Source organism: Rhodococcus olei (assembly GCF_039540555.1).
Classification (GTDB): domain Bacteria; phylum Actinomycetota; class Actinomycetes; order Mycobacteriales; family Mycobacteriaceae; genus Rhodococcus_G; species Rhodococcus_G olei.
In genome coordinates, this window is record NZ_BAABFB010000059.1 from 228,233 (window position 1) to 343,575 (window position 115,343).

The window sequence follows — 115,343 nt, forward strand, 5'->3', positions numbered from 1 at the left end:
GGGTACAGCCGCATCCTGCTGGCGAAGGCGGTGGCGCTGGCCGGGCTGGTCGCCCTCGGCTGGTGGTGGCGGCGCGGCTGGGTGCCCGCCGCGACCGCGCACCGGGTGACGGCGGAGTCCTCGCTGCGTCGCGCGGTGGCGGAGGTGGTCGCGCTGGCCGTGGTGTTCGGGCTCGCGGCCGCGTTGGCGACGACCGGTCTCTCAGCGCCCTGACACGGTCGCCGTCGCGAACGCCAGCGCCTGCGGCCACGACGCCGCATAGGCCGCGGCGTTGACCGGATTGCCCTGTCGGGCACGGGAACTGAATCCGTGCTCGGCCCCCGGGTAGGTGTGGACGATCGTCGCGCCGGCGGGTCGCGAGTCGAGACGCCCGCGCAGCCGCGCGAGTGTGCCGCCCGTCATCACGACGTCGGCGCCGGCGTGCAGGATCATCACCGGAGCCGCGATCTCGGACGCGGCGGCGACCGCGTCGAGGGTGTGGTTCGGTGCCGGCGGGTCGACGATCGACGGGTGGTACGCGATCACGTTCGCCAGCCGCGGGTCCCGGGCGCCGAGCAGCAGGGCGAGCCGACCTCCGAGGCACCAGCCGATCACCCCGACCCGCTCGAATCCGAGGTCGGAACGCAGATACCCGAGCAGCGCCTGCATCTCGGCCAGACACACCGCGTCGTCGAGCTGCGCCATCAGCTCGCCGAGCCGCTCACGGGGGGTGTCGTCGAGGCTGGGTCCGTGCCACGGGTCCCAGACCAGCGCCGTCATCCCCGCCGCCGCGATGCCGGCGGCGTACTCGCGGACCTGCGCGTCGATGCCGGTGATCATCGGCAGCAGCAGCATCGCACCACCGGTGTCCGGGTCGTTCCCGGTGGGCCGGGCCAGGTGGGCGGTCAGGTCCCCGACCGGGACGCTCGCGGTGTCCATGGCGGTCCCCTTTCACGGTGCGCCACCCCACGGTCTCACAGCCGGCGGCACCGGTCTGCGCTAGAAAGGAACCATGCCCACCAGACGGGACGTCCGCGCGATGCTGCTGGCTCTGCCGCACGCCGAGGAGGTGGTCGTCCCGAGCTGGGGAGACCAACCCACGTTTCGGGTCCACGGGAAGATCTTCGCGCTGCTCGGGCACTCCGCGCCGACGGTGTGCCTGAAGGCCACCCGCGACGATCAGGCCGCACTGATCGACGAGAACCCCGACGTGTTCCGGGTTCCGCCGTACTTCGGACGCTGGGGCTGGATCGACGTCGTGTTCGACCTCGTCGACCCCGACGAGCTGGCCGAACTCGTCGCGGAGGCGTGGCGGCTGACCGCGCCGAAGGGGGTGGTCGCCGAGTACGACCGGGGCGGCAGCGCGGGCTGAGCACGGGTCCGCCGATCGTCACTGTCCCGCCCCCGCCTGCGGGGCGCCGACCGCGTCGGCGATGCGGACGCGGCGGGCCGTCGTCACCAGGGCCCGGGTCAGCACCGAGCCGGGCTCGACCGCGCCGGTGACGAGTGCGACGCGAGCGGTGACGGACGGGTTGTCCAGCCGCAGCACGCACGCCCCTGCGGGCGGGCTCAGGGTGCGCATCCAGGTCTGCGGAACGATCGTCGCCCACCGGCCGGTGCCGACGTGGGCGAGCAGGGCCACGACGGAGTCCGCCTCGAGCTGCGGGGCGACCGCGAGATCCCGGGTGGCCAACGCGTCGTCGACGAGCTGGCGGCCCCGCATCCCGGTGGTCAGCAGGCACATCGGGAGCGCGAGCGCGTCCGTCCAGCTGATCGTGTCCGACCGGCCGGTGAGCAGCTCGCTGCCGACCACGAGCACGTGGTGTTCCTCGTACAGCGGGGTGACCTCGAGGCCGGCCGTGTGCTGCGGGTCCGGGTGGACGATTCCCGCGTCCAGCTCGAATCTGCGGATGCGGTCGGCGATGTCGGCCGACCGCAGACTCGTCTCGAGCCGCACCCGGACCAGCGGGTGCTCGGCACAGAAGGGGTCCGTGAGCAGGGCGACGGTGCTCGCGGCGGCCGGGACCACTCCGAGCCGCAGCTCACCGGTGAGCCCGGTCTGCAGTGCCGCGACCTCCTGTTTGAGGGCGTCGTGGTCGGCGAGAATGCGCCGCGCCCACAGCACGAGCCGCTCGCCTTCGGGGGTGAGGCCCTCGAACTTCCGACCGCGCCGGACCAGCGGGACCTTCAGCTCGTGTTCGAGCTTGCGGATGGCCTCGGACAGTGCCGGCTGGGACACGTGGCAGGCGGCCGCCGCGCGGGCGAAATGACGTTCCCGAGCGAGCGCGACGAAGTACTCGAGCTGACGGAACAACATGCCCCATTCGACCACGCGCGGACCCGCTCGGGTCGGGGGTGACAGGCGCGGCCGATCACCTCGTCGGTAATTCCGCTTTGACCCGCGGACGCCGCGTCCGGCAGCCTTTTCGGTAGGCCCGCACCGGTCCCGGACGGTCGGCGACGCTCCTCGTCCACGTGACTGGCGTTGCCGTGCAGTCGGTTTCATCATCCGTCCGGCACCCGACCCGGTGGCCACGCCCCTGCCCGCCCGCGAGATCGGAGAACCGCCATGCACGGTGTCCGGGCCCACGCCCGTGGCCTCGCCTCCGTCGGCCCCGCCGCGAACGACCACGTGCACGCGTTCCGGGTCGCCGCCGGGCTGGCCGTCCCCGGATCCGCACTGGTGGCCGGGGGGCGTCCCGACCTGATCGTCTTCGCCGTCTTCGGCGCCGTCACCGGCATGTACGGGCGAACGGAAGCACCCCGGCGTCGCGTCGTCCACCAGGCGCAGGCGGCCGCGATCCTGGTCGCCGGCGTGGGCACGGGCGTCCTGCTGTCCGGCGTGCACGCCGGTCTGTGGGTCCTGGTGGTCACCACGGTCGTCTTCGCGACGGTCGGGTCCCTGGTCACCGATCACCTCGGTCTCACACCCGAGGGACCGTTCTTCGGCATCTTCGCGCTCGGCGCCGTCGCCATGGTCCCGGCCGACCGGGTCGCTGCCTGGGTGGGGTTGTCGATCTGCGCGGCGACGGCGCTGCTGTGCCTGCTGATCAGCGTCGCCGGCTCGGTCGTCGAGCAGATCCGGGACCCCGGCTCCGCGTCCCGGTCGATGCCGGCCGCACGCCCTGGGGCGACGTGCACGCTGGTCCACGCCGTGCGCTACGCGTCGGCCATCTCGATCGCCGGCGTCGCGGGCCTGCTGCTGGGCGTCGATCACGCCAACTGGGCGATGGCCGCGGCCGCCGTGCCGTTGGCCGCCGCCGACCCGGTCGGACGCGTCCACCGGGGCCTCCACCGCATCGTGGGAACGTTCGCCGGCCTCGCCGTCACCGCGGTGCTGCTCCTCCCGCACCCCGCCGAGACGCTGCTGGGTCTGTGTGTGATGGCCCTGCTGTTCCCGACGGAACTGTTCATAGCGCGGAACTACGCGCTCGCACTCGGATTCTTCACGCCACTGATCATGGTGATGACCGATCTGGCGGCTCCCGCGGAACCGTTGGCGCTGCTCGTGTTCCGCGGAATCGACACCGTGATCGGCGTCGGCGCCGGCATCGCGGTGGCGCTGGTCGTCCGCGGGCCGGAGCGCGGGCACACCCCCCGACCGGGCGGCACGACACGAGCGGACCACGAGCAGGGTGGCGTGACGCCGGTTCGCGCCAGCCCCGGTTCGCGGCCCGTCGGTGCGCCGCCGACGGAACAGACTGTCCGGTGCACGACGCTCGGCGCAGCACCCCCTCCGGGCGCGCCGAGTTCTCCACTGCCGCACTGCCCGACGTCGTCCCCACCGACGGCCGGCTGACGCTCGGCACGATGCGCTCACACGACCAGTGGAACACCACGATCTACTCCGACAACGACCGCTACCGCGGCGTCGAGAACCTGCGCACCCTGGTCTTCATGAACGCCGCCGACATGCGCGAGCGGGGCATCGACGAGTTCGGCCTGGTCGAGATCACCAGCATCGCCCGCGACGGCAGCACCCGCTCCCTGCGCGGTTACACCGCCATCCCCTACGACATCCCCCGCGGCAACGCGGCCGGGTACATGCCCGAGATGAACGTCCTGTGCGCCATCGGCGACTACAGCACCCAGAGCGACCAGCCCCTGATGAAGAACGTCACGGTCACGGTGCACCCGGCGACGTGAGCACGGCCGCCGCGGGGCGGCACCGGAATCCCCGGTGGCGCAGGGTCTTTCGGGTCACGCACCGCCGGCGGGCGCCGCGTCGCGCTCCCTGCGGGTTCGCACGTGCAGCGCCGTCGCGCTCACCAGCCCGAGCGCGAGGAATCCGGACGCGGCGAACAGGGAGATGCGAGTGGCGTCACCGAATCCCTCGGCCAGCGCGGTCGTCACCTCCGGTCCCGCGGGACCGAGCCGACCGGTGTCGCCCTGCTCCCGCAGTCCCGCGATCGTGCCGCCCGCCGAGTCGCGGGTCGCGGTCACCAGCTGTTCCTGCACCGGCTCCGGCACCGCCGTCACCGGCTCGAGCCGGTCGGTGAGCGTGTGCGCCAGCGACACCGACAGCACCGCGCCGAGGATCGCGGACCCGAGGGCGGAACCGAGCTGCCGGACCGTGCTCTGCGTCGCCGACCCCTCACCGGACTTCTCCCGGGGAATGTCCGCCAGCACCGTGCCGGTCAGCTGAGCGGACGCCAACCCCAGACCCGCCCCGTAGACGGCGAGCAGCACCGCCAGCAGCCACGGCGACACGGTCGACGAGACGACCACCGCGACCACCGCGACCCCGACCGCCTCGAGCGCCAGCCCGAGGATCACCACCCGCGTCGGCCCGATCGCCGCGGCCAGGTGCCGGGCCGCGGCCCCGGATGCGAACGCCCCCAACGCCATCGCCGCGAGCACCACGCCGGCACCCATCGTGGACAGCCCGAGCGCGTTGACGAGGAACAGCGGCAGCACCAACAGCAGGCCGAACTCGCCGATCGCGACGGCCAGCGCCGTCACGTTCCCCCAACTGAACGTCGGCACCGTGAACAGGCTCAGGTCGAGAATCGCCGACCGGTGACTGCCGACCGCCCGGTGCCGCTCCCACAGCACGAACAGCACCAGCGCGACCACGCCGATCGCGGCGGCCACCGGAACCACCGACACCGGGGCGTCCGCCGGCCACGTGAACCCGAACACGCTGAACTCGGCGATCGGCTTCCACCAGCCGAGGCTCTGCCCCTCGATGAGCGCGAAGATCACCCCGCCGAAACCGATGACGCTGAGCAGCAGGCCGTCGACGTCCAGGCCCGGCACCGTGATCGTCGCGCGGGTCTCGCGGACCGTGAGCACCGCGCCCACCAGCACCAGGGCACCGATCGGAAGGTTGACGACGAAGATCCACGGCCAGGTGAACGAGGTGGTCAGCCAGCCGCCGAGCAGCGGGCCGACGGCCGCCATCCCCGAGATCACCGCGCCCCACACCGCGAACGCGACCACCCGGTCCCGGCCGCGGAACGTGGCGTTCACGCTCGACAGGGTGGTCGGCAGCACGAACGCGCCACCGACACCCTGCACGACGCGCGCGGCGATCAGTGCGGTCGCGCTCCCGGCGAGCGCGGCCAGCAGGCTGCCCAGCATGAACACCAGCACGCCGGCGATGAACATCGCCCGTCGGCCCAGCCGGTCACCGAGACGGCCCGCGGTCAGCAGCAGCGCCGCGAACACCACCGAGTAGACACTGTTGACCCACTGCGCGTCGGTCAGATCCAGGTCGAGGTCGGTGATGATCACCGGCAGCGCGACGCCGACGATGGTGCCGTCGATGACGATCATCGACAGCCCGGCGGCGAGCACCCCCAACCCGATCCAGGTCCGTCGATCCGCCCGCGGTTCGGTGTCGGTGCCCGAAACCATCGCTGTCCTCCCCATCGCCGCCCCGGACCGCGAACACGGCCCGCATCCGATCCCACCAGCGACCGCCGCTGCCGGCACGGCGAATCGCGGACCGTGACCCGAAATCAATCTTTCGATGGACCCGCCCCGACACCCGAATGGCCCATCGACCCGGTTGCACCGAATCGATGGGCCATTCAGGAAGGTGAGGCGGGCCCGACACGGGGCCCCGGGAGCGCGGACGAGGGCCGCGGTCAGCGTTCCAAACGTGCCTTCATCGCTTCGAGCGTGTCCCGCATCCCGGCCCGCATCAGCGCGTCCCGGTCCCGGCCGATGACCGTCGACCGCTGCACGAGGCGCACGTACCAGGCGGGTGTCCCGTAGATCTCCCGGGTCTCGGTGATCCGGGTGCCCGCGTCGCACGGCTCGAGCTCGTACGTCCAGCGCGCCTTCGGTTCGTCGGACTGGAACGAGAACCGTTGCCCGGGAACGACATCGACGACGGTGCAGTGGGTCGTCCAGCGCACCGGACCGTGCCGGTTGGTGCCGGTGAAGGTCGCGCCGACCGTCACCGGCTCCCCGCCGATCCAGCGCCCGCCGGTGTTCTCCGGGCTGAAGCGGTGGTAGCCGGCGATGTCGGTGACCAGGTCCCAGACGCGGGTCGGCGGTGCGGCGACCTCGATGCTCGCGGTGTCCACGGCGCTACCGCCCGGGCACGTACTGCAGGGCCTTGATGAACGGCGCGAGCACCTTCGCCCAGATCTTCGGCGGCAGCCCGCGCGGCCCACCGAGATTGAGCACCCGGGTGGTGGCGACGGTCTGCGCCTCCGTGTACTTGAGCAGTCCGTCGACGCCGTGCCGTCGCCCGACACCGGAGACGCCCATGCCGCCCATCGGCGCGGCGGTGCTGCCCCAGGCGGGTGCGTAACCCTCGTCCACGTTGACGGTGCCGGCGCGCACCCGGGCGGCGATGGCCTCACCCTCGGCCTTGCTGCCGGCCCAGACGCTGGCGTTCAGGCCGTACTCGGTGTCGTTGGCCTTCGCGATCGCCTCCTCCACGTCGGCGACCGGGTAGATCGACACCAGCGGCCCGAACGTCTCGTTGCGGGCGCACTCCATCTCGTCGGTGACACCGGTGAGCACGGTCGGCTCGTAGAACAGCGGCCCGAGATCGGGCCGGGGCTTGCCGCCGGCGACCACGGTCGCGCCCTTGGCAACCGCGTCGTCGACGTGGCCCGAGACGGTCTTGACCTGGGACTCGGACACCAGCGACCCCATCTCGACGCCGAACTCGTAGCCGGGCGCGAGGGTCATGTTCGCGACCCGCTCGCCGAACCGGCGCGTGAACTCGGCCGCGATCGGCTGCTCGACGTAGATCCGTTCGATCGAGATGCACAGCTGACCGGAGTTCGAGAAGCACGCGCGCACGGCCGCGTCGGTGACCTCACGCAGGTTCGCACCCTTGGTGACGATCATCGGGTTCTTGCCGCCGAGTTCGGCGGAGAAGCCGATCAGCCGACGACCGGCCTGTTCGGCGAGCAGCTGACCGGTCGCGGTGGAACCGGTGAACATCAGGTAGTCGGTGTTCTCGACGATCGCGGTGCCGACCACCGAGCCCGGACCCGGGACGACCGCGAACAGGTCCTTCGGCAGACCGGCGCGGTAGAGGAGATCGACGCAGGCCAGCGCGCAGTACGGGGTCTGGCTGTCCGGCTTGATCACGACGGCGTTGCCGGCGAGCAGTGCCGCGATCGCGTCGGACACCGCGAGGGTCATCGGGTAGTTCCACGGCGAGATGACGCCGACGACGCCCTTCGGGTGGTGGCGGACGACGGTCTTCGTCAGGCCCGGCAGCATCCCCTGCACCCGCTTCGGCCGGAGGACCTTCGTCGCCAGCTTCGCGTAGAACCGGGAGGTCATCGCGATGTCGAGGACCTCCTCGAGCGCGGAGGCGCGGGCCTTGCCGGTCTCGGCCTGGGCCATGTCGAGCAGCGCGTCACGGTTGGACAGCACCAGGTCGCGGTAGCGGTGGAAGATCTCGGCCCGCTCGGCCGGGGTGCGCCGGGCCCACTCGCGCTGGGCGACGCGCGCGCGCTCGACGGCGTCGATCGCGTCCTGGGCGGTGCCGACCGGGATGGTCGTCAGCTCCCGTCCGGTGAAGGCCTCGACGACCGGGCGAGTGGGCCGGTTCGCGGCGTCGGGAATCGCGACGAGCTTTCCGAGCCTTTCGAAGGTCGCGACGGACGGAGCAGGCATTTCGCACCCCTACTGGTTAGTAGTTCTTGCAGTGACACACAACCTACCCGCATCGGTGGCACCGGTCACAGGAGACGGCCGAGAGGCGTCGAGCGGCTATGGCGTTGCTCACACCGACATCGCAAATTGGCATGATTCCAGAAATGGTTCAGCGCTTATAGCCCTATCCTATCCAGATTCGAAGAACAATCGATTGGTGCGATCAATCAACCGTCGTTATGTTCGAATTCGGACACACCAGCAACCCAGACAATGAGTGAGGCTCTACATGTCGCTGATCAACAAGAAGATCAAGCCCTTCTCCGGGGAGGCGTTCAAGGACGGCGCCTTCGTCACCGTCACCGACGAGGACATCAAGGGCAAGTGGGCGGTCTTCTACTTCTACCCGGCCGACTTCACGTTCGTCTGCCCGACCGAGCTCGGCGACCTCGCCGACCACTACGACGAGCTGCAGAGCCTGGGTGTCGAGGTCTTCTCCGTCTCCACCGACACGCACTTCACCCACAAGGCGTGGCACGGCTCGTCCGACACCATCGCGAAGATCCGGTACGCGATGATCGGTGACCCGACCCTGCAGATCAGCACCGACTTCGAGGTGCTCCGCGAGAACCAGGGCCTGGCCGACCGCGGCACCTTCCTGGTCGACCCGGACGGCGTCATCCAGTTCACCGAGGTCACCGCCGAGGGCATCGGCCGCAACGCCGCCGAGCTCGTCCGCAAGGTCAAGGCCGCCCAGTACGTCCGCTCGCACCCGGGCGAGGTCTGCCCGGCGAAGTGGGAAGAGGGCGAAGAGACCCTCGCTCCGTCGCTGGAGCTCGTCGGCAAGATCTGAGGTCGCCGCACCTCCCGCGCCCGGTGGCACGGGGCCCTGCGCCCCGTGCCACCCGCGCACCGATGTCACGCGCCTCGGCTCGAGCTGAGAAGTTCGCCGACTCCCGTTCCTTCCGGTCACTGTTCTTCCGACTCTCGGTTCAATCAACTCACGGAGTAGATCCTCATGCTCGAAGCCCCGCTCGCCAACCAACTGAAGTCGCTCCTCGAGAAGGTGACCCTGCCGATCGAGCTGGTGTCCTCCCTCGACGACCGCCCCAAGTCCGCGGAACTCGCCGAACTGCTCGATCAGATCGCCGGCCTGTCCGATCTGGTCACCCACTCGCGCACCGGCGACGACCCCCGTCGGCCGTCCTTCGCGATCCGCCGGGTGGGCACCGACATCGAGGTGCAGTTCGCCGGCATCCCGCTCGGCCACGAGTTCACGTCCCTCGTCCTCGCCCTGCTGCAGGTCGGCGGGCACCCGTCGAAGGAGTCCGCGGATCTGCTCGCGCAGGTGCGCGACCTCGAGGGCGACCTCTACTTCGAGACCTACTTCTCGCTGTCCTGCCAGAACTGCCCCGACGTCGTGCAGGCGCTGAACACGATGTCCGTGCTCAACCCGCGCATCAAGCACATCGCGATCGACGGCGCCCTCTTCCAGGACGAGGTCGACGGCCGCGGTGTCATGGCGGTTCCGACGGTGTTCCTCAACGGCGAGCCGTTCGGCTCCGGACGCATGACCCTGGAACAGATCGTCGGCAAGCTCGACGTCGGAGCGGCGGAACGCACCGCGACCGCGATCTCCGAGAAGGACCCGTTCGACGTGCTCGTGGTCGGCGGCGGTCCCGCCGGCGCGACCGCGGCGATCTACGCTGCCCGCAAGGGAATTCGCACCGGCGTCGTGGCCGAGCGGTTCGGCGGTCAGGCGCTCGACACGATGGGAATCGAGAACTTCGCGTCGGTCCCCTACACCGAGGGCCCGAAGTTCGCCGCCGAGCTGGAGAACCACGTTCGCCAGTACGACGTCGACATCATGAACGTGCAGAACGCCACGAAGCTGACGCCGGCGGTCACCGAGCAGGGTCTCGTCGAGATCGAGCTCGCCAGCGGTGCCCGGCTGCTCTCGCGCGCCGTCATCCTGTCCACCGGAGCGCGCTGGCGGTCGATGAACGTTCCCGGTGAGACCGAGTACCGGAACAAGGGTGTCACGTACTGCCCGCACTGCGACGGCCCCCTCTTCAAGGGCAAGCGGGTCGCGGTGATCGGCGGCGGCAACTCCGGGGTCGAGGCCGCGATCGACCTCGCCGGGATCGTCGCGCACGTCACGCTCGTCGAGTTCGACTCGCAGCTTCGCGCCGACGACGTCCTGCAGCGCAAGCTGCGCAGCCTGCCCAACGTCGACATCCTGCTCGGCACCCAGACGACCGAGGTGCTCGGCGACGGCGGCAAGGTCACCGGCCTGGCCTACACGGACCGCACGGCCGGGACGTCGCACACCGTCGACCTGGACGGCGTGTTCGTGCAGATCGGCCTGCTCCCGAACACCGAGTGGCTGTCCGGCACTGTCGATCTCACCCCGCGCGGCGAGATCGTCGTCGACGATCACGGGCGGACGTCCGTCCCCGGCGTCTTCGCCGCCGGCGACTGCACGACGGCCCCGTACAAGCAGATCATCGTCGCCGCCGGAACCGGGGCGACGGCGGCGCTCGGCGCGTTCGACCACCTCATCCGCACCAGCACCCCGGCCGAAGCGGAAGCTCCGGCCCCGGTGGCGGCCCGGTAGCGGACCGGACAGCGCGGGCGGCCCCGGGTTGCATCGGCAACCGGGGCCGTCCGCGCTCTCGGGTCCGCTCACACGGTCGCGCCGAGCACGACCTCCTTCGCCCACCGGTAGTCCGCCTTGCCGGACGGCGAGCGACGGATCTCCGGGACGACGACCACCGAACGCGGGATCTTGTAGCCGGCGACGTGCGCGCGGCAGTGTTCGGCGAGGTCGTCGGGGTCGGCGTCGTGCCCGGCGCGCAGCTGCACGACCGCGGCGACCCGCTCGCCGAAGCGGTCGTCGGGGGCGCCGGCGACGAGCGCGTCGAGCACCGCCGGGTGCGTCTTGAGCGCCTGCTCGACCTCCTCCGGGAACACCTTCTCGCCGCCGGAGTTGATGCAGGTCGACCCCCGGCCGAGCAGCACGATCGTCCCGTCCGGCTCCCGCCGGCCGAGGTCGCCGAGCACCGCGAGGCGCACGCCGTCGACAACGGGGAACGTCGCCGCCGTCTTCTCAACGTCACCCCAATACCCCACGGGGACGTGGCCGCGGCGGGCGAGGAACCCGACCTCCCCCGACTCCTCGGGCAACGCCCGGCCCCGGTCGTCGACGAGCATCATGTTCGGGTTCGACCGGATCCGTTTGGTGCCGTCCGCGCCGAACTCCACGACGCCGTCGTTGCCGGTCTCCGACGCACCGAACGCATCCTTGACGACCAGACCCGGAAGCAGTTCGCGCAGTTGCTCTTTGAGCTTCGGCGAGAAGAGCGCACCGCCGGACCCGATCAGCTTCAACGAACTCAGGTCGAACTCCTCACCGCGATCGACGATCGCGTCGGCGATCGGGCGGGCGATGGCGTCGCCGACGACCGTGACACCGGTGACGCGGTGCTCGTCGATCAACCGCAGGCACTCGACCGGGTCGAAGCTGCGCATCAACACCCGCGGCGCCCCCATCAGGAACGCGGTCAGCAGCGAGTAGATCGCTGCGCCGTGCATCAGCGGCGGAATCAGCAGCAGCACAACGGGCTCGGTGTTGGCGACCGCGGCCGCGACGACGTCCTCGACACTCGTCCGCGGCGGGCCGGACAGGTTCGCCCCCGACAGCGCGGCGTAGTAGAAGTCCTCGTGCCGCCACACCACGCCCTTCGGCATCCCGGTGGTGCCGCCGGTGTAGATGACGAAGTGGTCGTCGACACTGCGCGCACCGAAGCCGCGGGCCTCGGGCTGCGTCGCCAGCGCCGCCTCGTACTCGGCGACGTCCACGCCGGCGAGCGTGCCCGCGGTGGCCGCGTCCCCGACGACGAGGACGTGCCGGATCCCGGGTGTCCGCGGCAGGGTCGCAGCCACCACCGGGACGTACTCGTCCTCGACGACCATTGCCACGATCTCCGAATTGTTGTACAGGTACTCCAGTTCGGCGCCGGTGTAGCGGTAGTTCACGTTGATCGGCACGGCGCGGATCTTCATGCAGGCGAGCAACGCCTCGACGTACTCGACGCAGTTGCGCAGGTGCACGCCGACGTGGCTGCCGGGTCCGACACCGACCGCGAGCAGATGGTGGGCGAGCCGGTTGGCTCGGCGGTCGAGTTCGGCGTAGGTGAGGCGCCGGTCCTCGAAGATCAGCGGGACGCGGTCCGGAACGGCGTCCGCGACGGCTTCGAACAGGTCGGCGATGTTGGCGGTCACTCACGTCCTCGATTCCGAAAGAGATTGTTCGCGAAGCTAACACGCTGACCATTGTCGACGTGGGCAAACGACGTCACCCGTGGGCACGGCGGGACCCGGCGGCTATCGTTAGCCCATGGACCCGCCGGTCACCCGGTACGTCCAGCGCGACGGCCACGCGCTGGCCTACCAGGTGGTGGGCGACGGCGACCACGACGTGATCTGGTACTTCGAGATCGGCCTGCACCTGGACCTGATGTGGACCGACCCGCACCTCCACTACCTGTTCGAACGGATGGGTTCGTTCGCCCGCAACGCGCTGTTCCAGCGTCGCGGTTTCGGGCTGTCCGACCCGGTCGACCACATCCCGACCCTCGAGCAACAGGCCGACGACATCCTCGCGGTGATGGACGCGACCGGGATGCGGCGGGCCACCGTGGTCGGCATCTCCAGCACGTGCGGTGCGGCCGCGTTGCTGGCGGCCCGATCTCCCGACCGGGTGGCCGGGCTCGTGCTGCAGCAACCGTTCGCCGAGAGGGTGATCCGCGCGGACGGCGCGCTGTCACACGGGTGGACCACCGCCAGCCGGGATCGGTATGTCGGAGGGTTGCGGCGCGTGTTCGACGACTGGGGGTCCGGCGCCCTGCTGAGCGTGTGGGACGCGACGGAGGACTCGCCGTTCAACCGTCGCCTGATGGCGATGCTCGAGCGCTGCTCGGCCACCCCGGCAACAGCGCGAGCACATCTGGAATGGCTTCTTCGACTGGACTATTCGTCCGTCCTGCCGTCCATCCAGTGCCCGACGCTGGTGCTCTGGAATGCGGGCGCGCTCCTGCCGGAGGAGGTGGCGGGCTGGGTCGCCGAGACCGTCCCCGATGCGCTCCTCCAGACGATCGCGCGCGCGGAGCCGGGGGCGTCGCTCGGCGAGGCATGGACACCGATCATGGATCAGGTCGAGCGGGCCGTCACCGGGCACACGTTCGGGGTCGAAGCCGACCGCTACCTGGCGTCGGTCCTGTTCACCGACGTGGTCGGGTCGACCGAAACCCTGGCCCGGCTGGGCGACGTCGCCTACCGGGACGTCCGGGCCGCACACGAACGGCAGGTGCGACTGAGGGTGGAACAGTCCGGCGGCCGGCTCCTCGGGGTGGCCGGCGACGGTACGTTCAGCGTCTTCGACGGACCCGTTGCGGCGCTCCGGTGCGCACGCCTGGTCTGCGACGACGCAACCGATCTCGACCTCGTCGTCCGGGCCGGCGTGCACTCGGGGCAGGTGCAGCGCACCGGCTCGGACCTGACCGGAATGACGGTGCACATCGGCGCGCGGATCTGCGCCGCTGCCGGTCCCGGCGAGGTGCTGGTGTCCCGGACGGCGCGCGACCTCGTCGCCGGCTCCGGGCTCGCGTTCCGCGACCGCGGCACCCACACCCTCCGGGGAGTCCCCGGCCGCTGGCCGCTGTATGCGCTCGCCGACCACGACGAGCCGGCCACCCTGACTCGGGAACCGCTGAACCTCAAGGCGATCGACCGCGCGGTGATCGGTGCGGCACGACGCGCACCCGGTCTGCTGCGCGCCGCGACCGGGTTCGCGACCACCCGCCGCCACCGCCGGACGCGGTGAGTCACTCCCGCACCGTGATCGACGTGATCAGGGCGCCGTCCGGGGTCGCCGCGGTCCGGATGGTCTGCGGATAGTGCTCGGTGCTGCCGTCGGGCCTGCGCTCCCACACGTCCACCACGTACAGCCCGTCCGTGACCTTCTTCGTCAGCACGCAGTGCGTGGTGCCGACCGGAAGTGTGTCGATTCCCTCCCGGTCGAGCCGCTCCGCCGACCCCACCCGCGCGTCGGGCGCGACGTGGTCGCGGGCCCGGGCCCCGTCGCGCAACACGTAGTACCCCCATTCGAACCCGGCGATCGCCGCGGCACCGGGGTCGTCGGCGTCCACCGACGCCGGCTCACCCGACCCGAGCCTCGCGCACCACCGGGTGTCCGGAACATACACTGCCGCAACGTGACCGGTGTCCGGGGCGGTCCGCGGGTTGAGCAGCAGCCCGGCCGTCGTGACCGCGGCGACGAGGGCCGCGAACGCAGCCGTCGCGAGCAGTGCGCCGCGGTGCCGCCCGAACCACGACGGCCGACGTGGTCGGGACTCCCGCACGTCGGCCCGGACGTCCCCGCGATCCGGCCTCGGCCTGGGCGTCGGGGCCGCGGGTGCGCTCAGCCAGGCGGGTTCGGCCACCTCGGGCGACCGGGCGGACCGTTGGTGCGCCACCGCGTTGTCGCCCTCCTCCAGAGCCGTCACGGGCCCTGCCGACCGGTCCGGCTCACGTCCCTGCGGGTCGGACGTCGATCGGGCGACCGGGGCGGCATCCCGATCCCATCCGACGGCGCTCGCCGGTGTTCGCACGCCGGCGGCGCCGACCAGGGGATCGCGAGACATGCCCTATCCCTGGACGAGACCGGCCCGGACCGCGTCGAGGACCTCGCCGACCGGCCCGGCGACCGGGGCGAACGTCGTCGCGGTTGCGGCGCCGGCGGCCTCCACCCGCTGCACCAGGTCCCGGCCGCCGGGCTGCGCGGTGACCGTGTCCCGGACCTGCGCGGCCGCGTCCGCGACCTGCAGCGGCACCTGTCGGTCCGCCTGACGGACCGCCTCGACCGCACCCGGGCCACCGGGCAGCGACTCCACCCGGGCCACCGTGTCCCGGGTCGCGTCGGTGATCGCGGCCGCGTCGACGGTCGGGGCATCCGGGATCTCGACCTCGATCGGCTCGGCGAGGGTGTCGCCGGCACCGAACGCCATGCCCGTGGCGGCGCCGACGATCGCGCCGGTCGTGCCGGCCACCAGCGCGACGGGGATGCCGGCGACCGCCGCGCCGACCGCGGCGCCTCCCGCCGCGTTCAGGACCGGGGGCGCCACCCATCCCACGACGGGAAGCAGCGCGCCGGCCTCGGGAGCCATCGCGAGCCCGATGCCGAATCCGCTCACGCCGCCGACCAGACCACCGGCCACCGCGGCCGGGACACCAAGCGCCGCAGCCGTTCCGAGGCCGCCGAGCGCCGCGCCACCGACGGTGGCGGCACCGATCCGGTCGGCGCGGGAGGTCTCCACACCGATCGACTTCCAGAACGTGTCGACCTGCGCCTCGAACACCGCGGCGGTGTTGTTCGTCTTGTCGAGGTCCTCGCCGGACAGCCAGTTCGGCTTCGCCGCAACGTAATCGCCGAGCCGGAGGCGCTCCGGCGGTGCCTCGATCGGAGCCACCGGCTCGACCGGGGTCGGCAGGTGCAGCTGCTGCACGGTCACCGGCGCGCTCGGCGCGTCCTCGTAGTAGTAGGTCGGCGCGGGCCGGGTGGGCACGTTGTCGTACTCGACCGGCGGGGCGACCCAGTACTCCTTCGGCTCGGCCACGGCGGGTTCCGCCACCGGAGCGGGTCCCGGCGCGGGCGCGGGTGCCGCCTCCTCGGCGGGCACACCCGGCTGGTCCCGCGGCGCCTCCTCGACCCCGACGCCACCCTGCTCGGCGGGAGCCGCGGTGGCGACCCCGGAGCACACGATCGCGACGGCCAGGGGCAGTGCACCCACAACGGCGACCCGCTGCACGCGGCGGCGCCTCCCCCTCGACAATTCCCTGCTCATGTCGATCCCCCTTCGATTCGAGCCTGATTCGTGCACCGATCGCGCGGCTGCGCCGTCGGCGTGCGGGCAGGTGCGGGCAGCACGACACACGGGTGCCGTGCACATGCGGCGACACCGGTCGTCGCTCGAGTCGATTCCCCCCGGGACGGCGTGACACGCCGTGACTCCTGCCCCCCTGCTGCGTCCCGGCCCGACATCGCGGACCGCGGACAAACTCCCTGTCGGAGCGCATCGGCGATGATAGAGACGGCCACCGGTCGCGGACAACCCCCACCGCCGCGCATACCATCCGGTCGGTCCGCTATCTCGCGGCGAACGGGGGTCGGGGCAACCCGTGGACCTCCCGGAAATCGGATCCGCCACCCGTGCTGTGACATCGATCACATCGGCGTGTCCCGATCCGTGCGCGAACCCCCGTGCGGCGCGCCCGCCGCGCGGACTTACGCTTGATGACATGTCCGACCAGCGCAAACCCAACTTCGTGCAGTACCTCGGCTACCTGTTCGGCCGAACCCTGCCCGACTCGATGCAGGACTGGGTGCGGAACGACCTCGTCGGCCCGGGCTCGTCGGTGCGCTACGTCATCCGGTTCACCGTGCCGCTGATCCCGCTGTTCGTGGCGTTCTACTTCCTGATCCCGGGTGAGCGCTGGATTCCGCTCGCGATGATGGCCCTGCTGCTGCTGCCGGTGCTGTACTTCGCGATCGCGCTGATGAACATCTACCGCAGGCACCGCCTGCAGAGCCACGGACTGGACCCCGAACTGCTCGGCGAACGCGCGCAGAAGCGTGCCGCGGCCACTCGCGCGGATTACGAGGCCCGTCACGGCCGTAGTACCGGCCAGTAACCACGAACTAGGCTGTCGATGTTCGCCGACGAAGGGACCCTCCACATGACCGAGCAGGTAGCGACCGCCGATCTGGCCGACGAGATCGGCCCCGACATCCGCAGCTGCGACACGCAGTTCATCCAGTTCGGCGGGCACCCTGTGTTTTCCGGGCGCATCACGACCATCAAGTGCTTCCAGGACAACCTGCTCGTCAAGCAGACGCTCGGTGAGCCCGGCAACGGCGGCGTGCTCGTCGTCGACGGGGACGCCAGCGTGCACACCGCCCTCGTCGGCGACATCATCGGCGGCAAGGGCGTCGCGAACGGCTGGGCGGGGGTGATCGTCAACGGCGCGGTCCGCGACTCGGCGATCCTGCGCACCCTCGAGATCGGCATCAAGGCCCTGGGCACCAACCCGCGCAAGAGCACCCAGACCGGGTCGGGTGAGAAGAACGTGCCGGTCACCTTCGGTGGCGTCACGTTCAACCCCGGCGAGATGGTCTACAGCGACCACGACGGCGTCGTGGTCCGCGCGGAGGACTGACCCTGCCCCGGGTGTGCGGTCAGCCGACGAATCGGCGACCGCACACTCGACGCGGTCAGCCGACGATCGTGACCGTGTCGCCGACCCGCACGTTCTCGTAGAACCAGCGCGCGTTCTCGGTGTTGAGGTTGATGCAGCCGTGGCTGACGTTCTCGACACCCTGCGAGTCGACCGACCACGGCGCGGCGTGCACGAAGATGCCGCTCCACGTGATGCGGACCGCGTACTCGACGTTCAGGCGGTACCCCTCCGGCGCGTCGATCGGCACCCCGTAGGTGGACGAGTCCATGATCATGTCGCGGAACTTCTCGAGCACCTGGAAGGTGCCGAGCGGGGTCTCGTGGCCGGGTTTGCCCATCGACGCCGGCATCGTCCGCACCACCTGACCGCCGACGCTGACCACGAACTGGTGGGTGGAGACGTTCGCGACCGCCGACACCGGGCCGCCCTGCGTCCGCACTCCCGGAGCGGCCCCGGCCACGCCACCACCGAAAGCCAAGTGCAGCAACACGATGACGATCGTTGCGCACAGGATCCGCAGCGTCTGCCGATGTGCCCGCCTCATGGCCGCACCGCCCTTCGAACCGACGTGACCGGCTCATCCCAGTGTGGCACCGGAAGACGGTGTACAACAGTGCTGGGCACGGTTGCGCTCCAGGAAATCGCCGATCCGCGGGGATCCGACGCCGAGGTCGCCCGCAACGCCGCGCGGGCGAAATCGACACTGCCCCAGCAGTCGACGACCCGGCACCGCCGAGTTCACGACCTGACGGTCCTCCCCCCGGCCGGTACGCCCACAGCCCCGCAGGGCCCGACGGTTCGCGAATTCCACGACAGCGAACCTTGATTCGTCATCGCGGCGGCGACGAGCCATCGCGCCGGCCGCCGACGGAAACAGCCGGGCACGGCGAGGAGCGGTTCACCGAATCCGGCCGCGAATCGGACACGACCGACCCGCGAGTCCAACGCTGCCGACCCCGGGTCCGCGACGACGGCGTGCGGGTCCGGGGCCGGAGCGGCGTCGCCGCCGGGGTCAGTGCGCGACGCGGGCGCTCATGCCGCCGATCTCGACGACGTCGCCCTCGCGGAGTTGCCGGCCGCGGCGGACCTCGACCTCGCCGTTGACGGAGACGAGTCCGTCGGCGATGACGCCTTTGGCCTCGGCGCCGGACTCGATCAGGTTGGCGAGTTTGAGGAACTGACCGAGGCGGATGGATTCGTCGCGGATCGGGACGTCTTCGGGGGCGGGCATGAGGCCCATCATTCCGCACCCCGCCACCGGACCGTTCACACTGGAGGCATGCCGCCGATCACCGCGAGTGACACTCCAGCCCGTCCGTCGGTCGCGTCGCGTGCGCTCCCCCGACCACGCAGCTCCCGACTGGCGCAGGTACCCCACATCGCCGGCCTGGTCCTCGGGATCTACGCGGTCGCGGTGTTCCTGTGGAGCGTGTCGCCGGTGCTGCGGTTCCTGATCCGGCCGGTGCGGCTGTACATCGACAACTACTACTTCGACGCCCCCGACACCAGCTTCTCGTGGGCGTTCGTCCTCGCGCTGCTCGCCGCGGCCCTGGCGGCGCGCAAACGGATCGCGTGGTGGCTGCTGACGGTCTACCTGGCGCTGCTGACGCTGGCCGACCTGATCCTGATGGTGGCCAACCGCAACGTCAACGACGCGATCGCGATGGTCGTCCACCTGGTGGTGCTCGGGATCCTGATCGCGGCCCGGCCACAGTTCTACACCCGGGTCCGCCGCGGCGCCGGGTGGAAGGCGCTCGGGGTCCTGGTCGCCGGTCTCGCGATCGGCACCCTGCTCGGGTGGGCCCTGGTGGAGCTGTTTCCCGGCACCCTCCCCGAGGGCCAGCGACTGCTGTGGGCGTTCAACCGGGTGACCGCGCTGGCCACCATCGACAACGAACAGTTCGACGGCCGTCCGCACGGATTCGTGAACACGCTGCTCGGACTGTTCGGCGCGCTCGCACTGCTCGCCGCGGTCGTCGTGCTGTTCCGGTCGCAACGCGCCAGCAACGCCCTCACCGGACACGACGAGTCCGCGCTGCGCGGGCTGCTGGCCCGCTCCGGGGCCGACGACTCCCTCGGCTACTTCGCCACCCGCCGCGACAAGGCGGTGGTGTTCGCCCCGTCCGGGAAGGCGGCGGTCACGTACCGCGTCGAAGTCGGGGTGTGCCTGGCCAGCGGCGACCCGATCGGTGACGAGGAGGCCTGGCCGCACGCGATCGACGCATGGCTCGACCTCGCCACCACGTACGGCTGGACCCCGGCGGTCATGGGGGCGAGCGAAGCCGGCGCCACCGCCTACGCCCGGGCCGGGCTGTCGGTGCTGCAGCTCGGCGACGAGGCGATCGTGCACACCCGCGACTTCGATCTGGCCGGCCGCGAGATGCGTCCGGTGCGGCAGGCCGTCAACCGGGTCCGCAAACAGGGTGTGACGGTGCGGATCCGCCGGCACCGCGACGTCCCCGTCGACGACATGGCGCGGGTGATGGCCCTGTCGGAGGCGTGGCGGGACACCGAGACCGAACGGGGCTTCTCGATGGCCCTGGGCCGGCTCGGCGACCCCGCGGACGGCGACTGCCTGCTCGTCGAGGCGCTCGGCCCCGGAGCCGTCGATCCGCACACCGACGGCGGAGCCGGCCGGCCGCTCGCCGACGGCGAGGTGTTCGGCATCCTGTCCCTGGTGCCGTGGGGCGCCACCGGCGTCTCGCTCGACCTGATGCGACGAAACCCGAAGTCCCCCAACGGGGTCGTGGAGCTGATGGTCACCGAGTTGGCGACCGGCGGCGATCGGTTCGGCGTCAACCGCATCTCGCTGAACTTCGCGGTGTTCCGGTCGGTGTTCGAGGAGGGCGCCCGCATCGGCGCCGGCCCGGTGCTGCGGCTGTGGCGGTCGGTGTTGGTGTTCGCGTCCCGCTGGTTCCAGCTCGAGGCCCTGTACCGCTCGAATGTGAAGTACCAGCCCGAGTGGGCGCCGCGGTACCTGTGCTTCGGGGACCGCCGGGTGTTGCCGAAGGTGGGTGTCGCGTCCGCGATCGCGGAGGGCTTCCTGACCCTGCCGAGACTGCGCCGCCGGAACGTCACGAAGCACACCGGGGTCCGGGAGGCGGTGCCCGCGGCGCTGGCCGCGACGGGGATGCTGCACGAGGACGGCAGTGCCCCGAACGGCGTCACCCCGGTCGCCGCGCCCGCCGCGCCCGCGGCCGGTCCACGGCGCCCCGAGCAGGTGCGGGTGCGGATGGACAAGCTGGCGCGGCTCGGCACCGAGGGGGTCGACGCCTACCCGGTCGCCGACCCGCCGACCCACACCGTCGCCGCGGCCGCGGAATGCCCCGAAGGGACGCGGGTGCGCATCGCCGGCCGGTTGTTGCGGATCCGCGCCTACGGTGGTGTCGCGTTCGCCCTGGTCCGGGACTGGTCGGGCGACCTGCAGGTGCTGTTCGACCGGACCACGGTCGGCGACCGGCTCGACGAATTCACCGCCGACTTCGACCTGGGCGACCTGATCGAGGTGAGCGGGACGATCGGCCGCAGCCGCAAGGGCGAGCTGTCCCTCCTCGCCGCCGACTGGCGGATGACCGGCAAGTGCCTGCACCCCCTCCCGGACAAGTGGAAGGGCCTGTCCGACCCGGAGACCCGGGTGCGACAGCGGTACGTGGACCTGGCGATCAACCCCGCCGCGCGGGACCTGCTGGTGGCGCGCAGCGCGGTGGTCAAGTCGTTGCGGGACACCCTGACCGCGCGGCAGTACCTCGAGGTCGAGACGCCGATCCTGCAGCAGGTGCACGGCGGCGCCAACGCGGCCCCGTTCCTGACCCACATCAACGCCTATCACATGGACCTGTACCTGCGGATCGCTCCGGAGCTGTACCTGAAGCGGCTGTGCGTCGCCGGGATGGAGAAGGTCTTCGAGATCGGCCGGGTGTTCCGCAACGAGGGCGTCGACTTCAAGCACAACCCCGAGTTCACGATCCTCGAGGCCTACGAGGCACACAGCGACTACGAGGGGATGATGGTGTTGTGCCGAGAGCTGATCCAGGCCGCCGCGGTCGCGGCGCACGGCCGCGAGGTCATCCTGCGCCCCGGCCCGGACGGCGAGATGGTCGAGGTCGACATCTCCGGCGAATGGCCGGTCAAGACCATGCACGACGCGGTGTCGGAGAAGCTCGGCACCCGGATCGGCCCCGAGACACCGCTGGCCGAACTGCAGCGACTGTGCGACGAGCGGGAGATCCCGTACCAGCCGGGGTGGGACACCGGCGCGGTCGCGCAGGAGATGTACGAGCACCTCGTCGAGGACCACACGGAGTTCCCGACCTTCTACACCAACTTTCCGACGTCGATGTCGCCGCTGACCCGCCCGCACCCGACCATCCCCGGGGTCGCGGCGAAGTGGGACCTCGTCGCCTGGGGCATCGAACTGGGCACCGCCTACAGCGAACTCACCGACCCGATCGATCAGCGGACCCGGCTCACCGAACAGTCGCTGCTCGCCGCCGGCGGCGACGAGGAGGCGATGGAGCTCGACGAGGACTTCCTGCAGGCGCTCGAGCACGCGATGCCGCCGACCGGCGGCCTCGGCATGGGTGTGGACCGCATCGTCATGCTGATCACCGGGGGCAGCATCCGTGAGACGCTGGCCTTCCCCCTGGCGAAACCGCGCCAGTGACCGAGGCGCTTGCGACGTGAGAGAAGACGACAGGTAGTGAACGACCGAACCGCTCAGGTGAGCGCCACGCCCACCGCCCCCGTCCCGGACCGGACGGACGGGCAGCGACGCACCCGCACGGCGGTGATCGCGACGATTCTGCTGGGGGCGGTGATCTACTCGTCGTGGCTGCTGGAACTGGTGCTGCCGACCGGCCTGGACCCGTCCCGCGCCTACGTCAGCGAACTGGCGGCGCTCGACCAGCCGTACGGGCTGATCTTCCGGACCGGCGACCTGATCACCGGCATCCTGCTCACCGGCGCCGCCGTCCTCGCGCTGACGCTGCGTCCCCGGCGGCTGCTGACCACCATCGGCTGGATCGGGCTGGCGGTGTTCGCGATCTCGACCATCCTCGACTCCCGGATGCCGCTCGAGTGCTCCGCCCACGCCAGCGCCGCGTGCGCGGCCCGCGAACAGGCGGGACTGCTCGACGAGGCCCGGCTCGCACACGCACTCACCAGCGTCGGCGCCGCGACCGCCGCCGGGGTGTCGGTGTTCGCCTTCATCATCGCCGCGTACCGGTATCGCTGGCCGCACTGGCTCCGCTGGGTCGGCGTCGCGGTCGTGGTCACCTACCTGATCGGCAACGCGTGGACGGTGTTCGCGATCGACATGGACGGCCGCGGCGACGAGGTGTGGCTGCTCGGCTACGCGCAGCGCCTGCAGCTGGTCGCGGTCACCGGCTGGATCGTCTACCTCGCGCTGTGCGCGGCCTTCGGGCGCAGCGGTCCGGATGCCCGCGCCGAAGCGGCCCCGGGGGAAGCGACCTCACCCGGGTGAGGCCGCGGCGCCGACCTACACGTCGACCGGGGTGAGCGGGTGGATCGCCGGCGCACCGTCCAGATGCGCGCCGATCGACGAAAGCGCGGCCTGCAGGTGCGGCGTCTCCAGGTGCGCCTGCAACGCCCCCTGGTCCGTCCACTCCTCGACGGTGACGAAGGTGCCCGGCGCCGCGGACGATTCGTAGAGGTCGTACGCGACGCAGCCGGACTCCTGCCGGCTGACCGCCGCGAGCGTCGACAGCCCCGCACGCACCGTCTCCTCGGAGCCGGGCTTCGCGACGATGGTGGCGACCACGTTCAGGTTCGGCATCGGTTCTCCCCTTCCCGGCGACCGCCCGACGCGGCCCGCGCGCCTCACCGTACCGAGGGCGCCCCGGCTCCGCGGGCACGTCGAGGTCGCGCGGTGAGCCGCGTTCGCCGGACCGCCGCCGTCGGGTGCCCGGCCCTCGTGAGACGGTGGCAGGGTGCAACTGCTACTGATTCGTCACGCGCTGCCCGAGCGCGTCGTCACCGCCGACGCCCCCGCCGACCCGGCCCTGACCGCCGAGGGCCACGCCCAGGCCGCGCGGTTGCCCGGTGCGCTGGCGCCGTACCCGGTGGCCCGCATCGTCAGCAGCCCGCAGCTGCGGGCCCGGCAGACGGCGCAACCGCTCGCCGAGGCGCGCGGGCTCGCGATCGACGTGGACGAGGACCTCGCCGAGTACGACCGGGGGCTCTCGCACTACATCCCGATCCACGAGGCCAAGACGGCGGCGCCGGAGGCGTACGCCCGGATCCTCGCCGGTCACCTGCCCGAGTTCGTCGACGAGGACGAGTTCCGCGGTCGCGTGCGCGCGGCGATGAGCCGCATCGTCGCGACCTCCGACCACGAGGACACCGTCGCCGTCGTCGCGCACGGCGGCGTCATCAACATCTACCTGCAGCACCTGCTCGACCTCGACCGGCCGCTGACCTTCCCGGTCGAGTACACGTCGATTACCCGGATCCTGTTCTCCCGCAACGGAAAACCTCGCCCGGCGTCGGTCAACGAGACCGGGCACGTGCGCGACCTGCTGCCGCGGCACCGCTGACGGGCGCCGACGTGCCGCAACGGTGACGCGTCAGGCCTTGTCGCGCAGCCAGCCGGCAAGCCAACGGGTCGGGGTGTTGCCCGCGCCGTCGACGGTGTAGCCCTGGTAGTTCTGGTGCGCCCCGGACCCGTAGAACTGCGCGAGCTGGTCGATGCGCTGGTCGTTCGCGGTCTCGGACAACTGCTGCTGCAGGGTCGGGATGCCGCCCGCCCCCAGGAGGTCGTTCCAGATCGCGCCGGCCTCGGGAACGTAGTTCGACGAATCCGACGATCCCGGATCCGAGTTCGTCGCCGCGAACCCCGCCATGCGGGTGACGAAGTCGTCGTTCTCCGTCGAGCAGTACAGGTCGCCCGGCGCGCAGAACGTCACCGTCCGGTCGCTGATCCAGCCGAATCCGCCGGGCCGCGCCCCACCCGCTCCGCCGCCCGGCACCCACGGGCCGATCAGGACGTCCGCCGGGGACCGCTTGGGGTCCGACAGCAGGCCGACGGCCGCGACCTTCTCGGGCCGGATCGAGCTTGTCCCGGTGCCGATCTCGTTGGCGAGGTCACCGGCCGCGTCCGCGCCCTGGCTGTAGCCGATGATCCCGAACCGGGTGTTGCCGCACCGCGCCTGCATCGCCTCGAGCATGCCGCGGGCGTTGTCGGTGGCCTGCTTCCGGGAGGCCCCGTACACGTCGCCCTCCCACGGGAAGGCCGTCGCCGCGTAGGTCACGTAGTCCGAGCGGATGTTCTTGCCCCCGAGGCGGTTGGTGACGTCCGCGAGCATGCCGGGCCCGACCTGCTTGTCGGGAGCGGTGCTCGTCTCCCAGGTGCCGGGGACGGCGACCACGTACAGGCTCGGGCAGTCCCCCGGCGACGCCTGCGCCGGCGACCCGACCGACAGCAATCCGGCGGCGACCGACGCGGTCACCGCCGCAGTCACCGAAAACTTCCGCACGCCCATGGCGCGAACCCCCTTCAACTCCGTGCACGTCACAATGCGACCTGGTGAGGGTCGCATTGTGACGTGTCGAAAAGATGCACAAGCGGTAAAGAAACGTTACCCCTGCCGTCCGACTTTCGGCGACCCGGAGTGCGGGAGTCGGACGAACGGGGGACGGCTGACGAGCCCGCGTCCGGCGTCCGCGCGGCGACCGGCAGAATCGTCGGTCATGGTCGACACTTCGGTACTGCTCACGATCGGATCCGTGTGCATCGGCTTCGTCCTGTTCGTCACCGCAGCGAGCGGGGCCCGCGGCCGCTGGAACCGGCGCCTGGTCATCGGACTGTTCGCGCTCGGCGTGTGCTTCCTGACCGTCGTGCCGCTGACCGTCGCGTTGAGCGCAGGCGTCTGACACCCGAAAACCGCGGCGAGGGTCACCGGGCCTGCGCCCGGTGACCCTCGCCGCACCACCGGTCCCGAGGTCAGGAACCGAACCCGCCGAACAGCCCGTCGAGGCTGCCGGTGCCGCCGCCGGTGCCCGGCCCGGGATCACCGGGAACGGTCAGCGTCTGCGGCGCCGAGGCCGAGGCGGTGAAACCGGGCGCTCCGACGAACTCCGCGGTCACGTTGAACGTGCCCGGGCTGACGAACGTCGTCGGCAGCGTCGCGACACCGTCGACCACCTCGACCGGCGCGCCGAGCGGGGCGTCGCCGAGCTTGAACTGCACGGTGCCCTTCGCGGTGCCGGGCGCGACCGTCGCCCGGAGCGTCACCGGGGTGTTCCGGGTGACCGTCCCGACCGCGTCGAGCGTGGTCGTGGTCTCGACATCCGCCGCGGCCGGCTGCGTGACGCTCACCGGGAACGCCGGCGACACCGACTTCGCGTACCCCGACACACCGGTGAACCGTGCCACCACCTTGTGGGTGCCGGTCGAGGTGAACGTGTACGGCGCCACCGCGACACCGTCGCTGCCGACCATGCCCGGCACCGGGGCGCCGCCGTCGACGGTGAACTCGACCGTGCCGCCGGTCCCGGCCGGGGTGACCTTGGCGGTCAGGTTCACGTCCTGCCCGACCTTGGCGTTGGACGGCGCGGTGACCGTGGTCGTGGTGACCGCGTCCGGCGGGGCGTCGGTGGTCACCGTGATCACCTTCGCCGCCGAGACGGACCCGGTGAAGCCGGTGGTCCCGGAGTACTCCGCGGTGATCGAGTGCGGGCCGTCGGTGTCGAAGACCGGGGCGATGATCGCCGCGCCACCGGTCACCGGCACCGGGGCACCGAGCGGGGCGTCCCCGTCCTTGAACTGGACCGTGCCGCCGTTCGCGGCGGGTGCCACGTTCGCCGTCAGGGTCACGGGAGAGCCGTTCTTGGCGGCGTTCGGACCGGAGATCGTGGTCGTGGTGGCCTTGTCGGCCTCGACGATCCGGGTCGTGCTCAGCGGACCGGCACCGGCGTTGAGCGGCGCGGACTCGCTGTCCCGCGGCGTGCACTGGGTCGGCGCCCACGCGGTGACGATCAACGACGCCTTCGGCAGGAACGTCAGGAAGTTCTTGTCGTTGGCCCACGCCCCGGCGTCACCGGCGGTGCGCAACTTGATCTCGACGTTGCCCGAGGCGCCCGCCTTGAGGCGGGCCCGGACCTGCGGCAGCTGGAACGTGGTCTCCGAACCCGGCCCGGCCTTCGCCACGATCCCGCCCTCGCTGCTCTTGCTGGAGGTGGGGCTGTTGCCGATGACCACGTTGTTGCCGGACAGACGCAGAACGGATCCGTTCGCGTCGACGGCGCCGTTCTCGTTCACGCGCAGCACGTTCGGTGTGACGCCGCTGAGCCCGACGCTGGTCCCGGCCACGGTGTCCGCTCCCAGGTACGTGGCGTTCTGCGGAATGGCGACGTCGATCTTGATCCGCGACACGTTCTGAACGGTCGCGCCCGACGCCGAGTTCGGGAAGGTGATCGGCGGCGGGATGATCGTCACCTCGAACTCCTCGCCCGCGGCGACGGACTCGGGGGCGTCGATGGTGACCGACGCGTCCTGTGCCTGCACGGTCGGACCGGCGACCGCGGACGGGGTGGCCAGGCAGGCGGTCTTGAACGGCGTGGTGACGGGCGCGGCCTGGGCGGGGACACCGCCGAGCATCGTGATGCCGACGACGGCGCCTGTGCCCAGCGGGGTGATCAACCGGCGAATTCTCTTCTCACGCATGAATTCTCCTACGAATGGGGTGGAGCCGGAGGCCACACCCCCGGGGCGCATCGCGCCCCGGGGGTCGGCACACGGGCTAGGAGCCGAAGATGCTGCCGAGCGAGCCGGTGTCGAGGCTGCCGGTCCCGCCGCCGGGCGTGCCCGCCGGAGCGATGGTGACGACCGACGGCCCGGAGACCGAGTCCTTGAACCCGTCGCCACCGACGAAGTTCGCGGTCACCGCGTAGGTGCCCTCGGCGTCGAAGGTGTGGGTCAGGGTCGCGACACCGTTCACCACCGGCACCGGGGCGCCGATCGCGGTGGTGCCGGACTTGAACTGCACGGCGCCGGTCGCGGTCGCCGGGTCGACCGTGGCGGTCAGCGTGATCGTCTTGCCGACCGTCTGGTCACCGGCCACCGCCAGCGTGGTGTGGGTGGCGGCGCGCTGGTCGGGGTTCGTGACGGTGACCTGGAACTCGGCCGACGTCGAGGCGGTGAAACCGCCGGTGCCGGTGAACTCGGCGACCACCGTCGCCGTTCCGGCGTTCGCGAAGGTGTGCGACAGCACCGCGACACCGTCACCGGTGCCGACCGGCGCGGTGCCGACCGGGACGCCGTCGACCGTGAACGTCACGTCGCCGCCGGACGGGATCGGGTGCACCGTCGCCGACAGGTTCACCGGGGTGCCGACCACCGCGGTGACCGGCTCGAGCACGGTGGTGGTGGTGCCCCAGTCGGGATCGTTGACCGTCAAGTCGGCCGGGGCGGAGGTCGAGTCGGTGTAGCCGGCCGCACCGGTGAAGTGCCCGACGAAGCTGTGCGTGCCCGCCTCGTCGAACTTGCGGGTGATCGAGGCGGCGCCGTTCACGACCTGCACCGGCTCGCCGATGTTGGCGTCGCCGTCCTTGAACTGCACGGTGCCGACCGCGGTCGGCGGGGTGACCGTCGCGGTGATCTGGACGTCGTCACCGACGAGGGCGGTCGCCTGCACCTGGACGGTGGTGGCGGTGTCCGCGGTGACGTCGACCGTCTTCGCGCCCGAGACCGAGTCGTGGAATCCCGCGCCCGCGGTGAAGGCCGCGGTGATGCTGTGCGCGCCGACCGTGTCGAACGTGTGCGGGAGCGTCGCCGCGCCGCCCGACACCGCGACCGGGGCGCCGATGTTCGCGTTGCCGTCCTTGAACTGGACGGTGCCGACCGCGTTCGCCGGGCCGACGTTCGCGACCAGGTCGACCGACTGCCCGGTCTTCGCGGTCGCCGGGACCTGCAGGTCGGTGGTCGTGTTCACGGCCGGGTCGACGACACGCACCCACGCGCCGGCCGGGTTGGCACCCGACTGCGTGCTGAACGCGTACACGTCGAAGACGAAGCCGGCGTTGTAGTCGCCGAAGGCCTGGGTGGCGGGGATCTTGTAGGTGACGTCGAAGGTCACGTTGTCGAGGTAGCCCTTGGTGCCGAGGATCGGCACCGAATTGCAGCCGCCCCCGGAGCACGTCGCCTTCACGCCTGCGGCGCCCTCGTTGGTGACGGTCGACTGCTTGCTCACCGTGTGCGAGAGGTACTCGAAGCCGGCGGGCTGGATCTGCCGGATCGCGGTCATGTACCGACCGATGCCCGCGCTCTTCCAGATCTTCGCGGTGTAGGTCACCGTGTCGCCCGGGTGGACGACGTTGACCCCCGACTGGGCGGGGTCGACCGCGGCGCCGTTCACCGCGGACAGGCCGAGGCTCCAGCGCAGGTTGTCGACGGACTGGTCGCCCGACGACGCGGGCGGCGGCGGGGTCGGGTCTTGGGCGAGCGCCGTGCCGGCACCCGCGAACAGCAGGCCCACGGCGGCGGTGGCGGCGATGACGGGTCTCGCGAAGCGACGGGGAAGGGAAACGCGCACTGGTACCTCCTCAGCGGACCGGCCCGGAAGCCGCCCTCATGCGTGATTACGGTCACATCTCAGCCGAGGAGAGTAATGGCAACACCAAGAACAGGACAGCAGTTTGCTGAACATCCGTCCATTTCTTCTGGACATTCGTTCAAACGGATGACGTCGGGCCGATTCACCCAGGAGACGGCGAAACCCGCCGCCCCGGACGAATCCGGGACGGCGGGTTGCTGGAATGGTGCCGGGCGACGCTGACCGGCGCCGGAAGGCCTACCGCTGGGGAGCGGCCGTCGGGACGATCGGCGACGGCAGCGCGGTCGAACCCTCGAGGTAGGCGTCGACGGCGGACGCGCACGAGCGGCCCTCCGCGATCGCCCACACGATCAGCGACTGCCCGCGACCCATGTCGCCGGCCACGAACACGCCGTCGACGTTGGTGGACCACTGCGCCGAGCGGGCGACGTTGCCGCGCTCGTTGAGGTCCACACCGAGATCGGTGAGCAGGCCCGGCTTCTCGGGACCGACGAAGCCCATCGCGAGGAACACGATGTCCGCCTCGAGCTCGAAGTCCGAGCCCTCGACCTTCTCGAAACGCCCGTTCACCATCGTGACCTCGTGCGCCTTCAGGCCGGTCACCTTGCCGTCCTTGCCGACGAACTGCTCGGTGTTGACCGAGAAGACGCGCTCGCCGCCCTCCTCGTGGGCGGACGACACGCGGTACATCAGCGGGTACGTCGGCCACGGGGTCGAGTCGGCGCGCTCGGCCGGCGGGCGCGGCATGATCTCGAACTGGTGCACGCTCTCGGCGCCCTGGCGGTGGCTGGTGCCGAGGCAGTCGGCACCGGTGTCGCCGCCGCCGATGATGACGACCTTCTTGCCCGCCGCCGTGATGGTCGGCTCGGCCATGTCGCCCAGCTGCACGCGGTTCGCGATCGGCAGGAACTCCATCGCCTGGTGGATGCCGTCGAGCTCGCGACCCGGGATCGGCAGATCCCGAGCCTCGGTGGCACCGCCGGCGAGCACCACCGCGTCGAACTGCGCACGCAGCTGCTCGGCGGTGATGTCGACACCGACGTTGACACCCGTGCGGAACACGGTGCCCTCGGCCTCCATCTGCGCCAGGCGGCGGTCGATGTGGCGCTTCTCCATCTTGAACTCGGGGATGCCGTAGCGCAGCAGGCCGCCGATGCGGTCCTCCCGCTCGAACACCGTCACCGAGTGACCGGCGCGGGTGAGCTGCTGCGCGGCGGCCAGACCCGCCGGACCGGAGCCGACGACCGCGACCTTCTTGCCGGTGATGTGCGAGGCACGCACCGGCTGGACCCAGCCCTCGTCGAAGGCGCGGTCGATGATCTCGACCTCGACCTGCTTGATGGTGACCGCGTCCTGGTTGATGCCCAGCACGCACGACGCCTCACACGGCGCCGGGCACAGCCGCCCGGTGAACTCCGGGAAGTTGTTGGTCGCGTGCAGCCGGTCGATGCCCTCGCGCCACCGGTCCTTGTGGATCAGGTCGTTCCACTCGGGGATCAGGTTCCCGAGCGGGCAACCGTTGTGGCAGAACGGGACACCGCAGTCCATGCAGCGGCTGGCCTGGGTCTTGAGGGTGTCCGAGGAGAAGTCCTCGTACACCTCCTTCCAGTCCATCAGCCGCAGCGGCACCGGCCGCCGGATCGGCAGTTCGCGCGAGGTGTGCTTCAGGAAGCCGCTTGGATCACCCACGAGCTGCCTCCATGATCGCCTCGTTCACGTCAGTTCCGTTCTTCTTCGCGGTCTCGATCGCCACGAGCACCTTCTTGTAATCCCGCGGCATGACCTTCGCGAAATGCGCCTTCTGGTGGGACCAGTCGGCGAGGATCCGGGCCGCGACCTCGGATCCGGTTTCGTCGCGGTGACGCTCGATGGCGCCGTGGAGCCACTCGAAGTCCTCGACGCTGAGGTCCTCGAGATCGACCAACTCCGTGTTGAGGTTGGCCCCGAAATCCCGGTCCGGGTTGAAGATGAACGCCACACCGCCGGACATGCCGGCACCGAAGTTGCGTCCGGTCTTGCCGAGGATGACCACCTTGCCGCCGGTCATGTACTCGCACCCGTGATCGCCCACGCCCTCGACGACCGCGGTGGCGCCGGAGTTGCGGACCGCGAAACGCTCACCGACGATGCCGCGGATGAGAGCCTCACCCGTGGTGGCACCGAACAGGATCACGTTGCCGCCGATGATGTTCTCCTCGGGCACGAAGCCCTCGGCCGTGCGCAGCGGGGGCCGGACGACGATCCGCCCACCCGAGAGGCCCTTGCCGACGAAGTCGTTCGCGTCGCCCTGCAGCCGCAGCGTCATGCCCTTGGGCACGAACGCGCCGAAGCTGTTGCCGGCCGAACCCGTGAACGTGATGTCGATCGTGTTGTCCGGCAGGCCTTCCGCGCCGTAGACCTTCGTCAGCTCGTGGCCGAGCATCGTGCCGACCGTGCGGTTGACGTTGGTGATCGCCGACTCGAACGCGACGGCCTCGCCCTTGTCGAGGGCGTCGCGCGCCTGCTCGATCAGCTGCTGGTCGAGCGCCTTCTCCAGGCCGTGTTCCTGGGAACCCGAGCAGTACAGGTCCTGGTCCGCGAACGTGGACTCGACCTTGTGCAGGATCGGCGACAGGTCCAGCTTCGACGCCTTCCAGTGCGCGATCGCCTCGGTGGTGTCGAGGACGTCGACCTGGCCGACCGCCTCCTGGAGGGTGCGGAAGCCCAGCTCGGCGAGCAGCTCACGCACCTCCTCGGCGATGAACAGGAAGAAGTTCTCGACGAACTCGGGCTTGCCCGCGAAACGCTTGCGCAGCACCGGGTTCTGCGTCGCCACACCCACCGGGCAGGTGTCGAGGTGGCACACGCGCATCATGATGCAGCCCGAGACCACCAGCGGCGCGGTCGCGAAACCGAACTCCTCGCCACCGAGCAGGGTCGCGATCATGACGTCGCGGCCGGTCTTCATCTGGCCGTCGACCTGGACCACGATGCGGTCGCGCAGGCCGTTGAGCAGCAGCGTCTGCTGGGTCTCGGCGAGGCCGAGCTCCCACGGCGCACCCGCGTGCTTGAGCGACGTCAGCGGCGACGCACCGGTGCCACCGTCGTGACCCGAGATCAGGACGACGTCGGCGTGCGCCTTCGACACGCCCGCGGCGACGGTGCCGACACCGATCTCCGAGACCAGCTTCACGTGGATCCGCGCCTGCGGGTTCGCGTTCTTCAGGTCGTGGATCAGCTGCGCCAGATCCTCGATCGAGTAGATGTCGTGGTGCGGCGGCGGCGAGATCAGGCCGACGCCCGGGGTGGAGCCACGCACCTCGGCGACCCACGGGTACACCTTGTGCGGCGGCAGCTGGCCACCCTCGCCGGGCTTCGCGCCCTGCGCCATCTTGATCTGGATGTCGGTGCAGTTGGTCAGGTAGTTCGAGGTGACACCGAAGCGACCCGACGCGACCTGCTTGATCGCGGACCGGCGCCAGTCGCCGTTCTCCTCGACCTCGAAACGCCGCGGATCCTCGCCGCCCTCACCCGAGTTCGACCGTGCGCCGAGACGGTTCATCGCGATCGCGAGGGTCTCGTGGGCCTCGGCCGAGATCGAGCCGTAGCTCATCGCACCGGTCGAGAACCGCTTGACGATCTCGCTGGCGGGCTCCACCTCGTCGATCGAGATCGGCTCGCGCACACCGGACTTGAACTTGAACAGGCCACGCAGGGACGCCAGGCGCTCCGACTGGTCGTCGACGAGCCGGGTGTACTCCTTGAAGATGTCGTACTGGCCGGTGCGGGTCGCATGCTGGAGCTTGAACACCGTGTCCGGGTTGAACAGGTGGTACTCGCCCTCACGACGCCACTGGTACTCGCCGCCGACCTCGAGCTCGCGGTGCGCCCGCAGCTCCGGGCGGTCCAGGTACGCGGCGGCGTGCCGCGCGGTGACGTCCGCCGCGATCTCGTCCAGGCCGATGCCGCCCAGGTTCGAGTGCAGACCGGTGAAGTACTCGTCCACCAGCTCCTGCGACAGGCCGATCACCTGGAACAGCTGGGCACCGGTGTACGACGCGAGCGTCGAGATGCCCATCTTCGACATGACCTTCAGCACGCCCTTGCCGGCGCCCTTGATGTAGTTCGCGACGGCCTTGTCCAGCGTCAGACCGGCCAGCTGGCCGCTCTGCAGCAGCTCGTCGATCGTCTCGAACGCCATGTACGGGTTGACCGCCGCGGCACCGCAGCCGAGCAGCGCCGCCATGTGGTGCACCTCGCGGGCGTCACCGGACTCGACGATGAGGCCGACCTTCGTGCGGGTCTTCTCGCGCACCAGGTGGTGGTGCACCGCGGCGGTGAGCAGCAGCGACGGGATCGGCGCGTACTTCTCGTTGGACTCGCGGTCCGACAGCACGATGACGCGGGCGCCGCCGGCGATGGCCTCGGAGACCTTCTCGCGCACCGTGTCCAGGGCCTTGCGCAGCCCCTCGCCACCCTGCGCGACCGGGTACAGGCCACGCACGATGACGCTGCGGAAGTGCGGGAAGTCGCCGTTGTCGTTGATGTGGATCAGCTTCGACAGGTCGTCGTTGTGCAGGATCGGCTGCGGCAGCACGATCTGGCGGCACGACGCGGCCGACGGGTTCAGCAGGTCGGACTCGGGTCCGATGGTGCCGCCGAGGCTGGTGACGATCTCCTCGCGGATCGCGTCCAGCGGCGGGTTGGTGACCTGCGCGAACAGCTGCTGGAAGTAGTCGAACAGCATCCGCGGGCGAGCCGACAGCACCGCGATCGGGGTGTCGGTGCCCATCGAGCCCAGCGCCTCGCCGCCGGTGATGGCCATCGGCTTGACGAGGAGGTTCACCTCTTCGTTGGTGTAGCCGAAGATCTGCTGGCGCAGCACGACCCGGTCGTGGGTCATGTACGTGTACTTGCTCTCCGGCAGGGCGTCGATCTGGACCAGGCCCTCGTCGATCCACTGCTGGTACGGGTGCTCCGCGGCGAGCTCCGACTTGATCTCGTCGTCCGAGATGATGCGGCCCTGCGCGGTGTCGACCAGGAACATCCGGCCCGGCTGCATGCGCATGCGGCGCACGATCTTCTCCGGGGCGATGTCGAGGACGCCGACCTCGGACGCCATGACGACCAGACCGTCCTCGGTGACCCACACGCGGGACGGACGCAGGCCGTTGCGGTCGAGCACCGCACCGACGACGGTGCCGTCGGTGAAGCACACCGACGCCGGACCGTCCCACGGCTCCATCAGCGCGGAGTGGTACTCGTAGAACGCCTTGCGGGCCGGGTCCATGCTCTCGTGACGCTCCCAGGCCTCCGGGATCATCATCAGCACGGCGTGCGGCAGGCTGCGGCCGCCGAGGTGCAGCACCTCGAGCACCTCGTCGAAGCGGGCGGTGTCGGACGCGCCGGGGGTGCAGATCGGGAAGATCTTCTCGAGTGCGCCGTCACCGAAGACGTCGGACTTGATGAGCGCCTCGCGGGCCCGCATCCAGTTCTCGTTGCCGCTGACGGTGTTGATCTCGCCGTTGTGGGCGACGCGGCGGAACGGGTGCGCCAGCGGCCACGACGGGAACGTGTTGGTCGAGAAGCGCGAGTGCACCAGGCCGAGGGCGCTCTCCATGCGCTCGTCCTGCAGGTCCAGGTAGAAGCCCTTGAGCTGCGGCGTCGTGAGCATGCCCTTGTAGACGAACGTCTGGCCGGACAGGCTCGGGAAGTACACCGACTCCCGGCCGGGGCCGTCCGCGCCGGCACCGCCGTCGCCGAGCTCGTGCTCGACGCGCTTGCGGATGACGTAGGCGCGGCGCTCGAGGTCCATGCCGGTGACCGACGCGTCGGCCGACCCGATGAACACCTGACGGAACGTCGGCATCGCGTCACGCGCGAGGGTGCCGAGCGACGAGTCGTCGGTGGGGACCGGACGCCAGCCGAGAACCGTCAGGCCCTCCTCGGCGACGATCTTCTCGACGCCCGCGGCGGCCTCGTCGGCGGCGGCGTCGTCCTGCGGCAGGAACCCGATGCCGGTGGCGTACGCGCCCTCGGCGGGCAGCTCGAAGTCGACGACCGCGCGGAGGAACGAGTCCGGAACCTGCAGCAGGATGCCGGCGCCGTCACCGGTGTTGGGCTCGGATCCGGCGGCACCCCGGTGCTCGAGGTTGACCAGCGCGGTGATCGCCTTGTCGACGATGTCGCGGCTGCGACGGCCGTGCATGTCGACGACGAACGCGACACCACACGCGTCGTGCTCGTTCACAGAGTCATAGAGGCCCTGGGATCCGTGAGACCGGTGGCCTGGAAATTGCTTCATACCTAGCCTTCGTGTGCGTGAAAGTGCACAGACGACCAGCAACGCTGATGGCCATCACGTGGCAAAAACGAGCGCCGACACAGCGTCGGATCGGCGCGCCCACCCGCCGCCGCGGCGCATTCGGCGGGGTGTTCCCCGCCCTTCGCCGGCGCGGCCGAGTGGCCCTCTGGACCGTTGTGTGTCCAGCATGTTCCCAGCACGATAATTCACAACCCCCACCTCATGCCAACTAAGGTGAGCCTTTTTACATCGCTGACCTCGGCGGGAGCCGCGACCGGACCGGTCAGATCCGACCCGATGCGGTACCGAAGAACGCGGCGAGGACCGTAACAATTCCCGGGCGCGGGTCGAATTCCGGAGCCGGTGTCGTCAGCTGGTGCAGGATCATCCCGTCCAGGTAGTCGACCAGGACCCGGGCGTGCCCGCCGGGGTCCGGGGACCCGAGCATCGCGAGCATCGTGGTGCCCCAGTTCACGAGTTCGGTGCGGCCGCGGCCGATCGGACCGGCGAGCGACGGGTCGGTCGCCGCCGCGGTGAACAGCGTGAAGCGGGCCGTGGTGCGCACCCGGTCCGGACCGGTCGCGAGCAGCACGTATCCGGTCAACCCGTCCGCGAGTTCGGCCAGCGTCGCAGGTAGCCGGGCCGCGCCCGACTCCTCCCAGGCCCGGCGGTCCCGCTCGACCAGGCGGTCCAGGACCGCCGCGACCAGGGCGTCGCGGGTGCGGAAGTAGTTCGACGTGGAGCCCTGCGGCAGGTCGGCGGCCGCGTCGACTCCGCGGTGCGTCAGGCCGCGCAGTCCGCGGGCGCCGAGCAGGTCGATCGCCGCGTCCAGCGCCCGATCCCGGTTGCCTGCCATGCCCCGGACACTACAGCGGTAGTGATTGCTACTACATCCGTAGTACGTGGCACTACATCGGTAGTACCGTGGGCTCATGCGAGGAACGGCGACCATCGTCGGCGGTGGCATCGGCGGCCTCACCGCCGCACACCACCTGATCCGGGCGGGCTGGCAGGTCCGCGTGCTGGAGCGGTCCGCCGCGCTCCCCGACACCGGCACCGCCCTCGGCATGTGGCCGGCCGCGCAGAGCGCCCTCGACGAGGTCGGGCTCGGTGACCGGATTCGTGCGCTCGGCGTCGCCCAGACGGCAGGCGCGATCCTGCGACCCGACGGGTCCACGATCGCCCGGCTCGCGGTCCCGGGCGGGTCGACGGTGCTGGTGTCGCGGCCGACGCTGCTGCACACGCTGGCGCAACCACTGCCCTCCGGCGTGCTGCGGCTGTCGAGCCGGGTCGACGGGGTCCCCGCCGACACCGACGTGGTGATCGCCGCCGACGGCATCGGCAGCCGGATCCGGGACGCGGTCTTCGGCGATCGGTACCGGGCCAGGCCGATCGGCATGGCCGCCTGGCGCGGCTGGGTGCCCGGCGACGCCACGACCACGTCCGAGACCTGGGGTGCGGGCGCCCTGTTCGGGATCACCCCACGCGACGGCGGGCTGACCAACTTCTTCGCCGCGGTCCGCACCGAACCGGGTCGCGAGGACGATCGAATCCCGTTCCTGCGCACCAGGTTCGGCGACTGGCACCGCGACGTCCGGGACGTGCTCGACCGCCTCGACGAGGACGCACTGCTGCACCACGACCTGTACGAGTCCCCCGCGCTGCCGTCCTACGTGCGCGGCAACGTCGCGCTGATCGGGGACGCGGCGCACGCGATGGCACCGAACCTGGGCCGCGGCGCCTGTGAGGCGATGCTCGACGCGGCCGCGTTGGCGAGGGCGCTGTCCGAGGCGCCGGACGTCCCGACCGGACTGCGCCGCTACGACCGGGCTCGGCGCCTGCGCACCCGCGTGCTGGTGCGGGGATCCGCGGCGATGGCGCGCGTCGCCACCGCGAGCCACTGGCGGCGGGCGCGGGACACGGCCCTCGGAACGGCCACCCGAACGCGGGCGAACAGGCCCTGAAACGACTACTGACCGCAGCGAGTCGAGTCAGCTGCGGTCAGTGCTGTCGGTAACCATAGCGTGACCAGATCGTGACTCCACTGCATTGTGGGGAAGGTCACGAGAGGAGGTCCGGACCGCGGCATCCACGAGCGATCCGGCGGTGGCGCTCGAGCGGCGGCTTCGGCGGACGAGCCCCGCGGAGCGGCGGGGTCCGGCCTCCACGTCCGGCGCTGGTCGAGGCGCTTCGTGTCGTCGCGGACGACCCGACGTCCCGGCCGCGCGCCGCCACGGGAGGCCGCCGGCCTGGCCGGTTCCGGCCGCGCCGGGGACGCGTACGGCGCGCTCATCGCCCCCTGCACACGTGCCGCGCGAGCCGGACCGGTCCGGTCCCGGTAGTGCCCGACCCGGTTCGCCTTCCCCCCGGGGGGCCATCGTGCCGAGCGCTCGGGCCGAAACCGGCGTGTCATTCACAGGAACGACGCGGCGGTGCACCGGGACCGCCTCGGGAGCACGCCCGTCGCCGCCTGACCTCCCGCACCTCTCCCGGCACGCGCCGGCGCCGGGCGAGGGCGGACTCCCGTCGCGCTGCCGACGGCGGAAGGGTCTGTCATCATTCTGCGTGAATCATCTTGGCGGGGACCGGTTTCTGGTCAGGTGTGAGCGCAACGGTCGTCGCCGCTACCGATGGGAAAGGGTTCGGTATGCGTCGTCGCCATCTGTTTCTCGTTCTCGCCTTCGTGGTGTCCGTGGTGTTCGCCGAGGGTGCGGTCGCCCAGGCGGCGCCCGGTTCGTCGGCTGGTTCCAGCGATCTTCTCGGCGGGCACGGGTGCTCGGAGGCGCTCTTCAACGGTGATCGACGGCTCGGGCCGCAGACGCTGTCGGATCAGTTCCCGGTTGCCGATCAGCTGGACGGCTACAAGCGCACCGGCGATCTGTCCCCGGACGAATTTCTCGCCAAGTACTGGGATCCGAATGCGATTCCGGTGGCGTCCTACAGGTACCCGCCCGAGAACGGATACGTCCTCGACGGCAGCGGTAAGCCTCGGCGCACGAAGAGCCAGTTGGATGTCGGCACGCTGATCGACCGGTACGGCAGCGAAGGAGGCAACTTCCTGGCCCCGGCCGGTGCGAGTTACACCTCCCGCGCGCTCCCACCGGTGAACCTGGTCAGTGATCCCGCGGACTACTGCAACTACCACGTCTACGCGGTGGCCAAGCCCCTACCGCTGTATGCCGGTCCGATCACACCGTGGTTCGAACAGCAGGGTTTCGGTACGCAGTTCGAAGTCGTGGCCGACCTGCTGCCCAAGGTCGGCACATGCGGGACGAAGGTCGATGTCCTCTGGTTGCGCTGCGCCGGCTACGTGCGCGCCGTGTATCCGCCGCAGTGACGCCGCGTCGCCGAAGCAGGGGTGGGTGTCGGTGGTCGAACCGTTGAACGACGATCTGCTCGATCACGAGATGCGCCTGCGGATCCTGGACGTGACGCAGCGGCTGGGTGCGCTACCCGAAGACCTGCCCGCGCTCGGGCAGGCACACGAGGACGCGCGTCCGTTCTGCTGGGGTACCCCCGAGGGTGGTTGGCATCTGACCGTCCGGGAACGCGACCGCGTCCTGTCGGACCGGCACACCGCCGAGTCGGACGAGTTCGTGTTCTGGGTCGCGGAGTCGGTGTCCGAGCGGATCTCCTGGCGCCTGCATCCACCGGAGCTGCCCGGTTTCCGGGCCGCGTCCTGGCGCACCCAGTACCAGCTGCTGCGCGGCATCGACCCGACCTGGGCTGACGTGTGGCTCGACACGACCCGGTCGGCGTTGATCGCCGCCGGCGCGGACCCGGACGTCCTCGGCATGCTGCCGACGCCGCCGTGACCGTCACGAAGCCCGAGGCGCCGAGGTGGGAATGCTCGTCGACCACAACGTGTTCTGCGTGATCGCCTTCCTCGGCGGGAGTGCGCTGCTCGTCGAGGAATTCAGCGACACCAGCACCCAGCCCGGAGGCCGAGAACTCCCGACGGGCTCGGACGGTCCGTACCGTCCCGGCCGGCGCTGCCGGCCCGGAACCGAGTGGCCCAGTCGTGGCCGCCCCTCCAGGAACCGGTCCGGGAGGGTCACGAACCAGGGGTCGACATCTTCCTGCCCTGTTGTGCACCAACCCACTTCGAGACCACGGGACATCCCGAATCGGCCGGATGCGAGACCGCTGACACCGCCGCAGCCCCGCGGCGGTGGGGCACTCGAAATGCGTTCGGCCGGGACTGATCCCATACGAGGTCGATAGAGGGCCCGGGCGGCGTATTATCCGCCCGGTCGCCGAGTGGCGGCAACGGTCTCGACGGGGTGAGGAAAACGAATGGTCGAACGTCCTGAGCAGCTCGGTGGCCGGTGGGCCCGAGGCTCGAAATCCACGCTTCTCGCAGCCTGCGTGCTTGCTACCGGGATCGTCTTGGGGAGCACGGAAATTGCCGGGGCCGAATCTGTTTCGGGTTCCTCCTCCGCAGTGGGCGTCGAGTGGAACGCCTCGTGGGCGGCCTACCAGATCGAGGCCAGCCATGCCGCCGCGGCACTGACGACCGTGGACGTCACCCTGCCGGTCACCATCGACGCGCCGATCGACCGGGTGTTCCCCGCGTATTCGAACCTCGAGAACAGCCTCGGGCGGCACCCGTTCCTTCGCGACGTGCTCTCCCACCGCAGGTACACCGAGGGTGGTGCCGACGTCTGGGAGTTCATCGCCCTCGAGGACATCCCGGCCGGCTCGGTGTCGATCCCGGGACGCACCGTCGGGCAGCAGCGGACGTACGCGGCCGAGCACTGGTACAGCACCGACACCTGGGACATGCCCGGCGTGATCACCCACCAGAAGGTCACCTTCGCCCAGGACGGCGACGCGACCACGGTCACCGAGCACCTGACGTTCTCGGCGCCGGCCATCCTGATCGACTACACCGTGAAGAACGGCGTGTCGTCGCACATCGAGAACCAGCAGGCCATGAAGCGCGACATCGAGAACGGCACGCTCTAGACACCGGTCGTGTGGGGCGGAACCCGATCCGGGTTCCACCCCACACTCGCGTCCGAATCGAGCGCTCGGCACCGTCGCCGGATTCACGGGAGAATTTCGTTCGCTCAGATCGACGAAAACGAGGCCACGACCTCTTGCGAGTTCGTGACCTCGTTGCGTGCAGTTCGTGGAACTGCTCCTGGTGGGCGAAGGGGGACTTGAACCCCCACGTCCCGAAGGACACTGGCACCTGAAGCCAGCGCGTCTGCCATTCCGCCACTCGCCCGAGCGACGTTGGAAACACTAGCACGACTCACCACGAAAACACGATTCGCCCCCTGACCTGCGACGATGCGCCACCTCAGCACCCCGCTCCCGGGCGCGGATATCATGCAGGGGCGGTCGAGGCAGACCGCGACACGCGGAGAAGTCGAGAGGAGGCGGCATGGGCATCGTCCAACGGTTCGAACGCAAGCTTCAGGGCGCCGTCGGCGACGGACTCGCCCGGGTCTTCGGCGGCGGAGTCGTCCCGCAGGAGGTCGAGTCCGCGCTGCAGCGCGAGGCGACCGACGGGTTGCAGCGACTCGACGGCGGCCATCTGCTGGCACCGAACTCCTACGTGATCACAGTCAACGAGTCCGACCACGAGCATCTGTCCTCGGACCGGGACTTGACAGTCAAGGCGTTCTCCCGACACCTTGAGGACTTCATCCGCGACCAGGGGTGGCAGACCTACGGCCCGATCACCGTTCGGTTCGAGGCGTCCCCCACGCTGCACACCGGCCAGTTCCGGACCAGCGGAGCGGTTGATCCCGATGCGGGCACAACACTGCACCCGCGACCGGATCAGGAAGTAGCCTTACCGCCCGCGACCGCACGACCCTCCGCACCCATGAACTCAGGAGCTGGCCACATGACCCAGAACTCAGGCTTCGACCCCTCACGTGAGCCCGCCGACGAGGGTCGCTACCAGCAGGAACAACCGGTTGCCGCGGGTCGGAACGGCAGCGCCTACCCGAGCTACTCGGCGGCCGGCGGCTACGACCAGCCCCGCAACGGCTACGCGCAGGGCGGCGGCCGGCAGAACGGCGCGGACTACCCGGCGAACCCGTACCCGCCGGCCGGCGACTACCCGCCCGCCGACTACGCGAACCCGTACCCGCCGAACCCCGACTACCCGGCGAACCCCTATCCGCCGGCCGGCGACCACCCGCCCGCCGACTACGCGAACCCGTACCCGCCGAACCCCGACTACCCGGCGAACCCGTACCCGCCGAACCCCGACTACCCGGCGAACCAGTACCCCCCGGCCGGCGACTACCCGCCCGCCGACTACCCGCCCGCCGACTACCCGCCCGCCGACTACGGGAACCAGTACCCGCCCGCCGGCGACTACGCCGGGTACGGCCAGCAGCAGGGCTACGGCCAGCAGCAGCCGTACGGTCAGCCCTACGGGGCCGAGTACTCCGGGTTCGACCCGAACCGCACCTTCACCGCCACCCTGCAGCTCGAGGACGGCAGCGGCCGCAACTTCCAGCTCCGCGAGGGCCGGAACGTGATCGGCCGCGGCCAGGAGGCCCAGTTCCGGCTGCCCGACACCGGCGTCTCCCGCCGGCACATCGAGATCCGCTGGGACGGCCAGGTCGCCATGCTCTCGGACCTCGGCTCCACGAACGGCACCACCGTCAACGGTGCGCCGGTGCAGGACTGGCAGCTGGCCGACGGCGACGTCATCCGGGCCGGTCACTCGGAGATCCTGGTCCGCATCGTCTGACCCGAACCGACAGGCCCACCCGGGCGGCGACGGAATTCCGCCGCGGTTCCGTATTGTGGTTGGGCGTCCCCAGTGCGATCGACGTGAGCCGGATCGCCGTATGACGCTGTCGGCACAACGCCGCTCGCACGAGGAGGAGGTGGACCGCGGTGCAGGGACTGATCCTGCAGTTGACCAGGGCGGGATTCCTGCTGCTCCTGTGGCTGTTCGTGTGGGCGGTGCTCCGCACGCTCCGCAGTGACGTGTACGCCGCGTCCGGGGTCCGCGTCCCGCCCCGCTACTCCCGCAGCTCGTCGGTCCTGCCGTCGTTCGGGAAACCGAAGATCGCCAAGCACCTGATCGTGACCCAGGGGGCGCTCGCCGGCACCCGGATCACCCTGAGCACCCAGCCGGTGCTGATCGGGCGGGCCGACGACTCGACCCTCGTCCTCACCGACGACTACGCCTCGACCAGGCACGCCCGCCTGTCCCCCCGCGGAACCGACTGGTACGTCGAGGATCTCGGCTCCACCAACGGCACCTACCTGGACCGGGCGCGGGTCACCACCGCGGTCCGGGTTCCTCTGGGCACCCCCGTCCGGGTGGGCAAGACCGTGATCGAGCTCCGCCCGTGACCCTCGTCCTGCGCTACGCGGCGCGCAGCGACCGCGGCCTCGTCCGGTCCAACAACGAGGATTCGGTCTACGCCGGCGCCCGGCTGCTCGCGCTCGCCGACGGCATGGGCGGCCACGCCGCCGGTGAAGTGGCCTCGCAGCTGATGATCGCCGCGCTGGCCCACCTCGACGACGACGAGCCCGGCGACGACCTGCTCGGCAAGCTCGAGGCCGCCACCCGGCACGGCAACGCCGCGATCGCCGAACAGGTCGAGGAGGAGCCGGAGCTCGACGGCATGGGCACCACCCTGACCGCGATCCTGTTCGCGGGCAGCAAGCTCGGCCTGGTGCACATCGGCGACTCCCGCGCGTACCTGCTGCGTGACGACGTGCTCACCCAGATCACCCGGGACGACACGTTCGTGCAGTCCCTCGTCGACGAGGGGCGGATCACCGCCGAGCAGGCCCACACCCATCCGCAGCGGTCGTTGATCATGCGGGCGTTGACCGGCAACGAGATCGAACCCACGCTGACCGTGCGCGAAGCCCGCGCCGGGGACCGCTACCTGCTGTGCTCCGACGGGCTGTCCGACGTCGTCAGCGACGAGACCATCGCCGAGGTGCTGCGCACCGGCACCCCCGGCGAGTCCGCGGACCGGCTGATCGAGCTGGCGCTGCGCAGCGGCGGACCCGACAACGTGACCGTCGTCGTCGCCGACGTCATCGACCTCGACTACGGGCAGAGCCGCCCGATCGTCGGGGGCGCCGCCTCCGACGAGGAGGAGGACAGCCCGCCGCCGGACACCGCCGCCGGCCGGGCCGCCGCGATGCGGCCGCCGCGTGCGACGCCCCGTCGGGTCCCCCTCGCGACCGAACCCGAGCCGAAGAAGGGCCACCGGTTGCGGTGGATCCTGTTGGCGATGGGCCTGATCGCCGTCGTCGTCGCCGGCCTGGTGGCCGGACGCATGGCGCTCCGACAGAACTACTACGTCGGAGCGGACGCCGGCCGCGTCGTGGTCCTGCGCGGCGTCCCCGGCTCCGTCCTCGGGATCTCCCTGCAGGAGGTCAACCTCCTCGGCTGCGTCGACGACAACGGTCAACTCACCCTGGTCGAGCCGGACGCCGTGACCCCGTCGTGCACCGTGCTGACGGTCGACGACCTGCAGCCGTCCGCGCGGGCGCAGGTCCGGGCCGGGCTGCCGTCCGGGTCGCTGGAGGACGCCCGCAGCCAGATGCACCGGATCACCGACGGCGACCTGCTGCCGGTGTGCGAGACGGCAACCACCAGCACCCCCACGCCGACACCGGCGCCCGCCCCGGCCCCCGTCCCCGCCCCGGCCCCCGTCCCCGCCCCGGTCCCCGCTCCGGCCCCGGTGGCGACCACCGGCCCGGCCCCGGCCCCCCCACCCGCCCCGCCGACCACGACCGAACCCGCCGCGCCGGCCGTGACGACGTCGACCCAGATCCCGGGACAGAACTGCAGGACCGGTAGCTGATGTCCGTGTCCGCTGCACCGTCGGGCGCCCCGTTCCCGAGCCCGCCCGGAGGTTTCGCTCCCGCGCCCCCGCAGTCGAACCGCCGCGGCGCGGAACTGATGCTGATCTTCGCCGCGATCGGCATCACCACGCTGTCGCTGGTGCTGGTGGAGGCCAGCCAGGAGCAGACCATCACCTGGGACCTGGCCAAGTACGCGTTCGCGTACGCGGCGCTGTTCCTGATCGCACACGTCGCGGTCCGCCGCTATGCGCCGCACGCCGACCCGCTGCTGCTGCCGATCGTGGCGCTGCTCAACGGCCTCGGCCTCGTGCTGATCCACCGGCTCGACCTCGCGGAGGCGTCGGCCGCCGCGTACTTCGGCCGGGCGGCCCCCTCCCCCGACGCCACCCAGCAGGTGCTCTGGACGGCCCTCGCGATCGCCGGTTTCATCGCGGTCCTCGTGCTGCTGCGCGACTATCGACTGCTCGCGCGGTACAGCTACACCCTCGGCCTGGCCGGACTGGTGCTGCTCGCCATCCCCGCGTTGCTGCCGTCGTCGATGTCGGAGGTCAACGGCGCGAAGATCTGGATCAAGCTGCCGTTCTTCAGCATTCAGCCCGGTGAGTTCGCGAAGATCCTGCTGATCATCTTCTTCGCGTCGGTCCTGGTGTCCAAGCGGGAACTGTTCACCACCGCAGGCAGGCACTTCTTCGGGCTCGACCTGCCCCGCGCCCGCGACCTCGGTCCGATCCTCGTCGCCTGGATCGTCTCGATCGGCGTGCTCGTCCTCGAGAAGGACCTCGGCACGTCGCTGCTGCTGTTCACGACCGTGCTGGTGATGCTCTACATCGCCACCGAGCGGGTCGGCTGGCTGATCATCGGCGGCGCCCTGCTCGCCCTCGGTTTCGTGTTCGCGTACCAGATGTTCGGCCACGTCCGGGTCCGGGTGCAGACCTGGCTCGATCCGCTGGCCGACTACAACGACACCGGCTATCAGATCTCCCAGTCCCTGTTCGGGCTCGCGACCGGCGGACTGGCCGGCACCGGCCTGGGCAGCGGCCGCCCCTCCCAGGTGCCGTTCGCGAAGACCGACTTCATCGTCGCGACCATCGGCGAGGAACTCGGTCTGATCGGCCTGGCCGCCGTGCTGATGCTGTTCCTCATCTTCGTGGTCCGCGGGCTGCGCACCGCGCTCGCGGTCCGTGACAGTTTCGGCAAACTGCTCGCGGCGGGTCTGTCCTTCACGGTCGCGATCCAGGTGTTCGTCGTCGTCGGCGGCGTCACCAAACTGATCCCGCTGACCGGCCTGACCACCCCGTTCATGTCGTACGGCGGCTCGTCGCTGCTGGCGAACTACCTGCTGCTGGCGTTGCTGATGAAGATCTCCGACGCCGCCCGCACCCCACCGGAACCGAAGAAGAAGGGACCCGCACCGATCGCGGACGCACCGACGGAAATGTTGAGGCGCACATGAACACCCCGCTGCGCCGTGTCGCGATGGCAGTGATGGTGATGGTCGTCGCGCTGCTCGCCAACGCCACCTACGTCCAGGTCATCAAGGCCGACGACCTGCGCACCGATCCGCGGAACTCGCGGGTGCTGCTCGACGAGTACTCCCGTCAGCGGGGCCAGATCTCGGCCGGGGGTCAGGTGCTGGCCGCGTCGGTGGCCACCGACGACCGGTACAAGTACCTGCGCACCTATCCGCCGAACCCGTCGGCCCCGTCGAGCCCGTTCGCGAACGCACCGGTCACCGGGTTCTACTCGATGCTGTACGGCAACACCGGCCTCGAACGCAGCGAGGACGCGGTGCTCAACGGCTCCGACAACCGGCTGTTCAGCCGGCGCTTCTTCGACCTGGTGTCCGGCCGCGACCCGCGGGGCGGCAACGTCGTCAGCACGATCGACCCCGTCGTCCAGCAGGTCGCGTACGACCAGTTGACGGCGAAGGGCTACACCGGCTCGGTCGTCGCGATCAAACCCAGCACCGGTGACATCCTCGCGATGGTCAGCACCCCCAGCTACGACCCGAACCTGCTCGCCAGCCACGACGGCAAGGTCAGCACCCAGGCGTGGGAGGACCTCAACGCCGACCCGGACAAGCCGCTGCTCAACCGGGCCGTCTCGCAGACCTATCCGCCCGGCTCCACGTTCAAGGTCGTGGTCACCGCGGCCGCACTGACCAAGGGCGCGAACCCGGACGAGCAGCTCACCGCGGCGCCGAACATCACGCTGCCGGGGACGACCACCACCCTGGAGAACTACAACGGGACCACCTGCGGCAGCGGCCCGACCGCGTCGCTGCGCGAGGCGTTCGCCCGGTCCTGCAACACCGCGTTCGTCGAGCTCGGCATCAAGACCGGCGCCGACGCACTCAAGGAGCGGGCGACCGCGTTCGGGATCTCCCCGGACGCGCCCGGCATCCCGATTCCCGTCGCCGACGGGACCGTCGGCTCGATCCCGGACGACGCCGCGCTCGGCCAGACCAGCATCGGTCAGCGGGACGTCGCGCTGACCCCGCTGGAGAACGCCGTCATCGCCGCGACCGTCGCGAACGGCGGGGTCCGGATGCAGCCGCACCTGGTCGCGCAGCTGCAGAGCCCGGACCTGTCGGACCTGGCCAACACCGTGCCCGAGTCCAAGGGGCAGGCGGTGTCCCCGCAGGTCGCGGCGACCCTGACCGACCTGATGATCGGGTCGGAGAACAACACCGGCGGCGGGAACAAGATCCCCGGTGTGCAGATCGCGTCGAAGACCGGTACCGCCGAACACGGCACCGATCCGAGGAACACGCCGCCGCACGCCTGGTACATCGCGTTCGCGCCGGCCCAGAACCCGCAGGTCGCGATCGCGGTGATGGTCGAGAACGGTGGCGACCGCGCCCTCGCCGCGACCGGTGGGTCGGTGGCCGCACCGGTCGGGCGGGCCGTGATCAACGCCGCGCTCGAGCGGGAGGCGCAGCGGTGACCTTGTACAACGGCGCGGTCATCGCGAACCGCTATCGGCTGCTGCGCCTGATCGCGACCGGCGGCATGGGCCAGGTGTGGGAGGCCACCGACAACCGGCTGCACCGCCGGGTCGCGGTCAAGGTGCTCAAGTCCGAGTTCTCCAACGACCCGGAGTTCCTGGAACGGTTCCGCACCGAGGCGCGGACGACGGCGCAGCTGAACCATCCGGGCATCGCCGGGATCTACGACTACGGCGAGACCCGGGACACCGCAGGCGCGGCGACCGCCTACCTGGTGATGGAGCTGGTCAACGGCGAACCGCTGAGCTCGGTGCTGGCCCGGGTCGGGCGGCTGTCGCTGCCGCACGCGCTCGACATGCTCGAGCAGACCGGCCGCGCGCTGCAGACCGCGCACGACGCCGGTGTCGTGCACCGCGACGTCAAACCCGGCAACATCCTGATCACCCCGACCGGGCAGGTGAAGATCACCGACTTCGGCATCGCCAAGGCGGTCGAGGCGTCCCCGGTCACCCGGACCGGGATGGTGATGGGCACCGCCCAGTACATCGCGCCGGAGCAGGCCCTCGGTCAGGATGCGTCGCCCGCCAGCGACGTGTACTCGCTCGGCGTCGTCGGGTACGAGGTCCTGTCCGGGCACCGCCCGTTCACCGGCGACGGCGCCCTGACGGTCGCGATGAAACACGTCCAGGAGATCCCGGCACCGCTGCCGACGGACCTGCCGCCGAACGTGCGCGAGCTGATCGAGATCACGATGGCGAAGGACCCGGCCGCCCGGTACGGCGGCGGCGGCGAGTTCGCCGACGCGGTCGCGGTGGTCCGCGCCGGCGGCCGGCCGCCGTTGCCGGGTGCGACGGCACCCACCGTCGCGGTGACGTCGCCGACCGCGGCCACCCAGGTGCTGGCACCGTCGACGGGTGCCTATGCTGGGCCCGGTCCCGCCGCCGAGACACCGCCGTCCGGCCTGACCAGCGGCCAGAAGGCGGTCGCATGGACCGCGGGCGGCCTGCTGCTCCTGGCGCTGCTGACCGGAGGTTGGATGCTGCTGACCGGGGGCGGTGACGAGCCGTCCGCGCCGGCCACGACGACCACCACCCGCGCACCGGTCACGACCACGCACGTTCCCACGACGACGCGGCCACCCACGACCACCGAGGCGCCGATCACCACGGAGCGAACAACGGAACCGACGACCACCGAGCCGCCGATCACCACGACGACGACCGAGCCGCCGACCACCACGACCGTGCGGGCCACGACGACCACCGAGCCGCCGACCACCACGACCACGACCACGACCACCACGACGACGCCGGGCAAGACGACGACCTCGGCCCCCCAAGGACAGCCATGACCACACCCCGCAAACTCTCCTCCCGCTACGAGCTGGGTGAGATTCTCGGCTTCGGTGGCATGTCCGAGGTGCACCTGGCCCGCGACCTGCGGCTGAGCCGGGACGTCGCGATCAAGGTGCTGCGCGCCGACCTGGCCCGCGACCCCACGTTCTACCTGCGCTTCCGTCGCGAGGCGCAGAACGCGGCCGCACTGAACCATCCGGCGATCGTGGCCGTCTACGACACCGGTGAGGCCGAGACCGACGGCGGTCCGCTGCCGTACATCGTGATGGAGTACGTCGACGGGGTGACGCTGCGCGACATCGTCCGCAGCGAGGGCCCGATGGCGCCGCGCCGCGCGATGGAGGTCATCGCCGACGTGTGCGCGGCCCTGGACTTCAGCCACCGCAACGGCATCGTGCACCGCGACATCAAGCCGGCGAACATCATGATCAACCGGGCCGGCGCGGTGAAGGTGATGGACTTCGGCATCGCCCGCGCGATCTCCGACAGTTCCAGCCCGATGACGCAGACCGCCGCCGTCATCGGCACCGCCCAGTACCTGTCGCCGGAGCAGGCCCGCGGCGAACAGGTCGACGCCCGCTCCGACGTGTACTCGCTCGGCTGTGTGCTGTTCGAGATCCTGACCGGAGAACCGCCGTTCAAGGGCGATTCCCCGGTCGCGGTCGCCTACCAGCACGTCCGCGAGGATCCGGCGGTGCCGTCGTCGGTGAACCCCGACATCCCGCGCGAGCTGGACTCGGTGATCCTCAAGGCGATGAGCAAGAACCCGGCGAACCGGTACCAGAGCGCCGCCGAGATGCGCGGCGACCTGGTTCGGGTGCTGGGCGGGCAGCGCCCGGCCGCCCCGATGGTGATGAGCGACGAGGACCGCACCACGATCCTCGGTGCCGTCGACAACTCCGGCTACGCCGCGACCCCGGCCGCGACCCCGACGCCGGCCGCGGCACCCGGGGCCGGGACTCCCGAGCCGAACTCGCGGCGGACGCTGAAGTGGGCGCTGCTCGCCATCGGTGCGCTCGTCGTGATCGGCATCATCGGCGCGTTCCTGTGGTCCCTCGGCCCCGGATCGAAGGCCGCCCAGGTGACGGTCCCCGACGTGACCAACCAGTCGTCGCAGGCCGCCCAGACCACGCTGCAGAACCTCGGATTCCGGGTCCAGACCCAGCCGAAGCCGAGCGACGTGGTCGCGACCGGCAACGTCATCTCCACGATCCCGGTCGCAGGCAGTCGCGCCGACGAGGGCACCACCGTGACCCTCGACATCTCGTCCGGCCCCGAGCAGGTGACGGTGCCGAAGCTGACCGGGATGACGCAGGCGCAGGCCGCGCAGGCCCTCAGCGCGGTCGGCCTGGCGCTCGACCCGACCGTGGACCGGGCCCCGTCCTCACCCGACCAGCTCGACAAGGTGACCGCGCAGGACCCGACCTCGGGCGCGAAGGTCGAGATCAACGGGACCGTGCAGGTCACCCTCGGCAGCGGACCGGAGCAGGTCCGGGTCCCGAACGTCGTCGGCCAGACGCTGGAGGTCGCGCAGCCGAACGTCGAGGGCGCCGGCTTCAAGGTCGAGGTCGAGAACATCGACTCCGGACGGCCGAAGGGCCAGGTCGTGTCCACCGACCCGACCGGCGGCACCACCGCGGCCCGCGGCACCACCGTCAAGCTCAAGGTGTCGAACGGCAACATGATCCAGATGCCGGACCTGAGCGGCCAGACGGTGTCGCAGTCGCTGGACGCGCTGCGGCGCGCCGGGTGGACCGGCTCGTCGAGCCAGCTCGTTCAGCGGCCGGAGCCGACCCTGGAGACCGATCTGGTCGGCAAGGTCGTCTCGCAGACGCAGCCGTCGGGATCCGAGGTGTCGAAGACCGCGACGATCACCGTCGGCATCGGTCAGCTCGGCATCCCGTCCTCCGGCCCTCGCTGACCCGCACCCGCTACTTCCTGGATGGCCCATCCGGTCGGTTGAACCGACCGGATGGGCCATTCAGGATCAGGGACGGGATCGGCCTCCCGCCGATCGCGAGGTCAGGAGTGGCTGAGGGCGTCGCCGAGAGCGCGGGCGACCTCGGCCTCGAGCGACTCGATCAGCCCCTCGGCGGGACGCTTCCCGCACACTTCGAGCCAGTTCGCGAGCATCCGGTGCCCGCCCTGGGTGAGCACCGACTCCGGGTGGAACTGGACCCCGTGGATCGGCAGGTCCCGGTGCCGCAGCGCCATCACGATGCCGGTGTCGGTGTGCGCGGTCGCGATCAGCTCGTCCGGCATGGTCTCCGGCAGCACGGTCAGCGAGTGGTAGCGGGTCGCGGTGAACGGGTTCGGCAGGCCCGCGAGGACCCCGGTCCCGTCGTGGGTGACCAGGCTGGTCTTGCCGTGCAGCAGTTCCGGCGCACGGTCGACGGTGGCACCGAACGCGGCGCCGATGGACTGGTGCCCGAGGCAGACGCCGAGCAGCGGCGTCGCGGCGTCCGCGCAGGCCGTCACCAGGTCCATGCTCGCCCCCGCACGCTGCGGGGTGCCGGGCCCGGGGCTGAGCAGGATCCCGTCGAAGTCCGCCGCGACCGCCGCCCGGTCGTCGAGGCGCGGGTCGTCGTTGCGCCACACCGTCGCCGTGGTGCCCAGCTGGCCCAGGTACTGGACCAGGTTGAAGACGAAGCTGTCGTAGTTGTCGACGACCAGGATGCGCATTGCGCCAGGATATGCGGCCGGGATCTACCGGGCGAACTTGGTTCGCATCTGTCCGTCGTAGGCGGGCACCGTCAGCGACGTCGCGGCACTCTGCTCGTAGCCGAGTCCGTACCGGACGGCGTACTGCTTGAACAACCGCACGCCCGGCTCGGCGTCCAACGCGGCCGTCAGCGGGCCCGGATCCCCGAGCGCGGTCAGCACGTACGGCGGGCTGTACGTGCGACCGTGCAGCAGCAGGGTGTTGCCGATGCAGCGGGGCGCGGTGGTCGCGACGACCCGCTGGTCCTGCATCCCGATCGCGGTCGCGCCGCCGGCCCACAACGCGTTGAGCACCGACTGCACGTCCTGCTGGTGGACGACGAGATCGTCCGGACGGGCGCCGGCCGGATAGTTGCCGTCGGAGTCGCGCGGCGCGTCGGTGAGGGTGACGGTGACGCCGCGGCCGCTGGCAGCCGCCAGCCCCGCCTCGGCTTCCAGCGCGCCCACCCGGTCGAGAACGGATGCGACACCGGTGTCGGAGTGCGCGGCCCGGGCCTGCAGCGCATCCACCTGGGCGGCGAGCCCGTCGCGGTCCGCGGTGACGCGGTCCAGGTCGGACTGGGCGGCCCGCACCAGGTCCGACAACCGGGTGGTGTCTCCGCGGCGCAACTCGTTTCCGGCGGACACCTCGCGGGTGGTGGCGAACAGCAGGCCCGCGACCAGACACACGATCGGCACGCACACGATCCACAGCCGGGACCGGCGGGCGGGTTCGGTCATGCGAGGAACCTCCGGGCCGGGTCGGGTACCTCCGGGTGCGGTCCCCGAGGCGGTTCGGCGCCGAGTCGGCGGGTGTCCGGCTACCGTAGGCTCGAATCTACCTGGTAGGCGTCGGGGACGACGCCGACCGCACACTGTTCATCCACAGGGCCGGCTGCCCTGGCCACACCATCCGAGGACGTCATGCCGAAGTCGAAGGTCCGGAAGAAGACCGACTACACCATCAACCCCGCGAGCCGCACTCCCGTCAAGGTGAAGGCCGGTCCGTCGAGCACGTTGTACGTGTCGGTGATGTTGGGACTGATGCTGGTCGGACTGGCCTGGCTGATCGTGTACTACCTCGCGGCGGACCAGATCTCGTTCATCAACAACCTGGGGGCATACAACTTCCTGATCGGCTTCGGATTCATGGTCGCGGGCCTGATCATGACGATGCGGTGGCGGTGACCTGCGGATTCTCCGCATCAACCGCCGTCAATCACACACATGTCATTCATCCCCACTGTGGATAAACCCTGTGGACAACCTCGGGAGTACCGGTGCACGATCCCCAGTGGTCCACCCCGACCGCGGCGCTGACCGCGACCGGGATCGGCGGGGTGGCGATGGCGCTGGCCGCGGTCGCGCTGCCCGCGGACCCGGCCGGTCGGCTCCTGATCGGCCTCGCCGCCCTGGGTCTGCTGGTCGTGACCGCGCTCGGGGCGCGGCAGCGACCGCGCCTGGCCGTCCTCGACGGCAACCGCGGCATCACGTTCCGGCGACTGCGGGGCCGGCTCGACGTGGACCGCTCCGAGCTGCGTCGCGTCCGCATCGTGCGGTATCCGCGGTTCGGTCGCCGGGTGCCGATGCTCGAGATCGACGTCCGGCCGCCCGGATCCGACGACGACCGGCTGCTCGTGTTCGGGCGCTGGGATCTCGGGGCCGACCCGACCACCGTGTTCGAGGCTCTCAACGCCCGCGGCCTGGTGCCGCCGGAACGCGACCGCACCTGACCCGTCGGGGCGGGGTTCGACGCCGGTCCGCTACAGCCCGTACTCGCTGCGCAGCTGTGCGACCCGCAGGCCGACCACGCCCAGCGTGCCGACCGCGACCACACCGAGCCCGATCCAGCCGATCCGGACGGCCTTGACGCGGTCCTGTCCGGCACCGAACCACTGCGGCGCGTAGAGCAGCGCGGCGGTGGCGGCGGCACCGGCGGCGAGCCCGCCGAAGTGCCCCCAGAACGAGATGCCGGGCAGCGTGAGGCTGATGACCACGTTGATCGCGATCACCGCGACGATCGGCGCCGGGCTGCGGCGCAGTTTGAGCAGGATGACCGCCTGCGCGCCCATGATGCCGAAGATCGCCCCGGAGGCACCGGCGGTGAAGCCGTCCCCGCTCAAGGCCATCACCGCGGCCGATCCGCCGAGCAGCGAGATCAGGTAGACGGCCACGTACCGGGACCGGCCCAGGACCAGCTCGGTGTCCCGGCCGAGGATGTAGAGCGCGAACATGTTGACGGCCAGGTGCAGCAGGCCGAAGTGCAGGAATCCGCTGCCGAGCAGCCGCATCCAGTCGCCGTTGGCGACATCGATCGGGGAGAGCACCCACCGGCCGAACAACTGCGAGTCGAAGACGGCCGCGCCGGTGAACGGGTTGATCAGGCCGCGACCGTTGTCGAGCAGGGACTTCGCCTGCACCGCGGTCACGAGGAAGACCAGCACGTTGATCCCCATCAGGACGTACGTGACGATCGGGGTCGGGAGGCCGGCACGGACCGGAGCACCGGCGACGGTGCGCACGGCCGCGGTGTTGCGGTTGTCAGCGGCGATGCAGTCGACGCAGTGCTGCCCGACCGAGGCGGGTCGCAGGCAGTCGGGGCAGGCGGGACGTCCGCAGCGCGTGCAGGACAGCCCGGTCGGGCGGTCCGGGTGTCGCACGCACCGCGGTTGGAGCGGGGTTCCGTCGCCGGGTCCACCGCCCCAACCGGGGTTCGTCATCTCGTCGACCGATCAGGAGATGGTGATGCTGTTGATCACGACCGGCTCGACCGGGCGGTCGGCGCGATCGGTGGCGGTGGTCGCGATCGCGTCGACGACCTTCCGCGACTCGGGGTCGACGACCTCACCGAAGATCGTGTGGCGCCGGTTCAGGTGCGGGGTCGCGCCGACGGTGATGAAGAACTGGGAGCCGTTGGTGCCCGGACCCGCATTCGCCATCGCCAGCAGGTAGCCGCGGTCGAACTGGAGCTCGGGGTGGAACTCGTCGGCGAACTGGTAGCCCGGGCCGCCGCGGCCGGTGCCGGTCGGGTCGCCGCCCTGGATCATGAAGCCGGAGATGACGCGGTGGAAGACGGCGCCGTCGTAGAACGGTCCGGACGTCTCGCCCTTCGCGTTCTGCGTCTTGTAGCCGCCGGATCCGTCGGCGAGTCCGACGAAGTTGGCGACCGTCTTCGGCGCGTGGTTGCCGAACAGGGCGATCTGGATGTCGCCGCGGTTGGTGTGCAGCGTTGCGGTTGCGGTCTGATTCGGTGTGCTCACGCCCTCCATCGTGCCATTCACACGCCGCTGCGGTGCCATTCACACACTCGGGACATGTGCGACAGTGGACAGATGACGCGCGCGACGAAGCAGACATCCGTCCCGGCACCTGTCGACATCGATGCCGAACACGAGTCCATCACGCTGACGATCCCGAGGTCCGGGCCCGCGCTGCGGCTCGCGAAGGCGACCGCGATCGGTGTCGCGAAGGGCACCGGCAGCCTCGCGAGGGGCGGCGCGGTGGTCGGCGGGTACCTGCTGAGTCAGGGATGTGCGTTGGCGCAGTCGGCGCTGGCCCGGGCCGCGGAGTCCGGTGTCGCGCCGGTTGTCGACGAGGAGACGGTGATCGCGGCCGTCGCCCCGTCGCACCGCGGCCGTCGGGTGCGCAGGTTCGTGGTGTTCGGGGCGCTCGGCGCCGCGGCCGTCGCCGGGGTCGTGGTCTGGCGACGCCGCCACGCCGAGCCGGAACAGGTCGCCGACCAGCCGCCGAGCCTGCGCGACCTCGAAGCAGTCGAATCGTAGGCAATTTGGTTTCACGTGGAACGGGCCCGGCACCGACGTGGTGCCGGGCCCGTGTCGTCGGGCGGGGTCAGCAGTTGCCGCCGGTCGGCACCCCGTTGAACCGGTCCGTCAGGAACTGGGCCGCCTCCGGCAGGCCCAGGAGCAACGGAGCGGCGTGATTGACCGCGAGGCCGGGCCCGAGCTCGGGCAGCGCGTTCTCGGAGAACTGGACGGTGGCACCGCGGCTGCACCAGTCGGCGGCGAGCTGCCGCGCCTGACCGAACGGCACGATGTCGTCGTGGATGCCGGACTGGACCAGGACCGGCGCCGACGGCGTCAGCCGGCCGATCCGCTGCCGGTCGAGGAGATCCTTGGCCAGCGGCAGCCGGTCGAGCACGACGGCCAACGGCTCACCGGTGCGGGTGTGGTCGCTGGTCCTCTGGAATCCGAACGCCGCCGCGGTCTCGGCGACGCACTGCTCGGCGACCCGCGCGAGCATCTCCCGGCCGCGGTCGTTGACCTCGGCGTCGATCGTGGGCCGCAGCTGCGGATACGCCTGCACGAGGCTGTTGATCGCGTAGCCGACCGCGCCGGTGAGCGCCGACCCGTCGATCTCGCGCAGCGTCGCCGTCAGGTCCGCCGGCGGCGCGCCCGCGTAGGTGCCCTTGACGTCGAGTTCCGGTGCGTACGTGGGCGCCAGTTCGGCGGCGGCCGCCGCCGCGCCGCCACCCTGTGAGTAGCCCCAGAACCCGACCGGGCCGTTCCGGGTGATCGCGGTGTCCGGCAGCGACTGCGCGGCCCGGGCGGCGTCGACGACCGCGTGCGCCTCGGACACCCGGTTGACGTACGTGTGGATTCCGGCGGTGCCGAGCCCCTCGTAGTCGGTGACGACGACGGCGATCCCGCGCAGGAGCAGGGTGTTGACGGCGATGGCCTCGTACTCGAGCATCGGCGCGAGGTGCCCGTCGATCGTGACGAGCCGCTCGAACTGCTTCGACGGCGCGCACTGGTCGCCCTGACCGTGGGTGCCCACGGCGAGGCTGACCAGGGGCCGCTCCCCCGCCCCGGTCCACGGCACCTGCGGGTCCAGGTAGGTGCCGGTGACGGCGATCGGCACGTCGTTGGCATCGGCGGTGCGATACATGATCCGGGTCGCGTCGGCCGGGAACCCGCCGGCGGTGCCGGGAACACGCACGGCGAGCGCCGCGGGCTCGGAGCGCACGAGTTCGCCGGGGGCGGACGGCAGCGACTCGGGGGTCGCGTAGAAGTCCGGCGCCGCGCTCGCCTGTGCCGTCGCCGCCGTGGCGATGCCCACCGCCGCGGCGGCGGCGACCGCGACTCGTTTCGCCATCCGGGTCTGTGCCGTCGTCCGCACGTCCGTCTTCACGTTCCACCCCCGAGGAGACCTTTACTGTTACCCCTGGTAACAGACCGAAGGGACGGTAGCACAGCACTGAGCGCCCGGTAAGTGGCCGGATCGTGACCCGTTGGTGTCCCCGGAGTCCTCCACGTGCCCGTTCCGTGACCGCACCGTGAACAGTTGCGAGGCGAAACTGATTGCTACACAGAGTTGTTCACATATCCACAGGGAACGTGCCGCCGAGCCGGGGCGACCTCGGTCACCGATCCGGGCCGGAAACGAGAAAACCCCGCACCGGATGGGTGCGGGGTTTCTCGTGACAATCGAATCGGGTTGTGGAGCCTAGGAGATTCGAACTCCTGACATCTGCCTTGCAAAGGCAGCGCTCTACCAACTGAGCTAAGGCCCCGTCCGCGTCAGCGGCTGGTGACCTCGTGCCAGACGTCCTCACTGCGATGCTGCGATCGCAGCCTGGTGAGTCCGAGGATTACTGCCGCGGCGGTCGCGACGACCAGCAGAATCTTCATGCTCGAACCCTTCGTCGGCACGGGGAGTGGGCCTAGGAGGACTTGAACCTCCGACCTCTTCCTTATCAGGGAAGCGCTCTAACCGCCTGAGCTATAGGCCCGTGTCCGGCCCGGGAGATCGTGTCTCTCGAACCGAGGCATGAGATTACCCCACCGACCCGCAGCCGCCAAAATCGGGTCGGTGGGGAACCGAAAGACCAGGTCAGTCACGTCCGCGAGCGGACAGTCAGACCCGTCGCGAGCGGACAGTCAGACCCGTCGCGAGCGGACAGTCAGTCCCGGTCCGCCAACGTCACCTCGACACCGCCGACGAGGTCGGTGCAGAGGTTGTAGATGAACGCACCGATGGTCGCGAGCGCGGTGAACAACACGATGTTGATGCCGCCGATCAACGCCGAGTACCCGAACACCTGGCCGGCCGACACCAGCCCGCTGTCCGAGGACTCGGACACGATGTCGGTGAAGGCGTTGTTCAGCCGGTCCCACACGCCCATGCCGTCGAGCACGATGTACAGGAACCCGACAGCGAACATCCACACGAAGAACATCGCGACCGACAGGACCGCTGCCACCTTCAGCGTGGACCACGGGTCGATCTTGCGAACCTGCACGGACGCCCGCAGCGGGTCGCCGACCGGGGTCGTCGCCGCGAGCAGGACGGACGGCTTCTTGCTCGGGGCGGCACCCGGAGCCGGCTCGACCGGGGTCGGGTGCTTGAGCTCCGACAGGTCCGGCAGATCCTTGGCCAGGTCCTCGCGGTCGATGTGCCGGGTCGGCCCGTCGATCACCGCGGCCTTCGTCTGCGCGGCCTGCTTCTGGGCGGCGCGGGCCGGATCGGCGACGGGTCGCTGGCCGGGCGCCTGCCGGTTCGGAACCGACGCGGCCGCGGGCACGGCCGCGGTCTTCGCGGCGGCCGGCGGCGTCACGGGCTTGCCCGGTGCCGGGTTCTGGCTGCCGCGCTGCCACGGCGGCGTCTGGGCACCGGCCTGGCGCTGCCCCGGCGCCGAGGTGGCCGGACCACCGGGACGCTGGGCGGCCGGCGGGACCGTCTTGCCGTTGGCCGGCGCGGCGGGCCCGGCCCCCTGCGGGGCGGGCCCGGTGCCCGCCTGCGGGGTGGGGCGGGTGTTGCCGGCGGCCGGCGGGGTGGCCGCTCCGTTCTTCGGTGCCGGTGCGCCGCCGGCGGGTGCCGCCGGCGCGCCCGGCGCGGTCGCCGCCGGCTTCTCGGCGGGCTTCGGCGCTCCGGCGGCGGGCGGCTGGGCGGTGGGTGCACCGGACGCCGGCGTGCGTGCGGCCTCGGCGGTCGGCGCCGCCTCCGGCCGGCCCTGCGGGGGCTTCGGGGTCTCCCCCACGGATGCCTTGTCCACGGGACCCGCCTTCGGCGCGTCGGACGCCGGCGGTGTCGGCGCGGGCGCCTTCGCGGCCTGCGGCGACCCCGGAGCGGGGGCCGGGGTACCCGCCGGCGCAGGTCCGGCGGCCGCGGCCGGTGCCGCGGACCCGTTCGAGGCGGGCGCCGGCGGCGGGGTCGGCCCCGGCGCGGTCCCGTTCGGACGGGTCCCCTCGGCCGGTGCGGCAGGACCGGTCGGTGCCGGCCGGTCGCTGCCGGGCTGCTGGGGAGTGCTCACTTACGACTCCTTCGGTGCATCGGTCGCGGCGGCGTCGGACTCTTCGGGTTCGTCGGCGTTGCGCGCGATCGCGAGCAGCGTGTCACCGTCCCCGAGGTTCATCAACCGCACGCCCTTGGTCTGACGGCCGGCCTTGCGTACCTGCTTGGCCGCCGTGCGGATCACACCCCCGCCGGAGGTGATGGCGTAGAGCTCGTCGTCGTCGTCGACGATGAGCGCCCCGACCAGGGTGCCACGCTTGGCGTCGTACTGAATCGTCAGCACGCCCTTGCCGCCGCGGCCCTGAACGGGGTAGTCCTCCATCGGGGTGCGCTTGGAGTAGCCGCCGGAGGTCGCGACCAGCAGGTACGTGCCCTCCTTCACGACGTTGAGCGACAGCAGCGCGTCGTCCCCGTTGAATCGCATGCCCTGCACACCGGACGTCGCGCGACCCATCGGGCGCAGCGCCTCGTCGGTGGCGGAGAACCGGATCGACTGGCCCTGCTCCGACACGAGCAGCAGGTCGTCGTCCGCGGAGCAGAGCACCGCGCCGACCAGCTCGTCCTCGCCGCGCAGGTTGATCGCGACGATGCCGCCCGAGCGGTTCGAGTCGAAGTCCGACAGCTTGGACTTCTTGACCAGGCCGTTGCGGGTGGCGAGCACCAGGTACGGCGCATCCTCGTAGGACTGCAGCCGGATCACGCCCTGGATCCGCTCGTCGGGCTGGAACGCGAGCAGGTTGGCGACGTGCTGACCGCGCGCCGTGCGCCCGGCCTCGGGCAGCTCGTACGCCTTGGCCCGGTACACCCGGCCCTTGGTCGTGAAGAACAGCAGCCAGTCGTGGGTGGAGGTGACGAAGAAGTGCCTGACCAGGTCGTCCTGCTTGAGCTCGGCGCCCTTGACTCCCTTGCCGCCGCGCTTCTGCGAGCGGTACAGGTCGGTCTTGGTGCGCTTGGCGTATCCGGTCTCGGTGATCGTGACGACGACGTCCTCGCGGGCGATCAGGTCCTCGTCGGCGACGTCGCCGTCCGCGGCGATGATCCGGGTGCGGCGGTCGTCGCCGTACTTGTCGACGATCTCCTTCAGCTCGTCGCGGACGATCGCGCGCTGCCGCTCGGGCCGGGCCAGGATGTCCTGGTAGTCGGCGATCTCGCGCTCGATCTCGGCGAGTTCGTCGACGATCTTCTGCCGCTCGAGAGCGGCGAGGCGGCGCAGCTGCATCGCGAGGATCGCGTCGGCCTGGATCTCGTCGACGGTGAGCAGTTCCATCAGCCCGGCACGGGCGATGTCGACCGTCTGGGAGGCGCGGATCAGCGCGATGACCTCGTCGAGGGCGTCGAGCGCCTTGACCAGGCCGCGCAGGATGTGGGCCCGCTCCTCGGCCTTGCGCAGCAGGTACCGGGTGCGCCGGACGATGACCTCGAGCTGGTGGGCCACGTACAACCGGATCATCTGGTCGAGGCGCAGCGTGCGCGGCACCCCGTCGACGATCGAGAGCATGTTGCAGCCGAACGTGGTCTGCAGCTGGGTGTGCTTGTAGAGGTTGTTGAGCACCACCTTCGCGACCGCGTCCCGCTTGACGGTGACGACGATGCGCAGGCCGGCACGGTCCGAGGACTCGTCGTGGATGTCGGAGATCCCGGCGATCTTCGCGTCCTTGACCTGCTCGGCGATCGCGTTGATGAAGTTGTCGGTGTTGACCTGGTAGGGCAGCTCGGTGATGACGATCGTGGTCTGACCCTTGGCGTTCTCCTCGATCTCCACCACGCCGCGCATCCGGACGGACCCGCGGCCGGTGCGGTACGCGTCCGAGATGCCCTGGCCGCCGACGATCAGGCCGGCGGTCGGGAAGTCGGGTCCCTTGACCCGTTCCATGACGGCCTCGAGGGTCGCCTCCTCGTCGGCGTCGTGGTGCTCGAGCGCCCAGTAGATGGCCTCCGCGACCTCGCGCAGGTTGTGCGGCGGGATGTTGGTGGCCATGCCGACGGCGATGCCGTTCGAGCCGTTGATCAGCAGGTTCGGGATGCGGCTCGGCAGGACCGTCGGTTCCTGCGTCTTGCCGTCGTAGTTCGGTGCGAAGTCGACCGTCTCGTGGTCGATCTCCCGCAGCATCTCCATCGCCAGCGGCGTCAGCCGGCACTCCGTGTACCGCATCGCGGCGGCGCCGTCGTTGCCGCGGGAGCCGAAGTTGCCCTGGCCGTCGACGAGCGGGTAGCGCAGCGACCAGGGCTGCGCCATGCGCACGAGGGTGTCGTAGATGGAGGAGTCGCCGTGCGGGTGGTAGTTACCCATCGTGTCGGCGACCGGGCGGGCGGACTTCACGTAACCGCGGTCCGGCCGGTAGCCGTTGTCGTACATCGCGTACAGCACGCGTCGGTGCACGGGCTTGAGACCGTCACGCACGTCCGGCAGGGCGCGGCCCACGATCACGCTCATCGCGTAGTCGATGTAGCTGGACTGCATCTCCTGCTGGATGTCCACCGGCTCGACGCGGTCGTGCCCCGGTTCCTCCGGTGGCAACGTGGTGTCAGTCATCGGCTCCTCTTCTTCTCAGCTTCGGTGGTGCCGGGTGCGACGGTCCTGGGCAGAGCCCGCGGACCCGGGCCGGCGGTCGGCGTCGGGAGCACTCGTTCCCGACCCCGTGCGCCGCACAACCACCCAAGTCTATAGGTGCTGGTCAGCCGGAACCGGCAGCCGTCGCGGGTTGTCGCGACCGCGGCCTGACCGAGGCGGTCAGTGCTGCCGCTGTTGGGCCTCCTGCTGCACCCACGCCTGGGCCTGGGCCTCGAGTTCGGCGGTGGCACGGTCCGGGGCCATCAGCAGCGCGACGATCGGCACGATGAGGATCAGCATGCTGACCACGAACGCCGGGAACAGGATCGCGAACACCTCGGAGCCCGCCGGGATCGTCGCGGTCGGGTCCAGCCGCACCCGCAGCGCCGCCATCATCGCCATGTGCATCAGCACCGGGGCCACCGCGACCGCGAGCGAGCCGCCGGCCAGGACGGGCCGGGACACGTCGGCGCTGGCCATCCACAGCACACCGAGCGAGGCGAGCACGGCGATCACCGCCGCGACCGCGATCAGGGCGCCGTCCATGTAGGTCCGTCCCTGCACCTCGATCGCCTTCATCGCGAAGTAGTACCCCAAGGTCAGGCCCAGACCCATCACCACCGCCGCGGACATCAGCCTGACGATCACGGCATCGGTGCTCGGGCGCGACTCCACGGCCTCGCGCGGCGTGCTGATCAACAGCCCGACGAGCGCGGCCGCCATGCACAGGAACAGCGACGCGACCACGCGCGTCGAGTCGAACCGGATGGCGCTGCCGTCGACCGAGAACCCGGCCATCGTCACGATGTTCGAGAGCCAGAACGCGGTGCCACCGATCGCCAACGCGGCCAGCAGCATCCAGAGCCGCTGCCGGCTCGCCGCATAGGCGGCGCGGCGGGCACAGGCGATCCCGACGTACGAACCGATCGCCGCCGTCGCGAGGGCGAGGAAGACCACCCAGATCCCCATCGACAGGTGGTGCACTTCGTCCGACATGGTGGTCTCCGCCTTCGGTGTGGTGGGCCGTTCGAGGTGGCCGGACTGCTGGGGTCCGGTGTCAGGCGACCGTTTGCCCGAGCCGCCGCAGGGCGTATTCGGTGACGGTCACGAGCGCGGTCTTCGCGGATTCACGGTTGCGCGCGTCGATGGACATGATCGGGACGTCCGCCGACACCGCGAGGGCCTGGCGGATCTCCTCGACCGGGTAGCGCGGCGCGTCGTCGAACTCGTTGACCGCGACCAGGAACGGCAGGCCCCGGGCTTCGAAGAAGTCCACGGCCGCGAACGACTCGTCGAGGCGGCGGGTGTCGATCAGCACGATCGCCCCGATCGCGCCACGGATCAGGTCGTCCCACATGAACCAGAAACGGTTCTGGCCCGGCGTGCCGAACAGGTACAGCACCAGGTCGTCGGCGAGGCTGATCCGCCCGAAGTCCATGGCCACCGTCGTGGTGGCCTTCTGCGGCGTGGCGGAGAGGTTGTCGACCCCGTCCGAGGCGTTGGTGACCATCGCCTCGGTCCGCAGCGGGACGATCTCCGAGACGGCCCCGACGAGGGTGGTCTTGCCGACACCGAAACCGCCGGCGACGACGATCTTGGTCGAGGTCACCCGGCCACGCCGGGGATCAGAGCTTGCGAAGTCCACCGAGGACCCTTTCGATCAGTTCACGGCGCTCGCTGTCGCTCGAATCGTCGTGAAGGGTTGCGAGGATCCGGACGTGACCGGCCTCGACGAGGTCCGCGACGAGCACCCGGGCGACGCCGATGGGCACGCCGACCCGGGCCGCGATCTCGGCCACCGACGGGGACTGTGCGCACAATGCCACGATCGCCGCCTCGACGTCACCGAGTTCGAGTGTCCGGTTCTCGGGGTCCGGCAACGCCTGGATCAACGCCTCGAGGGCCAGTTCGACCGCGGGTCTGGTCCGTCCCGAGGTCAGCGAGTAGGGCCGCACCAGGTTCGGTCCGGCCGCAGTCCCGTCGTGCGCGCTGTTCGCGTGCGGATCGTTCATCGCGTGCTCCGGTTCATGTGCCGATCGACGTGCGCGGCACCGCCTGGACGGAGGCGCCCACGCGGTCGACGAGCAGGGCCATCTCGTAACCGACCTGGCCGATGTCGCAGCCGGCGGACGTCAACGCCGCGAGGTGCGAGCCGTCACCGACGCTCATCAGCAGCAGGTAGCCGTGCTGCATCTCGACGACCGACTGCAGGACCCCGCCGCCGTCGAACAGGCTGGACACCCCGGCCGAGAGGCTGGCGAGACCGGACGTGACGGCCGCGAGCTGTTCGGCGCGGTCGGTCGGCAGATGGGCGCTCGACGCCATCAGCAGACCGTCCGCGGACACGAGCACCGCGTGGGTGACGCCCTGGACGTCGCGGGCGAAGTTCGAGACCAGCCAGTCCAGTGGATGGCCGTCGGACACGTGATCGCTACTCATCTGTCTCCTCCGTAGCTGTTGCGTTCAGCGTGGCCGGCGGCGCGGCCCTCGCGAATTCCCTTTTGGTGGCGGCTGAGGTTCTCACGGACGGCCTCGGGATCGCGCAGGCGCGTCCGGGTCTGCGCCGAGTCGACACCACCCGGGACCAGCCGGCGTCCCGGCATGCGTTGCGGCAGACCGGAGTCGGTGCGGCTGTCGACCGGGGCGTCACTCGCGCGGCCGGCCGCGGCCCACCCCGCGTCGGCGGGCGACGACCATTCGCGCAGCGCCGGCGAGTCGCTCTCGGTGGTCGGGTCCGTCAACCAGTCGGACACCATGTCCGAGAAGATCGGCGTTCCGGTGCTCGTGACGTCCTGTGTCGCAGCCGGATTGGGCCGGTTCTGGAAGAACGCCGCGGTCCTCGCCGCGTTGCTGCGGTACCGGTGCCGGGTGGGTTCGGACGGGGTCTCGGGGGTGTCCGTCCCGGGCTGTCCGGGCTGGTGCCGCCCGGAGGTGACCGGCACGGCCGGGGCCGCGGGCGGTACCACCTCGGCTGTGGGCACCGGTGGTGCCGTGGGCCGCGGCGCCCCGTTGTTCCCGGGTGTCCGCTGCGGCAGTCCGGGCGTCGCGCCGGGCACACGCTGCGGCAGACCGGCCGCCGGCGACGGACTCGGAGCGGGCGTCGGCTCGGCCGGCGTCGGCTCGGCCGGCGTCGGCTCGGCCGGTGCCGCGCTCGGTTCCGGGGCACGGGCGGGGGCCGGCGCCAGTCGGTAGGGCGCGGACGGGGTGGGGTCCGCCACGAGCTGCGGCATCGCACCGGACTGGACGACGGTCACCTGCGGCAGACCGGCCGTGTCCACCCGCTGCTGTGGGCCGGTGAACTCCATGTCGGTGGTCGACTGGAGCAGGGTCGCAGGCAGGTGGAGGCTGGCGGTGATGCCGTGGCCACCGGCGGCGCCCTGCGTGCGACGCAGCCGGACCGTCAGACCGTGCCGCTCCGCGAGCCGACTGACCACGAAAAGTCCCATGTGCCGGGCGGTTTCGGGGCCGACCTGACCACCGGACGCGAGCCGCTCGTTGATCTCCGCGAGGTTCGCGGCCGGGATGCCGATACCGTCGTCGGCGACCTCGACGAGGACACCGCCGTCCACGGCCCGCGCGAACGAGATGCGCACTCGGGTGTCCGGCGGGGACGCCCGCAGCGAGTTGTCGACGAGCTCGGCGAGCAGGTGCACGATGTCGGTCGCGACACTCCCGTCGAGCGAACCGTACGGCGTGGAGCCGACCTGGACACGCTGGTAGTCCTCGACCTCGGACATCGCCGCGCGGACGAGGTCACCGAGCTGGACCGGGGCCGAATGGACGCGTCGGGCCTGCGTGCCCGAGAGGATCAGGAGGTTGTCGCCGTTGCGGCGCATGCGGGCAGCGAGATGGTCGAGGCGGAACAGGCTCTCGAGGCGCTTGGGGTCCTTCTCCTCGAACTCGAGGTTCTCGATCAGCGCGAGCTGCTGGTCGACCAGCGACTTGGAGCGGCGGGCGAGCGTCTCGAACATGTCGCCGATCTGCAGGCGCAGGCTCGCCTGCTCGCCGGCCAGCTTGAGGGCCTGGCCGTGGATGTCGTCGACGGCGCGGGCGAGCTGCCCGATCTCCTCGGTGGTGTGGACCGGGACGGGCTCGAAGTCCTTGACCGCGGTCGGGTCGCCGGCCATGACCCGGTCGATCGCGTCCGGCAGATCCTGTCGCGCCACCTGCAGCGCCCCGAACCGGACGCGGCGGATCGGGCCGACCAGCGAGCGGGAGACGAGCAGCGCCAGCACCAACGCCGCAAGCAGGGTCGCGAGGACGATCGCGGCGTCGCGGAGGGCCGCCGATCGGGTCTCGTCGGCCCGCTGGGAGACGGTGGACGAGATGGAGTCCGACGCCTCCGCGACGAGAGCGCTGTAGGTGGCGACGCTGTCGACCAGGGACGCGCGCAGTTCGAGCAGCGGAAGCTGGCCGCCGTGCGCGGCGTCGACCATGTCGAGTCGCGTGTGCACCGCGTCGCGCAGGGTGTCCAGCCGGCCCACCGCGCTCGGGAAGGAGCGGGCCAGCGAGTCGATCATCGCGATCTCCCCGCCGGACGCCGTGATCAGGTCCGTGAGCGGCGCGTTCGGGTTCTTGAGCAGGGCGAGCGCACCGGTGACCTGGTCGGCGAGCCGGCGCTGAGCGGACCAGGCGTCGACGAGGTGGGTGTGAGCGGTGATGACGGCGGGGTCCTCGATCGGCGCGACGATGTCGTCGATGACCTTGATCATGTCGCTGCGAATCGCGGAGGTCTGCGCCGGGAGGTCGGGGCGCACCGGCGCACCCGACTCCATCTCGGCTTGGATCTTCACGATCGCATCGAGGGAGGTGCGCAGCTGGGCGGCGATGGCCGGGGGCAGCTCGGAGTTGTCGGCCGCCGCGCGAACCCGGTCGATCGAGTTGGCCAGTCCCTTGAGGTCCTCGGGCATCAGGGCGCCGACCGAGTAGCCGGCGGACGCCAGACCGAAGTCCGTACCCAGCTTGACGATGTCGGGCACGTCCGCGACCTGGTCCGCGGCCGTGCTGAAGTGCACGGCCAGGCTGAGCTCGTCCTGGACGCGCAGTCCACCGAGCACCATCGCGACGGTGAGCGGAATCGCGAGAACTGCGGTGACCTTCCAGCGCAGTCCCCAGCCTTCGAGGTTCCACAATCGTGGCGCTTGTGTCTTCATCTCTCCAACGCTCACTTTCCACCCAGGCCCGGTACGAGACTGCCGACTCGCACCGCACTCCCCGACCGAGTGCTGAGGGGCGCCGAGAACAGACGTCTGGGCGGTACCGGAGTCTAAAGGCTCCGCACCCTCATCAGAAGTGCGAATGTACCCAAATCGTTATCGTGTCGTTATCAACAGCGGCCGCGTTCCCGCCCTCATTCGCACCCGCACGTACCAGCTGTCACATCGGTACCGTCACGTCACACCGACTCCACACGACAACCGACGCACCCGTGCGGAAGTGTGTCAAAGGTCACACTTCCGCACGGGTGCGGCCGGTCGGCGCGTCAGACGTCCAGGAACCGGACATCCTTCGCATTACGGGTGATGAAGCTGCGGCGTGCCTCGACGTCCTCACCCATCAGGACGCTGAACAGTTCGTCGGCCGCCGCCGCGTCGTCGAGCGTTACCTGCCGGAGCACGCGCACCGACGGGTCCATCGTGGTCTCCCACAGCTCCTTGGCGTTCATCTCACCGAGACCCTTGTAGCGCTGGATGCCGTCGTCCTTGTTGATCTTCTTGCCGGACGCGAGACCGGCCTCGAGCAGCCCGTCCCGCTCCCGGTCGGAGTAGGCGAACTCCGGCTCGGTCCGCTGCCACTTGAGCTTGTAGAGCGGAGGCATCGCCAGATAGACGTGGCCGTGCTCGATCAGCGGGCGCATGAAACGGAACAGCAGCGTCATCAGCAGGGTCGAGATGTGCTGGCCGTCGACGTCGGCGTCGGCCATCAACACGATCTTGTGGTAGCGCAGCTTGGCGATGTCGAACTCGTCGTGGATGCCGGTGCCGAACGCGGTGATGATCGACTGCACCTCGGCGTTCTTCAGAACGCGGTCGATGCGGGCCTTCTCGACGTTGATGATCTTGCCGCGCAGCGGCAGGATCGCCTGGTACATCGAGTCGCGGCCCGACTTGGCCGAGCCACCGGCGGAGTCGCCCTCGACGATGTAGATCTCGGACTTGCTCGGATCGTTGGACCGGCAGTCCGCCAGCTTGCCGGGCAGGCCGCCGATGTCGGTGGCGCTCTTGCGACGCACCAGCTCGCGGGCCTTGCGTGCCGCGGTCCGCGCCTGTGCCGACGAGACGGCCTTGTTGACGATGGTCTTCGCGTCCGCCGGGTTCGCCTCGAACCAGTGCGCGAGGTGCTCGTTGCACGCCTTCTGCACGAACGACTTGACCTCGGTGTTGCCGAGCTTGGTCTTCGTCTGACCCTCGAACTGCGGCTCGCCGACCTTGACCGAGATGATCGCGGCCAGACCCTCGCGGATGTCGTCGCCGCTGAGCTCCGGATCCTTGTCCTTGACCAGCTTCTTGTCCTTGGCGTACTTCTTCACCACCGAGGTCAGCGCGGCACGGAAGCCCTCCTCGTGCGTACCGCCCTCGTGGGTGTTGATCGTGTTCGCGAACGTGTGCACCGACTCCGAGTAGCCGGAGTTCCACTGCATCGCGACCTCGAGTTCGTGGCCGGTCCCCTTCGCGGTGAACCCGACGACGGAATTGTGGATCGCCTGCTTGGTGCGGTTGATGTGCCGGACATAGTCCTCGAGCCCGCCCGGGTAGTGGTACGTACGGGTCCGGACCGACTGGACCTCCGGCGTCTTGTGCTCGCCGGCGTCGTATTCCTCGTCCGCGGCGACCTCGGCGTCGCTGATCCGCTCGTCGGTGAGCGTGATCGTCAGGCCCTTGTTCAGGAACGCCATCTCCTGGAGTCGTCTGGCGACGGTCTCGGCGTTGTACGTGGTGGTCTCGAAGATGTTCGGGTCGGCCCAGAATCGGACCGTGGTGCCGGTGCGGCTGGTGGCCTCGCCCTTGACGAGTTCGCCGGGCTTGGCATCGGTGTAGGTCTGGTACCAGTGGTGCCCGTCGTTGTCGATCTCGACCTCGAGCTTCGTCGACAGCGCGTTCACCACCGAGATGCCGACGCCGTGCAGACCGCCGGAGACCGCGTACGCGTCGGAGTCGAACTTGCCGCCCGCGTGCAGCTGGGTGAGCACGACCTCGACGGTGGGCACACCGGAGGCGTGCATCGCGACGGGGATGCCGCGGCCGTCGTCGACGACCTCGACGCCGCCGTCGGCGAGCAACGTCACGTCGACGCGTGTCGCGTGGCCGGCCATCGCCTCGTCCACCGAGTTGTCGACCACCTCCCAGATCAGGTGGTGCAGACCGCGCTCACCGGTGGAACCGATGTACATGCCGGGCCGCTTGCGGACCGCCTCGAGGCCTTCGAGGACGGTGATGGAGGATGCGCCGTACTCCTTGTTTGCAGTGCTCTTGTCTGACTTCTGGGCAGCCACGGCGATGTGCTCTCCTTCTCGTTCCACCTCGGTCACGCCTGCATGGGCAAGCACGGTCGGCGACGCGACCGCGAAGTACCCGACCATCCTACTGGTCGCGGCGGACACCAGGACGCCTGCGACACCCCTGAGCTGCCCGGAGACGCAGTTTCGGCGACCCGCGCCGGACCGGGGTTGGGTCGCTCCGTCAGAAGTTGGCTGCGGCCACGTCGCCGCCGACCGCAGGGGCGGCACCGCCGCCGACCGCAGGGGCGGCACCGCCGCCGACCGCAGGGGCGGCACCGCCGCCGCGCGCGATCACGTCGGTGACGAACCCCGCGGTGACGTCGGCCAGCTCGGCCGGATGCGAGATCGGCGACCAGTGTCCGGCCCGGATCTCGACGCGTCGCAGGTCGGAGGCCCAGCGCGCGGTCTCCTCGAACCCGAACGGCAGCACGGCCTTGTCCCTCGTGTTCACGACCAGCTGGACCGGCAGGTCGGTGCGCCGGTCCCGCGGGCGCAGGAGCCGGTGCCGGGTGTTGGCACGGTAGAGCCGCAGCCCGTTGGCCGCGTCCCGGCCGATCGTGGGGGCCGGCCGAACCAGCCCCGGATCCGTGCGGTCGAACAGGGAGATGAACAGCGGCCACCGGGGCGCCAGCACCCGGCCGGTCACCAGTTCGGGGAGCACCGGGATGTGGAAGAGCAGCGCGTAGAACGACGCCACCGTCTGGGCGAGCACCTTCCCGAGCCCGCTCGCGGTGGGGTTGCGCAGGTTGCGCCACATCCAGTGGCCGAGGTGGTCGAAGCACCAGCCGGACGTGGACGTCAGCGACGCGATCCGGCGCCGGGCCCCGGGCGCGCACACCGCCTCCCACGCCTGGAGCGATCCCCAGTCGTGCGCGAGCACGTGCACCGGACGGTCGGGGCTGACGGCGTCGATGACCGCGAACAGATCGGTCGCGAGCACTTCGAGGTCGTAGTCCGCGACCGCGGCGGGCACGGTCGACCGGCCCGCCCCACGGCTGTCGTAGGTGACGACCCGGAACCGATCGGGCAACTGCTCGGCGACCCGATCCCACAGCTGGTGCGTGTCCGGCCAGCCGTGCACGAGCACCAGGGTCGGGCCGTCCGGATTGCCCTGCTCGAACACCGCGAGATCCACCGTGCCATTGCGCACCATCGTCGTGGGCGATGAGAAACCGTTGGCGCCGTTGTTCATTCGTCGTTCCTTCGTTGCCGGTCGCGGGTTGTCAGAGGTCGAGGACGAGGCGGCCGCCGGCCGAACGCGAGACACAGATCAGCATCTCGTCGGTCTGCTCCTCTGCGGTCAGCCGGGTCTCGCGGTGTTCGGGAGCGCCGGCGAGCACCCGCACCTTGCAGGTGCCGCAGAACCCCTGCTGGCAGGAGTAGCCGACGCCGGGTTGCCGACGCCGCACCACCGACAGGATCGATTCGTCGGCGGGCACCGTGAGCACCTCACCGCTGCGGGCCAACTCGACCTCGAACGCAGCTCCATCGAGAACCGGTGGGGCGCCGAATCTTTCGAGGTGCAGTGACGCGGCGAGCGTGTGCGCGAAGCCGGTCCGCACGAGGTCGAGCATCGGCGCAGGCCCGCAACAGTACACCGCACCGCCCTCGGTCGCGCGGCCGAGAAGGTCTGCGGCGGTGGGCAAGCCGTGTTCGTCGTCGGTGCGAACCACGACCCGGTCCCGCTCCCAGGTGTCGATCTCGTCGAGGAACGGCATCGTCTCGCGGGACCGACCGGAGTACACGAACTGCCAGTCCATCCCGAGCGCGCGGGCCTGACGCACCATCGCGAGGATCGGCGTGATGCCGATGCCCCCGGCCACGAACAGCGCGCTGCCGTGGCCGACGAACGGAAATCCGTTGCGCGGACCGCGAACCGTCACCGTCGTGCCCGGCTCGAGGGCGTGCATCTCCAGCGAACCCCCACCGCCGTCGGGGATCGCCCGAACCGCGATCGTGTAGTGCGCCCGGTCGGCCGGGTCCCCGCACAGCGAGTACTGCCGGCGCCGGCCCGACGGCAGGTGGAAGTCGAGGTGGCAGCCCGGCTGCCAGTGCGGCAGGTCACCCCCGCCGACGGCGCCGAACGACAATGCCGCGACGTGCTCGTCCTCGGCCACGATCCGACGGTCCGTCACGACGAGGGTCAGCGCCGAGTCCGGATTGTGGCCCGCGTGTCCCGGGTCGTAGTCGTGCCGGGCGACCGCGCCGACGTATCGATTCGCGAACGCCTCGAGCGCGGTCATCACCCGGTCCCGTCGCGGTCGGCCGCGCAGGTCGCCGGGGACCGCGGGTCGAGACGGACGAGTTCGGTCGGTCATGTTGGGCAGCATGCGTTTTCGTGTCCTGGTGCGGGGGTCAGCGGAGGGCGGCCTGCGCGGCGGGCGACGAGGCGAGGTACGCCACGGCCTGCGCGGTGGACCCCTCGCGCGAGGGGTGGTAGTCCCGACGGAAGTACCTGCTCATCCGCTTCACCAGGTCGGTCGTGGTCGGCAGCACACCCCGACGGCCGGCCGCCCGGAAGTCCGACCAGTGCGGACGGCGACGGCCCGGCGCCCAGTGCGCGAGTTCCGGATCGTTCGCCATCAGGAACCGGGTTCCCCGGACCCACAGGTACACCAGCACGGGGGTCGCCACCAGCTGGGTGCGCAGCCGCCGGCTCTCCCGCTTGTCGAAGTAGCGCAGCACGTCGTAGGCCACCGACCGGTGCTCGACCTCCTCGGAACCGTGCCAGCGCAGCAGGTCCAGCATCGTGGGGTGCACCCCGGCGGAGTCCAGCGCCCGGGCACCGAGCACCCAGTCCCCGAGGAACGCGGTGACGTGCTCGATCGCCGCGATCAGCGCGAGGCGCTCGACGAGGTAGTTCTCCCGGCGTCCGGCGGTGAGCGGCCGGGGGCCGAGCAGCGTGGTGAACAGCCAGTTCATCTGCTCGGTGTAGGGCGTGGTGTCCAGGCCCTTCGCGGCGAGGTGCCCGAGGACACCCGAGTGCGCGTGCGAGTGCATCGCCTCCTGGCCGATGAAACCGGCGACGTCGTCACGCAGCTTCTCGTCCTCGATCAGGGGCAGTGCCTCCTTGAAGGTCTCGACGAACCAGTCCTCCCCAGCCGGCAGCAGGATGTGCATCACATTGAGGACGTGGGTGGTGAACGGATCGCCCTCGACCCAGTGCATCGGCAGGTCGGACCAGTCGAATCGGACGTCGCGGGCCTGCAGCAGGAGGTGGTCCGGTTCGCTCGCAGCGGCCCTGTCGACGGTTTCGGTGGCCATCGTCGTTCCCTTCCGGCGACCGCGGATCGTCGCCAGTGACTCACTCGTGATCTCGAGTAACTGTAACACTGGGTAATAGACAAGCCCACTGTTCCCGCGGCGGTCGAGGGGACCGGGCCCGCTCAGCCGTAGGTGTCCCGGGGACCGCGACCCTTGATGTGCCGCTCCCCCTTGCGCCAGCTCGGCGCCGTCGGGCCGGTGATCCGCAGGCTCGTGACCACCCCGTCTCCCACCGCGGCCGCGATCTTCGCCAGGATCTGCGCCTGCATCATCCGCAGCTGCGTGGCCCACGCGGTGGACTCCGCCGAGACGCTGAGCACCCCGTCCCGCAACGCGACCGGCTCGGCGTGCGCGGAGATGTCCTCGCCGACGACCTGCGGCCAGCGCCCGAACACGGTGCCCTCGGAGACCTTCGACGACCAGCCGCGGCTCTTGGCGACGGAGCTGGCCAGCGCCCCGAACGGTTGGGGGTCGCGCGCGTCGGGCCGGGCCCCGGACCAGCCGCGCCGGCCGGTCCCCCGGGAGCGGGGTGTCGGCGACGACCTGCCCTGCCCGACCGACTTGCCGCTGGCCTTCGCCGCGGCCCGGGCCTCCTCGAGCGCCCGCCGGGCCAGGTCGATGCCGCGCAGCTCGGGCTCTCCTCCGCCGGACGGTGCGCCCGCGCGCTCCGAGTCACCACTCATCGCCACTCCCTTCCCGAGTCGATCATCCCAGGCGGAACGCCCGTCGACGGCCTCGCGACATCCGCGTGTACGGAACTGTCGTTCGATCCTGTCGCCGGAATGCTGTCGTTCATCGCCGTGGCGGGGCCGTTCGGAGGCTCAGCGCAGGGTCGACGTGCGACCGTCGGGGCGGTCGACGGCCTCGACCGCGAACCGGGTCGCCTCGAGCTCCTCGGGCACGTCCTCCGCGACCGCCGCCGTGATCAGCACCTGCTCGGCGTCGACGGCCACCTCGGCGAGGGCCCGCCGGCGTTTGCGGTCCAGCTCGGCGAACACGTCGTCGAGCATCAGCACCGGATCGGTGCCGTCGGACCGGAGCAGCGAGAACGCCCCCAGCCGCATCGACAGCGCGAACGACCACGACTCGCCGTGGCTGGCGAACCCCTTCGCCGGCTGGTCGCCGAGCCGCAGCTCGAGGTCGTCGCGGTGCGGGCCGACGAGGCACACGCCGCGATCGATCTCCTTCGGCCGGGCCTGCGCCAGTTCGTTCAGGAAACTCGCCTCGAGCAGTTCGACGTCGTCCCGGGTCCACTGCCGCCCCGGATCGGTCAGCTCCGGCGGCATCGACGCACCGAGGCTGCTGCGGTACGCGATCGACGCGGGCCGCGACTCGGGTGCGATGCGCGCGTACGACTCGGCCACGTGCGGACCCAGTTCCGCGACCAGGCGCATCCGCGCGGCCAGCAGTTCGGCGCCGTGCGCGGCCAGGTGTCCGTCCCAGACGTCGAGCGTGGCCAGCGCGCTCGCACCGTCGCTCGAGCGGGCCCCGCGACGCAGCGCGCCCCCCGCGGTCTTGAGCAGCGCCGACCGCTGCCGCAGCACCTTGTCGTAGTCGGCGCGCACGGCCGCCATCCGTGGTATCCGGGAGCCGAGCAGTTCGTCGAGGAACCGCCTCCGGTCACCGGGGTCGCCGCGGACGAGCGAGAGGTCCTCCGGCGCGAACAGGACACCGCGCAGCACGCCCAGGATCTCGCGCGGCCGGCGCAGCGGGGACCCGTTCATCCGGGCCCGGTTCGCCCGGCCGTCGTTGATCTCGAGGTCGATCGCGAGTTCGCGGGAATCGTTGACGACCACGGCCCCGATCTGCGCCGCGGTGGCGCCGGCGCGGATCAGCGGGGCGTCGGTCGAGACCCGGTGCGAGGACAGCGTCGCCAGATAGCCGAGCGACTCGAGCAGGTTGGTCTTGCCGTGCCCGTTCGGCCCGAGGAACAGGGTGATTCCCGGACCCGGTTCGAGGGCGACGGCGTCCCACGAGCGGAAATTGCGGAGGGTGAACTTGCGGACGAACAACTCAGGACACGCTACCCGGATTCCGAAATCCGTTGCACGGCATGGCCACCGAACTGGTTTCGCAGAGCGGAGACGGCCTTCATCGCGGGCGAGTCGGACTGGCGCGAGGCGAACCGCGCGAACAACGCCGCGGAGATGACCGGTGCCGGCACGGCGTGGTTGATCGCTTCCTCGACGGTCCACCGCCCCTCGCCGGAGTCCTGGGTGTACCCGGAGATCTCGGCCAACTCGGGATCCTCCTCGAGGGCCTTGACCAGCAGATCCAGCAGCCAGGACCGGACGACGGTGCCCTTCGTCCAGGCTCGCAGCACCGCCGGCACGTCGGTGACCAGGTCCTCCGCCTCGAGCAGTTCGTATCCCTCGGCGTAGGCGTGCATGAGGCCGTACTCCACACCGTTGTGGATCATCTTCGCGTAGTGCCCGGCACCGACCGGTCCGGCGTGGACGAAACTGTCGGCCCGTTCCCCCTCCGGCCGCAGTGCGTCGAAGATCGGCATCACCCGGGCGACGTCGGCGTCCGCACCGCCGACCATCAACCCGTAGCCGCTCTCGAGACCCCAGACCCCGCCGGACACACCACAGTCGAGGAATCCGATTCCGGTGTGGCCCAACAGATCCGCGTGCGGGCGGTCTTCCGTGAAACGCGAGTTTCCTCCGTCGACGACCAGGTCACCGCCCTCGAGGACGTCCGCGAGCTCGACGATCGTCTCGTGGGTGACGTGCCCGGACGGGACCATCACCCACACCACCCGCGGTGCCTCGAGTGCAGCGGCGAGATCCGACAGCGACGCGACGTCCGAGACCTCCGGACGTGGGTCGTATCCGACGACGTCGTGCCCGTGGTTGCGCAGCCGCTCGCGCATGTTGTAACCCATCTTGCCGAGGCCGACCAGTCCGAGTTGCATCCGGTGGTTCCCTTCGGTCGAAAACGGACAGTGCGACGGCGAGCGGCGAGCTGTCGTCAGCCCGGCAGGCGGACGGGCATCAACAGGTAGGTGTAGTCGCTGTCCGGTGCGGGGAACGTCCCGCTCTCGGACGGTTGCGGCTCCTCCTCGGCAGCCGGACGCAGCACCGCGGGCCGGCTCGGGGTGGTGAATCCGAACGTGACGCGGTCGCTGTGCAGCGACGACAGTCCCTCGGCCAGATAGGCCGGGTTGAACGCGATGGTCAGCGGCTCACCCTGGAACTGCGCCTCGAGGGCCTCTTCCGCGCGGCCGGCGTCCTCGCCACCGGCGGCGAGCAGCAGACCGTCCTCGGTGAACTGCATCCGGACCTGGGCGCCGCGCTCGGCGACCAGTGCGACACGCTTGATCGCCTCGACGAGCGGGGTGACCTCGACCGTCGCGACCGCGGTGTGCTCGGGCGGCAGCAACTGCCGGAACTTGGGGAATTCGGCGTCGAGGAGCCGGGTGGTGGTCCGCCGGCCCTCACCTACGATGCCCAGAAGCCCCTCGGTTCCGACCGAGGATCCGGCGCCGAAGGCCAGCTCGACCGGTGAGTTCGATCCTCCACCAAGAGATTTCGCAACCTCGGAGAGTGTCTTCGCGGGGATGAGCACCGCCGCGCTGGTGTCCGGGTTGGTGGGCGTCCACTCGATCTGCCGGACCGCGAGCCGGAACCGGTCGGTGGCCGCGAGCACGACGTTCGTGCCCTCGATCTCGACCCGGATGCCGGTCAGCATCGGCAGGGTGTCGTCCTTGCCTGCCGCGACGGCGACCTGGCTGATGGCCTCGGAGAACACGTCGACGGGCAGGGACCCGGTCTGCTGCGGCAGTTCCGGCAGCTGCGGGTAGTCCTCGACCGGCATCGTCGGCAGGGAGAACTTCGCGCTGCCACACGTGATCAGCACGCGGGCGCCGTCGACGATCAGATCGACCGGCTTGGCCGGGAGGGACCGCGTGATGTCCGCGAGGAGCTTGCCCGACACCAGTGCCTGGCCGGGGTCCGAGACCTCGGCCGAGATCCGAACCTGCGCGGAAACCTCGTAGTCGAAGCCGGAGATGGTCAGTCCCTGCTCGTCCGCGGAGATCAGGACACCACCGAGCACCGGGACGGGAGGCCTCGAGGGGAGACTTCGTGCCACCCACGCGACGGAATCCGCAAAGTCTTCCCGGGCGACCCGAAACTTCATGCTCCCGAGCTCCATCGCTGGGCTGATCCTCTCCGTAGACACATCGCCTTGCCGCTGTGTTCGTGCGAACAGCGGACAGATGCCCACCGTAGGCCCTCCGGCGAGAAGTTGAAAGCCGGAGGCGGTTCATGTCCGAGCGTGGCTCGAGCGTCTCTGGATGGACTGTGAACGACTCCTCTCCACAGAACCTGTCTTCAGAAGAAGATCTTCGAAGAGAATCAAGCAGTAGTAGTAGGTCCTGTGAATTCTGTGCACAAGGTCCTGTCCGCGCAGGTCTCCGCGCAAACCGGTGTGGGGAGTCCGTGTGGATGGCCCGGGGATGAATTGTGGGTGGCTGTGGATGCCCCCGCAGTTGTGCATGTTCATCCACTGTGTGTCCACAGTTGATCCCCCGTTATGCCCCCGGTTGTCCACATCTCTGCTGGTAGGTGGCGCCGATTGCTCCCCAATACCTCCACACCCCTGTGGAGACTTGTGGATGACGTGCTGGCCATGGGCGATGCGCTGGGCATACGGAACCGGCGGACCGTCATGAGGATGACGGTCCGCCGGAATTGCAGTGTGCAGGGGTCAGCGGCCGCGCTGTTTGATGCGCGCGGTGAGTTCCTGGACCTGGTCGTAGACCTTGCGCCGCTCCGTCATCTCCTTGCGGATCTTCTTGTCCGCGTACATGACGGTGGTGTGGTCGCGGCCGAACGTGTTGCCGATCTTCGGCAGCGACAGGTCGGTCAGCTCACGGCACAGGTACATCGCGATCTGCCGGGCCTGGGCCAACGGGCGAGTCTTGCCGGGGCCGCACAGATCTTCGATTGCCATCCCGAAGTACTCCGAGGTCGCCGCGATGATCGTGGCGGCATCGATCTCGAGCGGGGTCGCGTCGGGCATCAGGTCCCGCAGCACCACCTCGGCCAGGCTGAGGTCCAGCACCTGCCGGTTCAGTGAGGCGAACGCAGTCACCCGGATCAGTGCACCCTCGAGCTCGCGGATGTTGCGGTCGAGCCGGCTCGCGATCAACTCCAGGACGTCGTGAGGGACGTCGAGCCGGTCCATCCGTGCCTTCTTGCTCAGGATGGCGATGCGCGTCTCGAGTTCGGGAGGCTGGACATCGGTGATCAGGCCCCACTCGAACCGGGTGCGCAGCCGCTCCTCGAGGGTGGCGAGCTGCTTCGGCGGCCGGTCGGAGGTGATCACGATCTGCTTGTTGGCGTTGTGGAGGGCCTCGAAGGTGTAGAAGAACTCCTCCTGGATGCCCTCCTTCCCCTCGATGAACTGGATGTCGTCGACGAGCAGCACGTCCGTCTCGCGGTAGCGGCGTTTGAACGCGACCTTCCGGTCGTCGCGGAGGCTGTTGATGAAGTCGTTCGTGAACTCCTCCGTGGAGACGTACCGGACCCGGATACCGGGGAACAGCCGTCGGGAGTAGTGGCCGGCGGCGTGCAGCAGGTGGGTCTTGCCGAGCCCGGAGGAGCCCCACACGAACAGCGGGTTGTAGGCGCGGGCGGGCGCCTCGGCGCAGGCGACCGCCGCCGCGTGCGCGAACCGGTTGGACGCACCGATCACGAAGGTGTCGAACGTGTACTTGGCGTTCAGGCTGTTCCCGTCCGCCACGGTCCGCGGCGTCACGGCTGGTTTGGTGAAGTACGACGGCCACGACTCGTTGACGCTGGCGATGGCCTCGCCGTCCTCGTCCACCTCGTCGTGCTCACCCGGATCGGGCTCGAAGAGGTCGGCCTCACCGATCCCGGGGCGGCGGCGGCGGAACGCCTCGACGCTGACGGTGCCGGCGTTCGCCACGTCCGATTCGTTCTGCCGCAGTGGTGTCGGCTCCGGGGCGGCGGGAGCCGCGGGAACCACCGGGGCGGGCTCCGTTTCGATGGGGGCCGCGACCCGGACACCGAGGCCCTCGACCCCTTCGTCGGTGTGCCGGTTCAGTGTTTGCAGGATCGGTTCCCGGAGGTCACGCTCGATCGCCTCCTGGACGAACGACGACGGAACCGACAGGAGAGCGAATCCCTGGGCGAGGGTCAGCGGGCGGACCAGCGCCAGCATGGCCTTCTGCGCCTTGGTGAGCGGGTGGCCGGATCCGTCCGCCGTCAGTTCGGCGAGGACATCCACCCACACGCGTTCCAGGGTGTTCGCTTCCTCGTTCAACGTCGGCCCTCCCGGATCAGTGCGTAAGGCGTCGCGTCCGCCCGATTCGTCGACGATCGCGGGCTGTGTGCCCCTGGGGACAACTTCCCCGCGCAAGGCTACGAATATGCCACCTGATCTGTATTTCCACACAATTATCCACAAGTGTGGATAACGGTAGTAGGCCTCGGTCGGCAGCCCGATTCGCGGGAGCTGCCGTCCCGTGCGCCTCTCACCTGGGTAGACGCGAGGCTCTCCGGACGGGTCGTCGTCGGTCGATGGTGCCGAGGACCACATCTCGGGGTGGCGCCGTGTGCACAGGTGTCCCCACTTCGCAAGCATCCCCGCACGCGTGGCGTGTCGCACCACGTCGCGGTTTGACCTGACCGACGGCGCTGCGTAGTCTCGTACAGTCACCCGAGTTCGAGGTGGCGGTTTCATGCTGGCCGCGTGGTGTTCGCGAGGATGTACGCAGCCCGGCCTGCCGTCGCTCTCGGGGACCACCCGAATTTCAGCTACAGATGGCGTCGACCGGCGCCGACGAACTACGAGGAGTGTTGACCGTGGCCAAGGGCAAGCGGACGTTCCAGCCGAACAATCGCCGCCGCGCGCGCGTTCACGGCTTCCGTCTCCGGATGCGGACCCGTGCGGGTCGCGCCATCATCTCTGCGCGCCGCCAAAAGGGCCGCGCGTCGCTCAGCGCCTGATTCCGGACGCGGGAGCTCGGGGTGCTGCCTGAGCCGCACCGGTTACGTCGACGGTCGGACTTCTCGTCCACCGTTCGTCGTGGTCGGCGTGCCGCCCGACCGGACGTGGTGGTCCACGCTCTGGCGGGTGCACAGGCGGAATCTCTGGTCAGCGACCCGGGTCCGCGTTTCGGTTTGGTGGTGAGCAAGGCTGTCGGGCCGGCGGTGATTCGACATCGAGTCGCACGCCGGCTTCGTCATATCTGCGCCGGCCTGGTCGACCAGGTTCCGGAGGGCGCGTACGTGGTCATCCGGGCACTTCCCGGTGCCGCGACCGCTTCGTCGGCGGAGCTCGACGGCCAGCTGCGGTCGGGGCTTCGCAAGCTGAACCTGCTCGTCCCCGCCGGGACATCCGAATGACAACCGGCAGCGATACGCCGTCCGGTCTGCTCGCTGCGGTTCGGAGGGTCCCGGCCCGCACTCTGATCTTCTGCATCGAGCTGTACCGGACCTACGTCTCGCCCACCCGGATGCCCACCTGCCGCTTCGCTCCCACCTGCAGCGAGTACGCGGTCGACGCGTTGCGTGAACGGGGTGCGGTGGTCGGTCTCGGGCTGACCGTCGTTCGGCTGCTCAAGTGCGGACCCTGGCATCCCGGCGGCTGGGATCCGGTCCCGCCGCGCGGATCCCGACGCCGTCGGTCCCGGAACGCGGCACAGGACACTGGCAAGCAACCCCACGCCCCGGTCGGTGTGGGCGAACAGAGGAGTACCTAGAGCCGTGCTCGACTTCATCTACTATCCGGTGTCCTGGATCCTGTGGGTCTGGCACAAGGTCTTCGGCTCGTTCCTGGGCGCCGACAACGGGTTCGCCTGGGCCCTGTCGGTGATGTTCCTGGTGTTCACGCTGCGCGCGATCCTGTACGTGCCGTTCGTCAAGCAGGTGCGCACCACCCGTCAGATGCAGGAGCTGCAGCCGCAGATCAAGGCGCTGCAGAAGAAGTACTCCAACGACCGGCAGCGCATGGCCCTGGAGATGCAGAAGCTCCAGAAGGAGCATGGCTTCAACCCGCTGATGGGCTGCCTGCCGGTGCTGCTCCAGGCGCCGGTGTTCATCGGCCTGTTCCACGTCCTGCGGTCGTTCAACCGCACCGGCACCGGCGTCGGCCAGCTCGGCATGTCGATCCAGGACAACGCCAACACCGCGAACTACGTGTTCAGCCCGGCCGAGGTCCAGTCGTTCCTCGACGCGCGCCTGTTCGGTGCCCCGATCGCCGCCGCGATCACCACCCCGAAGGCCCAACTCGTCGCGTACGGCTTGCCGATCCCGTCGGTGTGGAACATCGCCGCCGTCGCGATCCCGCTGATGATCATCGCGTCGATCGCCACGCACTTCAACGCCCGGGCCTCCGTCGCCCGGCAGAGCGAGGCCGCGGCCGCGAACCCGCAGGCCGCGATCATGAACAAGCTGTCGCTGTGGGTGTTCCCGCTGGGTGTGCTCGTCGGTGGCCCGTTCCTGATGATCGCCATCCTCCTGTACTGGGTGTCGAACAACATCTGGACGTACGCGCAGCAGCACGTCGTGTTCCGCCGAATCGATGCCGAGGAGGAGGCGAAGAAGGCCGCCGCCCTCGAGCGTCGCGCCGAGAATGCGCCGAAGCCGGGCGCGAAACCGGACGCGGTGAAGAAGCGCAAGGGTGCCGCCACCGCGCAGGGTGCCGCCGACGAGCTGACGGATTCCGCCGAGGATTCCGGCCCGGGCAAGGCGCCGAAGCCTGGTGCGAAACCGGCCGGCAACCGCGGAAAGAACCCCAAAGGCAAGCGCTGACACCGCGCCCAGACTGCCGAGCGCGCACGCGCTCACCTTCACAGAGAAGAGAACGACGATGGCGAATGATCCGGCAACCGGACGGGATGGAGACGACGAGGTCGTGGCGGACGTGACTGTGGATGCGCCCGTGGACGAGCTGGACGAGGAGGACGCGCTCGTCGAGGAAGGCGAGATCGCCGGCGACTACCTCGAGCAGCTCCTGGACGTTCTCGACTTCGACGGTGACATCGACCTCGACGTCGAGGGTGACCGGGCGGTCGTCAGCATCGACGGCGGCGACGACCTCTCCAAGCTGGTCGGACGCAAGGGCGAGGTCCTCGACGCGCTGCAGGAGCTCACCCGGCTGGCCGTGCAGCAGGCGACCGGTGAGCGCAGCCGGCTGATGCTCGACATCGCCGGCTGGCGTGCGGGACGGCGCGCCGAACTCACCGATCTCGGACTCGCCGCGGCCAAGCGGGTTCTGGAGTCGGGCGAACGCGAGGCCCTGTCCCCGATGACCCCGTTCGAGCGCAAGATCGTGCACGACGCCGTCGCGTCGGTCGACGGTGTCTCCAGCGAGAGCGAAGGCGCGGAACCGTCGCGCCGGGTGGTCGTCATCAAGGACTGAGACCACGATCGTCACGAGAGGCTCCCGACCCGATGGGTCGGGAGCCTCTCGTCGTTTCCGGTCGAGGTTGGTTCGTGACGGTCGGGGCCGGCGATGTTTCACGTGAATCAATCCGCTCCCCTACCCCACCGGCCGGATCGGACTCGGCGGAAGCCGACGGCGCCGCGGTGGTCGACGCTCGCGGCCCGGCCCTGCGCTCGGTGCCCTCCACAGCCCGCGGCGAGGTCGCATCGCCGAGACGGGGCGTCGAATGACGAACGTGTGCCACCGCCGGTGTACCGCAGTGTGGACGGTGAGGCGTTCACCGCTGCGGGCATCGGCTCGGCGCATCGGCGCCCGAGGACGTCGCGGTCCGTTTTGTGTCGGTTGGCGGTGTCGGGCGGTCTGGTGCGTGTGTCGGTCGGTCGAGCGGACACACCCGTTCCGGCCCCGCCGCTCCTGTCGGCCGGCAGCGACACCGATCGGGCCGCCGGATTCGGGGAAACGGCGGAGCGTCGGGCCGGCCGGTGAACGTCTCGACCGATGGCGACCGGAGGGTGTCGTGCGCGGCGGTTCCCGACCGGGCCCGCCCCGATCGGCGATTGCTGTGTTCGCCCGGCCCGATGGGAGCGAGTCCGTACCGGGTCGCTCGGGTCGTCGCCTCTCGTGCACGGCGATGTCGAACCCGATCGAGACAGCACACATCCGAGCGAGACACTTCGGTGACCGAGCGAGCTGCCGCGCTCGGGGCGTGGCGGAAACACTGCGCCAGCCGGGGACGGACGTGGCCGTCGGCGGTTCGTCGGCCGGGCGGGGCTCCGTGTGTGAGGCTTCGGGTGGAACCCGCAGTGCCTGCGCGAATTCTGTTGTGGCTAAACATGATTCGATGAAGCCGTGGCGGATGTCCCGCTCTGGGGTCGAACGGCCCCGGCTGGGTGCAGGAACCCTGGATTATTTCGTCACTGTGACATTTCTGTGCGTCGCTGTAGCGGCACCGATCGTGTTCGGCCGACCCCTCCCCTCCCCCATCGAGTGGATCCTGTCGGAACACCCGGCACCCACAGAGATCGGACGGTGCGGACGGAACCTCGATCCCGCCGAGGCACCCCGCCGCTGCTCGACACCCGATCCCCGGGGAGTCGGGCAGGGGCCACTTCCCGGTTGGGCATCGGGCACCTCGCGCGGTCACGGGAGGTGGACGCCACCGGGGATGCCGCGGTTGCACGCGCGGTCTTCCTCGATGACAGCCGGCCCGCCGGACGCCGGCCCGCTCCACCGCGCGCGGTCGCGGGTCGCTCGATCTCGACGAGCCGTGAGTCGCAGCTCGCGATCGCGCTGCTCCTGTTCGGTGCCGCGGGCCGCCTCGAGCGTCTCGACACCCGACACTGGAGGGCGGTCGATACAGGCGGTCGCCTGTATCGACGAGGGCGGATCGGCGCTCGAGGTTCGGTTCCGATGTCGTCGACGATCGCGGAGTCGTGCCACTCCCGGCCGGCGCTCGATCTCTCGTGTCGACGTCGTCCGGGGTCGCGGCGTCTCCCACACGAGCGCCCTGGCGGCTGATCATCCGGGCCTTCGATCGGTGTGATCCCGGTGTGGGGCGGCGGCTTCCGGTCCGCTCGCGCCCCGGTACGGTGCGCCGACCGCGAGTCAACGCCTCGCGCCGCCGCTCACGGGAAACCGGCCTGCCGCTCGCGGGAACCGGCCGATCGCGAAACGGGTTGATCAGCCGTGCCGATGGACTCGTTCGTGGACCTCCCTGCCCGGTCGTCGGCGTGGCGACCCGGATCTCGGGCCAGTCCCCTCGATTGCCGGCATCGCCGCCTCGTCCGTCACGACTACGGCACTGCGGCTGCCGTTCCGGATCGGATTGCGCCGCGTGACGGTACGGCGGATTGAGCTCGCACCGGCGCATTCTGCTTCGGGCGGGTGGGAGGTTCGCGCGACCGGACGCTCGTTCTTCGGCCCTGCCTCGTGGCGGGACGCGTGATCTCCCGACTCGGAAAGTGGGGCGATGTCCCGGGTCTCGAGGGTTCGCCTCCCTCGATGTCGAGGGTTCCGACGTGCGCTGTCGCTCGTGCTGTCGATCGGCCCGATGTGACGCGGTCGGGCGTGCGTCCCGGCGCGATGCACGTGCTTCGTGCAGGGGCGGCCCCCGCGCCGCGTCGGGTGGAACAAAACAGGCCGATCCGTGGCTCGGCCGCGCACAACGGGGCGCACGCCGTCTGCGGGTACAGATGGCAACGGGTGGGTTCGCGATTCGGATGTGGAGGGTCCACGCGGGGCGCCCTTCAACGGCGGACCGATCTCCGCCCCATGCCGGTCCGAGGTTCCGGACCTCGATCTCTCCACAGGATGTGCGTTGGTGCGCGGCCTGCAGCAGGTGTCGTTCGTTGCGAGCTCTCACGTCGGGGCGGATTCTCGCTACTGACGATCGTTCCCCGCGCGGAAGGCGGAATCCGTTCGCGTCCGGGATCCGTCGATGTTTCACGTGAATCGAGCGCCGCGGCGGGCGCGACCCGTGCCTCCAGCCGAGGTTGGCGGGTCTCGCTGCTGTGGCTGCTGCAGCTGGGGTCGACCGTGATGGAGTGCCTGGCGATGGTGTCGGTACCGTCGCCGACGTTGTCGCGGATGTTTCACGTGAATCGCGCGCGGTCGCGGTCGCGGCTCGCGCCCCAGCCGACGCGGGCGGGTCCGGCTGCTGCGGCTGCTGCAGGCTGGATCGACCGGAAGGCCCCTCCTGATCGAGGCCTGGCGACGGTGTCGGTACCGTCGCCGACGTTGTCGCCGGTGTTTCACGTGAATCGGGCGGGCGGGGATGGCGCTGTCGGGCGGTGCCGACGGCGTATCGCGATGGATGCCCCGGTCCGGGAGGGTGCCCGTGGACGCGCGTCCGCGGTACCCAGACGAGTGCGGCGCCCGCGGGCACCGCTCGAACCGCGCCCCGACCGCGACAATGACGCGGGCGTGATCACCGGGCCTGCTTCTCGACGAGGCCCACGTTTGCGGGACTGCGGTGCCGGGGGCCGCGTCGGGGAAATGGTGCCGTACCGGTTCGACTGGATCCGCGCCTCCAGCCGTCTGCCCTCGCACTGTCCGTGACCGCGTGCGGCGAGTGGATGTCGGTCCGGCCGGATTCTCCGGACTGCGGTCGGTGCCCGGTGTTTCACGTGAATGCGGCCCGCGGGATTGCGTGAGGTTCGACGACGCCGCGTCGCGGGTGCCGCGCCGTCCTCGGGCCGGGTCGATTCGGGGTGCGAGAGTCGAGGGGCGCACCGGCAGGCGTGAACCGCTCGCCCCTCCCCTCCCCCACCGGTTGGGGCCCGGCCGTCCGCGATGGTTTCCCGTGAAACCGGGTCGGCTCAGCGACCTCGTCGCAGGGACTTTCGGGAACCACGCGCGGTTCGCTTGGGCGGAGTCGATTCTCGATCCGGTCCCGTCCGCGACGAGACGACGGTGTCAGTGCCGGCTTCGATGCCAGCCTGGTCTGTGGGGCGACACCGTGTGTCGGGCGTGGAGTGTCGAGAGACGAGGTGCACCGCGAGGTGATTCACGTGAAACATCGCAGCGGGCGACCGTGCTCCGATACCCAACGCGGACCCGGTGCGTCGACGTGATGTCGCCGGCTGCCGGCTACGGCGATACCCATCACCTCCCCGCGTCGGTTCGGGTCGCCTGACCGTGACCCGAGGGCTGCGTCGAGCATCGGGCGACTCCACTGCTTCCGGTGAATCCGGGTGCGTCGACTTGATGTTGCTCTGAAGGCGCCCGATCCATGGCCCCGGCCTCTGCCCCGGCCGTCCCACGCGACCCGGTCGTCTCTCCTTGCGAATCGACCGACCTCCGTTGCTTCATCCGATTCCCGTGCATCGGTCTGTTGTCTCGCAGCCGTGGTCGCGATCGCGCTCACCGGTGCAGGAGCCCATCACCGTCGCGGCCACCGCAGTGGCCCGGTCATCGTCCCCGGCTTCGGAGTCACCAATCCCATGGCCGCGGATGGTTCGGACTCATCCCGCACCGCGGATCGCCTTGTCGAGCAGTGGGTCCGGTCCCGTTGTTTCACGTGAATCCCCTCCTGAGCCTGTTGTCGCTCGGTCGTCGTCTGTTGACTTCGGCGGGCGCTCCGATCATCTGGCGGCGTGGGGTCCGGGCGTCCCGCCGCGATCCGTTGGCCGTGTCGTCGAACCTCGGCCACGGCCGGTCGCGTGCCCGCGCATGAGCCTCCGCGGTCGTGCCGCCCTTCCCAGGCCCCGGACCCGCCATGATCGCTCCTCGCGTCGTCACCCCACTGGAGCGTCATCTCCGGTGGGGTGGATGCGGCTCCGGGTCCGGAAGCATCGAACCGCACAGGCCGGTGCCGTCGTCTGGACGCGGACATCGCCACGGCGTCGCCGCCGTCGGAACATCCACAGTGTCGCGTGTGGGCACCTCGCAGGGCGATCGGTCGCGGACCGCGAGAATCCGGTTGGCGGGCTCGGACAGTTCGATCGGGGCACGGCGTGCCGGCCGAACACCAGCGCCTCGCCGTGTGTGCCGTCTCGACTATTCGGGTGGAGGCACCTTTCGTGGCGCGCCCGTGCGATGGAAGGCGGTCGGGTGGCTCGCTGATTCACGTGAAACATATGCCCGGCGGATCACGGCCCCCTATGGCCGACCTCGGTCCGATGACCAATGGCGATCTCGCCGTGATGCGCGGGTGGCCCTTCCCGTGATGGACCTCCGGGCGCCGATGGCGCCTCCGGCGCCCGATGATGCGCGGCACCCTCCGGGACCCGCATCGCCGCTGCCGATTGGCCGGCGCGCGGGGGCCGGCACCGGGTGGGATCGGCGCTCGAACGGGCGTGGTGTCTGGCCGGCGCACCGACGCGGGCCCGCGCGGGGGTTGGTGCCCGCCCGGCCGCCGGGCGGTTCCCCGTGAAACACGCATCGCCCGAGTTGTGGGCCGGAGGCGCTCGTGCCGACCGGGCGTCCGTTTCCCTCCGAGCCGGCGATCGGTGGACGGTGACGAGCTGTCGGACGCCGACCTCACCCGGACCGGGCGGGCGCACGTGCCACGCGGCGGACGAACGGGCGCGACCGGGATCAGGTCCGGTCCCGCGCGGCGCGCGGCCGAGTGCGCGGCGATCGGGTCGAGTGCCCCGTCCGCCGCCGCGCGGCCTCCCTGCACGGGCACGGCCGGTTCTCTGTCGCGGCCGTGGCCGGACCGACGCCCCCGGACGTCCCGGTCACGATCGCCGATCGAGATCGCCGGCGAACCACGGCAGATGGTGGTCGTGACTGCAGTCACCGGGGCGACGCGCGACGCGCGGCGTCGCCCGCATCGCGACCCCCGGTACTCCGAGAGGCCTGAGGCTGTTGGCCGTCGCACGGTGACGCCGCACGAGCGAGCGGAGCACGGTTGTCGCACGCCGTCATCCCCGCAGATGCGCCCCGCGGTCTGGTCGGGTGCGGTGGCGTGGCTTTCGACGGTTCCCCGTGAAACACGGTCCATCCAACCCCGCGCGTGCCGCCGGGCCGTCCGTGCGACCGAAGTACCCACGGGCCCGCCGTTCGAGGGCGACCCAACCCGAGTCCGTCCGGGACACGCTCGACGCGGATCACGCGACGGGCGCTGCGAACGCTCGACCGACCCGTTCCGGCTCGTGTGGCACGCGCGGAGATCCGCGCCTCGGAGGTGCGGGCGGGGCCGTCGCGGATGCCCCGGCATCGCCTGACCCAGCCGAGGTTGGGTGACGGTCCCGTGGTGGTCCGGTCGGCTCGACGGGAGCGGCCTGTCCCGCCCCCGATCGCGAGATAAGCGATGCCCGTCGGCCGGAGAGTCGAACGCACCCGGGACCGGCCGGCAGCCGCCTCGCGGCAGGGCTCGCACTGCCGCGCCCGGGGTACTCCGATTGCCAACGGCCATCAGACGGGATGCCGCGATGGGCGGGCCGGGGGTGATCGTGCGTGCGCCCCGGAGGTCGAGCCGTCTCGCCGACGAGCCGCCGACATCCACCACCGGCGACATCCACGCCCGTCGCGAACGGTGACGGGGGTGTGATCCGACGGTGGCCGGTCGACGGTGGAGGCGATCACCTCGGTGCCGCTGCGGGGCGCAGCAGGTGGACGCCGGCCAGTGATCCCGGCCATCGGAGTCGGTCGATGCTTCACGTGAAACGGCACCGGAGATCCGGCCACTCCCCTCCCCCACCGAGGATCCCGGCACCGGGTGGACCTCCAGGCGTGCCCGATCCGGGAACCTCACAATGTCGGGAGCCGAAACGCGGCCTGTTGGTTTGTGGAATCCCGAACCTGCGCGGGAAGATGTTTCACGTGGAACACACCGAGTCCGTCGACATCCCCGAAGCCGCCCACCGTGTGTTCGGGGACCGCCTTGGGCTCGCCCGGCAGTACCACGACTCCCTCGCCACGGACGGGGTGGAACGCGGCCTGATCGGTCCGCGGGAGGTCCCGCGACTGTGGGAGCGTCATCTCCTCAACTGTGCGGTGATCGGTGAGCTGATCGACGAGGGTGAATCCGTCGTCGACGTCGGCAGTGGAGCCGGCCTGCCCGGTATCCCCCTGGCGATCGCGCGGCCGGACCTCCGGATCTCGCTGGTGGAGCCCCTGCTGCGCCGGTCGATCTACCTGGCCGAGTTCATCGAGTCGGCCGGATTGGACGTCCGCGTCGTGCGTGGCCGGGCCGAACAGGCCGGCGTGGTGCAGGAGGTCGGCGGCGCCGACGTCGTCACGTCCCGGGCCGTGGCCCCGCTCGAGAAGCTCGCCCGATGGTCGATGCCGCTGGTGCACGAGCACGGTCGGATGCTTGCGATGAAGGGATCCAGCGCCGCGGAGGAGATTTCGCGGGACCGTGCTTCCCTTTCGCGGCTGGGTGCTGGGAAGCTTGAGATACTCGAATGCGGTGTCGGGATACTCCCGACACCGACGATTGTGGTTCGGGCGGAACGCATTCCGAAGCGAGCACATCGTCGATGAACTCGTCGATGTGCTCGGTCCGGTGAACGAGTCAGTTTCAGTGAAGGAGCTATACATGTCGGGTGGACCCGAAGCGACTGTTTCACGTGAAACAGGCCACAATTCCTCGAGATCCACCGACAACGCTTCGCCGAACGGGCAGGGCCCCCACTCCCCCGGTCCGTACGACGGCATCTCCCTCGAGGAGACCCCGATCGGCGCGGCCGCCCAACGCGCGAGCCAGGTCTTGCACCCGAGCAGCGTGACGCTGCCGAAGCCGGACCGGCGGCGGATGCTGACCATCGCCAACCAGAAGGGTGGCGTCGGCAAGACCACCACGGCCGTCAACCTCGCGTCCGCGCTGGCGGTGCAGGGGCTGACCGTTCTTGTCGTGGACCTCGATCCACAGGGCAATGCGAGCACTGCGCTCGGCGTCCCCCACCACTCGGGAATCCCGTCCAGCTACGAGCTGCTCATCGGCCAGAGCACCGCCAGGGAGGCGGTCCAGCAGAGCCCGCACAGCGAGCGGCTGTTCTGCATTCCGGCGACGATCGATCTGGCCGGAGCCGAGATCGAACTGGTGTCGATGGTGGCCCGGGAGAACCGGCTCAAGAACGCCCTGACCGACGCCTTCCTGAACGAGATCGACGCGGACTTCATCCTGATCGACTGCCCGCCGTCGCTCGGGCTGCTGACGGTCAACGCCCTCGTCGCCGCGAACGAGGTGTTGATCCCCATTCAGTGCGAGTACTACGCGCTCGAGGGCGTCGGCCAGCTGCTTCGCAACATCGAGCTGGTGAAGTCGCACCTGAACCCCGAACTGCACGTGTCGACCGTGCTTCTGACGATGTACGACGGACGCACCAAGCTCGCCGACCAGGTCGCCGAGGAGGTGCGTGGGCACTTCGGTGACGCCGTCCTGCGCGCTGTCATTCCGCGCAGCGTCAAGGTGTCCGAGGCCCCCGGCTACGGGATGACCGTCCTCGACTACGATCCCGGATCGCGCGGCGCGATGAGCTACCTCGACGCCGGCCGCGAGCTCGCCGCCCGTACCGCATCGACCAAAGCGCAGGAGAACTAGTGGCACAGAGAAGCAAGGGTGGCCTCGGACGTGGGCTCGCAGCGCTGATCCCGACCGGCCCCGACGCCGGACCCCGTCTCGGCACGGCGGCCGCCGACGTCATCATCGGCAACGTCACCGCGCCTGCCCCGCCGGCGGTCGAGGACGCGCCCCTCCCCTCCCCCACCGCGGAACCCGAGTCCGACGGTGCGACCGATGCGAAGGCCGCCCCGAAGGCCGCCGCGAAGCCGCAGTCGAAGCCTGCGGCGGGCCGGAAGTCCAGCCCGAAGCCGGCGCCGGCCGCCGACGAGGATCTGTCACCGGTCGCGGCCAGCTATCGGGAGATTCCGGCCGCGCAGATCCAGCCGAATCCGAAGCAGCCGCGGTCGGTGTTCGACGAGGAGGCGCTCGCCGAGTTGGTCCACTCGATCCGGGAGTTCGGGTTGATGCAGCCGATCGTCGTGCGCGCGATCGGCCGCGACAGCTACCAGCTGGTGATGGGTGAGCGTCGGTGGCGGGCCAGCCAGGCCGCCGGCCTCGAGAAAATCCCCGCGATCGTGCGCGAGACGGGCGACGGCGACATGCTCCGTGACGCCCTGCTCGAGAACATCCACCGGGTCCAGCTGAACCCCCTCGAGGAGGCGGCGGCGTACCAGCAGCTGCTCGAGGAGTTCAACGTCACCCACGACGAGCTCGCCACCAGGATCGGCCGGTCCCGGCCGGTCGTGACGAACACGATCCGGCTGCTCAAGCTGCCGATCCCGGTCCAGCGACGGGTCGCGGCCGGCGTCCTGTCGGCGGGCCACGCGCGGGCGTTGCTGTCCCTCGAGGCGGGCGCCGAGGCGCAGGAGTTGCTGGCCGCCCGGATCGTCGCCGAGGGAATGTCGGTGCGCGCCACCGAGGAAGCGGTGACGCTGGCGAACCGGGAGGACGGGACCACCCCCACTCCCCCGGTCAAGCGCAAGCCGATCCAGATGCCGGGACTGCAGGACGTCGCGGACCGGTTGTCCGGTGCGTTCGACACCCGCGTGACCGTCAGCCTCGGCAAGCGGAAGGGCAAGATCGTCGTCGAGTTCGGCTCGGTCGACGATCTGCAGCGCATCGTCGAGATGATGGAGACGACCGGGGCGAACTGACCCCGAATTCCCCGGTTGCCCGGACCCGGCGGCGAAACGTCACTGTGACGAACAGCCGCCGGGCGGGTGCGGACCGGGGACGGTGGGCAACGAAACATGGTGTCCACCACGATGATCCGGCCGCAGCGGAACGAGTGGCGCCGCGCCGGTCCCGATCGCCTATTCTGGACGTGAGAAGCTGTGGTGCGGGGACCCCTGTTCCCGCCGTGTGAGGTCGTGGAGGCGAGAGACAGGGTGTCGATGCGCATCAGCCCGCTCACCCTCGACGGCTTCGATCAACTCCCCCGGCACGCCCGTCGGTGCGTCTTCTGGGAGATGGACCCGGCCGCGCTGCGGGATTCACGCGAGTTCGCGGACCCCGAGTTCGAGAAGGAAGCCTGGCTGTCGATGGTCATGCTCGAGTGGGGGTCGTGCGGTCAGGTTGCCACGCTCGAGGGCCGACCGGCCGGATGCGCGTTCTACTCACCTCCCGGCACCGTGCCCCGCGCCAAGCTGTTCCCCACGTCACCCGTGAGCCCGGACGCGGTCCTGCTGACCACGATGCGGCTCGAACCGGCTGCGGAGCTGGACGGAGTAGGCCCCAGCCTGATTCAGGCCGTCGTGAGCGATCTGGTGCGCCGTGGCGTCCGTGCGCTCGAGGCCTTCGGGATCGTCCGCGGGCCCGACGACGACCGCCCGGGCGGAGCCGGGGCCGAGTGCGGCCCCGTCGAGTGCATGATCGAGGCCGGATTCCTCGAGGACATGGGGTTCGAAGTCGTTGCGGCACACCACCGCTACCCGCGGCTGCGGCTCGAACTCGACCGCGCCCACGGGTGGAAGGCGGACGTCGAGTCGGCTCTGGAGCGGCTGCTGATGGCCGCCGCGGTGACCGTGACCGACAGCGAACAGAAGTCCACGGTCGGCGTGCTCTGACCCCGCCGGCGCCGGACCGCTCCTCCCCCGATTCCCGGCTCGGCCGGGGTCAGGCCTGATCGGCCTTGGCGAGCTCCTCGGCGAGCAGCTCCTTGAACGTGAACGTGCCGGTCGGCTGGTCGTCCTGACCGAGCAGGTACAGGCGCTTGACCGCGACCAGGATCGACTCCGCGATGATGTCCCGGTTTCGGGGATTGATCAGCGTCTTGATGTCGGAATCGTTTGTGAGATAACCGATGTCGATCTGAACGGTCGGCATGTTGGTCAGTCGCAACAGATCCCAGCTCCGGCCGTGCGTCCGGCAGTCCTGAAGCGGTGCGCGAGCGACGATTTCACGCTGGACGAAGCTGGCGAGAACCTGCCCGATCCGGGAGGTGGCACCGTGGCTGTTGCCGAAGTGGAAGCTCGCGACACCGTTCGCGTGGGGGCTGGTGCTGGCCGCGCAGCGGAGCGAGATCATCAGGTCCGCGTCGAACGCATTCGACGTCTCCGCACGCTCGGCGACGGACGGGTTCGTGGTCGGCGGGTGCGACAGGAACGTCTCCATGCCCGTCGCCGCCATCCGGCCCTCGAGACGGCTGGCGACATCCCACAGGATCTGCGCCTCGGTGATCGGCCCGTGCGGCGTCGGCACCACGAGCCCGGTCGCGGCTCCGCCGAGATCCGGGTCGATCACGATCCGCTTGCCGCTCAGCTGGGGACCCGAGCGACGCACCGACTCCTCCTCGGTGATCGCGTGCGGTGACCCCCCGGTGACTCGGGTGCCGAGCAGGTCGAGAGACCGGAGCGTCTGAGGTCCGCAGATCCCGTCGGAGGCGATGCCGATCTCCCGCTGGAACGAGGACAGCCCCTCGTGCGTCTTCGGACCGAAGTAACCGTCGACACGGCTCGAGTAGAAGCCGAGATCCTGCAGCCGGGTCTGCAACGTCGCCACGTCGTCGCCGTACAGCGGCGCGGACAGCTGATAGGCGAGAGTGCGGGCACCGAGCCGGTACGAGGCCTCGCGCAGCGCGCGGTACGTCGCCGCGTCGACGACGCCGTCGACCAGGAGACCACGCTGCTGCTGGAACGCGCGGACCGCACTGTCGAGGTGGTGGTCGAAGACCGCGTCGGGTGCGACCCACTGGGAACCGCTCACGGGCTCCCGTGGAGCGGTGGAAACCCCGCCCCGGAGGTATCCCAGGGAGGAGAGGGTGCCTCGAATCTCGGCAACGGCGGGACCGTGATCGCCGTGACGGAGTCGATGCATGCGGAGGATCCCTTTCTCATCCCGGGGCAACGCCTGAATGCTGATTGTCGCAGAAACCCCCGGGAAACCAGCAATCCCGGGGGCCGTGGCGACCGTTACAGAACGTCGGCGAGATCCCGCAGCAGCGCGGCCTTGCCCTTCGCGCCGACGATCTGCTTGATCGGCTTGCCGCCCTGGAACAGGATCATCGTCGGAATCGACATGACCTGGAAGTCGCGGGCGGCGGAGGGGTTGGCGTCGATGTCGAGCTTGGCGACGGTCAGCTTGTCGGCGTGCTCACCCGCGATCTCCTCGAGGACCGGGGCGACCATCTTGCAGGGACCGCACCAGGTGGCCCAGAAGTCGACGAGGACGGGCTTGTCGGCGTCGAGGACGTCCTGCTGGAACGAGTCGTCGGTGATGGTGATGGTGTTCGCCATGGATGTCTCCTCGGGGGCTGTGATCGGGTGGAACTGGGACGTCAGGCCTCGACGGCCACGGGACGACCTGCTGCCTCGACGGTGTTGGCGGTGATGTCCCCGCGCTCGGCGAGCCAGCGCTCGGCGTCGATCGCGGCGGCCGCGCCGGTGCCGGCGGCGGTGATCGCCTGACGGTAGGTGTGGTCGACCAGGTCGCCGGACGCGAACACACCCGGGGCCGAGGTGTAGGTGGTCGGCGACTGCACCCGCACGTAGCCCTCGTCGTCGATGTCGACCTGGCCCTTGACCAGTTCGCTGCGCGGGTCGTGGCCGATCGCTACGAACATGCCGGTGACCGGCAGCGTCGACTGCTCGCCGGTGACGGTGTCGCGGATCACCAGACCGGTGACGCTGTTCTCGCCGACCACCTCGACCGGTTCGGCGTTGGTGACGATGCGGATCTTCTCGTTCGCCTTGGCCCGCTCGAGCATGATCCGGGACGCGCGGAACTCCTCGCGGCGATGCACCAGCGTCACCGAGCGCGCGAATCGGGTCAGGAAGGTGGCCTCCTCCATCGCGGAGTCGCCACCGCCGATCACGGCGATGTCCTGGTCCTTGAAGAAGAAGCCGTCGCAGGTCGCGCACGCGGACACGCCGCGGCCGAGCAGGGTCTCCTCGCCGGGGATGCCGAGGTAGCGGGCGGCGGCGCCCATCGCCAGGATCACGGCGTGGGCGTAGTAGGTCTCGCCGTTCGCGACGACCTTCTTCACCGGGCCGGTCACGTCGAGTTCGTCGACGTCCTCGGTGCGGATGTCGGCACCGAACCGCTTCGCCTGCTCACGCATCTCGTCCATCAGGTCCGGGCCCATGATGCCCTCGCGGAAGCCGGGGAAGTTCTCGACCTCGGTGGTGGTCATCAGGGCGCCACCGAACTGGGTGCCCTCGAACAGCAGCGGCTGCAGTTCCGCGCGGGATGCGTAGACCGCGGCGCTGTATCCGGCGGGTCCGGAGCCGACGATGATCAGGTCACGAACCGAGGTCGGAGTAGTCATGCGGGCCTTCCAGGAGATGTGAACGTTGACTGGCTCAACACCAGACTAGGGGGTGATGTTCCCGGATCCGGGTCGAGCGGCGATCGACGTGACGTACGGCTCGATCAGACCGGTGGCGCGGGACTGCACGTCGGCGACGTCCCCACCGGCCTCGATCTGGCGGGTCGCGGCGTGGACGACGGCGTTGACGAGGTCGGCCGTCTCGGCCGAATCGGGCACCCCGAGGTCGGACAGGGCCGCGATCAGCGGCGCCGACAGCTGACGGTGCATCTCGGCGCCCGCCTCGTTGATCCGCTCGCTGGGTGCGATCGACGCGATCGCGGACGCGATCGCATGCTCCCCCTCCGCGACCAGGTCGAGGTTGGCGCGGACGTACGCGAGCACCCGCCGATCCGGCGGGCCCGCCGCGGCCATCTCCTCCTCGACGCGGCGCGACCAGCGCGGAAAGGAGTCCTCGATCAGCGCGTCGAGCAGGTGCTGACGGGACTTGAAGTACTGGTAGATGCTCGACCGTGCGAGGCCGGCCCGCGCCGCCACCTCCGCGAACCCGGGAATCTCCGGGGTGCCCTCGGCGAGCACCTCGCGGGCGGCGTCGAGCAGTGCGCGCCGCTGCGCGGCCCGGTGCTCGGCGACCGTCGGTGCGCTGATCCGCGGCACGCCGTCTCCCTTCCCGGTGCGGCCGGTCCGGGCGGAGCTCAGACGGCGGTGAGGCGACCTCGGTCGTCGTCGCCACCCGGTCGCAATGGTCGACGACATCGTAGTCGTCGGTGACCAGGGCGCTCGCGGTGCCCGACTCGCGGGCCCCCGGTCGCGGGCCGCGGTCGACGCCGCCCACCAGCCGCACCGCCGCCGGGTCACCGGTGCCCGCGCCATCCCCTCCGCCGCCGCTCCCCGCCGGAGCGCCGGTCGGGTCCGCGGTCGAGCGTGCCGCCGGGCCTCACCGGATCGAGCAGCCGGCACCGGTCGGCGCGACCGGACGCTGCTGGTCCACCGCGGCGACGAGGTTGCCGGACCGGCACGCGAACCCGGTGTGGTTCTGCCGGCTCCCGCCGCGACCTCGCCGTCAGGTCGTCGCCGGCGGCGACGGCGAGCAGGCCGGACCTGCCCGAGCCGGACGGCCCGAGGGTCGCGCCGAGTTCACCGGGTGCGACCGACCGGGCGCCGTCCGGTGCCACCCCGGGGCTCGCCCCGTCGCCGAGGCGCGGGCTCATCCCGCGCGGAACCGCACCACGACCACGTGGAATCAGTTGTGGAGCAATAATTCTGGACGACCAACGAGGTCGAGTCGACACGCTGCCGCGGTCGGGCGGAGGAGATCGTCACCGACCTCGGCAGGGCGGTCAGCCGATGTCGGCGCGGGCCAGGGTGTCGGGTTCGTTTGCACTGCAGCGTGATCCGACCACCAGTGCGGTGATCTGCGGAGGCTGCGGGCCGGCGAGCAGCAGCAGCCGGCCGGCGAGTCCCCGCAACCGCACCGGACCGGACCCGAGCAGCGGCGTCTGCGGGTCGATTCCGTTGGCGCGCAGGCACTCCGAGAGCGCGTCCGGATCGGAGAGGGTGCCGAGGGCGTTGCGGCCCAGCAGGCTCAGGGCGGTCGACGGCCGCAGCTCGTCGCCGAGCTGAACCGTGGCCGGGTCCGTGGCCGCGGACCCGGGTGAGTCGTCCGTGGACACGGGATCGGCGAGGACGGCGCCGGCGGAGCCGTCCGGACCCGGATCGGACCCGGTCGAGGTGAGGGACACGACGCCGATGGCGGCCAGGGCGATCACGACGAGGGCCGCCGCCGCGCCGGCCGCGATGCGGACCGGATCGCGCCGGCGCGTGGACAGGTCGGTCACCGGTGCGGCGGCCGGTGCCGGTGCGCCCTCGGCGTCGAGCGCGGCGTGGACACGGGCGAGCACGTCCGCCGGGATCGGCGCCGGGGTCGGCGGGTTCGTGCGCAGTGCGCCGAGCTCACCGCGGACGCGGTCCAGCGCGGCGAGCGTGTTCTGGGCGTCGCGGTCGTCGGCGACGGCGGCGCGCAGCGGGTCCGCCACGTCCGGCGGCAGAACGCCTCCGTGCAGGTCGGCGAGCAGTTCGGGAGTGAACGGTGGGCGCAGTGCGTCCTCACCCCGAGCGACCATGACACCTCCCTGCATTCGTTGCCTCGAGTTGAGCAAACCGCCGTCAGTGAATTAGACCCGGCGGGGTGCTGTTTGGTTCCGCTGTGGCTGCATATATCTCAACTGCTGGGCCAGTTTCGCACGAGCCCGGGAGCACCGGCTCTTCACCGTTCCCGCCGGCACCCCGAGCAACTCCGCGGCCTCCGCGACCGAGTATCCCTCCACGTCGACCGCGACCACCGCGGCGCGCTGTTCCGGGGGCAGGGTGGCCAGCGCCTCCTCGATCGCCAGGCTGGTCTCCCTGTCCTCCATCACGTCACGGTCGTGCGCCGGTTCCGACTGCTCGTCGTCGGACAGCGGCACGGTCGGACGGGCGCGGTTGCGCCGGATCCGGTCCAGGCAGGCGTTGACCACGATCTTGTGCAGCCAGCTCCGGACGGCGGCGTCCTGCCGGAACGTCGCGGCGGTGCGGTGCGCGGACAGCAGCGCCTCCTGCAGCGCGTCCGCGGCATCCTCGGCCGTGTAGCTGGTGCGGCGGGCGGTGTGCCACAAATGGTCCTGATGTCTGCCGAGCAGTTCTGCAAATGCACGCGGATCCCCCGCCACGTGCGCCGCCAGCAGCTGGGCGTCGGTCAACTCAGCCCCGGCGATCCCCCTGTTGATTCGCACGCGCGATGCTAACCGACCAAGGGGTCTCCAGTCACTCCATTCCGGGAAGGCTGCGTCTAACGGCTGGTCGAGAAGCCGACCTCGGCGATCGAGCTCTGGTTCTTACCGCCGTCGGCACCGAGTTTCGTGATCCACACCAGCACCTTGTTCGTGGTGCCGTCGGCGGTCACCGGGATCGTCGTCACGCCGTTCTTGAGCGTCGCGCGCCCGATGACCTGAGTCTGGTCCAGAGTCGGCCGATCGCTCGGCGAGGTCCGGATCTCGACCTCCGTCCCCGGGCTCGGCGAGGTGATCGACACCTCGGTGAGCCGGGCCGGCTGCGCCAACCCGACGATCAGCCCCACACCCGACTTGAAGCTCGGGAACTGGTCGAAGTAGGCGTCGGTGCTCCACTTGGTGGCCGGGTTGCCGTCCACCGCCAGACCGGCCGTCGACGGGTTGTCGGGTGAGCCCTGGGGTGAGAAGACGGTCGCGCCCGCGGGTGTCACGGGCTGCGGCACCGCGGGTGCCGGCGCCGGCGCGACGGTCGACGGGGGTGCCTCGGCGCCCGTGGTCAGGCCGATGTTCTGTTCGTTCAGCGGGGCGTCGGAGTTGCCTCCGGCCAGCAGATTCGTCAGCCACCAGCCAGCCAGGGCGAGGACGATCACCGTCAGCACGCCGAGTGTCGACAGCGCGATCATCATCCGGTTGCTGCGCGCCTGCTGCAGCTCGGGGTCGTCCGCCTCGGGGAGTCCGCGCCCGCTCGCACCCGCCGGTCGCTGACCGAGTCGCAGGGCAGGCATCATGTCGGTCTTCTGGTCGACGACCGAGGCCTGGTCGAGGATGTGCTGCACCGTCGCCGCGGTACGGATGCCGCCACCCTGCTCGAGCGCACGGACCGCGACCGCGGAGATCTCGAACGGCACCTCGGGCCGGAGGGTCCGCGGCTCGACCGGGCCCCCGCCGTCGGTCCGGTCGGCGATCTTCATCCCGCCGACGGAGTTCACCGGTCGCGGATCGGCGGGCGCCGCACCCGGGCCCGCGTCGGGCGCCGGGGCCGGCTCACCCAGCGGCCAGCGCGCGGTGATCAGGGCGTACAGCATCGCCCCCAGGCCGCGCACGTCCGACGCGGCGTCCGCGTCGGCGAGGGTCGCGGGGAACGCGAGGACCGCGTCGCCGTCCGCGGAGATCCGGACCCGGTCCGGGTGGTCGATCGACAGCGCACCGCCACCGCGGTGTGCCGCTTCGGCGGCGGCGGCGAGGGCACGGATCGCCCGTGCGGCGCCGACCGGCGACGGCTTGGTGTCGGCCATCTCGCGGAGCGACCGGCCGGGCGTCCACTCGGCGACGACGATGCCGCCGGAACTGCCACGGACCACGTCCAGGACGCGGGCCAGGCCGGGCGAGTTGATCCGGCCGAGCCGCAGCGTCCGCGACAGGACCGCCTGCGGGCCCTCGGTGTCGGAGGTGTCGGTGCCTGCCCGCTGTTCGGCGTCGACGAACGTCAGCGCCACCTCGCGGTCGAGTTTGGTGTCGTGGGCCTGCCAGAACTTCAGCCCGCGCGCGCCACCGTGCGGTGCCAGCAGGCGATACCGGCCACCGGCGACGGACGCGCCGGCGATCAGCTGAGGTCCCCTCGGGGTGCTGCGGCGGGACGAACCGCTGCCGTCCCCGACGCGCAGCGGGGGCAGCTGCGGCGAACCGATCGGGATGACGCCCGTGTCGACGGTGAGGTCGCGTTCGCGCCGCACCGGCTTGTCGGCGGGGCGCTTGTCGGCGGCCGGTGGGGTGCTGCCGGTGGGGCGAGCGGATTCGGTGGCCTCGGGTGCGTGCGGTGCCGGTGCGGACGCCTCCACTGTGGAACTACCGGACTGGCCGCCGGCAACGTCTTCGTCGCTCACCCTCGCTCCTTCGTGCAGCTCGTTCGAATCCTGGGAGATCGGCGCCCCGGCACGCCGGGGACCAGGGTACGGGAGGTGCCCGCTGTCGCCGCGCTCCGCCAGTGGCCGCCCGATCACGGGCAGCAGCTCGGTGTCGGCCTCGTAGATGGACACCGTCTCCGCGGAGGCCGCCACCTGTTGCGCGGGAGCACGCCCGAGCACCCGGTTGACCAGCCGCGTGATCGCGACGGTCCCGGCCACGACCTCGGGCACCCCGGCGAAACGCAGCAGCGCGAACGTCACGCCCAGCATGATCACCGCGCAGAACCCGACCTGGACGAACGCCCCGGGACCGCCGAACCGGTCGCCGAGCCGGTCCAGGCCGAGCAGTTCCTCGATGGCCAGCATCGTGACCCCGCCGGCCACCGACGCCACGACCACCAGCACCACGGTCTTGCCGACGTTCGCCATCCGCAGCGACCCGAGACTGCGCCGCAGCAGCACCGCGCCGATCACCGCGCCGGCGGTGAATCCGAGCCCGTTCGCGACACCGAGCAGGCTGACCACCTGCTGGTCGTTGGCCGCGACCGACGGGGCGAGCAGCGACAGCCCGACCTTGACGCCGGTGATGCCGAGGATGATCCAGGTCGGGGTCCACGCCTGCTCCCGCGCGTAGAACACCCGCAGGTGGATCAGGACGAGCGCGTACGGGATCAGGGTGAACGCGGACCAGCTGACCGCGTGACCGAGGCGTTCGGCGTCGGCGGCGCCGAAGTTGCCGTACCCGAACAGCGCGTGGCCGACCTGCGGGCCGGCGAACGTCAGGAACCCGACCACCGGGACCAGCGACACCATGGTCAGGCGGGTCGCCACCGACAGGTCGTCGACGACGGCGGGGGTGTCCTCGTCGGCGGCGTTGCGGCTCAGGCGCGGCATGATCGCGGTGAGCACGGTGACGCCGAGGATGCCGTACGGCAGTTGCAGAAGCAGCCACGCCTGCTGGTAGATCACCGGCCCGGACGGGTCGACGTCGGCGGCGATCCGGGTGCCGATCATCAGCCCGATCTGGCTGATCAGGACGTACAGCACGATCGCGACGCCCATCCCGGCGAACGTCTTCAACCGGTTGTCGACGCCCCACAGCGGCTTGAGGCTGACGCCTTGACGTCGGATCGCAGGCAACAGGGTGGTCATCTGCACGACGACGCCGAAGGTGAAGCCGAGACCGAGGACCAGCAGCCGGGTGGTGGTCACCTCGTCGCCGCCGGGCAGCAGCCAGTACAGGCCGAGCACGACCAGCACGGTCAGGTTGTTCAGAACCGGGGCCCAGGCGCCCGGTTTGAACACCTGCCGGGTGTTGAGCACGGCGGTGAGCAGCGCGGACAGGCCGTAGAACAGGATCGCCGGCAGCAGCAGGTACGCGAACTGGGTGGCGAGACGCTCGTCCACCTTGCCGTGTTCCGGCAGGAACAGCCTGGTCAACACCGGTGCCGCGAGGACCGCGGCAACGGTGACGGTGCCCAGCGTCACGACGGACAGCGTGAACAGTCGCCGCACGAACGCCGCGCCCTGGTCGTCGTCCTCCTTCTCCGCGCGCACCAGCACCGGGACCACGATCGCGGTCAGCACCGCGCCGAGCACCAGCTCGGAGATCATGTTCGGCATCGTGCTGGCGACGGTGAACGAGCTCGCCGCCGCACCGCCGAGGGCGGTCAGCAGCAGAACCTGCTTGAGGAATCCGGTGACCCGGCTGACCAGCGTCGCGATCGCGATCGAGCCGGTCGAGGCGATCAGCCGTGAGTTCGACGTGTCCGGGCCGGACGCGGTGTCCCCGTCGGTCCCGACCGGTGCCGCCGGCTGGGGTGCGGTCGTCGGGGCCACCGCTGCGGTAGGTGGCGTGTTCGGCGGCGCGGGTTCGAATCTGCGCGGCATCGCCCGCGTCGGGTCGCCGGGACCGGGCGCGGCCTGCTGGGGCGGGAGGGGGCGCGGCGGGTAGGGCCGCGGCGGCGGGGGTGGCGTCCCGGCGGGCCGCGGCGGCCAGGACTGGTGCGGACCCGGGTGTTGCGGATGCGGCTGCCGGGGCGGATACGGCCCGGTCGGCGGCGTGCGCCGCGGGTCCTGCGGGGGCGCCGCCGGGTGACGCTCCCAGGGGGCGGCGCCGGTCGGCCCCGCGTCCCGGCGTGGTTGCGGGGGCCACGGGTGCTGTTGCCCGGGGTGGTCCCGGCCGGGCTCGACCGGTTGCCGCGCCGGTTCCGGGCCGGTGCCCGGTGGTCGTCGCGTGCTGCCCGTCATCGGCCTTCGTACCCTTCGTCAGCTGGGTCCGGTTGACCCCGGAACCGGTGCCAGAGCCGCCGTCCCGCAAGCAACAACAGTAGTGCGCCGGCGCCCGCGGTGATGATCACGAGCACCTTCCCGTACGAGTTGGACCGGACCGACACGGACGTCGACTCCCCCAGCTCGTGGCCGTTCGAGGTGGTCAGCGCGACGTCCACGACCATCTTGCCGGTGTCGGTGACCTTCGCGGGAACCTGCAGTGCGCGGCTGCCGCGGGCAGGCAGCTGCTGGTCGCCGATGTCGGTGATCGTCATGCCGGGCGGCGCCGACAGCTGCAGCCGCACGGTGATCCCGATCGGCAGGTCGTTGCGGGCGACGAACAGCAGCGGACTCTGCTCGGATGCCAGCGTGTACGCCCCGCCGGGCGCGAGCACGGTCACCGAGGCGTACACCCGGTCGAGCGCGGCCCCGACCTGGCCGACGCGCTGTTCCGCGGCCGCCGTCGCCGGCGCCCGGTCGGCGTCGTGACGTCCCGAGGTGCTCATCGCCCGCAGCAGGTCCTCGGAGAGCGGGGCGGTGAAGCCGTCCGGGGTCAGCGCCGACTGCGGGTCGTACACCAGCGTCTGCGTCAGCGCGTCGACCTCGGGTGCCTGCACGGCGACACCGGCCGTCACCGACGGCGGGGCGCCGTCCTTGACGGCCTGGTCGGGGTAGTCGAGGGCGAGCGGCGGTGGTGCGGCGGGGCGCTCGACGAGGTCGGGCAGCGTCCGGACCGTCGCCAGCCCGGACCGCAGCATCGTCGCGACCGTCGAGAGGACCGCCCGGGCCTCGTCCCCGTCGGCGGACCACTGTTGCGGCGGCGCCAGCAGCAGCGACCGCGGGTTCGCGTCGGCCATTCGCGACCCCGTGCTGCGGCTGGTCAGCGCCGTCCACGTCATCGCGCCGAGCGCGTCCTGGAGTCGGGCGGTGCGCGAGTCGTCGGACAGCTCGTAACGGGCGCCGCTCGGGGTGAACGTCGGGGTCTGCGGGGTGGACCCGACTGCGGCGAGGGCGGTCGCCGCGGGCACGTCGAACAGGGCCGCGTACAGGGGGCCGCCGTTGTTGCCGCCCTCGAGCGGAACCTTCGGCTGCGTCGTCACCCCGTCGACCGCGTTCGCCGCGAGCAGCGCCGTGGGGCCCAGCCCGGTGAGCGTCGCCGCGGCGGTCGGCTCGAGGACGCCGGAGTCCGGCCAGGTCACTCCGCGCAGCGAGGTCACGCCGAGGAGTCCGTCGACGATGTCGGCGGGCTTCTCCAGGGCGCGGGTGGTCAGTGTCGGGTCGGCGGCCTGCTGCAGTGCGGTCAGGTCGGTCTGCGCGAACGGGACGGCGGTGATGCACATCCGGGACGCGAGCTGACGTAGCCGGGTGAGCCAGTCGACGGCCGCGGCCTGACCGGTTCCGGGCCGGGCCGGCCCGGTCGGATCGGCGGCGTTGTCGACGACGAGGTAGCCGTGGGTCATGTTGGAGACGGTGACGAGCAGGTCCGGATCGACGGCCAGGCACATGCTCTGCGCGAGCCGGTGATCGCGGTCCAGGTCGTCGGCGGTGGCGAACTCCGCGGCGGCGACGAGTTGCTCGAGCCGACCGCCCGAGGCCAGGGAGGTGGCCAGGTCGTCGTCTACGAGCCGCACCCGCTCGTCGGCGGAGCCGGGGATTCCCGCCGCCAGCCGGGGCCGGTCCGCGAGCGGCCACATCATCGTCACCGCGACCGGGTCGGCGGTGGACGGCGGGATCGGGGCCGCCTCCGGGTCGGTTCCGCTCGGATCCCGGGGCAGACCCAGCACCGGGAGCAGGAATCGGGCGTCGTCGAGTCGCGCCGGCCCGCCGTAGTCGGGGGTCCCGTTGACGTTCACCAGCAGCGGGTAGACGCCGGGTTCGTTGATGCCCAGCGACGGCTGGTCGGTCGATCGCACCGGCAACGCGACCGTGAACCGCGAGGACTGACCGACGTCGAGGCGGTCGCGGACGACGGCGAACTCGCCGGCGACGTCGAACTGGCCCTGGTCGGCGCGCAGGACGGTCCGGAGGCGGTCCGCGGACGCGACCGCGGGTGCCCGCTGCAGCCGCACCTGGACGTCGTGGACGGTGCGGTCGCCGACATTCGTGACGGTGCCGGTCACGGTGACGACCGGGGGGCTGGACGTGGTCACGGTGCTCGGGGTCACGGTGTCGATCGACAGGGACACGAACTGCTGCGACTGTCCGCGTTGCGGGGTGGGCGCCGGCGTCGTGGTCGGGGCGGCGGCGACCGAGATGGGGATTCCGAGCGGGACGGTCAGGGCCAGGGCGGTCAGGGTGGTCGCGGCCAGGCGACGCAGGGCAGTCCTCATCCGTTCTCTCGGGCCCCGTCGCCGGTGCTCCGGCCCGCCGCGTCGGTGACGCGCTTGGCTGCCGCGTCGGTGGCGCGCTCGCCTTCGGTGTCCGTGAGGCTCTTGCCTGCGGTCATCCGGTCGATCAGTTCGCCGGCCACCTCGGCGAGGCGGCGTTCGTCGGCGTACGCGAGCCGGGACTCGAGTTCGGTCAGCGGCACCCACGCGACCTCGGTGACCTCGACGTCCTCGTCGGACAGTTCACCGCCCTGGAATCGCAGCAGATAGTGGTGCACGGTCTTGTGGACGCGTCGGCCCTCGGTGACGAACCAGTAGTCGATGCTGCCGAGCGAGGCGAGGACGGTGCCGCGGATGCCGGTCTCCTCGGCGACTTCACGCATCGCGGTCTGTTCGGCGGTCTCGCCCTGCTCGATGTGTCCCTTCGGCAGTGACCACAGCAGTCGTCCACGGCGGTCGGTGCGGCCGATCAGGGCCGCGCACTGCTGGTCGCGGGGTCCGTCGAGGCCGTCGACGACCAGTCCGCCGGCGGAGGTTTCGCGGACGGTGCGCATCCGGGGGTTCGTGCGGTCGCCGTGCCCGCCGCGACGCCGCGGGTTGCGGCGGCTGCGATTCGGGCGTTCGGCTGGAGACACCCAATCGATATTAGTTGTCCGCGTGTAGTGCTCTCGAATCCCACACCGGTTGGCGCTCGGTGGGATCGAACGGTGACGTCGCGGGTCGGTAAGCTGCACAGTCGTGGTTTCCCCAACTCCCGACACCGAACGCCGCGCGCGGCTCCTCGCGGGCGCGTCCGTGACCCTGCGTGGCCTGGCGAATGTGCTGACCCCGCTCGGCGTGCGGTTCGCCGAGGCCGGACACGAGCTGTACCTGGTCGGCGGCAGCGTGCGGGACGCGGTGCTCGGCCGGCTCGGCACCGACCTGGATTTCACGACGGATGCGCGACCCGAGCAGGTGCAGCTGCTGCTGAAGGGGTGGGCCGACAACCAGTGGGACACCGGCATCGCGTTCGGGACGATCAGCGCGGCGAAGGACGATCAGCAGATCGAGATCACCACCTACCGGACCGACGCCTATGACGGCGTGACCCGGAACCCGGAGGTGCGGTACGGCACCAGCCTCGAGGAGGATCTGGTGCGCCGGGACTTCACCGTCAACGCGATGGCGGTGCGGATCGGCCCGGACGGCGAGCAGGAGTTCGTCGACCCGCTGGGTGGGATGGACGCGTTGCTGGCCGGTGTCCTGGACACCCCGGCGGCGCCGGAGATCTCGTTCAACGACGACCCGCTGCGGATGCTGCGGGCGGCGCGGTTCGTCGCGCAGCTCGGGTTCTCCCTGGCGCCCCGGGTGCGTGAGGCGATCGTGGCGATGGCCGACCAGATCGACCGGATCACCGCCGAACGGGTCCGCGCCGAACTCGACAAGCTGATCCTCGGCGAGTACCCGCTCGACGGGATCGACGTGATGTGCGAGACCGGTCTCGCGGAGCGGGTGCTGCCGGAGATCCCGGCGATGCGCCTGGAGATCGACGAGCACCACCAGCACAAGGACGTCTACCAGCATTCGCTGACGGTCCTGCAGCAGGCGATCGACCTCGAGGAGGGCGATCCCGATCCGGTGTTGCGGTGGGCGGCGATCCTGCACGACATCGGCAAGCCCGACACCAAGCGCAACGAGCCGGGCGGCGGCGTCAGCTTCCATCACCACGAGGTGGTCGGCGCGAAGATGGTCCGCAAGCGGATGCGGGCGCTGAAGTACTCGAAGCAGATGGTCGACGACGTCTCGAACCTGGTGTTCCTGCACCTGCGGTTCCACGGGTACGGCGACGGCCAGTGGACGGATTCGGCGGTGCGGCGGTACGTCACCGACGCCGGGGATCTGCTGCCGCGGCTGCACAAGCTGGTTCGTGCCGACTGCACGACCCGCAACAAGCGCCGGGCGGCGCGCCTGCAGGCCACCTACGACGACCTCGAGACGAGGATCGCGCGGATCGCCGAGCAGGAGGACCTGGCGCGGGTGCGTCCGGACCTGGACGGCAACGCGATCATGCAGTTGCTCGGCATCCCGGCCGGTCCGCAGGTCGGGAAGGCGTGGACGTTCCTGAAGGAACTGCGCCTGGATCGCGGGCCCCTCTCCCGCGAGGACGCCGAGGCCGAGCTGCTGGCGTGGTGGGCCGGCCAGCAGCAGTAGCGCTCCGCGCCCGCGAGTGAGTCACCCGACCGGGTGAATCACCGACGGACGACGCTGCCGTCTCGGTTCAGCGTCGTGTGCATCAGGTAGACGTTGTAGCTGTCCCACTCGGACATCGTGAAGTACAGGTCGCGCTCGGTGGACCACGGGTGGATGAAGCCGCCGTACATCTTCGGGTAGTCGGCGGACCGGGCGAGCGTCACGCCGTCGGTCCACGTTCCCTGCGGGCTCGTGGACTGCCGCAACACGATCGAACCGGCGACGGTGTCGAGATAGCTCATCTGCCACAGTCCGCGGGCCTCGTCGTAGCGCACCGACAGTTCGGCGGCGGTGTCGTGCAGCACCGGGGTGGGGTGCTTCTCCCCCACCGGGGTCCACTGGCCGTCCACCCAGTACTGGTAGGCGGTCCGGTTGAGCACCTGGTCCTTCGCCACCCGGGCCACCGCGACGGTGCCGAGGCGGCCGTTGGGGGTGCCGAACAGGTAGACGTGATCGCCGGCGGGCACCATGCTGGCGACCTGGAAGTTGTTGAGCCCGAAGATGTTCTCCCAGCGGGCGTAAGGATCCTTGGTCCAGGTGCTGCCGCCGTCGTCGGAGTAGGCGATGCCGCCGTAGTTCGTATACCACATGCCGGGGACGACGCTCCACCGCCGGACGGACATGTAGCTCATGTACTGCCGGTCCCCGAGTGCGAACCCGGACGTCGGGATCGTCGTGGTCTCCCAGTTCTTGATCTTGCGGCTGCCGAGGACCTCGGCGGCGTGGCAGCGGCTGTCCTGCACCATCGAGTCGATGGTCAGTCCGTCGGACAGGTCGTGATCGGTGCTGTGCCCCACCACGTTCGACCGCCAGTCGCTGCCGTTGGCGCCGGGTGGCGCCCAGCCCTTGCCGAAGGTGTCACCGAAGACGATCGTCACCTCGCCGGGCTTGGACTCCCAGGTGATCCCGAGGTCCGTTCCGTCCACCTGCCAGCGCTTGTCGGTGCGGTTGATCGACCCGGGGCCGGTCAGTTGGGCGACCAGCGAGGTGGACTCGACGGCCGCCGGCACCGGTGCCGCGGAGGTCGGAGCCGGTTCGACCGGCGGCGACTGCGGTGCCGGTGGCGGTGGAAGCGGCTGTGCCGGACCGGGAATCGGTATCGGGATCGGTTCGGGGTCGGGCCCGATCGAGAAGTGCGGCACCGACGACCCGTTCGATCCGAGGGACGAGCCGAACGACGACCCCGACGACGAGGGCCCCGACGACTCGGACCCGGACGACGCCGAGCCCGAGGATCCGGCGTCGGGCTGCTTGGGGGCCGTGTCGGTCAGGTCGGGGCAGGGGTCGGCGCACGGGTCGGCGGGCAGCGGGGCCTGCGGGATCCGGGTCTGGTTCTGCGGCGGGTCGGGCACCGTGACGGGGACGATCTGGGGCCACGGATACCGGATGTCGATGTTGCCGGTGAGGGTGGAGTCGCCGTCGGTCCGAGCGCCGGCGGAGGGGTCGAAACCCGCTTCGTTGCAGGCGTTGGTCGGGGTGTGCGGCGCCGCGGACACCGACGGTGCGGCCAGCACCGATCCGGACGTGACGAGCGCGAGCGCACACAACGGCGCTCCGATCCGGCGGTACATGTGCCCCCTCGACGGTGAAGTGGGATGGTTCGGACAATCTAACAGCGCGAACGGTGCGAGTTCCCGGCTCGTCATCCGTTCGAGCGACGGAACCGACTGCCGCGCAGGCGCGTCCAACGCATATGGACCTCGTGGAGTACGGCTTCGGCACGGGTACCGGCGATCCGCACGTGTGGGTGTCGGAAGCGGACCTGGACCTGGGCGAACCCGGTCGGATGGACGCCGTCGCCCTGGATTTCGACGGTGACGGGTGGGCGGACGACGCGCTGTGGGACAGCGACGGCGACGCTCGCGCGGATGTCTCCGTGCTCGACGTCGGGTCCGGGCGCGCCCGGTACTTCACGGATCCGGGTGGGGCCGGCACGTGGGCGGTCGAGTGCCCGGCCCCGCCCGGGGCCGCCGCGCCGGGGCTCGTCGACCTCCGCGGTGACGGATCCGCGGACGACGCGGTGGTCGGCTCCGACCGCGACCACCGGACGGACGCGGTGCTGGCGCCGACCGACTCGGGGTTCGAGCTGCTCGTCGACACCGACGCCGACGGCGTCCTGGACCTGCGGCTGGTCGACGCGGACGGTGACGGGCGCCTCGACACCAGGGCGCCCTCGGTGACGGGCGCGTGACGCCGGTCGATGCGACGGCCCATGCGGGCCCGGGTCAGCGCCGGCGGCGGGTGTTCGCGGCGACCGCGACCAGTCCCACGGCGTAGACCCCGGCGCCGGCGAACACGAGCTGCGGGGTGTGGCCGTCCGGTGCGACCACGGTGGCCGCGGCCGCGAGCGCGGTCAGGAAGGCGAGGTTGAAGACGGTGTCCTGCAGGGCGAACACCTGGCCGCGGCGGGCATCGTCGATGTCGATCTGCATGGCCGCGTCGCCGGTGAGTTTGACGGTCTGGCCCGCGACTCCGAGCAGGAAGGCGCCGATCAGCAGCGCGCCCTGGGTGAGGGTCGCGATGAAGGTGGACTGGACGACGAGCGCGGCGGTGAGGCCGGCGACGACGGTGCGGGTGCGGCCGATCCGGGGGATCAGCAGCGGCGTCGCGGCCGCGGCGAGCAGCATCCCGGCCGCGGTCGCGCCGACGGCCACCCCGAATCCGGCCAGGCCCGCCGGCAATGCGTGCCCGGTCGCGGGGGCGCGCAGCAGCAGCACCATGATCAGGGTGTCGATGCCGAACACGATGCGGTGGGCGCCGATTCCGATCATCGCGGTGGTCACGCCGGGTGCCTGCCACACCGCGGTCGCACCGACGCGCAGTCCCGCCGCGACGGCCCGGACCGCGTCCGCGCCGGCCGGTGCGCCGGTGCCGGCCGCGGCCGTGCCGGGGCCCAGACGGTGCGCGTCGAATCCCGCTGCGGCGAGGGCACCGACGAGGGAACCGAGTGCGGCGACTGCGACGGCGATCGCGGAGCTGCGGTCGCTGCTGCCGAGGATCCCGATCACGGTCACCGCGGCGCCCGCACCGGCGGCGGCGACACCGGACCCGACCGTCGCGAGCACGGAATTCGTTGACACCAGCCAGGATTGCCGGACCACGTGGGGAAGGGAGGCGGACACGCCGGCGAGCACGAACCGGCTCACCCCGACCGCCGCGAGTGCCAGCAGCAGGATTGGGGGGTTCGGGCTGCCGAGCAGCAGGCAGGCGGATGCGGCCAGAATCAGGCTGCCCCGCAGCAGGTTTGCCCATTTCAGGACCGCTCGACGGTCCCACCGGTCGAGCAGGGCGCCGGCGAACGGCCCGATCACGGAGTAGGGCAGCAGCAGGACCGCGAAGCCCGCCGCGATGGCGAGCGGATCGGTGTGGCGTTCCGGGTTGAACAGGATCGCTCCGCCCAGGGCGGCCTGGAACATCCCGTCGCCGAACTGACTGGCGAAGCGGACGGTGACGAGACGGCCCAGCCCCGGCGTCGCGCGGATCGCCGCCCGCAGCCGGTGGTGGGCGCGGGCGGAGTCGTCCGATTCGTCAGTGGTGCCCACCGCCGGACCCTACCGCGGTCGCGGTGGCGCGCCGCTCCCGCCACCAGGCGACGGTCGCGGCCGCCGCCTCGGGCAGCGGTGTCGGGGCGAGCCCGAGCAGTCGCTCGCTGCGGGTCGAGTCGAGGACGAACGGTCGCTCGAACTGGTAGAGCGTCTCGGCCAGTTCGCGGGTCGGCGCGTGCACCCGGCCGATCGTCCGCAGCGCCCAGCCGGGGAGCACCCCGACCGCGGGGTCGGCGATCCCGGCCGCGTCGGCGAACGCCCGCACCAACTGTCGCTGTGTGACGGCGGGACCGGTCGGGGCGTGCAGCACGGTGTTCCACAGCGAACGGTCGTCGGCGGCGGCGATCATCGCGGCGGCGAGGTCGGGGACGTAGGTGAACGAGTGCGGCACGTCGAGGGCGCCCATCACCCGGACCTTCCGGCCGGCGAGGAGGGTCGAGATCATCCGCTCGCCGCCGTGGGCCATCAGGACGTGCGGGCCGAAGAAGTCGGAGGCGGCGACGCTGACGGTCGCGGTGGCGGAGCGTTCCCGCGCCCGCAGCAGGTCGGTACGGACCCCGAGCTTGCCGGTGGTGGCATTCCGCGGGGTGTCCTCGGTGATCGGTCCGTCGACCGGTCCGTACGAGTAGAGGCTCTCGGGGAACACGACGACGGCGCCGGCCCGACCCGCGGAATCGAGCACGGCGGCCTCGGTGGACGGCAGCTCGCGTCGCCATGCGGCCGCCGCGTACGCGGACCCGTGGGTGCAGTGGAACACCGCCGCGGCGCCGGTCAGGACGTCGTCCAGCGCGCCGGCGACCGCGACGTCGACCCGTAGACGTTCGATCGCGGGGTGGTCGGGCCCGGACCCGGAGCGGGTCACCAGCCGGACGGTGTCGCCGCGCTCGGCGAGCCGGGTGGCGACGGTCCAGCCGACGGGTCCGGCTCCGGTGACCACGTGCAGTGTCGACATGACGTTTCTCCTGTCGGTCGTTGTCTCGATGGGGAGAGCGGTGCTCTCGCTTTGAACAATGCGCCTCTCCGGGCGGCATGTCAAGAGCAGTGCTCTCTGAAGTTGACAGTGCTCGCGTACAGGCGTCACGCTGGCCTCGTGACCGGAACTCCGCGCCAGCGCGCCCGCGAACAGACCCTCGCCGACATCACCCGGATCGGCCGCGACCACCTGGCCCGGGACGGGGCCGCGGCGCTGTCGCTGCGAGCCGTGGCCCGGGACCTCGGCGTGGTGTCGTCGGCGGTCTACCGGTACGTCGCGAGCCGCGACGAGCTGCTGACGCTGCTGGTCGTCACGTGCTACACCGAGCTCGGTGACGCGGTCGACGCCGCGCTCGCCGACACCGACCCCGACGATCCGGTGGCGCGGCTGCGGGCGCTCGGGCACGCCGTCCGGGACTGGGCGCTGGCCGAACCGGCCAGCTACGCGCTGCTGTTCGGCAGCCCCGTGCCCGGCTACCGGGCGCCCGCCGAACGGACCACCGGACCGGGGACCCGGGTCGTCACCGCCCTCGTCCGGATCATCGACGAGGCGCATCGGTCCGGGAAAATCGTGGCACCACAGCAGGTTCCGATCAGCGATGCGGTGCGCGCGGACGCCCGCCGCATCCGCGAGGAGTTGGACCTGACCCTGCCCGACGGGGTGCTGGCGCGCGGGGTGCTGGTCTGGTCGGCGCTGTTCGGTGCGGTCGGATTCGAGGTGTTCGGCCAGTACGGCGTCGACACGTTCGCCGATCCGCGGGCGTTGTTCGACCACCATCTGACCGTGCTCGCGCAGACCGTCGGCCTGGTCGGGTGAGGCCGCCACGGGTCGCGCGGACGGGGTGCTGCGGTGCAATGATTGTCCGGTGGACCCCGCAGACGAACCCGACGACCGCACGGCTTCGACCGAACCGGTGGTGCGCCCGGGCAGTCTGCTGGTCTCCGCCACCGACCTGACCGAACCGGCCTTCCGTCGCACTGTCGTCTACGTGATCGAACACAATGACGCGGGCAGCCTGGGTGTCGTGCTCAACCGGGTCAGCGACACCGCGGTGCACACGGTGCTGCCGCAGTGGGCGCAGCTGTGCGTACGCCCGAAGGCGCTGTACGTCGGGGGCCCGGTCAAGCTCGACTCCGCGCTGTGCCTGGCGACGCTGCGGACCGGGGCGCGGATCGAGGGCGTTCCCGGGCTGCGTCGGGTGCACGGCCGGGTGGTCATGGTGGACCTCGACAGCGACCCGGACCAGGTCGGCCCGCACGTCGAGGGGGTGCGGGTGTTCGCCGGTTACTCGGGATGGACGATGGGTCAGCTCGAGGGCGAGCTGCAGCGCGACGACTGGATGGTGGTGTCCGCGTTGCCGTCCGACGTGATCGGGCCGCCGCGGGGCGACCTGTGGGCGCACGTGCTGCGCCGTCAGCCGTTGCCGCTGGCGATGCTCGCCAGCCACCCGATCGAGGTCGAACGCAACTGATCGCCGCCTCCGGTGCCCGATCCTCGCCGACGCCCTGCTGAACCGAACCGGCCCCGATACCGTGTACAGGGCTGGAGGTGACGGATGCCGCAGGACCAGGCGGAACTGATGCGAGTTCTCTACGGTGAGCATGCCGCGGCCCTGTGGCGCTACGCGATGCGGCTGACCGGGGATCGTGTGCAGGCCGAGGACGTGGTCCAGGAGACGCTGATCCGTGCCTGGCAGCGCCCCCGGATCCTCGACCAGAGCGAGCGGTCCGCGCGCGCGTGGCTGTTCACCGTCGCGAGGAATCTGGTCATCGACGAGTACCGCAGTGCCCACGCCAAACGCGAGTTCGGAACCGACTCGCCGCCCGAGCAGCCGAGTCCCGACGGCACCGATGCCGCACTCGACTCCTGGCTGATCTCCGACGCGCTGGCTCATCTGAGCGCCGACCACCGGGCGGTCCTGGTGCGGGCCTACTACCGGGGGATGTCGACCCGTCAGATCGCCGACGACCTCCACATCCCGGACGGAACCGTGAAGTCGCGGCTGCACTACGCGCTGCGCGCCCTACGGTTGACTCTGCAGGAAATGGGGGTGACACCGTGACCACCGATCCGCATCCGTTCGAGGACTGGGACGCCGCCTACGTCCTCGGCGCGCTGGATGCCGACGACCGTCGCGCGTTCGAACAGCACCTGGGTGACTGTGACCGCTGTGCCCTGGCGGTCGCGGAGGTGGCGGGGCTGCCCACCCTGCTCGGGAAGATACCGGCCGGCGCCGCGCACGAGATCGACGTGCACCCCGCCGCGATCCCCCTTCGTGACGACGACGCGGCCGGGGAGCCGCCGCCGGACCTGCTCCCGAAACTGATCGCCCGGACGCAGCCGCACCGGCGTTGGGGGCCGCCCGTCGCGGTCGGGGCCGGGCTCGTCGCCGCGGCGGTCGCGGTCGTCGTCGCGGTCTCGGTGCTGCCGACATCGCCCACCGGACCGTCGCCGAACGCCCCGCAGGGTCCGTCGGCACCGGTGACCGCGCAGGCGATGGAGCCGGTCGTGTCGAGTCCGGTGACGGCCGACGTGTCCGTCATCCCGCAGGAGTGGGGCACCCGGATCGACGTCGTCTGCCGCTACCAGGCCCCGCCCGGAGGCGGGTACGGGACCGATCGGTCCGAATACGAGCTGGTCCTGACCGATCACAGCGGGGTCCGCACCAGCCTGGCCACCTGGACCGCGGCGGCCGGCGAGACGGTGCAACCGTCGGCGACGACGAGCGTGCCGATGCTGTGGATCGACCGCATCGACATCCGTTCCGTGACAACGGATCAAGTGCTGCTGACCAGCACGTTCTGAATTTCCGCGTCCGCGGGTGAACCGTTCGACGCCTCCGTTCGTGTCCACCGGTGAGGTAACTCGGGTCGGGCAGACACCGGAGGTGGTCGATGACAGGCAGCGCAGTGGCCGGACCGGCGGGACGGGTGGTCGACCACCTCGTCGCGGCGCTCGCGGACTTCGGGGTACGGCACGTGTTCGGGGTGGACGGCGCGAACATCGAGGACCTGTACGACGCGTTGTTCCACAGCGCCGCGCCGATCACCGGGATCGTCGCCAAGCACGAGTTCTCGGCCGCGACGATGGCCGACGGCGCCGCCCGCAGCACCGGGCGTCTCGGGGTGGTCGCCGCCACGTCCGGTGGCGGCGCGCTGAACCTGGTCGCCGGGCTCGGGGAGGCGTTCGCGTCCCGGGTGCCCGTCCTCGCGCTGGTCGGGCAGGCACCGACCGCGCTGGAAGGGCATGGGGCGTTCCAGGATTCGAGCGGGCGATCCGGCACTCTCGACGCCGTCCGGTTGTTCGCGGAGGTCGCCCGCTACTGCGCCCGGATCGACCGCCCGGAGGAGCTGGGTGAGCACCTGACCCGCGCGGTGTCCGCGGCAGTGCGCGGAGGACCGGCGGTGCTGTTGCTGCCCAAGGACGTTCAGCAGTCGCCGCTGGACCCGGCCGCGATGCGGCCGATCCGGCCGCGACCCCCGCGCGTGGTCGACAAGCCGGGCATCGCGCGGCTCGCCCTGGTGCTGGACCGGGCCCGTCGACGCGGCAAGGTCGTGGTGATCGCCGGGGACGAGGTCGCCCGTGCGGACGCCCGCGCCGAGCTCGCGGACCTGGTGCGGGTGCTCGACGCCTCGGTCGGGGTCACACCCGACGCGAAGGACGTGGTGGACCCGCGCACCCGCGGATTCTGCGGCCTCGCCGGCACGATGGGGCATTCGGAACTCGCTCTGGCCCTGCGCCGTTCGGAGCTGTGCCTGCTGGTCGGCACCCGCATGCCGGTGCTCGCGCGTACCGGGCTCGACGAGGCCCTGCGGGCCTGTGCGATCGCCTCCCTGGGGCACGCGCCGCCGCACCTGCCGTCGGCGCACGCGGTCACGGTCGACCTGCGTACGTCCCTGGCGGGGCTCGCCCGGACCCTCGGTCCGGTGGGCGCCGCCGCCGCGGACGGCCCGGCGCCGCGGCTGAGCAGCCTCGCGGTACCCGAGTCGGACGGCCCGGGCCTGAGGTACCGGGACGCGGTCCGCGCCCTGGACCGCCACCTGCCCGACGGGGCGGACGTGTTCGTCGACGCCGGGAACACCGGAGCCTCGGTGGTGCACCACCTTCCGGTGCGGCGGGACGGCCGGTTCGTCGTCGCGCTCGGGATGGGCGGGATGGGCTACGCGTTCGGCGCCGGAATCGGGTCTGCGTTCGAGCGCCGCCGGCGCACCGTCGTGATCGCCGGGGACGGCGCGTTCTTCATGCACGGCATGGAGATCCACACCGCCGCCCAGCACCGGCTGCCGGTGACGTTCGTCGTCTTCAACAACAACGCTCATGCCATGTGCGTGACACGAGAACGTCTCCTGTATTCGGACCAGTACAGCTTCAACAGGTTCGAACCGTCGTTCCTCGCCGCCGGGGTGGCGCGGATGTTCCCGACGGTGCCCGCGTACGCGGCCGCGACGCCGGACGAACTCGCCGCCGCACTGCACGCCGTCGCCCGCGTCGCCGGTCCCGCGTTCGTGGAGGTGCTCTGCGACCCGGACGAGATCCCGCCGTTCCTGCCGTTCCTGCCCGCCGCCGAACCCGTCCCCACAGGAGGAGTCTCGTGACCGAATCCCTTGCCGCACTGTCGGACATTCCTCCCGGAGCACTCCCGTCGGTGCACCGGGTCGAGAACACCCCGGCCGAGGAGGCGCACCCGATGATCGCCGAGATGGTGCACGCGGTGTACCCGCACGACGAGATCTACGGCGACTACTGCACGCTGCAGGGCTACGTCGCCGCGCCGCCCCGGCAGGTCTACGACTACCTCGCGCACACCCGCAGCCTCGAGGAGTGGACGTTCAGCCTGCGCGGGTTCACCGAGATCGGCGACGACGGCCTGTGGCTGGGCAAGGACCTGCTCGGTGACGGCGACACCGACATCTACGCCCGCACCCGGGCCTGCCCGGAGGCGATGACCGTCGACTACCACTGCGCCTGGGATCAGGGCGAGCACCTGTGGATGATCTATCTGATGCGGGTCGTCGATGCGCAACTGGTGCTCGACAAGCCCGGCTCGGTGGTGCTGTGGACGAACTGTCACCATCCGTTCTACGACCGGAATCCGTTCCCGGAGAAGGCACTCGCGGGTCGGGAGGTGTGGGTCGGCGACTACTGGGACGTCTTCCACCCCGGGCACGAGCTGGAACTGGAGAACCTGACGCAGATCTGCGAGTACCGGCACTCGCGGGGGCTGCCCCTGACGCCGGACTGGCTGTGACGCCCGCAGGCAGCGACGACGAGGAGAGTGCGAGATGACGACCGTCAGTTTGGTGGATGTGGCGTCCTACCTGCCCGAGAATCGGGTCGGTGCAGAGTGGTTCGCGCAGTACTCGGCCCCGAGCCGGCTCGCGAACAGCCCGATGTTCCGGCCGCCCGCGTACCGGCATCACGTTGCCGAGGGACAGAGCGCGGTGGACATGGCGTTGCGGGCGATCGAGCCGCTGCGGGAGCGGTCCGGGGACGCCGCGGTGCGCGGGGTCGACGTGCTCCTGACCCACACGCAGTTGCCGGACCTCCCGGTGCAGGGGTGCGCGGGTGAACTCGCCTACCGGCTCGGCGCGAACCCGGAATGGGTGCTCGA

Annotated in this window: 94 protein-coding genes, 3 tRNA genes and 2 pseudogenes (2 of these 99 running past the window's edge); 45 read left to right on the forward strand and 54 right to left on the reverse strand. The window is 70.7% G+C overall.

Translation table 11 applies throughout. The annotated features are described in order from the left end of the window. Positions 1-213, forward strand: the end of a protein-coding gene (locus tag ABD951_RS19350; RefSeq protein ID WP_425569891.1) for a CopD family protein. It extends 780 nt beyond the left edge of the window; the window shows 213 of its 993 coding nt (coding positions 781-993); its start codon lies off the left edge, out of view; its stop codon occupies positions 211-213. On the opposite strand, the gene ABD951_RS19355 is transcribed toward ABD951_RS19350, so the two are convergent. Then, positions 202-918 (reverse strand): dienelactone hydrolase family protein, encoded by a 717-nt coding sequence (locus ABD951_RS19355; protein ID WP_345348677.1) that lies wholly within the window; start codon positions 916-918, stop codon positions 202-204. The two genes, ABD951_RS19350 and ABD951_RS19355, sit on opposite strands and share 12 nt — an antisense overlap. 73 nt (positions 919-991) lie before the next feature. Here ABD951_RS19355 and ABD951_RS19360 point away from each other — a divergent pair, with 73 nt between their 5' ends. After that, entirely contained in the window at positions 992-1,351 is a 360-nt protein-coding gene (locus tag ABD951_RS19360; protein WP_345348680.1) for an MmcQ/YjbR family DNA-binding protein, read from the forward strand. Between the two features lie 18 nt (positions 1,352-1,369). On the opposite strand, the gene ABD951_RS19365 is transcribed toward ABD951_RS19360, so the two are convergent. After that, the gene (locus tag ABD951_RS19365) at positions 1,370-2,296 is read right to left on the reverse strand and encodes a LysR family transcriptional regulator (protein ID WP_345348683.1); all 927 of its coding nucleotides are present in this window, start codon (positions 2,294-2,296) and stop codon (positions 1,370-1,372) included. A gap of 252 nt (positions 2,297-2,548) precedes the next feature. Here ABD951_RS19365 and ABD951_RS19370 point away from each other — a divergent pair, with 252 nt between their 5' ends. Together ABD951_RS19370 and ABD951_RS19375 are read left to right on the forward strand one after the other, a co-directional pair. Further along, positions 2,549-3,778 (forward strand): FUSC family protein, encoded by a 1,230-nt coding sequence (locus ABD951_RS19370; RefSeq protein ID WP_345348686.1) that lies wholly within the window; start codon positions 2,549-2,551, stop codon positions 3,776-3,778. Next, a pseudogene (locus tag ABD951_RS19375) lies at positions 3,709-4,125 on the forward strand (molybdopterin dinucleotide binding domain-containing protein); the annotation flags it as partial. The gene ABD951_RS19370 and the pseudogene ABD951_RS19375, both read left to right, overlap by 70 nt. 54 nt (positions 4,126-4,179) lie before the next feature. Here ABD951_RS19375 and ABD951_RS19380 read toward each other — a convergent pair. From ABD951_RS19380 to ABD951_RS19390, 3 genes are all read right to left on the reverse strand, one after another. Continuing rightward, complete coding sequence (locus tag ABD951_RS19380; RefSeq protein ID WP_345348689.1) at positions 4,180-5,838, reverse strand: MFS transporter; 1,659 nt, start codon at positions 5,836-5,838, stop codon at positions 4,180-4,182. Between the two features lie 233 nt (positions 5,839-6,071). Next, the gene (locus ABD951_RS19385) at positions 6,072-6,515 is read right to left on the reverse strand and encodes an SRPBCC family protein (protein ID WP_345348692.1); all 444 of its coding nucleotides are present in this window, start codon (positions 6,513-6,515) and stop codon (positions 6,072-6,074) included. 4 nt (positions 6,516-6,519) lie between these two features. Then, positions 6,520-8,073: a succinic semialdehyde dehydrogenase gene (locus ABD951_RS19390; RefSeq protein ID WP_345348696.1), complete on the reverse strand. Its 1,554-nt coding sequence runs from the start codon at positions 8,071-8,073 to the stop codon at positions 6,520-6,522. 268 nt (positions 8,074-8,341) lie between these two features. On the opposite strand from ABD951_RS19390, the gene ahpC reads away from it, so the two are divergent. Both ahpC and ahpF read left to right on the forward strand, forming a co-directional pair. Further along, positions 8,342-8,905, forward strand: a complete 564-nt coding sequence (gene ahpC / locus ABD951_RS19395; RefSeq protein WP_345348699.1) for an alkyl hydroperoxide reductase subunit C — start codon at positions 8,342-8,344, stop codon at positions 8,903-8,905. Positions 8,906-9,070: 165 nt separating this feature from the next. Then, entirely contained in the window at positions 9,071-10,669 is a 1,599-nt protein-coding gene (gene ahpF / locus ABD951_RS19400) for an alkyl hydroperoxide reductase subunit F (RefSeq protein WP_345348702.1), read from the forward strand. 68 nt (positions 10,670-10,737) lie between these two features. Here the strand turns inward: ahpF and ABD951_RS19405 are convergent, their stop codons facing one another. Next, positions 10,738-12,336: an acyl-CoA synthetase gene (locus ABD951_RS19405; protein WP_345348705.1), complete on the reverse strand. Its 1,599-nt coding sequence runs from the start codon at positions 12,334-12,336 to the stop codon at positions 10,738-10,740. Positions 12,337-12,451: 115 nt separating this feature from the next. On the opposite strand from ABD951_RS19405, the gene ABD951_RS19410 reads away from it, so the two are divergent. Beyond that, a complete protein-coding gene (locus tag ABD951_RS19410) occupies positions 12,452-13,936 on the forward strand; it encodes an adenylate/guanylate cyclase domain-containing protein (protein ID WP_345348708.1) in 1,485 nt (494 codons plus the stop codon). Position 13,937: 1 nt separating this feature from the next. Here ABD951_RS19410 and ABD951_RS19415 read toward each other — a convergent pair whose 3' ends face one another. Together ABD951_RS19415 and ABD951_RS19420 are read right to left on the reverse strand one after the other, a co-directional pair. Further along, entirely contained in the window at positions 13,938-14,756 is an 819-nt protein-coding gene (locus ABD951_RS19415) for a DUF8176 domain-containing protein (RefSeq protein WP_345348711.1), read from the reverse strand. A 3-nt stretch (positions 14,757-14,759) separates the two neighbouring features. Beyond that, positions 14,760-15,902 (reverse strand): insoluble domain protein, encoded by a 1,143-nt coding sequence (locus ABD951_RS19420; RefSeq protein WP_345348714.1) that lies wholly within the window; start codon positions 15,900-15,902, stop codon positions 14,760-14,762. A 508-nt stretch (positions 15,903-16,410) separates the two neighbouring features. On the opposite strand from ABD951_RS19420, the gene ABD951_RS19425 reads away from it, so the two are divergent. Together ABD951_RS19425 and rraA are read left to right on the forward strand one after the other, a co-directional pair. After that, entirely contained in the window at positions 16,411-16,803 is a 393-nt protein-coding gene (locus tag ABD951_RS19425) for a DUF5313 family protein (protein ID WP_345348717.1), read from the forward strand. Positions 16,804-16,848: 45 nt separating this feature from the next. Next, a complete protein-coding gene (gene rraA, locus ABD951_RS19430) occupies positions 16,849-17,328 on the forward strand; it encodes a ribonuclease E activity regulator RraA (protein WP_345348720.1) in 480 nt (159 codons plus the stop codon). A gap of 55 nt (positions 17,329-17,383) precedes the next feature. Here the strand turns inward: rraA and ABD951_RS19435 are convergent. Continuing rightward, positions 17,384-17,797: pseudogene (locus tag ABD951_RS19435) on the reverse strand (L,D-transpeptidase); the annotation flags it as partial. 564 nt (positions 17,798-18,361) lie between these two features. Continuing rightward, positions 18,362-18,580: an RNA-binding S4 domain-containing protein gene (locus tag ABD951_RS19440; RefSeq protein WP_345348723.1), complete on the reverse strand. Its 219-nt coding sequence runs from the start codon at positions 18,578-18,580 to the stop codon at positions 18,362-18,364. Between the two features lie 48 nt (positions 18,581-18,628). Here ABD951_RS19440 and lysX point away from each other — a divergent pair, with 48 nt between their 5' ends. Both lysX and ABD951_RS19450 read left to right on the forward strand, forming a co-directional pair. After that, positions 18,629-22,012: a bifunctional lysylphosphatidylglycerol synthetase/lysine--tRNA ligase LysX gene (gene lysX / locus ABD951_RS19445; protein WP_425569892.1), complete on the forward strand. Its 3,384-nt coding sequence runs from the start codon at positions 18,629-18,631 to the stop codon at positions 22,010-22,012. A 57-nt stretch (positions 22,013-22,069) separates the two neighbouring features. Further along, on the forward strand, positions 22,070-22,831 hold the full coding sequence (locus ABD951_RS19450; RefSeq protein ID WP_345348726.1) for a DUF998 domain-containing protein: 762 nt from the start codon (positions 22,070-22,072) through the stop codon (positions 22,829-22,831). Positions 22,832-22,846: 15 nt separating this feature from the next. Here the strand turns inward: ABD951_RS19450 and ABD951_RS19455 are convergent, their stop codons facing one another. Next, the gene (locus ABD951_RS19455; protein WP_345348729.1) at positions 22,847-23,143 is read right to left on the reverse strand and encodes a putative quinol monooxygenase; all 297 of its coding nucleotides are present in this window, start codon (positions 23,141-23,143) and stop codon (positions 22,847-22,849) included. Positions 23,144-23,297: 154 nt separating this feature from the next. On the opposite strand from ABD951_RS19455, the gene ABD951_RS19460 reads away from it, so the two are divergent. After that, on the forward strand, positions 23,298-23,903 hold the full coding sequence (locus tag ABD951_RS19460) for a histidine phosphatase family protein (RefSeq protein WP_345348732.1): 606 nt from the start codon (positions 23,298-23,300) through the stop codon (positions 23,901-23,903). 30 nt (positions 23,904-23,933) lie between these two features. On the opposite strand, the gene ABD951_RS19465 is transcribed toward ABD951_RS19460, so the two are convergent. After that, positions 23,934-24,848 carry a cutinase family protein gene (locus tag ABD951_RS19465; RefSeq protein ID WP_345348735.1) on the reverse strand — a complete coding sequence of 305 codons (915 nt, stop codon included), beginning with the start codon at positions 24,846-24,848 and terminating at the stop codon, positions 23,934-23,936. 208 nt (positions 24,849-25,056) lie between these two features. On the opposite strand from ABD951_RS19465, the gene ABD951_RS19470 reads away from it, so the two are divergent. Then, positions 25,057-25,239 carry a hypothetical protein gene (locus ABD951_RS19470; protein ID WP_345348738.1) on the forward strand — a complete coding sequence of 61 codons (183 nt, stop codon included), beginning with the start codon at positions 25,057-25,059 and terminating at the stop codon, positions 25,237-25,239. A 70-nt stretch (positions 25,240-25,309) separates the two neighbouring features. Here ABD951_RS19470 and ABD951_RS19475 read toward each other — a convergent pair whose 3' ends face one another. The 5 genes from ABD951_RS19475 to ABD951_RS19495 form a co-directional block, all read right to left on the reverse strand. Further along, positions 25,310-27,031, reverse strand: coding sequence for an Ig-like domain-containing protein (locus ABD951_RS19475; protein ID WP_345348741.1), 1,722 nt, complete (start codon positions 27,029-27,031; stop codon positions 25,310-25,312). Between the two features lie 76 nt (positions 27,032-27,107). Beyond that, a complete protein-coding gene (locus ABD951_RS19480; RefSeq protein ID WP_345348744.1) occupies positions 27,108-28,898 on the reverse strand; it encodes an Ig-like domain-containing protein in 1,791 nt (596 codons plus the stop codon). A gap of 258 nt (positions 28,899-29,156) precedes the next feature. Beyond that, positions 29,157-30,608 carry a glutamate synthase subunit beta gene (locus ABD951_RS19485; RefSeq protein ID WP_345348747.1) on the reverse strand — a complete coding sequence of 484 codons (1,452 nt, stop codon included), beginning with the start codon at positions 30,606-30,608 and terminating at the stop codon, positions 29,157-29,159. After that, a complete protein-coding gene (gltB, locus tag ABD951_RS19490) occupies positions 30,601-35,202 on the reverse strand; it encodes a glutamate synthase large subunit (protein ID WP_345348750.1) in 4,602 nt (1,533 codons plus the stop codon). Before gltB ends, ABD951_RS19485 begins: the two co-directional genes overlap by 8 nt. A 283-nt stretch (positions 35,203-35,485) precedes the next feature. Beyond that, a complete protein-coding gene (locus tag ABD951_RS19495) occupies positions 35,486-36,058 on the reverse strand; it encodes a TetR/AcrR family transcriptional regulator (protein WP_345348753.1) in 573 nt (190 codons plus the stop codon). 76 nt (positions 36,059-36,134) lie between these two features. On the opposite strand from ABD951_RS19495, the gene ABD951_RS19500 reads away from it, so the two are divergent. The 4 genes from ABD951_RS19500 to ABD951_RS19515 all read left to right on the forward strand — a co-directional run bounded on the left by ABD951_RS19500 (position 36,135) and on the right by ABD951_RS19515 (position 40,170). Beyond that, positions 36,135-37,166, forward strand: coding sequence for an FAD-dependent monooxygenase (locus ABD951_RS19500; RefSeq protein WP_345348756.1), 1,032 nt, complete (start codon positions 36,135-36,137; stop codon positions 37,164-37,166). A 683-nt stretch (positions 37,167-37,849) separates the two neighbouring features. Continuing rightward, positions 37,850-38,539 carry a TNT domain-containing protein gene (locus ABD951_RS19505; protein ID WP_345348759.1) on the forward strand — a complete coding sequence of 230 codons (690 nt, stop codon included), beginning with the start codon at positions 37,850-37,852 and terminating at the stop codon, positions 38,537-38,539. A gap of 31 nt (positions 38,540-38,570) precedes the next feature. Next, positions 38,571-39,017 carry an Imm63 family immunity protein gene (locus tag ABD951_RS19510; protein ID WP_345348762.1) on the forward strand — a complete coding sequence of 149 codons (447 nt, stop codon included), beginning with the start codon at positions 38,571-38,573 and terminating at the stop codon, positions 39,015-39,017. 628 nt (positions 39,018-39,645) lie between these two features. Continuing rightward, complete coding sequence (locus ABD951_RS19515; RefSeq protein ID WP_345348764.1) at positions 39,646-40,170, forward strand: SRPBCC family protein; 525 nt, start codon at positions 39,646-39,648, stop codon at positions 40,168-40,170. A gap of 179 nt (positions 40,171-40,349) precedes the next feature. Here ABD951_RS19515 and ABD951_RS19520 read toward each other — a convergent pair. Then, a tRNA-Leu gene (locus ABD951_RS19520) sits at positions 40,350-40,435 on the reverse strand. Positions 40,436-40,594: 159 nt separating this feature from the next. On the opposite strand from ABD951_RS19520, the gene ABD951_RS19525 reads away from it, so the two are divergent. The 7 genes from ABD951_RS19525 (at position 40,595) to pknB (ending at position 50,236) form a co-directional block, all read left to right on the forward strand. After that, positions 40,595-41,923: an FHA domain-containing protein gene (locus ABD951_RS19525; RefSeq protein ID WP_345348766.1), complete on the forward strand. Its 1,329-nt coding sequence runs from the start codon at positions 40,595-40,597 to the stop codon at positions 41,921-41,923. A gap of 149 nt (positions 41,924-42,072) precedes the next feature. Continuing rightward, entirely contained in the window at positions 42,073-42,537 is a 465-nt protein-coding gene (locus ABD951_RS19530; protein ID WP_345348768.1) for an FHA domain-containing protein FhaB/FipA, read from the forward strand. Next, positions 42,534-44,012, forward strand: a complete 1,479-nt coding sequence (locus ABD951_RS19535; protein ID WP_345348771.1) for a PP2C family protein-serine/threonine phosphatase — start codon at positions 42,534-42,536, stop codon at positions 44,010-44,012. Before ABD951_RS19530 ends, ABD951_RS19535 begins: the two co-directional genes overlap by 4 nt. Further along, positions 44,012-45,466, forward strand: a complete 1,455-nt coding sequence (locus ABD951_RS19540) for an FtsW/RodA/SpoVE family cell cycle protein (protein ID WP_345348774.1) — start codon at positions 44,012-44,014, stop codon at positions 45,464-45,466. The genes ABD951_RS19535 and ABD951_RS19540 overlap by 1 nt, the downstream gene beginning before the upstream one ends. After that, a complete protein-coding gene (locus ABD951_RS19545) occupies positions 45,463-46,959 on the forward strand; it encodes a peptidoglycan D,D-transpeptidase FtsI family protein (protein WP_345348777.1) in 1,497 nt (498 codons plus the stop codon). The genes ABD951_RS19540 and ABD951_RS19545 overlap by 4 nt, the downstream gene beginning before the upstream one ends. Further along, complete coding sequence (locus tag ABD951_RS19550; RefSeq protein WP_345348780.1) at positions 46,956-48,311, forward strand: serine/threonine-protein kinase; 1,356 nt, start codon at positions 46,956-46,958, stop codon at positions 48,309-48,311. Before ABD951_RS19545 ends, ABD951_RS19550 begins: the two co-directional genes overlap by 4 nt. Then, entirely contained in the window at positions 48,308-50,236 is a 1,929-nt protein-coding gene (gene pknB / locus ABD951_RS19555; RefSeq protein WP_345348783.1) for a Stk1 family PASTA domain-containing Ser/Thr kinase, read from the forward strand. The genes ABD951_RS19550 and pknB overlap by 4 nt, the downstream gene beginning before the upstream one ends. Before the next feature lie 101 nt (positions 50,237-50,337). Here pknB and ABD951_RS19560 read toward each other — a convergent pair whose 3' ends face one another. Both ABD951_RS19560 and ABD951_RS19565 read right to left on the reverse strand, forming a co-directional pair. Then, on the reverse strand, positions 50,338-50,997 hold the full coding sequence (locus tag ABD951_RS19560) for an aminodeoxychorismate/anthranilate synthase component II (RefSeq protein WP_345348786.1): 660 nt from the start codon (positions 50,995-50,997) through the stop codon (positions 50,338-50,340). A gap of 24 nt (positions 50,998-51,021) precedes the next feature. Continuing rightward, on the reverse strand, positions 51,022-51,756 hold the full coding sequence (locus tag ABD951_RS19565; RefSeq protein ID WP_345348789.1) for a DUF881 domain-containing protein: 735 nt from the start codon (positions 51,754-51,756) through the stop codon (positions 51,022-51,024). Positions 51,757-51,939: 183 nt separating this feature from the next. Here ABD951_RS19565 and crgA point away from each other — a divergent pair, with 183 nt between their 5' ends. Both crgA and ABD951_RS19575 read left to right on the forward strand, forming a co-directional pair. Next, on the forward strand, positions 51,940-52,203 hold the full coding sequence (gene crgA / locus ABD951_RS19570) for a cell division protein CrgA (RefSeq protein WP_345348792.1): 264 nt from the start codon (positions 51,940-51,942) through the stop codon (positions 52,201-52,203). A 92-nt stretch (positions 52,204-52,295) separates the two neighbouring features. Next, complete coding sequence (locus ABD951_RS19575) at positions 52,296-52,748, forward strand: PH domain-containing protein (RefSeq protein WP_345348795.1); 453 nt, start codon at positions 52,296-52,298, stop codon at positions 52,746-52,748. A gap of 30 nt (positions 52,749-52,778) precedes the next feature. On the opposite strand, the gene ABD951_RS19580 is transcribed toward ABD951_RS19575, so the two are convergent. Then, the gene (locus tag ABD951_RS19580) at positions 52,779-53,735 is read right to left on the reverse strand and encodes a rhomboid family intramembrane serine protease (RefSeq protein ID WP_345348798.1); all 957 of its coding nucleotides are present in this window, start codon (positions 53,733-53,735) and stop codon (positions 52,779-52,781) included. Positions 53,736-53,747: 12 nt separating this feature from the next. Continuing rightward, positions 53,748-54,284: a peptidylprolyl isomerase gene (locus tag ABD951_RS19585; protein ID WP_345348801.1), complete on the reverse strand. Its 537-nt coding sequence runs from the start codon at positions 54,282-54,284 to the stop codon at positions 53,748-53,750. 63 nt (positions 54,285-54,347) lie between these two features. Here ABD951_RS19585 and ABD951_RS19590 point away from each other — a divergent pair, with 63 nt between their 5' ends. Then, positions 54,348-54,797, forward strand: a complete 450-nt coding sequence (locus tag ABD951_RS19590; protein WP_345348804.1) for a hypothetical protein — start codon at positions 54,348-54,350, stop codon at positions 54,795-54,797. 67 nt (positions 54,798-54,864) lie between these two features. On the opposite strand, the gene ABD951_RS19595 is transcribed toward ABD951_RS19590, so the two are convergent. From ABD951_RS19595 to dnaA, 20 genes are all read right to left on the reverse strand, one after another. Further along, positions 54,865-56,127, reverse strand: a complete 1,263-nt coding sequence (locus ABD951_RS19595) for a lipase family protein (protein WP_425569896.1) — start codon at positions 56,125-56,127, stop codon at positions 54,865-54,867. Between the two features lie 345 nt (positions 56,128-56,472). Then, a tRNA-Ala gene (locus ABD951_RS19600) sits at positions 56,473-56,545 on the reverse strand. A gap of 7 nt (positions 56,546-56,552) precedes the next feature. Beyond that, entirely contained in the window at positions 56,553-56,663 is a 111-nt protein-coding gene (locus tag ABD951_RS19605; RefSeq protein ID WP_345348810.1) for a DLW-39 family protein, read from the reverse strand. A 27-nt stretch (positions 56,664-56,690) separates the two neighbouring features. Further along, positions 56,691-56,764 (reverse strand) — tRNA-Ile (locus tag ABD951_RS19610). 171 nt (positions 56,765-56,935) lie between these two features. Beyond that, positions 56,936-58,285 (reverse strand): DUF3566 domain-containing protein, encoded by a 1,350-nt coding sequence (locus ABD951_RS19615; protein WP_345348812.1) that lies wholly within the window; start codon positions 58,283-58,285, stop codon positions 56,936-56,938. Then, positions 58,286-60,799, reverse strand: coding sequence for a DNA gyrase subunit A (gyrA, locus tag ABD951_RS19620; RefSeq protein ID WP_345348815.1), 2,514 nt, complete (start codon positions 60,797-60,799; stop codon positions 58,286-58,288). A 198-nt stretch (positions 60,800-60,997) separates the two neighbouring features. Next, complete coding sequence (locus ABD951_RS19625; RefSeq protein WP_345348818.1) at positions 60,998-61,813, reverse strand: MHYT domain-containing protein; 816 nt, start codon at positions 61,811-61,813, stop codon at positions 60,998-61,000. A gap of 61 nt (positions 61,814-61,874) precedes the next feature. After that, the gene (locus ABD951_RS19630; RefSeq protein WP_345348821.1) at positions 61,875-62,426 is read right to left on the reverse strand and encodes a GTP-binding protein; all 552 of its coding nucleotides are present in this window, start codon (positions 62,424-62,426) and stop codon (positions 61,875-61,877) included. 16 nt (positions 62,427-62,442) lie between these two features. After that, positions 62,443-62,829, reverse strand: coding sequence for a DUF742 domain-containing protein (locus ABD951_RS19635; RefSeq protein ID WP_345348824.1), 387 nt, complete (start codon positions 62,827-62,829; stop codon positions 62,443-62,445). 13 nt (positions 62,830-62,842) lie between these two features. Further along, positions 62,843-63,256 carry a roadblock/LC7 domain-containing protein gene (locus ABD951_RS19640; RefSeq protein WP_345348827.1) on the reverse strand — a complete coding sequence of 138 codons (414 nt, stop codon included), beginning with the start codon at positions 63,254-63,256 and terminating at the stop codon, positions 62,843-62,845. Next, on the reverse strand, positions 63,253-65,970 hold the full coding sequence (locus ABD951_RS19645) for a sensor histidine kinase (RefSeq protein ID WP_345348830.1): 2,718 nt from the start codon (positions 65,968-65,970) through the stop codon (positions 63,253-63,255). Before ABD951_RS19645 ends, ABD951_RS19640 begins: the two co-directional genes overlap by 4 nt. Before the next feature lie 329 nt (positions 65,971-66,299). Then, positions 66,300-68,309, reverse strand: a complete 2,010-nt coding sequence (gene gyrB / locus ABD951_RS19650) for a DNA topoisomerase (ATP-hydrolyzing) subunit B (RefSeq protein ID WP_345349033.1) — start codon at positions 68,307-68,309, stop codon at positions 66,300-66,302. A 187-nt stretch (positions 68,310-68,496) separates the two neighbouring features. Beyond that, a complete protein-coding gene (locus ABD951_RS19655; RefSeq protein WP_345348833.1) occupies positions 68,497-69,507 on the reverse strand; it encodes an alpha/beta fold hydrolase in 1,011 nt (336 codons plus the stop codon). 31 nt (positions 69,508-69,538) lie between these two features. Then, positions 69,539-70,633 carry a PDR/VanB family oxidoreductase gene (locus tag ABD951_RS19660; RefSeq protein WP_345348836.1) on the reverse strand — a complete coding sequence of 365 codons (1,095 nt, stop codon included), beginning with the start codon at positions 70,631-70,633 and terminating at the stop codon, positions 69,539-69,541. A gap of 37 nt (positions 70,634-70,670) precedes the next feature. Beyond that, positions 70,671-71,579 (reverse strand): metal-dependent hydrolase, encoded by a 909-nt coding sequence (locus ABD951_RS19665; RefSeq protein ID WP_345348839.1) that lies wholly within the window; start codon positions 71,577-71,579, stop codon positions 70,671-70,673. Between the two features lie 122 nt (positions 71,580-71,701). Beyond that, on the reverse strand, positions 71,702-72,262 hold the full coding sequence (locus ABD951_RS19670; protein ID WP_345348842.1) for a DUF721 family protein: 561 nt from the start codon (positions 72,260-72,262) through the stop codon (positions 71,702-71,704). 138 nt (positions 72,263-72,400) lie between these two features. Continuing rightward, positions 72,401-73,591, reverse strand: a complete 1,191-nt coding sequence (gene recF, locus ABD951_RS19675) for a DNA replication/repair protein RecF (RefSeq protein WP_345348845.1) — start codon at positions 73,589-73,591, stop codon at positions 72,401-72,403. Positions 73,592-73,602: 11 nt separating this feature from the next. Then, the gene (gene gnd, locus ABD951_RS19680; protein ID WP_345349036.1) at positions 73,603-74,556 is read right to left on the reverse strand and encodes a phosphogluconate dehydrogenase (NAD(+)-dependent, decarboxylating); all 954 of its coding nucleotides are present in this window, start codon (positions 74,554-74,556) and stop codon (positions 73,603-73,605) included. Beyond that, entirely contained in the window at positions 74,553-75,737 is a 1,185-nt protein-coding gene (dnaN, locus tag ABD951_RS19685; RefSeq protein ID WP_345348848.1) for a DNA polymerase III subunit beta, read from the reverse strand. The genes gnd and dnaN overlap by 4 nt, the downstream gene beginning before the upstream one ends. Before the next feature lie 555 nt (positions 75,738-76,292). Then, the gene (gene dnaA, locus ABD951_RS19690; protein WP_345348851.1) at positions 76,293-77,873 is read right to left on the reverse strand and encodes a chromosomal replication initiator protein DnaA; all 1,581 of its coding nucleotides are present in this window, start codon (positions 77,871-77,873) and stop codon (positions 76,293-76,295) included. A 542-nt stretch (positions 77,874-78,415) separates the two neighbouring features. Between dnaA and rpmH the strand changes: the two genes are divergently transcribed. The 9 genes from rpmH to ABD951_RS19735 all read left to right on the forward strand — a co-directional run bounded on the left by rpmH (position 78,416) and on the right by ABD951_RS19735 (position 91,016). Beyond that, positions 78,416-78,559 carry a 50S ribosomal protein L34 gene (gene rpmH / locus ABD951_RS19695; RefSeq protein WP_345348854.1) on the forward strand — a complete coding sequence of 48 codons (144 nt, stop codon included), beginning with the start codon at positions 78,416-78,418 and terminating at the stop codon, positions 78,557-78,559. Positions 78,560-78,580: 21 nt separating this feature from the next. Then, complete coding sequence (rnpA, locus tag ABD951_RS19700) at positions 78,581-78,958, forward strand: ribonuclease P protein component (protein ID WP_345348857.1); 378 nt, start codon at positions 78,581-78,583, stop codon at positions 78,956-78,958. Beyond that, positions 78,955-79,314 carry a membrane protein insertion efficiency factor YidD gene (gene yidD, locus ABD951_RS19705; protein WP_345348860.1) on the forward strand — a complete coding sequence of 120 codons (360 nt, stop codon included), beginning with the start codon at positions 78,955-78,957 and terminating at the stop codon, positions 79,312-79,314. Before rnpA ends, yidD begins: the two co-directional genes overlap by 4 nt. A 4-nt stretch (positions 79,315-79,318) precedes the next feature. Further along, positions 79,319-80,365, forward strand: a complete 1,047-nt coding sequence (yidC, locus tag ABD951_RS19710; RefSeq protein ID WP_345348863.1) for a membrane protein insertase YidC — start codon at positions 79,319-79,321, stop codon at positions 80,363-80,365. 58 nt (positions 80,366-80,423) lie between these two features. Next, positions 80,424-80,975, forward strand: coding sequence for a Jag family protein (locus ABD951_RS19715; RefSeq protein WP_345348866.1), 552 nt, complete (start codon positions 80,424-80,426; stop codon positions 80,973-80,975). A gap of 6,282 nt (positions 80,976-87,257) precedes the next feature. After that, the gene (rsmG, locus tag ABD951_RS19720; RefSeq protein WP_345348869.1) at positions 87,258-87,929 is read left to right on the forward strand and encodes a 16S rRNA (guanine(527)-N(7))-methyltransferase RsmG; all 672 of its coding nucleotides are present in this window, start codon (positions 87,258-87,260) and stop codon (positions 87,927-87,929) included. 55 nt (positions 87,930-87,984) lie between these two features. Next, positions 87,985-88,989 carry a ParA family protein gene (locus ABD951_RS19725; RefSeq protein ID WP_345348872.1) on the forward strand — a complete coding sequence of 335 codons (1,005 nt, stop codon included), beginning with the start codon at positions 87,985-87,987 and terminating at the stop codon, positions 88,987-88,989. Further along, the gene (locus ABD951_RS19730) at positions 88,989-90,104 is read left to right on the forward strand and encodes a ParB/RepB/Spo0J family partition protein (protein WP_345348875.1); all 1,116 of its coding nucleotides are present in this window, start codon (positions 88,989-88,991) and stop codon (positions 90,102-90,104) included. Before ABD951_RS19725 ends, ABD951_RS19730 begins: the two co-directional genes overlap by 1 nt. Positions 90,105-90,338: 234 nt before the next feature. Beyond that, positions 90,339-91,016: a GNAT family N-acetyltransferase gene (locus tag ABD951_RS19735; protein ID WP_345348878.1), complete on the forward strand. Its 678-nt coding sequence runs from the start codon at positions 90,339-90,341 to the stop codon at positions 91,014-91,016. A 49-nt stretch (positions 91,017-91,065) separates the two neighbouring features. On the opposite strand, the gene ABD951_RS19740 is transcribed toward ABD951_RS19735, so the two are convergent. The 9 genes from ABD951_RS19740 to ABD951_RS19780 form a co-directional block, all read right to left on the reverse strand. Beyond that, on the reverse strand, positions 91,066-92,265 hold the full coding sequence (locus ABD951_RS19740) for an N-acetylmuramoyl-L-alanine amidase (protein WP_345348881.1): 1,200 nt from the start codon (positions 92,263-92,265) through the stop codon (positions 91,066-91,068). A 95-nt stretch (positions 92,266-92,360) separates the two neighbouring features. Beyond that, positions 92,361-92,684, reverse strand: coding sequence for a thioredoxin (trxA, locus tag ABD951_RS19745; RefSeq protein ID WP_345348884.1), 324 nt, complete (start codon positions 92,682-92,684; stop codon positions 92,361-92,363). Between the two features lie 41 nt (positions 92,685-92,725). Further along, positions 92,726-93,715 carry a thioredoxin-disulfide reductase gene (gene trxB / locus ABD951_RS19750; protein ID WP_345348887.1) on the reverse strand — a complete coding sequence of 330 codons (990 nt, stop codon included), beginning with the start codon at positions 93,713-93,715 and terminating at the stop codon, positions 92,726-92,728. Between the two features lie 45 nt (positions 93,716-93,760). After that, positions 93,761-94,372 (reverse strand): TetR/AcrR family transcriptional regulator, encoded by a 612-nt coding sequence (locus ABD951_RS19755; protein WP_345348890.1) that lies wholly within the window; start codon positions 94,370-94,372, stop codon positions 93,761-93,763. A gap of 683 nt (positions 94,373-95,055) precedes the next feature. Continuing rightward, complete coding sequence (locus ABD951_RS19760) at positions 95,056-95,838, reverse strand: hypothetical protein (protein ID WP_345348893.1); 783 nt, start codon at positions 95,836-95,838, stop codon at positions 95,056-95,058. 51 nt (positions 95,839-95,889) lie between these two features. Further along, a complete protein-coding gene (sigM, locus tag ABD951_RS19765) occupies positions 95,890-96,486 on the reverse strand; it encodes an RNA polymerase sigma factor SigM (RefSeq protein ID WP_345348896.1) in 597 nt (198 codons plus the stop codon). A 56-nt stretch (positions 96,487-96,542) separates the two neighbouring features. Then, positions 96,543-100,277: a murein biosynthesis integral membrane protein MurJ gene (murJ, locus tag ABD951_RS19770; RefSeq protein ID WP_345348899.1), complete on the reverse strand. Its 3,735-nt coding sequence runs from the start codon at positions 100,275-100,277 to the stop codon at positions 96,543-96,545. 356 nt (positions 100,278-100,633) lie between these two features. Then, a complete protein-coding gene (locus tag ABD951_RS19775; protein ID WP_345348902.1) occupies positions 100,634-102,988 on the reverse strand; it encodes a DUF6049 family protein in 2,355 nt (784 codons plus the stop codon). Beyond that, positions 102,985-103,620 (reverse strand): NUDIX hydrolase, encoded by a 636-nt coding sequence (locus ABD951_RS19780; protein WP_345348905.1) that lies wholly within the window; start codon positions 103,618-103,620, stop codon positions 102,985-102,987. Before ABD951_RS19780 ends, ABD951_RS19775 begins: the two co-directional genes overlap by 4 nt. A 103-nt stretch (positions 103,621-103,723) precedes the next feature. Here ABD951_RS19780 and ABD951_RS19785 point away from each other — a divergent pair, with 103 nt between their 5' ends. Further along, on the forward strand, positions 103,724-105,175 hold the full coding sequence (locus ABD951_RS19785) for a CCA tRNA nucleotidyltransferase (RefSeq protein WP_345348908.1): 1,452 nt from the start codon (positions 103,724-103,726) through the stop codon (positions 105,173-105,175). A gap of 38 nt (positions 105,176-105,213) precedes the next feature. Here the strand turns inward: ABD951_RS19785 and ABD951_RS19790 are convergent, their stop codons facing one another. Beyond that, positions 105,214-106,785, reverse strand: coding sequence for a glycoside hydrolase family 183 protein (locus tag ABD951_RS19790; RefSeq protein ID WP_345348911.1), 1,572 nt, complete (start codon positions 106,783-106,785; stop codon positions 105,214-105,216). 122 nt (positions 106,786-106,907) lie between these two features. Between ABD951_RS19790 and ABD951_RS19795 the strand changes: the two genes are divergently transcribed. After that, complete coding sequence (locus ABD951_RS19795; RefSeq protein ID WP_345348914.1) at positions 106,908-107,405, forward strand: hypothetical protein; 498 nt, start codon at positions 106,908-106,910, stop codon at positions 107,403-107,405. 34 nt (positions 107,406-107,439) lie between these two features. Here ABD951_RS19795 and ABD951_RS19800 read toward each other — a convergent pair whose 3' ends face one another. Together ABD951_RS19800 and ABD951_RS19805 are read right to left on the reverse strand one after the other, a co-directional pair. Beyond that, positions 107,440-108,756 carry an MFS transporter gene (locus ABD951_RS19800; RefSeq protein ID WP_345348917.1) on the reverse strand — a complete coding sequence of 439 codons (1,317 nt, stop codon included), beginning with the start codon at positions 108,754-108,756 and terminating at the stop codon, positions 107,440-107,442. After that, a complete protein-coding gene (locus tag ABD951_RS19805) occupies positions 108,743-109,711 on the reverse strand; it encodes an NAD-dependent epimerase/dehydratase family protein (RefSeq protein WP_345348920.1) in 969 nt (322 codons plus the stop codon). Before ABD951_RS19805 ends, ABD951_RS19800 begins: the two co-directional genes overlap by 14 nt. 138 nt (positions 109,712-109,849) lie before the next feature. Here ABD951_RS19805 and ABD951_RS19810 point away from each other — a divergent pair, with 138 nt between their 5' ends. The 7 genes from ABD951_RS19810 to ABD951_RS19840 all read left to right on the forward strand — a co-directional run. Beyond that, positions 109,850-110,548 (forward strand): TetR/AcrR family transcriptional regulator, encoded by a 699-nt coding sequence (locus ABD951_RS19810; RefSeq protein ID WP_345348923.1) that lies wholly within the window; start codon positions 109,850-109,852, stop codon positions 110,546-110,548. Between the two features lie 49 nt (positions 110,549-110,597). Continuing rightward, entirely contained in the window at positions 110,598-111,203 is a 606-nt protein-coding gene (locus ABD951_RS19815; RefSeq protein ID WP_345348926.1) for a YqgE/AlgH family protein, read from the forward strand. An 84-nt stretch (positions 111,204-111,287) separates the two neighbouring features. After that, positions 111,288-111,794, forward strand: coding sequence for a sigma-70 family RNA polymerase sigma factor (locus ABD951_RS19820; RefSeq protein WP_345348929.1), 507 nt, complete (start codon positions 111,288-111,290; stop codon positions 111,792-111,794). Further along, positions 111,791-112,537: an anti-sigma factor family protein gene (locus ABD951_RS19825; protein ID WP_345348932.1), complete on the forward strand. Its 747-nt coding sequence runs from the start codon at positions 111,791-111,793 to the stop codon at positions 112,535-112,537. Before ABD951_RS19820 ends, ABD951_RS19825 begins: the two co-directional genes overlap by 4 nt. Positions 112,538-112,626: 89 nt before the next feature. Beyond that, positions 112,627-114,327 carry a thiamine pyrophosphate-binding protein gene (locus tag ABD951_RS19830; RefSeq protein ID WP_345348935.1) on the forward strand — a complete coding sequence of 567 codons (1,701 nt, stop codon included), beginning with the start codon at positions 112,627-112,629 and terminating at the stop codon, positions 114,325-114,327. Next, positions 114,324-114,980, forward strand: coding sequence for an SRPBCC family protein (locus tag ABD951_RS19835; protein ID WP_345348938.1), 657 nt, complete (start codon positions 114,324-114,326; stop codon positions 114,978-114,980). Before ABD951_RS19830 ends, ABD951_RS19835 begins: the two co-directional genes overlap by 4 nt. 34 nt (positions 114,981-115,014) lie before the next feature. After that, on the forward strand, positions 115,015-115,343 hold the 5' portion of the coding sequence (locus ABD951_RS19840) for a 3-oxoacyl-ACP synthase III family protein (protein ID WP_345348941.1). The gene runs 691 nt beyond the window's last position; 329 of the gene's 1,020 nt are visible here — the first part of the coding sequence; it begins with the start codon at positions 115,015-115,017; its stop codon lies off the right edge, out of view.

Coding starts and splice junctions, on each gene's coding strand:
- ABD951_RS19655 (WP_345348833.1), bottom strand. CDS start 69,507: ATGAACAACGGCGCCAACGGTTTCTCATCGCCCACGACGATGGTGCGC.
- ABD951_RS19540 (WP_345348774.1), top strand. CDS start 44,012: ATGTCCGTGTCCGCTGCACCGTCGGGCGCCCCGTTCCCGAGCCCGCCC.
- ABD951_RS19355 (WP_345348677.1), bottom strand. CDS start 918: ATGGACACCGCGAGCGTCCCGGTCGGGGACCTGACCGCCCACCTGGCC.
- ahpC (WP_345348699.1), top strand. CDS start 8,342: ATGTCGCTGATCAACAAGAAGATCAAGCCCTTCTCCGGGGAGGCGTTC.
- ABD951_RS19640 (WP_345348827.1), bottom strand. CDS start 63,256: ATGAGTAGCGATCACGTGTCCGACGGCCATCCACTGGACTGGCTGGTC.
- trxA (WP_345348884.1), bottom strand. CDS start 92,684: ATGGCGAACACCATCACCATCACCGACGACTCGTTCCAGCAGGACGTC.
- ABD951_RS19670 (WP_345348842.1), bottom strand. CDS start 72,262: ATGAGTGGTGACTCGGAGCGCGCGGGCGCACCGTCCGGCGGAGGAGAG.
- ABD951_RS19545 (WP_345348777.1), top strand. CDS start 45,463: ATGAACACCCCGCTGCGCCGTGTCGCGATGGCAGTGATGGTGATGGTC.
- ABD951_RS19470 (WP_345348738.1), top strand. CDS start 25,057: ATGGTCGACACTTCGGTACTGCTCACGATCGGATCCGTGTGCATCGGC.
- ABD951_RS19455 (WP_345348729.1), bottom strand. CDS start 23,143: ATGCCGAACCTGAACGTGGTCGCCACCATCGTCGCGAAGCCCGGCTCC.
- ABD951_RS19595 (WP_425569896.1), bottom strand. CDS start 56,127: ATGGCGAAACGAGTCGCGGTCGCCGCCGCCGCGGCGGTGGGCATCGCC.
- gltB (WP_345348750.1), bottom strand. CDS start 35,202: ATGAAGCAATTTCCAGGCCACCGGTCTCACGGATCCCAGGGCCTCTAT.
- ABD951_RS19560 (WP_345348786.1), bottom strand. CDS start 50,997: ATGCGCATCCTGGTCGTCGACAACTACGACAGCTTCGTCTTCAACCTG.
- ABD951_RS19425 (WP_345348717.1), top strand. CDS start 16,411: ATGTCCGACCAGCGCAAACCCAACTTCGTGCAGTACCTCGGCTACCTG.
- ABD951_RS19660 (WP_345348836.1), bottom strand. CDS start 70,633: ATGACCGACCGAACTCGTCCGTCTCGACCCGCGGTCCCCGGCGACCTG.
- ABD951_RS19365 (WP_345348683.1), bottom strand. CDS start 2,296: ATGTTGTTCCGTCAGCTCGAGTACTTCGTCGCGCTCGCTCGGGAACGT.
- pknB (WP_345348783.1), top strand. CDS start 48,308: ATGACCACACCCCGCAAACTCTCCTCCCGCTACGAGCTGGGTGAGATT.
- dnaN (WP_345348848.1), bottom strand. CDS start 75,737: ATGGAGCTCGGGAGCATGAAGTTTCGGGTCGCCCGGGAAGACTTTGCG.
- ABD951_RS19715 (WP_345348866.1), top strand. CDS start 80,424: ATGGCGAATGATCCGGCAACCGGACGGGATGGAGACGACGAGGTCGTG.
- ABD951_RS19390 (WP_345348696.1), bottom strand. CDS start 8,073: ATGCCTGCTCCGTCCGTCGCGACCTTCGAAAGGCTCGGAAAGCTCGTC.
- ABD951_RS19370 (WP_345348686.1), top strand. CDS start 2,549: ATGCACGGTGTCCGGGCCCACGCCCGTGGCCTCGCCTCCGTCGGCCCC.
- ABD951_RS19760 (WP_345348893.1), bottom strand. CDS start 95,838: ATGGTCGCTCGGGGTGAGGACGCACTGCGCCCACCGTTCACTCCCGAA.
- yidD (WP_345348860.1), top strand. CDS start 78,955: ATGACAACCGGCAGCGATACGCCGTCCGGTCTGCTCGCTGCGGTTCGG.
- ABD951_RS19795 (WP_345348914.1), top strand. CDS start 106,908: ATGGACCTCGTGGAGTACGGCTTCGGCACGGGTACCGGCGATCCGCAC.
- ABD951_RS19665 (WP_345348839.1), bottom strand. CDS start 71,579: ATGGCCACCGAAACCGTCGACAGGGCCGCTGCGAGCGAACCGGACCAC.
- ABD951_RS19475 (WP_345348741.1), bottom strand. CDS start 27,031: ATGCGTGAGAAGAGAATTCGCCGGTTGATCACCCCGCTGGGCACAGGC.
- ABD951_RS19775 (WP_345348902.1), bottom strand. CDS start 102,988: ATGAGGACTGCCCTGCGTCGCCTGGCCGCGACCACCCTGACCGCCCTG.
- ABD951_RS19525 (WP_345348766.1), top strand. CDS start 40,595: ATGGGCATCGTCCAACGGTTCGAACGCAAGCTTCAGGGCGCCGTCGGC.
- gyrA (WP_345348815.1), bottom strand. CDS start 60,799: ATGACTGACACCACGTTGCCACCGGAGGAACCGGGGCACGACCGCGTC.
- ABD951_RS19820 (WP_345348929.1), top strand. CDS start 111,288: ATGCCGCAGGACCAGGCGGAACTGATGCGAGTTCTCTACGGTGAGCAT.
- ABD951_RS19360 (WP_345348680.1), top strand. CDS start 992: ATGCCCACCAGACGGGACGTCCGCGCGATGCTGCTGGCTCTGCCGCAC.
- ABD951_RS19725 (WP_345348872.1), top strand. CDS start 87,985: ATGTCGGGTGGACCCGAAGCGACTGTTTCACGTGAAACAGGCCACAAT.
- ABD951_RS19500 (WP_345348756.1), top strand. CDS start 36,135: ATGCGAGGAACGGCGACCATCGTCGGCGGTGGCATCGGCGGCCTCACC.
- ABD951_RS19415 (WP_345348711.1), bottom strand. CDS start 14,756: ATGTCTCGCGATCCCCTGGTCGGCGCCGCCGGCGTGCGAACACCGGCG.
- murJ (WP_345348899.1), bottom strand. CDS start 100,277: ATGCCGCGCAGATTCGAACCCGCGCCGCCGAACACGCCACCTACCGCA.
- ABD951_RS19440 (WP_345348723.1), bottom strand. CDS start 18,580: ATGCCCGCCCCCGAAGACGTCCCGATCCGCGACGAATCCATCCGCCTC.
- ABD951_RS19790 (WP_345348911.1), bottom strand. CDS start 106,785: ATGTACCGCCGGATCGGAGCGCCGTTGTGTGCGCTCGCGCTCGTCACG.
- ABD951_RS19495 (WP_345348753.1), bottom strand. CDS start 36,058: ATGGCAGGCAACCGGGATCGGGCGCTGGACGCGGCGATCGACCTGCTC.
- ABD951_RS19465 (WP_345348735.1), bottom strand. CDS start 24,848: ATGGGCGTGCGGAAGTTTTCGGTGACTGCGGCGGTGACCGCGTCGGTC.
- ABD951_RS19635 (WP_345348824.1), bottom strand. CDS start 62,829: ATGAACGATCCGCACGCGAACAGCGCGCACGACGGGACTGCGGCCGGA.
- ABD951_RS19645 (WP_345348830.1), bottom strand. CDS start 65,970: ATGAAGACACAAGCGCCACGATTGTGGAACCTCGAAGGCTGGGGACTG.
- ABD951_RS19590 (WP_345348804.1), top strand. CDS start 54,348: ATGACGCGCGCGACGAAGCAGACATCCGTCCCGGCACCTGTCGACATC.
- trxB (WP_345348887.1), bottom strand. CDS start 93,715: ATGACTACTCCGACCTCGGTTCGTGACCTGATCATCGTCGGCTCCGGA.
- ABD951_RS19830 (WP_345348935.1), top strand. CDS start 112,627: ATGACAGGCAGCGCAGTGGCCGGACCGGCGGGACGGGTGGTCGACCAC.
- ABD951_RS19740 (WP_345348881.1), bottom strand. CDS start 92,265: ATGCATCGACTCCGTCACGGCGATCACGGTCCCGCCGTTGCCGAGATT.
- ahpF (WP_345348702.1), top strand. CDS start 9,071: ATGCTCGAAGCCCCGCTCGCCAACCAACTGAAGTCGCTCCTCGAGAAG.
- ABD951_RS19410 (WP_345348708.1), top strand. CDS start 12,452: ATGGACCCGCCGGTCACCCGGTACGTCCAGCGCGACGGCCACGCGCTG.
- lysX (WP_425569892.1), top strand. CDS start 18,629: ATGCCGCCGATCACCGCGAGTGACACTCCAGCCCGTCCGTCGGTCGCG.
- ABD951_RS19565 (WP_345348789.1), bottom strand. CDS start 51,756: ATGACCGAACCCGCCCGCCGGTCCCGGCTGTGGATCGTGTGCGTGCCG.
- ABD951_RS19580 (WP_345348798.1), bottom strand. CDS start 53,735: ATGACGAACCCCGGTTGGGGCGGTGGACCCGGCGACGGAACCCCGCTC.
- ABD951_RS19505 (WP_345348759.1), top strand. CDS start 37,850: ATGCGTCGTCGCCATCTGTTTCTCGTTCTCGCCTTCGTGGTGTCCGTG.
- rsmG (WP_345348869.1), top strand. CDS start 87,258: ATGTTTCACGTGGAACACACCGAGTCCGTCGACATCCCCGAAGCCGCC.
- ABD951_RS19625 (WP_345348818.1), bottom strand. CDS start 61,813: ATGTCGGACGAAGTGCACCACCTGTCGATGGGGATCTGGGTGGTCTTC.
- ABD951_RS19605 (WP_345348810.1), bottom strand. CDS start 56,663: ATGAAGATTCTGCTGGTCGTCGCGACCGCCGCGGCAGTAATCCTCGGA.
- ABD951_RS19805 (WP_345348920.1), bottom strand. CDS start 109,711: ATGTCGACACTGCACGTGGTCACCGGAGCCGGACCCGTCGGCTGGACC.
- crgA (WP_345348792.1), top strand. CDS start 51,940: ATGCCGAAGTCGAAGGTCCGGAAGAAGACCGACTACACCATCAACCCC.
- ABD951_RS19585 (WP_345348801.1), bottom strand. CDS start 54,284: ATGGAGGGCGTGAGCACACCGAATCAGACCGCAACCGCAACGCTGCAC.
- ABD951_RS19380 (WP_345348689.1), bottom strand. CDS start 5,838: ATGGTTTCGGGCACCGACACCGAACCGCGGGCGGATCGACGGACCTGG.
- rraA (WP_345348720.1), top strand. CDS start 16,849: ATGACCGAGCAGGTAGCGACCGCCGATCTGGCCGACGAGATCGGCCCC.